Below are 115,343 nucleotides of genomic sequence, written 5' to 3'. Positions count from 1 at the left end.
CGACGCGGACATCGAAGCCGGCCGCCTGCAGCGGCTGTTCGATCGATACGATGTGACGCCGGGCTCGGCGCGCGCGGTGATCACCGCGCTGTACCTGCCGAACCAGCGCGGCTCGAAGCGCGTGACCGCGTTCATCGATTTCGTCGAATCGCTCGCCCGCGCGCAGCCCTGACACACGCGCGGCACGGCGCGACGCGTCACCAGCCGAACTTCGCTTCCATCCCGAGATAGTCGGCATTGCGCGCGCCGAGCGCGCGAATCGACGAGCCGAGCTGGAAGTGCACGGCCTCGAGCGCGAGCGCGACGTTCGCGTTCACGAGCCAGTCGACGCGCGCCTGCGCGTACATCCCCGTCCACGCGCCGCCCTTGCCGGCCGTGCCCGGCACCGCCGACATCCCCTGCCCGTAGATCGCGTCGGCGGTCGTCTGCCGCCACTGGAAGCCGACGGCGGTGAGCACCGTCACCGAGCTGGCCGGCTTGAACGTCAGCGACGGCTTCACGTGGATCAGGTTGCTGTATCCGGTGTAGCCGGCGAGCGTGAAGTAATAGCCGTTCGGAAACATCGGGTTGAACGTGCCGACGCGCCGGTCGCCCGGATGCGCGTCGCCCGATGCGCCGTCGACCTGGATGCCGATGCGCGGCGTGCCGGCCGTCTTCGCGAACGTGTAGCCGCCCAGCGCGCCGAACGCCCATGCGCCCACCGTGTCCTGCCCGACGTGGCCGGTCTGCAGCATCGCCTCGACGTCCCAGTCGAACCCGTCGGTCTTGCCCGCGTAGCGCATGTCGAACACGTCGCGCCGCTCGGTGCCGGAGGCATCCGGATAGCGCGCGTTGTCGCGCGTATAGCGCGACCAGTACGCGGACAGATCGCCGGGCCCCGTGCCGGTGCGCTCGACGCGCACGCCGTCGAATCGCAGGTGCCGGTTCGACACGTCGTCGAACACGGCCGCATTGCGATACTGCACCGGGCGCGTCACATAGCCGATCAGCCGCCATTTGCCGATTTCGTAATCGGTCCACAGTCCATCGTATGCCTGCCGCACGTTCGGGCCGTCGCGCACCGACACGAAACGCTGCAAGTCGAACGCCATCTCCTGGCGTCCGATCCGCGTCTTGAACGTGCCGGGCCCCAGTTGATCGACGTACGCGACGAACGCCTGCTCGAGGTCGAGCTGATCCTTGTCGACCGGGCCGACCGTGTCCTTGCCGAACGGCCGCGCATCGACGAACTGCACGAATGCCTGGCAGTGTCCGCGATAGCGCAGGTCCGCATGCACGTTCGCGCGCTGGATCACGTAGTTGTCGTCGTGCGCGGCGCCGAGGCCGAACAGCGGCGCGTTGTTCAGTTCGAAGCGCTCGCGCAGGTTCGCGCCGAGCGACAGGTAGGTCGACGGGTCGTCGCCGAGCCGTATGTATTTCAGCGCGTCGAACGGCTTGCGCGGCACGCACGGATTCGCGAGCGCCGACCAGTCTTCCTGCCAGCGGTTGAACGACACCGTCGGGCGCTTCGCGGTGCACGCCGCGGCGGCGGCGGCCGGCGACGCGGCCGCGCCGGCCGCCGACACATTGGCATCGCCGGCGGCATCGGCGCCGACGGCCGACCCCGCGTGCAACGCGGCGCCGCCCGCCAGCACGACGCACGGCAGCGCACCGCGCCACGATCGCTTCATCGGCCGGCGCCCCGTCATTTCGACCGCGCGTGGATTTCGGCGACGTAGCCGCCCGGGAACTGCACGAGCGCCGCGTCGCGGCCGTCCGACTTGAACGGCGGCACGAGCACGGTCACGCCCGCGGCTTCGGCCTGCTTCAGCGTCGCGGCGAGATCGGCCACTTCGTAGCCCGTCATTTCGCGCCCGAACGGGTAAGGCAGGTGGCCATCGGTCGCGAGCACGGTCATCTTGCCGAAGCCCGACTCGATGCGAATGCGGCGGTACGTGTCGTTCGGCCGGCCGATTTCGATGCCCGGTGCATGGCGCACGTCGGACACGATCTTGCCGTGCGAGAACGCGGCGAAGTCGCGTGCGAGCTTGCTCGCGCTTTCCGGCGATACGTACACGCGGTTCTCCGGCACCGTCTGCAGCGGGTCGTAGTTCGGCGCCTGCGTGTGCCAGTACAGCTGCATGTTCACGCCGCCCGGCCAGCGGACGATCGCGTCGCGGCCGATCGGGTCGGGGAACGTCGTCACGACGATGTCCGCGCCATGCGCGCGCGCCGACTTCACCGCGACGTCCATGTCGGTGACGAGATAGCCGGTGCGTTCCTCGCAGAACGGATACGGGATCGGCGTCTTGAAACCGAATACCGAGATCGTGCCGACCGGTGTCAGCACGAGCTGCGACATCGTCTGGCTCGGCGTCGGCGTGACCTGGAACACGCCCTGTTTCGACTTCTTGCCGCCGAACGTCGCGACGAAGCTGTCGGTGAAACGGTCGAAGTCTTCGGGTGCGACGCACACGTGGGTCGTGTCGTACTGCGGGCCGACCGCAATGGCGGGAGCGCGCGCGGCGGCGGCCGGCGACGCGATGTCGTCGAGGTGGGTTTCGTCGGCGAATGCCGGCGCGCCGGCCAGCAGCGCGGCGAGCACGGCCGACGACGCGGCGGTCATGCGCAGCAGGTTGCGCAGGTTGAATGAACTCATTGGTTTTCTCCGTGATGTTGACGCGCGCGGCCTGGCGCCGCGCGCGGATTCTGATTCAGCGGGATGCAGGCGACTCATCCGGGCGGCCCGGACGACCGACGAGAAACGCGCGCACCGCGAGCGGCAGCGTGCGGAACCATGCCGGGGAGTCGCAGCGGTAGGCACGCGATGTCAGATCGCCCAGCAAGAGCACCCGAACGCGCCCCAGAAGCCCTTCGCATCCGACGTCGGCAACGTGCTTGCCCATGCGCTCGCGTGCGCATGCTGGTGAAGGTTGCATTCATTCGCGCAGCCGCACATCGCGGCGGCCGCCGCGCGTTGCAGCGGCGCGCCGTTGCGCTGCGTCGCGCCCCAGCCGCCATAGCCGCCGAACTCGCGCACCGGCGACCAGTCGGGCATCGCCGGCGGAATCGGCGCGTCGTGCGACGCGAACGGCCCCGCGCCCCACACGATCTTCCCGTCGACCACCGTCAGCAACGCGGTCGTGGCGGCGATGTCGTCCTCCGCGCATGCGAAGAAATCGCGATCCGGGACCACCAGGTCGGCAAGCTGCCCCACCGCGATGCGCCCCTTCTTGCCCTCCTCGTTCGAGAACCACGTCACGTACTCGGTCCACATCCGCAGCGCGGTTTCGCGATCGAGCAGGTTGCGCTGCGGATACATGCGCATGCCGCCGACCGTCTTGCCCGTCACGAGCCATGCGAGCGACACCCACGGGTTGTACGATGCGACGCGCGTCGCGTCGGTGCCGGCCGACACCTTCAGCCCCTTGGCAAGCATCTTCGCGACCGGCGGCGTCGCCTCCGCGGCTTGCGCGCCGTAGCGCTCGACGAAGTATTCGCCCTGGTACGCCATCCGGTGCTGCACCGCGATGCCGCCGCCGAGCGCGGCGATCCGGTCCATCGATTTCTCGGTGATCGTTTCCGCGTGATCGAAGAACCAGTTCAGCCCTTCGAGCGGGATGTCTTCGTTGACCTTCTCGAATACGTCGAGCGCGCGGCTGATCGTTTCGTCGTAGGTCGCGTGCATGCGCCACGGCCAGCGGTTTTCCGCGAGCACGCGCACGACGCCTTCGAGATCGTCCTCCATCTGCGCGGGCAGGTCCGGCCGCGCGACGCGGAAATCCTCGAAGTCGGCCGCGGAAAACGCCAGCATCTCGCCGGCGCCGTTATTGCGGAAGTAGTCAGTGCCGTCGTGGTACTTGACGCTCTTCGTCCAGTTCACGAAGTCTTCCTTTTCCGCGTTCGGCTTCTGCGTGAACAGGTTGTACGCGATCCGGATCGTCATCTCGCCCGCGTCGTGCAGCTTGCGGATCACTTCGTAATCGTCGGGATAATTCTGCGAACCGCCGCCCGCATCGATCACGCCCGTCACGCCCAGCCGGTTCAGCTCGCGCATGAAATGGCGCGTCGAGTTGTACTGATACTCGAACGGCAGCTTCGGCCCCTTCGCGAGCGTCGCGTAGAGGATTGTCGCGTTCGGGTTCGCGAGCAGCAGGCCGGTCGGGTTGCCCGCCGCATCGCGCAGGATCGTCCCGCCCGGCGGCTCCGGCGTGTCCTTCGTGTAGCCGACCACCCGCAGCGCCGCCGCGTTCAGCAACGCGCGATCGTACAGATGCAGGATGAACACGGGCGTGTCCGGCGCGACCGCATTGAGTTCGTCGATCGTCGGCAGCCGCTTCTCCACGAACTGGTGTTCGGTGAAGCCGCCGACCACGCGCACCCACTGCGGCGCGGGCGTGATCGCGACCTGCTGCTTGAGCATCTCCATCGCGAGCGCGAGCGACGGCACGCCGTCCCAGCGCAGTTCCATGTTGTAGTTCAGGCCGCCGCGAATCACGTGGCAGTGGTTGTCGATCAGGCCCGGCAGCACGCCGCGGCCGCCGAGATCGACCACCTTCGTCGCGCGGCCCGCGAGCGGCATGACGTCCGCGTCGCTGCCGACGGCGACGAAGCGGCCGGCGGCAATCGCGACTGCCGTGGCGACGGGGTTCGTGCGGTCGAGCGTCGTGAATCGTCCGTTATGCAGGATCAGATCCGGTTGGGTCACGGTTGCGGTCATGTGCATCACCTCTTGTTGATCAGAAGCCAAACAGCTGTTTCACGGTGGGTAACGCTTGCACGCCGATCAGCATGCCGAGCAACCCGACCAGCGCAATCAGCGGCGGTGCGGGAGAGCGAACCTTGATGGCGCTGTAAATCACGCCGATCAGCAGGCCCGCACCAAGGGAAACCAGATAAGGTTTCATGCGATAAATCTCCCGGACAAATTCAAATGCAGGCGCCGTGTTTCGACCGGCATGCCGCGGGCGGCATGCGTGTTTCGGTCACGTCCGCCGCCCGCGGCCATGGAGCCAATGCGGCGCGTTCGCATCGAACCCGCCGCACCGGCATCAGCCGTTGCCGGCCGTCTGCGCTTACTTCGCCGGAACCGGCGCAATCGACTCATGCGGCGTCGCGGTGCGCTGCGGCGCCTTGTGGAGCATCGTGTACGCGTAGTCCACGCCCATCCCGTATGCGCCCGAATGCTCCTTCGCGATCGCCATCACCGCGTCGTACGTCTCGCGGTGCGCCCAGTCGCGCTGCCATTCGAGCAGCACCTGCTGCCACGTGACCGGCACCACGCCGGCCTGCACCATGCGCTGCATCGCGAAGTCGTGCGCAGCCTGCGTCGTGCCGCCCGATGCGTCGGCGACCATGTAGATCTCGTAGTCGCCTTCGAGCATCGCGCACAGCGCGAACGTCGTGTTGCAGACTTCGGTCCACAGGCCCGACACGACCACCTTCTTGCGGCCGTTCGCGGCAAGCGCGTCGCGCACCTTCTGGTCGTCCCACGAGTTCATCGACGTGCGTTCGAGCGTCTTCTGGTTCGGGAACACGTCGAGCAGCTCGGGATACGTGTGGCCCGAGAAGCTCTCGCTTTCGACCGTCGTGATCGTGGTGGGGATGTTGAAGACCTTCGCGGCCTTCGCGAGCCCGACGACGTTGTTCTTCAGCGTCTGGCGATCGATCGACTGCACGCCGAACGCCATTTGCGGCTGCTGGTCGATGAAGATCAGCTGGCTGTTGTGCGGGGTAAGTACTTCAAGCTTGGGGTTGCTCATGATGGTGATGTCCTTTGACGCGGAGAAAAATGAAGCTCGCCTGGCCGACGAATCCGCGAAGCGTCCAATGCGCGGTGTCGGAAACCGGCCTGCGTCATTCAATACGCGAATGTGCGACCGCACCAGTTAATTGTTCTGATTCTCGCCACGCGTTGAATTCAGACTGAAAAGATCTGAATTTCATTGAATGCGCTCACGACGAACACGCAGACCTGATAGGCTGGCCCAAGACTTTCGGATCGACGCCAGCCCGGTATTTATCCGTCTTTTCAACGGCCGTCACTCCACCCAAGACCCATGAAACCGTACATTGCTTCGCTTCTCGCCGGCATCCTCGCCGGCGTCGTTTACGCGCTGATCGGCGTGCAATCGCCGGCGCCGCCCGCCGTCGCCCTGGTCGGCCTGCTCGGCATTCTGGCCGGCGAGCAGATTCTGCCCGTGGTGCGACGGATGGTCGACGGCATCCGACCGGGAACCGCATGGCGCGATGCGAAGTGCAGCCAGCACATGTTCGGCGCGCTGCCCGGCGCACACGCCGACGCCGCCGTGAAGCGACGCGAATCCACGCCGACGTGACAGGCGGGACGTCGAGCGAATGCGGCGGCGGCCCGACTGTTGGCCCGCACGCGTGCGTGTCTCGGCACGTCGGATGACGAACCGTTGTGAACAGCATCGCTCGACGGTCCGACACCGCCCGATGCCCTTGCTGTAGCGAAATTCACCATGAAGCTGTCTTTCGAAGCACTCGAGGCACTGGACGCGATCGACCGCACCGGTACGTTTGCCGACGCGGCAGAGCTGGTGCACCGCGTGCCGTCCGCACTGACATACGTCGTACAGAAACTCGAGAGCGACCTGGGCGTCGCGTTGTTCGATCGCAGCGGGCGTCGTGCGAAGCTCACGCGCGCGGGCCGCGTCGTCGTCGAGGAGGGTCGCCGTCTCCTTCATGCCGCCGAACAGCTTGAACGGAAGGCGCAGCGCGCGCAGCAAGGTTGGGAAACCGAGGTCCGCGTCTGCATCGCGGAGATACTGCCCTTCGACATGATGTGGCCATACGTCCATGCGTTCTATGATCTTGAAATGGACACGCGGCTGCGACTCTCCACCGAAGTGCTCGGCGGCACCTGGGATGCGCTGATTTCGCGGCGGGCCGATCTGATTATCGGCGCCGCGGGCGAGCCGCCGGAACTGCCCGACATCGTGGCGCAGCCCATTGGCACACTCCGGCACGTGTTCGCGGTCGCCCCTGGCCATCCGCTCGCGGCGCTGCCCGAACCGCTGTCGATGGCGTCGATCGTCGAGTATCGCGGCGCGGTGATCTCCGACACGTCCCGTGAACTTCAGCCGCAGTCGGTCGCGGTCGATGCTGGCCAACCGTATCTCGCGGTGCCGACGCTCGCGGCGAAACTGGCCGCGCAATGCGAAGGGCTCGCGGTGGGTACGCTCCCGGACTGCATCGCGGCGCCCGCGATCGCGCAAGGCAGGCTCGTCGCGCGAGAAGTGACCGGCATGCGCGACACGACCCATTGCTATATCGCTTGGCGCGCCGACGAAGCCGGGCGCGCACTACGCTGGTGGGTCGAACAACTCGGTCACCACGACCTCGTCGACCGGTTCACCGCGCGCGCGTGACGCTGCGCTTTCTGCGAATGGTCGAACGGTCTCGCGCTTGCCGACCTGCATCAAGCCGGTCCCGAAGTCAGCGTTGAAGAAACGAAGAAACGCGGAGCGGCTTCGCCGCTCCCCTTGGCGCTCGCAACGCAGCGTGCGGAATCGGCGTTCAGCGCGACGCGGAAGGCTCGCCGGTCCGGCCGGAGCGCCAGGTGAGGAAACCAAGCACCACGAGCGGCAGCGCCAGTGCCCAGAACCCGGCGTACAGGTAGGCGCTCGCGCCGGCGCCCGCGCCGAGCGCGAAACCGACAACCGGCGGCAGCGTGCGTCGCAGCCGCGCACGTGCGGCTTCCCGTTCGGCCGGCGCGGCGATCGGCACGAGCCAGTCGAATGCATCGATGACCGCCTGCGTGACGTTGCCGGTCATCACGGTATTCGCGACGACGGTGCGCGCGGTCAGCCGGCCGTGCGCGTTCTGCACGCCCATTGCCGCCGCGCCGAGCAGCCCGCAGACGATCGTCGCGGGCGCATCGGCGCTGCCGATCGGCGACGCCGCGACGCCCGCGAGCATGAATCCGGCCAGCAGGATCGTCTGCAGCGCGTACAGCGAGCGCGCCCGCGGGCCGTGCCCGCGCACGCGCATCCGGTGATCGAGCATACGGGCGGCCACGATTCCCGCGATGAATGCCGGAAATGCGAGCCACTTGATCATCAGGCCCTGACCGACACCGGCGAGGCCCGAGCCGATCAGAATGAAGTTGCCGGTGACGTGCGCGGTAAAGAGCCCGAACAGTGCGACGAAGCCGAGCGTGTCGACGTAGCCGGCGATCGATGCAAGAAACACATCCTCGCCGCGCAGGCGATCGGGGGCCGCCGCGCCCGCTGCCGTTACTTGCGCGGGCTGCATGGCGTGGCTTCCGCGGTTCTATCGAAGGTGTCCGCATCGCGGACCCGCGCGGCGAGCGCGCGCAATTGCGCCTGCACGAGCGGAATCGCCTGCTCGCGGAAGACGAGGCCGGGCAGGCCCGCTAGCGCGATCAGCGGCCGCGCGGGCGACTGCACGCGCACGAGGGGGTGCAGGAAGCCGACTGCAATGCCGGCTCCCGGCGAGATCAGGTAAGCCATGGTCCGTTCCGGTTGCGCCGCGGGCCGGCCGAAGGGCTTCGGCCTCGTGCAGCGGTTCGGGAGCAAGCGTAGGGAATGCGGGCCTGAAAGTCATGGCGGCGACCTGAAATTTTCTGAAACCGCCGACCCGTGCGCGGCACGACGCGCGCCTTCGCGGCCGGCCCGCGCGGCCCCTCGCCGAGGTGCGCCTTGCTATTTTTCGATCGATAAGTGCAGAATGGCCGCATTCAGGAGCCGACGCATGACCGAGACCAAGCGCAATGCAGCGCCCCGTGCGCGCGGGACGACCGCCGACGACACCGCCGGCACATCGGGCCGCCGCCTCACGCCGGAAGCACGCGAGCGACAGATCGTCGAAAAGGCGGTCGAACACTTCGCGACCCACGGTTTTTCCGGCAGCACGCGCGAGCTCGCGCGGCAGATCGGCGTGACCCAGCCGCTGCTCTACCGGTATTTCCCGAGCAAGGAAGCGCTGATCGATCGCGTATACGACGAGGTCTACACGTGGGACCCCGCGTGGGAAAAACTGATCGCCGACCGCTCGGTTCCGCTCCAGCAGCGGCTCGTCGCGTTCTACCGGTCGTACGCGCAGACGATCCTGCGGCGCGAATGGATCCGCACGTTCATCTTCGCGGGGCTCAGCCGCGAGGGCTTCAATACGCGCTATCTGTCGCGGCTGCGCGAACGCGTGTTCCTGCCGGTGCTGCGCGAGCTGCGGCACGCGTACGACATCGCGACACCGGCATCGGAAGCGCAGCGCAACGCGGAAATCGAACTGGTGTGGAGCCTGCACGCGAGCATCTTCTATCTCGGCGTGCGCAAGTGGGTATACGGGTTGCCGGTGCCCGACGATCTCGACGCGGAAATCGAGCGGCAGATCGACGCGTTCCTGAACGGCACGCCGGCCGCGCTGCAGCGTGTCGCGTCCGACGCATCCGGCAAGCGCCCCCGCCGCAAGTGATGCCGCCGCGCGGCGCGGCGCTCAGGCCGGTTCAGAACGATTCAGCCGCGACGCACGTCACCTGCCCTATCCTCGGACAGCATCGGACGCGTGCCGTATCGCGCACCGCCCACAGAACCGGGATTCCCACATGACGACCGACACGCTTGCACCGACCCATCACACCGTTACGGCAAACGGCATCCGCCAGCACGTCATCGAGGCCGGCGCGGGGCCCGTCGTCGTGCTGCTGCACGGCTTCCCCGAAACCAGCTTCGCGTGGCGCTTCCAGATTCCGGCGCTCGCACGGCACTATCGCGTGATCGTGCCCGACCTGCGCGGCTACGGCGAAACCGACAAGCCCGCGACCGGCTACGACAAGCGCAACATGGCCCGCGATCTCGCCGCGCTGCTCGATGCGCTCGGCATCGGGCGCATCGCGCTCGTCGGGCACGACCGCGGCGCACGCGTCGCGACGCGTTTCGCGAAGGACTTCCCCGAACGCGTCGACCGGCTCGTCGTGATGGACAACGTGCCGACGCGCATCGTCGCGCAGAACATGACCGCGCAAACCGCACGCGCGTACTGGTTTTTCCTGTTCCACCAGGTGCCCGACCTGCCGGAGGCGCTGATCGCCGGCAAGGAAGCCGAATGGCTCAGCTACTTTTTCGCCGACTGGTGCTACAACCCGCACGCGATCTCGGGCGATGCGTTCGACACGTACGTGCGCGCGTATCGGCGTCCGGGCGCCGTGCGCGGCGCGCTGGCCGACTATCGCGCGAACGCCGAAGACGTGCGGCAGGACCTCGTCGATGCGGATGTCAGGATCGCGTGCCCGACCATGGCGATCTGGGGCGAGGATTTCTACGCGGTCGGCAAGATGTTCGACATGAAAGCCGTGTGGGAAGGCATGGCGACCCATCTGCGTGCCGAGCCGATCGCGCAGTGCGGACATCTGCCGCACGAGGAGCAGCCCGAGCGCGTGAACGCGCTGCTGCTCGATTTCCTGCGCGGCTGGGCCGGCTGACGCAACGCCCACCGCACGCGGCATCATCGGGAGAACATCGGATGGAACACGGATCGGGCCGCAAGGCCGTCATCGCCGGCGGATCGGTCGGCGGGCTGTTCGCGGCGACCGCGCTGCGCGCGACCGGCTGGGACGTGCGCGTCTTCGAGCAATCGCCGCACGCGCTCGACAGCCGCGGCGGCGGCATCGTGCTGCAGCCGCCGATCGAGCGCGCGTTCGCGTTCGGCGGCGTGGCGCTGCCGCGCGACGCGGGTGTCGATTCGATCGACCGCATCTACGTCGACGCGCAGGACCGGATCGTGCAGCGCTTCGCGATGCCGCAGACGCAGACCGCGTGGAACGCGATCTACACGGCGCTCAAGCGTGCGCTGCCCGCCGGGATCATCCATGCCGGCGACGCGTTCGAGCGGTTCGAGCAGGACGGCGAGCGGATCGTCGCGCATTTCTCGAGCGGCCGCGCCGAGACGGCCGATCTGCTGATCGGCGCGGACGGCGGCCGCTCGACCGTACGCGCGCAGTTGCTGCCGGACGTGCAGCCGGCGTACGCGGGCTATGTCGCGTGGCGCGGGCTCGTCGACGAACGCGCGCTGCCCGAGCAGGTGCTGATGCTGCTGCGCGAACGCTTCACGTTCCAGCAAGGCGACCGGCACCTGTTCCTTACCTATCTGGTGCCCGGCGCCGACGGCGCGACCGAACCGGGCGGGCGACGCGTGAACTGGGTGTGGTACCGGCGGCTCGCGTCCGACCGGCTGCCGTCGCTGTTCCTGGCGCGCGACGGCACGCAGCGCGACGGGTCGCTGCCGCCCGGCGCGATGCGCGACGACAACCGCGCGGAACTCGTCGACGCCGCCGACCGGATGCTCGCGCCGACGCTCGCCGCGCTCGTCGATGCGACCCCCGCGCCGTTCGCGCAGTCGATCGTCGATCTCGCGGCCGCACGCATGGCCTTCGGCCGCGCGGTGCTGCTCGGCGACGCCGCCTGCATCGTGCGCCCGCACACCGCGGGAGGCGTCGCGAAAGCGGCGGACAACGCGGTCGATCTGGCCGAAGCCTTGCGCGACGTCGCTCGCGGCGCCGCGTTCGACGCCGCGCTGGCGCGCTGGGACGCCCGTCAGCGGGCGGCCGGCGCGCTGTTGTCCGCGCGCGGGATCGCGCTCGGCGCGCGGCTGATGGGCGCGGCGTGACGGCTCGCCGGCCGGAGGTCGACTGCCGCGTGGTGCGGATCGAAGTCGGGATCCAGCGCGCGCAGCACGCTGGCGCGCCCGCCGTCGTCGTCGGGCAGTTGCGGCTGCCCGCGCGCGAAAGCCGGGGCCGCGGCCGCCGCGAGCCACGCGGCGATCGCCAGTCCCGTCGCGCGTGTCGATACAGTGCCCCGCTTCATTGCGCGCTCGCCGTCGACACGGCGGCCGACGTCGCGGCCATTGCCGTGGGCCGGTCGCCATGCGCGATCGCATACAGCTCGCGATTGCGCGCGATCGTCTGCGTGCTCGGCGGATAGTCCCAGTTCGACGTCGGCACGGTGCCGTCGCGCTCCGCCCGGACCAGGTCGGCGCGCACGTCGGCGCGCGTGACCGGTTGGTCGGCGGTTTGCGCAAATGCGACGATCGGTGCGCTCAGCGCACAGGACAGCAGGACTGCACGAATCAGGTTGTTCATGGTGTTCACCTCTCGAGATGGCGTGTTCGCGTCCGCAGATCAGGCCGGACCTCCGCTCCGCATCGATGCGATGAGGAGTGGTGTCCATTCTGCGATTCGCGCGCTGTCCGGAAGGTGAGGCGTCGATTACGGTCTTGTCATCTGGTCGGCGGCCCGGCCGCACGGCCGTGTCGGTCAGCGCGTAGCGCTTTCCGGGTTCCGCACGCTGCCCAGAAACCGCGTCAACTCCACCGTCTGCGGCCGCTCGAAGATCTCGTCGGCCGTCCCGCTCTCCCACACGCGCCCCTGGTGCATGAACACGATCCTGTCGCTCACCGCGCGCGCGAAGTTCATCTCGTGGGTGACCATGATCAACGTCATGTCCTCGCGCGCGAGTTGCTCGATCACGCCCAGTACCTCGCCGACGAGCTCGGGATCGAGCGCGGACGTGATCTCGTCGCACAGCAGCACGCTCGGCTTCATCGCGAGCGCACGCGCGATCGCGACGCGCTGTTGCTGGCCGCCCGACAGGTGTTCCGGAAACGCGTCGAACTTGTCGCCGAGGCCGACGCGCTCGAGCATCAGTTCCGCGATCGCGCGCGCCTGCTGCCGGTGCGACTTCTTCACCACCGACTGCGCGAGCATCACGTTCTGTCCGGCGCTCAGGTGCGGAAACAGGTTGTATTGCTGGAACACCATGCCGACCTTCAGCCGCAGCGCGCGCAAATCCGCGTGCCGTGCGTCGACGCGTTCGCCGTCGACCGAGATCGTGCCCGCGTCGATGCTCTCGAGCCCGTTGAGCGTGCGCAGCAGCGTGCTCTTGCCCGAACCGCTGCGGCCGATGATCGACACGACCTGCCCGCGCTCGACGGACAGATCGATGCCCTTGAGCACATGATGGGTGCCGAAGTTCTTTTCGAGACCCCGGGTTTCAACGAGCGGCATGCCATCTCCTTTGCAACGTGCGCGCATAACGGGTAAGCGGATAACAGAGCGCGAAATAGATCAGCGCGACGAGGCCATACACGACGAACGGCCGGAACGTCGCGTTCGAGATCGCGATGCCGACCTTCGTCAGCTCGGTGAAGCCGATGATCGACACCAGCGCCGTATCCTTCACGGCCTGCACGCCGAAGCCGACCGTCGGCGCGATCGCGATGCGCGCCGCCTGCGGCAGGATCACGTGACGCAACTGCTCGACATAACTCATCGCCAGGCTGGCCGATGCTTCCCACTGCCCTTTCGGCACCGCCTCGACGCAGCCGCGCCAGATCTCGGCCAGATAGGCGCTGGTGAAGAACGTGAGCCCCGCGGTGGCCGCGACCCACGGCGAAACGTCGAGCCCGACGAGCGGCAGGCCGAAGAACACGATGAACAGTTGCATCAGCAACGGCGTGCCCTGGAACACTTCGATATAGAGCTTCGCGACGCCGCGCAGCACCGTCGAATTCGACACGCGCATCACGAGCAGCCCGAGGCCGACGAGGCCGCCGGACACGAACGACACGATCGACAGCACGATCGTCCAGCGCGCGGCCAGCAGCAGGTTCGCGAGAATCTGCCCGAACGTGAAATCGGTCATCGCGCACCTCGCACGCGGCGGGAGAACAGGCGGCGCCCCATCGCGCCGAGCGTCGCGCGCATCAGCAGCGCCATCGCCAGATACGCGAGCGTGATCACGAAGTACGTCTCGAACGCGCGGAAGTTGCGCGACTGGATGTAGCTGGCCGCATAGGTCAGGTCGGCCACCGAGATCTGGGACACGACCGCCGACCCGAGCATCGTGATCACGATCTGGCTCGACAGCGCGGGAAACACCTTGGCGAGCGCCTGCGGCAGCACGACGTGGCGCAGCATCTGCGCGCGCGACATCGCCAGCGCGGAGGCCGCCTCCAGATGCCCTTTCGGCACGGCGGCCACGCCCGCGCGCACGATCTCGACCGAGTACGCGCCGAGATTGAGCGTCATCGCGAGGATCGCGGCCGTGTATTCGTCGATGTGCACGCCGAGCGCCGGCAAGCCGAAGAAGATAAAGAACAGCTGGACGACGAACGGCGTATTGCGAATCGCCTCGACGTACGCGCCGATCAGCGGGCGCAACCGCACGGCCGCGCGCGCGTCGGCGCTGTACGCGGCCGCGCCGAGCACGCCGACCGCCACGCCGAGCACGGTCGCGACCGCGGTCAGCGCGAGCGTGATCGCCGCGCCGCTCGCGAACACGCCGGCGTACTCGGCAAGCTCGCCGAATTGAAGCTGGTAGCTCATGGGAACGGGATAAATTCGGGTTCGGACAACGACACGCGCCGCGCCGGGCATCCCCGCCGCGGCGCCGTGTCACGCGACACGGCGATACGTCACAGTCCGGCCGGCAACGGCTGGCCGAGCCACTTGCGCGACAGCTCGCCCAGCGAGCCGTCCTGCTTCGCATGCGCGATCGCATCGTCGATCTTCGCGAGCAGGCGCGGTTCGTTCTTGTTGACGCCGACGAAGCACGGCGAATTCTTGATCACGAACTTGACCTCGGGGCGGCGCGGCGGATTCTTCGCGAGAATCGCCGCCGCGACGATGTTGCCGGCCGCGATCAGTTGCACCTGACCCGACAGGAACGCCTGGATCGTCGCGTTGTTGTCCTCGAAGCGCTTGATCGTCGCATTCGGCGCGAGCTGCGACAGCGCGATCTCCTCGAGCGCGCCGCGCGTGGCGCCGACCGTCTTGCCGGTGAGGTCGGCGGGCCCGCCCACCTTCACGTCGGACGGCCCGAACACGCCCTGGAAATACGGTGCGTACGCGCTCGAGAAGTCGATGACCTTCTCGCGCTCCGGGGTCTTGCCGAGCGACGAGATCACCATGTCGACCTTGTTGGTCGTCAGGTACGGAATCCGGTTCGCACTGTTCACGGGCACGAGCTTCAGCTTGACGCCGAGCGCCTTGGCGAGCAGTCCTGCCATGTCGATGTCGTAGCCCTGCGGCTGCATGTCCGTGCCGACCGAACCGAACGGCGGATAGTCCTCGGGTACCGCGACGCGCAGCGTGCCGTTTTTCGCGATGGTGTCGAGCGCATCGGCATGAGCCGGCGCGGCGGCGAACAGCGCGATCACGGGGGCGGCAAGCAGCGCAGCCAGCCAGGTGCGTCGGGGAAACGGTCGGGTCGTCGGGCTCACGGTGAATCTTCCTTGTCTGGTATGTCGTCGGGCAGCGCGCAACGATTGCGCGGCCGACACCACTCCAGCAAAAACCGGGCCATCGCCGTGAAACGCTTGCCGCACCGGCGCGAGACGGAAATTTCGGCGAACCGTTCGGCGAACCGGATTCCTCATTTCGGTGCATGAGCCGGCGCCGTCGGTAACGGTTGCCCCCGTAGCGCGCGCGGGCGCACCAAATTACCTATCCGGTTCACCCGGCGCCGCGACCCTATGCACGGATTCGAACAGGCTCAGTCCAAATTTGCATTCCGTTTGTGACTGGAATTACGGCTGAATACGTTCGCGACGTACCGTGCCTTTCGTCAGGTCCGACGAATCGCGATCAGGATGGACACGCTCGATTCCGCGCGCTGCTCCCCCGGTACCGGTGGTCCCGATCGTCCCGCGATCGGGGCGAGTCCCATCCCATCCGTACGCGAGGATACCGTCATGGCATCGATTCCCGACCCGTCGACAACCGGCGAAACCGACAAACGCAGCTGGCTCGAATCGCACGAAGCCGGCTATCACAAGACCCTCGGCAATCGACAGGTGCAGATGATCGCGATCGGCGGGGCCATCGGCACCGGGCTGTTTCTCGGCGCCGGCGCCCGGCTGCAGGCCGCCGGCCCGGCGCTCGCGATCGTCTATCTGGTATGCGGCGCGTTTTCGTTCCTGATCCTGCGCGCGCTTGGCGAGCTCGTGATGCATCGCCCCAGCAGCGGCAGCTTCGTGTCGTACGCACGCGAATTCCTCGGCGAGAAGGCGTCGTTCGTCGCAGGCTGGATGTACTTCCTGAACTGGGCGATGACCGGCATCGTCGACATCACCGCCGTCGCGCTCTACATGCATTACTGGGCGCCGTTCGCGGCCGTGCCGCAGTGGATCTTCGCGCTCGTCGCGCTGTGCATCGTCGCGACGATGAACCTGATCGGCGTGAAATGGTTCGCGGAGATGGAGTTCTGGTTCGCGCTGATCAAGGTCGCCGCGATCGTGCTGTTTCTCGTGATCGGCACGGCGATCCTCGGCACGGGCATGCCGGTGGCCGGCCATGGCACCGGCATGCATCTGATCACCGACAACGGCGGGTTCTTTCCGCACGGACTGATGCCGGCGCTGGTGCTGGTGCAGGGCGTGGTGTTCGCGTTCGCGGGCGTCGAGCTGGTCGGCACGGCCGCCGGCGAATGCAAGGATGCGCGCAAGGTGCTGCCGCGCGCGATCAACAACGTGATCTGGCGCATCGCGATTTTCTACGTCGCGTCGGTCGTCCTGCTGGTCTGCCTGCTGCCGTGGAGTGCGTACAAGGCGGGCCAGAGCCCGTTCGTCACGTTCTTCGGCGCGCTCGGCGTGCCGGGCATCGGCTCGGTGATGAACCTGGTGGTGCTGACGGCCGCGCTGTCGAGCCTGAACTCCGGCCTGTATTCGACCGGGCGCGTGTTGCGTTCGCTGTCGATGGGCGGCTCGGCTCCCGCGTTCCTCGCGCGGATGAGTTCGCAATCGGTCCCGTACGCGGGCATTCTGGTGACGGTCGCGATCTATGTGGTCGGCGTGCTGCTCAATTATCTGGTGCCGTCGAGCGTGTTCGAGATCGTGCTGAACATCGCGTCGCTCGGCATCATCAGCACATGGGGCTTCATCGTCGTGTGCCAGATGAAGTTCCGCGCCGCGGTCAGGCGCGGCGACGTGGAAGACGTAGCGTTCAGGATGCCGGGCGCGCCCGTGACGTCGTGGCTCACGCTGCTGTTCCTGCTCGGCGTGCTGGTGTTGATGGCATTCGACTATCCGAACGGGACGTGGACGATTGCGTCGATCCCGCTGGTCGCGCTGCTGCTCGTGGCCGGCTGGAAGTGGCTGAGCCGTCGCGCGCGCCGTGCGCTGCTCAAGCCGACGATTCCGTCGATCGCGCTCACGCAGAACGTGCTCGAGAACGGCGAGCACTGACTCGCGGCGGCATGCGCGCCGTCGAACGATCCGCCGTCGGGCCGCCGACGGCGGTCGACCGCCGCATTCAGTGATGCTCGTACAACGGCTGCGCGTCGAGCGACGCGAGCGATGCGAACGACGGCGCAGCGGTCTTTGCCGCGACGCTCGGCCGTGCGGCGGCCGATTGCGCTTGCTGTGCCGCGACCTTCGCTTCGGCGGCCTGGATGTCGTCGGGATAGTACGGATCGCTGCCGACCGGACGATAACCGGCCTTTTCGACGCGGACGAGATCGGCGCGCACGTCGGCCCGTGTGACCGCGTGGTCGGTGGTTTGCGCAAATGCGACGATCGGTGCGCTCAGCGCACAGGAAAGCAGGACTGCACGAATCAGGTTGTTCATGATGTTCACCTCTCAAAGATGGCGTGTTCGCGTCCGCATATCAGGCCGGACTTCCGCTCCCCATCGATGCGATGAAGAGTTGAGTGCATTCTGCGATTCGCGCGCTTTCCCGAAGGTGAGGCTTCGATTACGGTTTTGTTATCTGGTCGCTCGCGCCCGTCGCGGGCGCGTCGAGCGGCCGCACTTCCGGAATCATCGCGGCCTGGCCGTGCACGATTCCGTCTGCGTCCATGAGCTGCCACACGGTCGCGCGCTCGATCCAGAACCGCTTGCCGGACTTCGTCACCCGCACACCGCGGTATTCGGACACGAAGCCGTCGCGCATCACCTTGTCGAGAAACACCTGGCGCTCGTGTCGCTCCATCGGCTCCGCCGACAGACGGGACGGCAACGCCGTCAGTTCATCCCAGTCGTATTCGAAGATCGCCTGCGCGCGCCGGTTGCCGTACACGAACACCGGGTCGGCCGACGTGTCGTGCGCAAGGATGCCGAACGGCGCCGTATCGTACAGCCATGCGGCGCCGTCGGAAGCGCACATGCCGTCGGGCACGAGCGGGCCGTTCACGAACCGGCGATACGAATCGGCAAGAAGGACGAAGAAGTTTGCATCGGTGCGCAACGACATCGGGCTGGCTCCTGAAATCGGCGAGATACGCGAATGAGCGAAGGATTTGCCGCCGGACATTATAGGGATGAAGCGGCGCACCGCCGTCGGCGGCGACGGGTCGGCCAGCCCGCATCGCGCTGGGCGGCCCGCCGCGCGGCCGCCACCGCGCCCGCACAGATAACGGTTTCGTAATCCTCGAGTCAGGGTCGGGTCAACGCCGCGCCGGCAGACTGCATGCTCGTCGCATCGAATGCGCATCCAAGCCCTGCTTCGAGGAGCACCATCATGTGGATCGTCCGGCTGGCGTTACGCAGGCCCTACACGTTCGTCGTACTCGCACTGCTGATCTTCATCGCGGGGCCGCTCGCGCTGCTGCGCACGCCGACGGACATTTTCCCGAGCATCGACATTCCGGTCGTCAGCATCGTCTGGTCGTACAACGGCTTCTCCGCCGAGGACATGGCCAAGCGGATCACGTCGAACTACGAACGCGCGCTCACGTCGGACGTCGACGACATCGAGCACATCGAATCGCAGTCGCTGAACGGCGTGTCGGTCGTGAAGATCTTCTTCCACCCGGGCGCCGACATCAATCGCGCGATCGCGGAAGCCGCGAGCAACGCCGCGTCGATCCTGCGCATCCTGCCGCCCGGCACGCTGCCGCCGAACATCATCACGTACAACGCGTCGACCGTGCCGATCCTGCAGCTCGGGCTGTCGAGCGACACGCTCCCCGAGCAGCAGTTGTACGACCTCGGCAACAGCTTCATCCGCACGCAGCTCGCGACCGTCCAGGGCGCGGCCGTGCCGCTGCCGTTCGGCGGCAAGATCCGCCAGATCGTCGTCGATCTCGATACGCGTGCGCTGCAGGCGAAGGGACTCGCGCCGATCGACGTCGTCAACGCGATCAACGCGCAGAATCTGATCCTGCCGGGCGGCACCGCGAAGATCGGCACGCACGAATACAACGTGCAGATGAACGGCAGCACGCAGACGGTCGCCGCGCTGAACGACCTGCCGGTGAAGACGATCGGCGGCAACGTCGTGTACGTGCGCGACGTCGCGCACGTTCGCGACGGCTACGCGCCGCAGACCAACATCGTGCGGGCGGACGGCAAGCGCGCGGCGCTGCTGACGGTCGAGAAGACCGGCAGCACGTCGACGCTGACGATCATCGACCAGGTGAAGGCGATGCTGCCGAAAATCGCGGCCGGGCTGCCGAAGGCGCTGCACATTTCACCGCTCGACGATCAGTCCGTGTTCGTGAAGGCGGCGGTCCAGGGCGTCGTGCGCGAGGCGCTGATCGCCGCGTGCCTGACCGCGCTGATGATCCTGCTGTTCCTCGGCAGCTGGCGCGCGACGCTGATCATCGCGATCACGATCCCGCTCGCGGTGCTCACGTCGCTGCTCGCGCTGTCCGCGCTCGGCCAGACCATCAACATCATGACGCTCGGCGGGCTCGCGCTCGCGGTCGGGATCCTCGTCGACGACGCGACCGTCGCGATCGAGAACATCACGCATCATCTCGAGCTCGGCGCGCCGCTCGAGGAGGCCATTCTGACCGGCGCGGGCGAAATCGCGGTGCCGACCTTCGTGTCGACGCTGTCGATCTGCATCGTGTTCGTGCCGATGTTCCTGCTGACCGGCGTCGCGCGTTATCTGTTCGTGCCGCTCGCCGAGGCCGTGATCTTCGCGATGATCGCGTCGTACTTCTTCTCGCGCACGCTGGTGCCGACGCTCGCGATGGCGCTGATGCGCGCCAAAGGCAGCGGCCGGCCGCCGCGCGGCGTATTCGCGCGCATCGCTCGTTTCCAGGCCGCGTTCGAGCATCGCTTCGAGGCCGTGCGGCTGCGCTACCGCGCGCTGCTGTCGGCGGCGATCGCGCGGCGCCGCCGCTTCGCGGCCGCGTTCCTGCTCGCCTGCGTCGCATCGACCGGCCTCTACGCGTTCGCCGGGCAGGACTTCTTCCCGTCGGTCGACACCGGCGAGATCCGCCTGCACCTGCGCGCGCCGACCGGCACGCGGATCGAGGAAACCGCGCGGCTCACCGACGAAGTCGAAGCGAAGATCCGCGGCGTGATTCCGGCGAACCAGCTCGCCGGCGTGCTCGACAACATCGGCGTGCCGGTGAGCGGGATCAACCTCACGTACGACTCGTCGGACCCGATCGGCACCGAGGACGCCGACGTGCTCGTCACGCTGAAGCCGAATCACGCGTCGACCGCCGCATACGTCGCGAAGCTGCGCAACGTGCTCGCGCAGTCGTTCCCCGGCGTGACGTTCGCGTTCCTGCCGGCCGACATCGTCAGCCAGATCCTCAATTTCGGGCTGCCCGCGCCGATCGACATCCAGATCGTCGGCAACAAGCTCGACCAGAACCGTGCGGTCGCGAATGCGCTGCTCGCGAAGCTGCGCGGCGTGCGCGGGCTCGTCGACGCGCGCATCCAGCAGCCCGGCGACGAACCGGCGATCAACGTGAACGTCGATCGCACGAAGGCGATCCAGGCCGGCCTCGAACAGCGCGACGTCGCGCAGAACCTGCTGATCGCGCTGTCCGGCAGCTCGCAGACGACGCCGAACTTCTGGCTCGATCCGCGCAACGGCGTCAGCTACCCGGTGCTCGTGCAGACGCCGCAATACACGGTGAATTCGCTGCAGTCGCTCGCGAACGTGCCGCTGCCCGCCGGCACCGCCCGCTCGCCGCTGACGCCGGCCGGCGGCCCGGCCGCGGGCGCACCCGCGCAGAACCTGCTCGGCTCGCTCGGCACGTTCTCGCGCGCGACGCAGCAGGCCGTGGTGTCGCACTACAACGTGCAGCCGGTGCTCGACATCTTCGCGTCGGTGCAGGGGCGCGACCTCGGCGGCGTCACGGCCGACGTGACGAAGCTCGTCGACGCCGCACGCGCACAACTGCCGCCCGGCTCGTCGATCGTGCTGCGCGGCCAGGTGCAGGCGATGCACGAGTCGTTCGCGGGCCTGCTCGGCGGCCTCGCGCTCGCGATCTCGCTGGTCTACCTGCTGATGGTCGTGAACTTCCAGTCGTGGCTCGATCCGCTCGTGATCGTCGGCGGGCTGCCGGCGTCGCTGGCCGGCATCGCGTGGATGCTGTTCGTCACGCGCACCACGCTGTCGGTGCCCGCGCTGACCGGCACGATCCTGTGCATCGGCATCGCGACCGCGAACAGCATTCTCGTCGTGAATACGGCGCGCGAGCTGCTCGCGACCGGCGCATCGCCGTGGCAGGCAGCGCTCGACGCAGGCTTCAGCCGCTTCCGGCCCGTCGTGATGACCGCGCTCGCGATGCTGATCGGCATGTTGCCGATGGCGCTCGGCCTCGGCGACGGCGGCGAGCAGAACGCGCCGCTCGGCCGCGCGGTGATCGGCGGCCTCGCGTTCGGCACGGTGTCGACGCTGCTGTTCGTGCCGGTGCTGTTCGGCTTCGTCCACGCGTGGCTCGCGCGGCGTCGCGACGCCGCGGCCACCCGGCGCGCTCAGCACGCACCCGATACGCCGGCGCTGCGTTGAGCGCGGACGCCCGCCCTTTCTCATCCTTCGATTCGCCCGACCCGGACCCATCATGAACGACTCGATCGAACCCGTCGCCCCGCCGCCCGCCGCCGAAGCGGCCACCGCGGCCGCAGCCGTACCGCCCGCCGCCCGCGGCGGCGCCCCCGACACCCCGCCGGCCCGCCGCGGCCGCAAGCTGGCCGTGCCGCTCGCGGCCGCCGCGCTCGCCGCCGCGCTGCTCGCGCTCGGCATCGTGCCGCGTATCGATGCACGCGCCGCACAGCGCGCGCAGGTGGCCGTGCAGCAGGCGCTGCCGGTATCCGTCGTCGTGCCCGGAACGGCGCCGGCCGACCAGACGCTGACGTTGCCCGGCTCGGTCGCGCCCTATGCGGACGCATCGATCTATGCGCGCACGAGCGGCTATATCGCGCACTGGAGCGTCGATCTCGGCACGCACGTGAAGGCCGGCCAGACGCTCGCGCAGATTTCGGCGCCCGATCTCGACGCGCAGTTGCGCCAGGCGCGCGCCGACGAGGCGAGCGCGCAGGCGAACTACGATTATGCGAAATCGACCGCGCAGCGCTGGCAGGACATGCTGAAAACGCAGTCGGTGTCGCAGCAGGACACCGACACGAAGGTCGCGGACATGAACGCGAAACGCGCGATGCTCGCGTCCGCGCAGGCGAACGTCGCGCATCTCGCCGAGCTCGTGTCGTACGAGTCCGTCACCGCGCCGTTCGACGGCGTGATCACCGCACGCAACGTCGACGTCGGCACGCTGGTCACCGCGGGCGGCACGCCGGGCAGCCCGGGCCTGTCGGGCGAACTGTTCCATCTCGAACAGACGGACACGCTGCGCGTGTTCGTCGACGTGCCGCAGGACAGCGCGACCGGCGTATCGACCGGCACGCCGGTCTACCTGACGACGCCGCAGTATCCGGGGCGGCGCGTTGCCGCGCGTGTCGCGCGCAGCGCGGGCGCGATCGATCCTGTCACGCGCACGCTGCGCGTCGAGATCGACGTCGACAATCGCGACGGCACGCTGATGCCCGGTGCATATGCGCAGGCGCATCTCGTGTTGCCGAGCGCGGCGCCGGCGCTCGACCTGCCGGTCAGTGCGCTGCTGTTCCGTCCGAACGGCGTGACGGTCGCCACCGTCGGCGCGAACGGACGCACCGCACTGAAGACCGTGCAGATCGGGCGCGATTTCGGCACGCGCGTGGAGATCGTCGCGGGGCTCGCGGCGACCGATCGCGTGATCGATAACCCGGGCGATGCGATCACGGCCGGGGAAGCGGTGAAGATCGTGGCGACCTCGCACGATGCGGCGCCGGTTGCTGCTTCGTCTGCTTCGTCCGCTTCGTCTGCTTCGTCCGCTTCGTCCGCGCAGGCCGCGCAACCGGCGTCCGCGGCCGGTGCGCGCGACGTGCCGCAATTGCGCACAGCCGGCGTCGCACCATCCGAGTCAACACCCGCTCCGGCGCCCACCCGCGGCTAACCCATCGACGACCACCCACGAGATGCCTGCCATGCGCCTTCTTCATCCGCTCCCGTTCGCTCGCCGCATCGTCGCGCTCGGCGCCGTCGCCGCACTGACCGCCTGCTCGACGCTGCCTCCCTATTCGCCCCCTGCCGTCGCGGTGCCCGCGCACTACGCGGGCGCGCCGGCCGCACCGGCGGCGCAGGCCGGCTGGCGCGCCGCAATGCCGGCCGACGCCGCCGCGCGCGGCGCGTGGTGGACCGTGTTCGGCGACGCCGATCTGAACGCGCTCGAAGCGCGCGTCGACGTATCGAACCAGACTGTGAAGAAAGCCGTCGCCGATCTGCAGCAAGCGCGCGCGATGGTCGACTATCAGCACGCCGGGTTCCTGCCGACGATCACCGCGGGCGTCGCACAAAGCCGCTCGCGCGTGTCGCAGAACCGGCTCGGTTCGTCGCTCGCCGGCAAAACGACGCCCGACTACCAGGCCGGCGTGGCCGCGAGCTGGGAACCGGACGTGTTCGGCCGCGTGCGCGACGCGGTGACCGGCGCGCAGGCGAATGCCGCCGCGAGCGCGGCCGACCTGCAGGCCGTGAAGCTGTCGGTCACGGCCGAACTCGCAACCGACTATTTCGCGCTGCGCTCGCTCGACACGCAGAAGCAGTTGCTCGACGACACGGTGCGCGCGTACGCGGACGCGCTGACGCTGCTCAAGCAGCAGCTCGCGGCCGGTGCGATCGACGCGTCGGCGGTTGCGCAAGCCGACACGCAGCTCGAATCGACGCGCACGCAGGACACCGACATCGATGCGTCGCGTGCGCAGTTGCAGCACGCGATCGCGACGCTCGTCGGCGAGAGTGCATCGACGTTCGCACTGCCGCCGCGCGTGCAGGCGTTCCACGTGCCGGCCATTCCGGCCGGCGTGCCGTCGCAATTGCTGGAGCGGCGGCCCGACATCGCGGCGGCCGAGCGTCGCGTCGCGGCCGCGAACGCGCAGATCGGCGAGGCGCGCGCCGCGTTCTTCCCTGATCTCGTGCTGTCGGCGAGCGCCGGCCTCGAGAGTTCGTTCTTCGCGCCGTGGCTCGCGGCGCCGAGCCTGTTCTGGTCGCTCGGCCCGCAACTCGCCGGCACGCTGTTCGACGGCGGCCGCCGCAGCGCGTCGCTGCGGGGCGCGCATGCGCAATACGACGGCGCGGTCGCCGATTACCGGCAAACCGTGCTCGTCGCGTTCCAGCAGGTGGAGGATCAGTTGTCCGCGATCGATGCGCTCGCGTCCGAAGCCGGCAGCCAGCAACGCGCGACCGACGCGGCCGACCTGTCGCTGCGACTGACGACGAATCGCTTCAACGCGGGCGCCGTCAGCTATCTGGACGTGGTGACCGCGCAGACGATCGCGCTGACGAACCGGCGCACGGCCGATCAGATCGACGCGCGGCGGGTCGAGGCCGAAGTCGGGTTGCTGAAGGCGCTGGGTGGCGGGTGGCAGGCGAGCGCGAGCGCAGTATCAGGCGCGGAATCGAACACCCACGCGAAGGAACACGCGGCGGCCGTGCGGCCCGAACCCGCCGTCACGGTGCCGCCGGCCGGTTGAACCTGCAAGGAACGCTTGCCGCGCGCCATGCCCGCAAAAATCTTTTCGCGCCGCACTTACGATGCTGTCTTTCCGCCTCGGCGTAGGCCTCAAACGATGGTGTTGAAGCGCGGCCTGGGCGTGCGCCAAGGCTCAATGTGGACAGCCTCCAACACCCTGTAAAACAAGCACTAGCGTCGCCCCCATCGGGCTTCGGATGATCGTTATATTGTTGTGCGCGCACCCAATTTGTTGATCATCCGTTACGTGCACGCTATGCTCTTGTCACGAGTTGTTTGCCTCATTACGCCGCTCATGAGCCAAATCTGAAATTGCAAGCTCTTGAAAGCGCATTAGCACAATCTTCGCGCATACTTCCCCCATTTTTTACATGAGCGCAACGCGTGCAGACACGAAAAGAACGTCGCTCTCAGCCTTTGCTGACGGCACTACCACGAGTGCTCCCATTAGCCGTATCTGCGGTGACTGTTAGCAGCACCTTCGAACGGCAACAGCTATGGACCACGCTGTTGCTCGCCCCCGTTCAACTGGGCGCGACCGTCTGATGTGCGGCTTGGCTGGGCTGATTCGCTATGACGGCCAGGCGCCCGCACAGGTCGAGCGGGTGCTCGCCATGCGCGAGCGACAGCGGCATCGTGGGCCAGACGGCCGGGGCTTATGGCATGACCAACACGCCTTGCTTGCTCACGACCGTTTGGCGCTACTCGACGCCGAGCATGGCGCGCAGCCGATGCGCAGTGCCGACCATCGTTACGTGCTGGTCTACAACGGTGAGGTCTACAACTATGCGGAGCTTCGCCGCGAACTGAGCGCGCGCTGGTCGTTCCACACGAACACCGATACCGAGGTGGTGCTCGCCGCGTATGCGGTTTGGGGCGAAGCGTGTCTTCGGCGCTTCAACGGCATGTTCGCGTTCCTGGTGTGGGACACCCGTCGTCAGCGAGCCTTTGCCGCGCGCGACCGGCTGGGCGTCAAGCCGTTCGTTTACCTGCAACAGGGGGCGGAATTCCTGTTTGCCTCGGAGGCCAAAGGACTGCTGCCTGCGATGCACGCGCCGCGTGCGAATACCGACGCCGTGCTGGAATACCTGGTGGCGCCGTTCTTCAGCGGCGTGGCCCAACCCATGTTCGAAGGCATGGCGTACCTGCCGCCCGGGCATCTGCTGCGCCTGGATCGCGATGGCTTGCAGCTATCGCGCTGGGCGCCGGAGATTGCCGAAAATCCGGCTGCCAGGGCCGACGATATCGCTCCCGCGCTGCGCGAGCGGCTGGCCGCGGCCGTCCAGCGCAGCTCGATCGCCGATACACCGGTCGGCCTGTTTCTCAGCGGTGGCCTCGACTCCACGCTGATAGGCGGCCTGGCGCGAGCAGCAGGTACGACACCGCCGTGCTTCACCATTCGCTTTGAAGATCACGATCGCTACGACTACGCGCGTTCGCTGATCGTGGCTTCCGATGATCAGCCTTTCGCCGAACAGGCCGCAAATGAATTGGGCCTGCCACGCGAAGACGTCGCACCGACGCGCTCCGCGCTGGCCCAGGATCTGCTGCAATTGGCCACCCAAAACGATGCACTGCCCGCATGGGAACAGGAGCTGGCGCAACATTACCTGGCGCGAGCCGCCAGCACGCGCCTCAAGGCGGTATTGGTGGGCGATGCCGCCGATGAAACGCACTACGGTTATCACTTTCTGCTCGACCCGCACGCCACCCGTGACCCGACCCATATCCTGCAACGCTTGACCGGCGATCCCTATCTACGGCCCGGCCTGCTGGAGCGACCGTTGCAACACTACGGCGAGGCCTATCGCCAACTGGCGATCGCGGCCGGACACGATTGGCATACGCCCGCGTCACGTTTGCGCGCCACGCAATGGCTGGTGCGCCATCGTTGGTTGCAGCGGCTGTTGCATAACGGCGATATCCATGGCATGGCACATGGACTGGAAGCGCGCGTCCCCTTCAGCGATACCGAAGTTTTGGACCTGGCTGCCACCATTCCGGCCGAGCTGGCGCTACGTGACGGCGTGGAAAAGGCCATGTTGCGTGAAGCGTCGCGCGGTGCGTTGCCGGAAGCCGTGCGCCTGCGCAGGAAGTCGGCCTTACCCAAGGATCAAGGCAACGGCGAGTCATTGCGCCACCACACCCGCGAAATACTGGCTACGGACGCCGACCGCATCGCCGGCTTGCTCGACGTACGCCGGCTGCAGCGCCGCTGCGCCGATCCATTGCCGCTGAATGAGCAAGAGCGCGCCGTCATGTTTCGGGCGTGCTCGTTGGCTCACTGGTCGCGGGTTCACGGCGTGAGCATGCCATGAGGCGAGCGTTGTTTCGCGTGGCGCCCGAGACGGGGCATCTCGATCTTTGAGTCGAACCGGACCAGCGCTTGCGAACCGCTAGGCTTCGAAGTGGCGTTCTACGCGCCCGCCATCCCAGCCTGGTCGGATTGTTGAAGACGCTGGGCGGCGGCTGGCAGGCGAGCGCAAGCGCAGGCGCGGAGTCGAACACTGGCGCGACGGAACCCGCGGCGGCCGCACGGCCCCGACCCGCCGTCACGCAGCCGGCGGCCGGTTGAACGTGAGCACGAACCGCGTGCCGCGCGCGTCGCTTTCGACCTGCGCGGTGCCGCCGTGCAGCTCCATCACCGAGCGCACGATCGCGAGGCCGAGCCCGGCCGTACCGCCCGGCACACCGCCGCTGCGCGCGGGGTCGCCGCGCACGAAGCGGTCGAAGATCCGCGGCAGCAGCGCGGGATCGATCGGCTCGCCCGGATTCGCGACGACGACGCGCACCGCGTCCGGCGTTTCGTCGACACGCAGCGTGATGACACCGCCGGCAGGCGTGTAACGCAGCGCGTTCGCGAGCAGGTTGCCGACCGCGCGACGAAACAGCTCGACGTCGGCGGTCAGCTGCCCGTGCCCGTCGACGCGCAACGACGAGCCCGCTTCGTCGGCGAGCCCCTCGAAATACTCGGCGATGCGCTCCAGTTCTTCACGCACGTCGAACGCGCGCTGCCGTGTGACGAAGCTCGGATGCTCGGCTCGCGCGAGAAACAGCACGTTCTCGATCATCCGCGCGAGACGGTCGTATTCCTCGAGATTCGATTCGAGCAGCGTCTGGTACTCGTCGACCGAACGCGGCCGCGCGAGCGCGACTTCGGTGGCGCCGCGCATGTTGTTCAGCGGCGTGCGCAAGTCGTGCGCGAGATCGGCGCTGAATTGCGACAGATGCGCGAACGCCTGCTGCAGGCGGCCGAGCATCGCGTTCTGCGCATCGACGAGCGCGCGCAGCTCGGGCGGCGCGCGCGACGCATCGAGCCGCGTGTCGAGCTTGTCGACCGTGATCCGGCCGGTGTCGTCGACGATCTCGCGCAGCGGCGCGAGCGCCTTGCGAATCAGCCCGTAGCCGAGCAGTAGCGCGAACAGCGCGCCGAGGGCGCCGGCGAGTTTGAGCCGGTCGCGATAGCCTTCGAGCAGATCGGCGCGGTCGCGCATGTTGCGCGCGATCGCGATGCGGATCGGCGTGCGGTCGCCGAGCGCGGCCTCGATCAAGACGCCGCGCATCGGCGTGCCGCCGCCAGTGGTCCACGTGACGAGCCGGTCGGCCGTGATCCGGTCGTTCGCGGGAACCGGCGCCGCGTGCGGCGCGAACAGCTGCGCGTCCGCCAGCGGAACGGATGCGGCCGCAGGCGGGTCGTCGAGCGCGGCGAGCCGGACGTTGTGGCGCGCGAGCACGTCGCCCTGCGCATCCACGACGACCATCGACAGCGCCTCGTTGCCCAGCACCTGGCTCGTGAGCCGCTCCGCGTGCGCGCGGACCGCATCGAGCGACTCGAGCTCGCCCGCGAGCCGGCGCGTGTGACGCGCGGCCAGCACGATGTCGAGATCGTCCTGTGTGTTGACCTGCCGCTCGAGGCCCGCATACACGTACGCGCCGACGAGCGCGAACGCGGCGAGCGTGGTGGCGGCGAACGCGAGCGCGAGCGTCGCCGCAAGCGAGCGCGGGCACGTCATGCGTCGTCCTTCGGTTCGAGCACGTAGCCGACGCCGCGCACGGTATGGATCAGCTTGACCGGGAACGCGTCGTCGATCTTCGCGCGCAGACGCCGGATCGCGACCTCGACGACGTTCGTGTCGCTGTCGAAATTCATGTCCCACACGTACGACGCGATCTGCGTGCGGCTCAGCACCTCGCCCTGCCGGCGCGCAAGCAGCTGCAGCAGCGAGAATTCGCGCGGCGTCAGGTCGATTCGCGTCGCGCCGCGCTTCACGCGGCGGCGCACCACGTCGATTTCCAGATCGCCGACCGCCAGATGTTCGGTCTCGCGCGGCGGCCCGCGACGGGCGAGCGTGCGGATGCGGGCGAGCAGTTCGACGAACGCGAACGGCTTCACGAGGTAGTCGTCGGCGCCGAGTTCGAGGCCGTGCACGCGGTCCTGCACGTCGTCGCGTGCGGTCAGGAACAGCACCGGCGTCGTGTGTGTTTCGCGCAGCCGCTTCAGCACGCCCCAGCCGTCGAGCACGGGCAGCATCACGTCGAGCACGATCACGTCGTAACGCTCTTCCTGCGCGAGCATCAGCCCTTCGGCGCCGTCCTTCGCCAGATCGACGCTGAAGCCCGATTCCTCGAGCCCCTTCTTCAGGTACGCGCCCGTCTTCGGTTCGTCTTCGACTATCAGGATGCGCATGGCCGGCTCCGTCGCTTTCGTGGGGACATCCGGCGATGTTACCCGGAAACGGCGACACGGCTTCGCTCCGTGCAGGCGCGAACGGCGTAGATGACAAAACGGTAATCAGACGGTCAGCCTGGCGTGCGGTCACGGTGCCAGGCGGCGGGTTCCCGTGCCGTCAGCCCGATCGGGCGCCACATTGCTTTTATTGACGACGCACAGTCCGCAAACGATTGCGCACAAGACGAAAATAAAACGTTTCTGTACCATTCAGATAATAAGGATCACTTCCAGATATGAACACGAACCGTGTCTGACACATGAATTTCATTATGTACTTAAAACGGGAGTGAAACGATACGCTCGTCTCCCCGGCGCCCATATGGGTGCTTCCGCGCCTCCACCTTCTAGTTATTGCACCCACCGGCTGCCCAAATGCTTCGAGCGTGACCGAAATCGGCGCGCTTGTCGGACGGTTGGAGTGGGCGGGATTCCATCGCCGTCTTGTCTGACAAAACCCACCGAACGAGCGATGCGAGTGCATGCGTACCGCATACATCGCATGCTTCACATACGAATGGCCCGTCACATCGTCCCCGCGGCCACCCCATTATTCTCGACCGGACGTCGACACGGATGCGAATGCGATTGCCCTGCACTGCGCAGACCATTTCCATGAGAACAGACGTAGCACCCTTTAACGCAAGACCATGCCGCTAGTCAGACCGAGGTTTTCAACGCAATTGTCGCTACTCAGGGCACTTGCCGCGGCGTTGTGCGCATCGCTGGTCGCAATCGTCTGGTTAATGGCCAGTTGCACCGAGGGCCACCGGATCGCATCCGCCAGGCAGCGCGCGAGCGACGCGTGCGAGGCGATTGCTTCCCACTACACGCTGTCGTTACCGCACGCGACGGAGCCGAACGTTGAACTGTTGCGCGACGTACTCAACACGGCCCTTGCCGCATCCGCGGGTATCGAGGGAGGGTTCTGGCGGGCTGGCGCGCCGCGCTCCACGCCGCCTGCGAGTGCGCCCGGGCATGGCGGTGGATTCCTCGCTTATGCGTTTCCTTCTTACCCGGGCAGCGGCATCAAGCGCGACATTCCGGAAGCGGAAACGCCGCTGATCCTGAGTGCGCTCTCCGCCGCTTCCAGCGCCGTTCGTCCCGCCGCCGAGATAGTCGGACGACACCGCGAGGCGGTTATCGCGATCGCGTGCCCCGTGAACGGACATACCGGGCTCTATGCGTGGACCCTCGTGCGCGCGCAATCGATGTGGGTCCGTCAGGGCAACGCCATCGTAGCGACGTTCGCCGGCGCGCTGGCGGTTCTGTTCGCCGTTTCCCTGTATCTCGCATTCGCACTGTGCGCATGGCGCGACAAACTGGTACGGCTCGACACCGCGCTCTCGAACGACGACGCCGATTGGACCGGAAGCATCTCCTGCCCGGGCGAACCGGAACTCGATCGAATCGCGCATGCATTCAACCGCTGGATTGCGCGTACCCGCGATGCGCGCGAACGGGCGAGCGAACTGGAAACACGCCTCGCTCACGCGCATCGTGTCGCGCTGCTCGGCACACTGGCCGCCGAGGTTGCGCATGAAATCCGCAATCCGGCCGGCGCGATGCGATTGAAAGCCGAGAACGCGCTGGCCGGTGATGCCTCCCGGCAGCAATCGGCACTGCGCTCGATACTCGGCCAGATCGAGCGCATCGAAATCCAGGTGTCGAGGCTCCTGGCGCTCACCCAGCCCGTTACGCCGCGCGTCGAGCCGGTCGATCCGGCCACATGGCTTCCGGAAAGCGTGCAGACACACGATGAGTTCGCGCGCAGCAAGGACGTCGCGTTGACGGTGGCCTGCAATATGCCGACGGCATCCGCCGGGGAAATGACCGATCGCCCCGTTTTCGACCCCGCCCAGATGCGTCGTGCCCTCGACAATCTGATCGTCAATTCGCTGGCGCACGTTCGCCCGGGCGGCACGGTTCACATCGAGGCCAGCCGTCGCGCTTCGCCATGTGGCGTGCGCTTCGTACTCGAAGTCGCCGACGACGGCCCCGGCGTGGCCGAAGCCGAGCGCGCGCGCATCTTCGAACCCTTCGTCAGTGCGCGGCCCGGCGGCTGCGGGCTGGGTCTCACCCTGGTTCGAGAGATCGCAGCGTCGCACGGCGGCAACGCCTATCACGCCGCCACCCCTACTGCCTGCTTTGTCCTCGATATCCCATGGCAACCATCCTGCTGATCGACGACGACGATGCCTTCTGCGAAGGATTGTCTGAAACGCTGACCGATCTCGGTCACGAAACCCTATGCGCCGGCACGGGCAAGCATGCGCTCGCACGCATCGAGCGAGGTCTGCAACCCGCCTGCATCTTTCTCGACATCCGGCTGCCCGACATGGACGGAATAGCCGTACTCGAGAAGCTGCGGCACGTCGATCGCCTCGCGACGGTACCCGTCGTGGTACTGACCGCCTATGCCCGTAGCGGCAACACGATCGCCGCCATGCGCTTGGGCGCGTTCGACCACCTGGCGAAGCCGGTCGGCCGCGACGATATCGCGCGCCTGCTCGAGCGCATCTTCGCGGCCCATTCTCCGTCCGACGCCGTTACCCGTATGCCTGCGAACGTCGATGCATTCGACGAGCCTGTCGGTACGGAACCGCGCTTGCTCGGCATCAGCGCGGCGATGCGCGAAGTACAAAAATGTATCGGCCGCGCGGCAGCGTCGGACGCGACCGTTCTCATCACCGGGGAAACGGGAACCGGCAAGGAAATCGCGGCCAGGGTGCTCCACGTCGAGTCGTCGCGTCGCGCTCGCCCGTTCGTTGCCGTCAATTGCGCGGCGATTCCCCATGAGCTTCTCGAAAGCGAGCTCTTCGGCCATTGCAAAGGCGCTTTCACGGGCGCCACGGTCGCACGGACGGGCCGGATCGTCGAAGCCGATGGCGGCACGCTTTTTCTGGATGAAGTCGGCGACATGGCGACCTGCATGCAGGCCAAGCTGCTGCGCGTGCTGCAGGAACAACAAGTCACCCCGCTCGGCGTCAACCGGTCCGTTTCGGTGAACGTCCGCGTGATTGCAGCAACCCACCGGGACCTGCGGACCATGGTCGCGAACGGAACGTTTCGCGAAGACCTGCTTTACCGACTCAACGTCATCCCCATTCATCTGCCGCCGCTGCGCGAACGGCTGGACGATATCCTGCCGCTCGCCGTCCATTTTCTCGACACGACGTCGAGCACGACTACGACGAAGCGGCTGTCCGTGCAGGCGGAGCGCCGCCTGATCGCGTATGCGTGGCCGGGCAACGTACGCGAACTGCGCAACGCGATCGCACGCGTGAATGCGCTCGCGCCCGGCGCCGTCGTCACTGGATGCGATCTCGCGTTCCTCGACGAACCGGGTGTTCCGTCGCGCGACGCGCTGCTGCCGGTCGCGATGCTCAATCGTCCGCTGTCGGAAGCCCTCGCCGCCGTCGAGCGCGAGATGATCCTGCGCACGCTGGCACTCACCGGCGACAATCGCGCGGAAGCGGCGAAGCGGCTCGGTATCAGCCGCCAGTCCCTGTACACGCGCATGGCGAACCTCGACATCGGCTAGCGCCGGATTGCCGGACACACGTGTGCGGGCGCGTTGACACGCTCGCTGCCGCACTGCCGGCGCAGCCTTGTCGCCCGGCTCTACAGTGCTTCACCGCGTCCAAGCTGAAACACCGAGACGACCTCCACCAGTTCCCGTGACTGCTGGCGCAGACTGATCGCCGCCGCAGCAGTTTGCTCGACCAACGCGGCGTTTTGCTGCGTCGTGCGCTCCATCTGGCCGACGGCTTCACCGATCTGGGCCACGCCGAGCGATTGCTCGGTGCTCGCGGCGCTGATTTCGCTCATCGTCTCGGTGACGCGACGAATCGAGTTCACGACTTCTGTCATCGCCACCCATGCGCGCTCGACTTCCGTCGAACCTTGAGCGACGCGCCCCACGCTCGAGCCGATGAGCTTCTTGATCTCCCTGGCCGCATCGGCGGAACGTCCGGCCAGGCTGCGCACTTCGCTGGCGACCACCGCGAAGCCTCTTCCCTGCTCGCCGGCACGCGCGGCCTCGACCGCGGCATTCAAGGCCAGGATGTTCGTCTGAAAGGCAATGCTGTCGATCACCCCCGTGATGTCCGAGATTTGGCGGGAACTGTCGTTGATGCCCTTCATGGTTTCCACGACCTGGTTGATCACTTCGCCGCATTGCGCGGTCACCGTCGATGCATTCATCGCCAATTGATTCGCTTCGTGAGCGTTGTCGGCGTTCCGTGCCACGGTGGAACTCAGTTCCTCCATGGACGCGGCGGTTTGCTCGAGCGCGCTGGCCTGGCTCTCCGTGCGGGAACTGAGATCGTCGTTGCCCTGCGCGATTTCGGCGCTCGCCGCCGCGAGGTTATCCGAGCCGCGGCGCACGTTGGACACCACGCGAAGCAGTGCAGCCTGCATGTCGCGCAAGCTGCCGAGCAGCCGGCCGAGTTCGTCCGTGCCATGAACGTCGACATGAACGCTCAGGTCGCCTCTGGCCACCCGATGCGCGACGTCCGTCGCACGCATGAGCGGCTGGGTAATGCTGCGGGTGATCAACCATCCGCATACCACGCTCAGCAGCATGCCGACAACGCCGAACGCGATCATCAGCGTGCGTCCGAATCGATAATTCGCGTCGATCTCGGCCGCAAGTCCATCGATTTCTTCGCGCTGGTACGTCACCAACGCGTCGACTTTTTCGACGAGTTGCCGCGCGGTCGGTATGAACTGCTGTTCGAGCAACTGGTCGGCCTGTTCCGCTTTTCCTTCCTTCTTCAGCGCATAGATCTGATCCCGGATGGCGAGGAAGCGCTTGCGTTGCTGGCCGATGGCAGCGAACAAGCGCTTTTCCGCGTCCGACGTCATCACCGCCTCGATGGCCGTCTGCTTCGCCGCGGACACTTTCGATGCGGCGATGGCTTCGTCGTTGAAATAGTTGGCCAGCCCCGGATCGGCACTCTTCGCAATCGCGGTAGTGCGCGTCACCGCGACGCTGATTTGCCGAGACCAGTCATTGACGAGCCGCTCGGTCTGCAACGGCCTAGCGACCATGTCGCGGGTGGCCTGGGCAACGGAAGACAGACGCATCAGTCCGATGACGATCCCGATCAGCGACATCGCCAATACCATCGCAAAACCGAGCCCCAGCCGCTTGCCGATGTTCAACTTCGAAATAACGGTCAACATACCGGTCACTTGTTCGTGTTGTTGGAAAAATGGATGAATTGCAGATACGTGACTCGCGAGCGTATGTCGCGACATGCCGAAGCAAGACCATTTTTGTCGTATTAGTAGATCAACATGTTCTCGGCGATCGCGTGCTTCAACGCCTTCAGAACAAGCGTGAAAAGACGAGATACCTGCATTTCGACCTCGTCATCCTCGAAGGTCACGAGGGCCCGCACCCTGTTCCCTTCGATGCCGCCGAGCCAGTCGAGGTCTTGCGGGCGCGTCGACCACACCAGCAACGGCACGCCCCGCGGCAATCGACGCAACCCGCAATCCGTGCTTGTCTTCGCCGCCTCGGGGACGCCACCCGGCATGAGCGACGCGCTCCATGCACGGTGCGCATCGACCGGATCGTCAATCTGGAGAAGCGCGACTTCCGGCATCGCCGTGAAGCAGGCTACGGTCGCTGAAACCGCGGCAGCGCCGAGGCTTGAATCAATGACGACACACACGCGGGCCCGCTCCGAAGGCGGTAACAGCCAATTCCACGTCGACGCCCCCGACGATACCGTGTCCAGTTTCCTTGCACTCATTCCGATCTCACCTCGCATGTGGTCGAAACAGTCCCGGACCGCACCCGTCGAAGCAATCGCTCGGCTGTGCGGAATTCCCTCGATGCGCTGCCTCATCGGAGATTCAACATTGATCGACATCCGCGCAATGCAATCAAACTCAGCACACCGACCAGCATCAGGTAAAACGCCGGCGATGCCAAATTGCCTGTCTGATGGATCAACGATGCGACGATCAGCGGCGCGAAACCGCCAAACAGCGTGACGCCGATGTTGTAGCTGATGGCCATACCCGTCGCTCGGGTTTCTGTCGGAAAGACTTCCGCCATCAGCGCCGGAAGCGCGCCGAAATAGACCGCCTTGAGCGTCCCGATCCAGGCCATCATCGCAATGAGCCTTCCCAGATCGGGATGCGCGCCAAGCAATTTGAAAACCGGATAAATGGTCAGGATGAACGCCATCCCGGCCCAGATCATCAGCCTGACGCGGCCGATCCTGTCCGACAGATAGCCGACGAACGGCGTAACGAACGTCAGGATCCCGCCGGTCAACATCGTTGCAATGAAGCCGAAACTGGCGGGCAGATGAAGCTCGCGTACCGCGTAGGTCGGAACATAAAGAATGACGTAACTGGCGCCGGTGGAAAGAACGAGCGTACCGATCGCCAACAACATTCTGGCTTTCTGATTGACGAACACTTCCCTTACCGGGAACGATTCGCGCCTTTCACGCGTTGCGCCGTCGGCCTCATGCACGTGCTTTCGCAAGTACAGGCCGACGGGGCCGATCAACACGCCAAAGAGAAACGGTATGCGCCAACCCCATGCGTCGATGGCGTCTGCATCGAGGGTCAAGGTCAGGAGAACGCCAAAACCGGCCGCGAGCATATAGCTCAATCCCTGACTCGCGAACTGGAAGCTGGCGAACAATCCCTTGCGTTCGGGGCACTGTTCCACCAGAAACGCAGTGGTACTGCCGAACTCGCCGCCGGCGGAAAAGCCCTGAAGCAGTCGAGCGCAGATGACCAGAATCGGCGCGATCATGCCGATCGACTCGTAGCTCGGCGTCAGTGCGATCGTCGTCGTGCCCACCATCATCGTCACGATCGACACCATCATCGATGCCTTGCGACCGCGACGATCCGCATACGACCCGAGCACGAGCGCGCCGATCGGCCTGGCCAAATACGAGATCGCGAACGTCCCGAACGTCAGAAGAAGGGATACCCCGCTGCTCGACGCCGGAAAGAAAGCCTTTGAAATCGAGATTGCGAAGAATCCATAAATCAGTATGTCGAACCACTCCAAAGCGTTGCCGACGGTTGCGGCGGACACCAGTCGAAAAACGTTAGGAGCCTGTTCTCTAGTCGGCGCGGCATCCACCATTTCCATAGTACGCATCTCATTCTCCGTTAACTTACGACAACAAGTGCATTAAAAATTGGCGTCTTATGCCTGGACGACGAGCGCTCCTTCCTTGCGTCGATCCCGGACGGCGGATGCCGACTCCCCGAGATCCCAGAATATGCCGGCCATGATCTGCAGCGCCTCACGCGCGACGCTTCCAAGCAGGTGTTCGTTCGGGGCGTGCTGCGAGCAGGCTCCGTACGAGTGCGGAATCCAGATCGTCGGAAGGCCCAGCACCTCGGAAAAGACGTCGTTGGGCAGCGACCCGCCAAGATTGGGAAGCAAATCGGGATGCTTTCCGGTCGTCCGTTCGATCGAATCGAGCGCCCATGCGACCCACGGATCTTCCGGCGGCAGGCGCGTGGCGCCCATTCGCTCGCCGATAGCCACCTCGACCCTGTCGAACCCGCATGCGTCGAGGCGATGCCGTAGAACTTCTTCGATGCGCCCGCAATCCGTACCGACGACGTATCTGAGTTGGCAATGCGCATGCGCAACAGGAGGAATCGCGCCGATCGGGCTGATCGGGTTACCGGTGGTAAAGGCCAGTACTTCCAGCGCGTTCCATGCATAGACACGCTCCTGGGTGGTCAACCCAGGTTCGCCCCAATCGGCATCGACGTGAGGATCGTTGGGCCCGCCACCGACGCTAATATTCTTCAGCGCCGTTCGTACCGAGGCCGGAATATGCGTCGGCAACAGCGCGTCGACAAGGATCCGCCCACGCCCGTCGACGAGCGACGAAATCGCGTTCGCGAGTACGGTTCCGGCATTGCCGAGCGCCCCTCCCCAATTTCCGGAATGATGGGCGCCCGACCGGAGCCGAACGGAAAGCGTGAAGTTGACGAATCCGCGCGACCCGAGAAAAACACAGGGGACGTGCGATCTGGCCCGGGGGCCATCCGAAGCGATCAGAACGTCGGCTGCGAGAAGATCCTTGTTCTGCTCGCAGACTGCACGTAGCCCGGGCGATCCGGTCTCCTCCCCCATCTCGAGCAGCAGCGTCGCATTGAAACCCAGACGTCGATTCCTGGCCTCGATGACTTGCTCCAGCGCGGCGAGGTTGATCGTGTGCTGCCCTTTGTTGTCCGCCGTGCCCCGCCCAAACCACCGGTCTCCTTCAATCGTAATGTTCCATGGCGACATCTGGTCGTTCCACTGTCCGTCATGGCCACGGACGACATCACCGTGCCCGTACATCAGGATCGTCGGAAGCGAGGGATCCTCGATACGTGTCGCAATCAAGAACGGCGCGCTCCCCGCAACCGGGTTCTCGACGATACGAGACTCAAAACCAATACGGTCGATCGATGGGATGATCTCGTCGACGAGGTAGGCTCGAAGCTCGCCGGCCCTTCCGGAATCCTGACTTTCCGTCGCCATGTGGACGCGTCGCGCGAGATCTGTCAGGAATCCACCCGAATCGAAATATTTTGTGGCAGAGTCGATTGCTTGGCGACGCGTCATGGTGATCCTCGCGTGTATCGTGGAAGAGCGGTTTGTGCAGCCCTGATGGATCAAGCGTACGGAGCCAAAACGCGCACCACAATTGACTTTTTTGCGTGCCCTGCTTTCCAATAACGCAAACTTGGCGGACGTCATGCACAACGCTGCACTCCGATACTTCCTTGCCGTTGCCAACACCGGTTCGCTGAGCGAGGCGTCCGAAAAGCTGCACGTTTCGATCTCGGCGATCAGCCGTCAGATAACGAAGCTCGAGGAGGAGGTCGGCTGCCCGCTGTTCGAGCGTCAGGCGCGCGGCATGGTCCCCAACAAGGCCGGGGAGCTGTTGGCTGCGCATGTCCGACGAACCCTGCTTGAAGGTCAGCAGGTGCTCGAGGAGATCAAGGCGCTGAACTCATTCGATCGAAGCACGATCCGCGTCTCGACGTCGGAGGCGTTTGCCCGGGATGTTCTCCCTCGCGCCATCACGCAATTTCTGGAAAAGTCGCCCGGTACCCGTTTCGAGGTGGCAGTGACAGCGCCGAAAGAGGTGACGGCACACGTACGGAGCGGCGAAGCCGATATCGGCCTGACGTTCGGTGTCGTACGAGAGCCGGAGATCAACGTCGAGTACACGCGGAGCGCGCCCATTTGTGCCGTCATGCCCCGTTCTCACGCGCTGGCCGGGTATGCGACGGTATCGATGGCCGAGTTGCGGAATTTCCCGATTGCGCTGCTTGACCGCGGCACGACGATCCGTCAGCTTTTCGATACGACGGCGAGCCTGGAGAATCTTCTCTTCGAGCCTGTCCTGACCTGCAACAACTCCAACACGCTGTATGCATTCACTCAAATGTCGGGAGTCGTGTCCCTGACCAGCCGTCTGACGGTGCAGGCGCGTCTGGCGACGGACGGTCTGGTAGCGATACCGATCGATCATCCGGGCATGTCGTTGCGTGCGATCCAGATCCAGACCCTGTCGGGCCGAGTGTTGTCGACCGTCCTGGTCGACTTCGTTGGCGAATTGGTGAAGCAGCTGCAAACGGCCGACTAGTTGCGCGACGACTTCGTGCTGCCACCACCCAGTCCCGACATACCCGACTTGCGGCGGCAAAGAAACCACCAACCTGAGCAGAATCACCTTTGCCGTCCGCCCAAGGACGCGCCTTTCTTTTGGTTACTTTTCTTTGGAAGACAAAGAAAAGTGACCGCCGCCCCGCGCAGGGGCGACGCTAATAGACCGATAGCAAAACGGGTTCAACGACAAGCGTGTGGAGAGCCGCCTAAAACAACGGCCCACGACCATATTCCCAGGGAGCCCCACGTCAGTGCGCCACCACCCCGACGACATGAGACGCCCCTGCCCGTTCGCGAACCTCATTCCCCGCCGCCTGCCCCTCGAGGGCCCGCAACCCCGCCTGCACGATGGCTTGAGCGTCCACCTCAAAATACCGCCGCAACTGCGCGCGAGAATCGCTTCGACCAAACCCATCGGTCCCAAGCGTGACATACCGCCGTCCTTCCGGAATATACGCACGCACCATTTCCGGAAGCGCTTTCACATAGTCGGACGCAGCGACAATCGGCCCAACCGTCGTACGCAGCTGGCGAGCAATCCATGCGTCCCCGATGTCGCCCGAACCAAGCCGCCATTCCCGCTCGCATCGCGCACCATCCCGCCCCAGCTCGACATAGCTGGTAACACTCCAGACGTCCGCGGCCACCCCATGTAACCGCTCGAGTTCGTCCGCCGCCTTGAGCACCTCGCCCATGATCGCGCCGCTGCCGAACAACTGAACCCGCCGCTGAAAGCGGCCTCCTTGTCGGAACAGATACATGCCTTTCACGATACCTTCATGCGACGCGTCAGCAATACTCGGTTGCGCGACGTTCTCATTGGTCACGGTGACGTAATAGAACTCGTCGTGCGCGTCACTCAGCATGCGCCGCAACCCGTAGTCGATCAGCACCGCCAGTTCGCCGGCAAAGGACGGATCGTACGCCCGACACGTCGGTATCGTCGACGCGAGAAGATGACTCGAGCCATCCTGATGCTGCAATCCTTCTCCTCCGAGCGTCGTGCGGCCCGACGTGGCACCGACGAGAAAACCCCGGGCGCGCTGGTCCGCAGCCGCCCAGATCAAATCGCCGATACGCTGAAAACCGAACATGCTGTAGTAAATATAGAACGGCATCATCGGAATACCGTGCACGGCGTAACTCGTCGCAGCGGCCGTCCACGACGAGATGGCCCCTGCCTCCGTAATACCTTCCTCGAGAATTTGACCATCGGACGCTTCACGATACGAGAGCATCGACGAATTGTCTTCCGGATCGTACAACTGCCCGAACGGCGCGTAGATGCCGACCTGTCTGAAAAGATTCGCCATGCCGAACGTTCTGGCCTCGTCCGCCACGATCGGAACCAATCGCGGGCCAAGGTTGGCGTCCTTGAGCAGCGCACCGAGTTGCCTGACGAAGGCGGTCGTCGAACTCATGACCTTGCCGTCCGCATTCATCGAGAAGCCGGCGACGCTCGCCAGCGGGGGCACCACCAGTCGCTCGGATGCCGCACGTCTCTGGGGAAGATAGCCGCCAAGCGTCTCGCGACGCTCCCGCAAGTACCGCAGCTCATCGCTATCGTGCGGCGGCCGATAAAACCGCGCTTCCGATGCCGCTTCGTCGGAAAGCGGGAGCGCGAATCGATCCCGAAATGCAATCAGGTCGTCCCGCTCCAGCTTTTTCTGCTGATGCGTCGTCATGCGCCCTTGCGCGATCGTGCCCATGCCATAGCCCTTCATGGTCTTGGCAAGCACCACCGACGGTCGACCATTCCTGACGGTCGCCGCGGCAAAAGCCGCATGGATTTTCACGGGATCGTGCCCGCCGCGCCGAAGCATCGCGATGTCGTCGTCGGACAGCGACTCCACCAGCGCTCGCAGTTCCGGATTCCGGCTGAAGAACGTCTCGCGATTGAACGCGCCGTCATTGGCCGACAATGTCTGAAAATCGCCATCGACGGTGTTCGCGAAAGCGCGCTCGAGCACCCCGGCATGATCGCGGCCGAGCAACGCATCCCACTCCGAGCCCCAGATGCATTTGACGACGTTCCATCCGGCGCCGGCGAACAACGCCTCGAGCTCGTCGATGACCCGGCCGTTGCCGCGGACGGGGCCATCCAGTCGCTGGAGATTGCAGTTGATGACGAATGTGCAGTTGTCGAGCCGCTCGCGAGCCGCGAGCGTCAACGCGGCGATCGACTCGGGCTCGTCCATTTCTCCATCGCCGAAAAAACCCCACACGCGACGGTCGCCGTGCTCCTTCAAGCCGCGATTGTCCATGTACCGCATGAACCGCGCCTGATAGATGGCGTTGAGCGGCCCCAGCCCCATCGATCCGGTTGGAAACTGCCAGAAGTCCGGCATCAAAAAGGGATGAGGATACGAACTCAATCCCCGGATGCCGCGAGCCTCCCCCACGATCTCCTGGCGATAATGGGACAGCGATTCTTCCGACAATCGTCCCTCGAGAAACGCCCGAGCGTAGACGCCCGGCGCGGAATGCGCCTGGAAGAACACCAGATCGCCGCCGTGCACCGCATCCGGGCCGCGAAAAAAATGCTGGAAACCGACCTCGAACAGATCCGCGGCGGAAGCATAGCTTGCGATGTGCCCGCCGAGCTCTCCCTGCGCGCGGTTGGCGCGGACCACCATCGCGAGTGCGTTCCACCGTATCAACGCCGCGATCCGCCGCTCGATGTGCAGATCGCCCGGATAGGCTGGCTGCTCTTCAGGCGCCACGGTATTGACGTACGGCGTGACCAACGGCGGCCGCCACGCAACGCGACGGGCCTGTGCGTGCGCCTGCAACGAGTCGAGAAGGTGACGTGCACGCGCCTTGCCTTGATCGCCGCCCCACGCGTGCAACACGCCATCGAGCGCGTCGCACCATTCCCGGAGCTCCTCCGGGTCGGGGTCCGTCATCGTGCTGGCCGGAAGTCGATTCTGCATGTCCATACTTGGCACCCCGAATTGGCGATATGCACGCCGCGTTCCGACTCAACTTGCAGCCGGAACGCAGCCGAGCCTCAACCGTTCTTGAACAGGAAGCTGTATGCGTTCAATGCGGGGACGCCACCGAGGTGCGCATACAAGACCCGGGACCCTTCCGGAAACTCGCCGCGGCGCACCCTGTCGATCATCCCGTGCATCGACTTGCCTTCATAAACCGGGTCGGTCAGCATCCCCTCGGTCTTCGCGCACAGTCGAATCGCTTCGAGCGTCCCTTCCGACGGCAAGCCGTATTCAGGGCCCCCGTAGCGCGTATCGAGCACCACGTCCGCGTCCTCGATCGGCCGTTCGAGTTCCACGAGATCGGCGGTCTGGCGTGCGATGCGAAGAATCTGCTCGCGCGTCTGCTCGGGTTTGGCCGACGCATCGATACCGATCACGCGATCCGCGCGTCCGTCCGCCGCGAACCCCACGACCATGCCGGCCTGCGTGCTTCCGGTCACCGAACACACGACGATGTAGTCGAACTTGAATCCGAGTTCGGCTTCCTGGGCGCGCACTTCCTCCGCGAAACCGACGAACCCGAGGCCGCCAAGCCGATGCTCGGAACAACCGGCGGGGATCGGATACGGCTTCCCGCCCGCGTTGCGGACACTCTCCAGCGCCTGTTCCCAGCTCGGACGAATGCCGATGTCGAAGCCGTCGCTGACCAGCCGAACGTCGGCGCCCATCATGCGGGACATCTGAATGTTGCCGACGCGGTCATACACAGCGTCCGAGTAGTTGACCCAGTTTTCTTGAACCAGCACGCATTTCAGGCCAAGATGAGCCGCGACTGCCGCGACCTGACGCGTCTGGTTCGACTGGATGCCGCCAATCGATACCAGCGTGTCGGCGCCGCTCGCCAGCACGTCCGGCACGATGTACTCGAGCTTGCGGGTCTTGTTGCCGCCGAACGCCAGGCCGCTGTTGCAGTCTTCGCGTTTTGCATAGAGATGCACTTTGCCACCCAGCGCCTTGCCGAGGCGCGGCAACTCATGAATGGGGGTGGGTCCGAAGGTCAGCTTGTGGCGCGGGAAGCGATCGAGGTTCACGGAGGTTCTCCGAAAGTGGGCGGTGGGTTCCGACGCCCGATGTCGTCAAGGGCGACCGGGCACGAAGAAATTCTAGTGAAATACCTACGAAACGGGGTTGCAAACATCCGTCCACCGCCGCACTTTGAAATACAATTTCCCCCATCTCCACGAATTGTTATTTTTTAGAACCGATGAAATCGACAACAAAATTTCTCGGCAAATCGCGCCCGGCTGACGCGAGCCACGTCGAACTTGACCGTACGGACAAAGCAATCCTGCGGGCCCTTCAGAAGGACGCATCGATCTCGAACGTCGCGCTGGCGGCGAAGGTCAATTTGAGTGCGCCGGCCTGTTTGCGCCGCGTCGAACGGCTCAAGAGCCTCGGTTTGATCCGAGGAATCGTCGCGTTGCTCAACGCGCCTGCCCTCGATGCGGGCATGGTCGTGATCATCGGGGTCGTGCTGGATCGATCGACCCCCGAATCCTTTGCCGCGTTTGAAAAAGCCGCACAGAACGTATCCGGCTGCATGGAATGCCACGTGGTGACCGGCGAGTTCGACTACTTCATGATGCTGCGCACGCGCGATAGCGAAAGCTTCAACCGGCTCCATGCCGAGCAACTGCTTTACCTGCCCGGCGTGCGTCAGATTCGGACTTTCATGGTGCTCAAGCAGGTTCTTTCTTCGACGCAGATCGCCATATAGCGGCGGTGCAAGGCAGCCGTTTTCTGCTCACGCCGGAACTCACCGGCGACAATCGCGCGGAAGCGGCGAAGCGGCTCGGCATGAGCTCCCGGTCTCCGTACACGCGCATGGCGAGTCTCGACATCGGATAGCGTCGGATTTCCGGACACGCGTGTCCGGGCGCGTTGACACTCCCGCTGCCGCACTGCCGGCAAAGCCTTGCCCGACAGCCCCCTTTATGTGGCACACCACTTGCGTGTATTGCTCGGAACGATCTCGCAGATCGTACCAGGCAGGCGGCGCTCGTCCTTCGCGAACCGGCATGCGAAGACATCGAAGCCGGTACCGGTATCTGCGTGGTCGCGGTTACAACGACGGGGCGCGGATGGGCTTGGATGCATGTCGACGCTTTCCCGACCCGACGTTCATAACAAGCACAACGATATCCGCTCGACAAGGGCGAACGACAGGGGAAGATTAAACATGAGCTTCGGACAATTGACCGTGCGAGCGAAACTCGCGCTGACCTTCGGCATGATGGCTGCGCTGGTGGTTCTGGTTTCGGTGCTTGCAATCAGTGCGCTCGGGGATGCGAACGACAGCTTCGCGGATTACGTCGACGGGGCGCGCGCACGCGCGGCGTTGACGGAGAAAATTCGTGCGGCTGTACTTCAGCGCGCGGTCGCCGTCCGCAATCTCGTGCTCGTGATGAAACCCGCCGATGTCGAAGCGGAGCGCGTTGCGATGACACAGGCACATGAGGAAGTGCAGACACGGCTTCGCCAGCTGAACGAAGCAATCGCCACAAATCCAGACGTGACGGCGAAAGCCCGCGTGCTGGTGGCCGAGATCAACCGCATTGAATCGCGATATGGCCCGGTGGCCGTCGCGATCGGCGACGCTGCGTTACACGGCCAGCGGGATCAGGCGATCGCGATGATCGACGATCAATGCCGGCCGCTACTGAAGGAACTTGTCACAGCAGCCGACACCTACGCCGGTTTTGCAAGCAATCGGGCGGCTGAGAGCAAGCAGGCGTCCGTGCAACAGTACAGCCGACACCGCGCGTTGCTGATCGGCATCTGTCTCGCTGCACTCGCGGCAGCCGTCGTTGCGGCATGCCTGATCACGCGCAGCATCACGCGCGCACTCGGCGCGGAACCCGGCGACCTGAGCGACATCACACGCCGCGTCGCGGCGGGCGACCTCGGCACCGTCGACGGCGCCGCGGCCGCGCCGCAAGGTAGCGTGCTCGCGTCGATGGGCGAGATGCAGGCGAGCCTCGTCCGGCTGATCGGGCAAGTCCGCACCGCTGCGGACAGCATCGCGACGGGATCCAGCCAGATTGCGTCCGGTAACCAGGACCTGTCGTCCCGCACGGAACAACAGGCGGCGTCGCTGCAGGAGACGGCATCGAGCATGGAACAGCTCACCGCCACCGTGCGGCAGAACGCGGAGAGCGCGCAACAGGCGAGCGCCCTGGCCAACGGCGCGTCGGACGTCGCCCACAAAGGCAGCGCGGTCGTCAGCCAGGTCGTGGAAACCATGACCGACATCAGCGACAGCTCGTCGAAGATAGCCGAGATCACCGGGATCATCGAAGGCATCGCGTTCCAGACCAATATCCTCGCGCTGAACGCCGCCGTGGAAGCTGCCCGCGCGGGCGAACAGGGTCGCGGCTTCGCCGTCGTGGCGAGCGAAGTGAGAAGCCTCGCGCAACGTTCATCGAGCGCAGCCAAGGAAATCAAGGCGTTGATCGGCGCATCCGTCCAGAAGATTCGGGACGGCTCGCGTTTTGCCGACGATGCAGGTCACACGATGGCCGAAGTGACGAAGGCCGTGGCGCGCGTGACGGACATCATGGGTGAAATCGCCGCGGCGTCCTCCGAACAAAGTCGCGGGATCGAACAGGTCAACATCGCGATCACGCAGATGGACGAAGTCACGCAACAGAACGCGGCACTGGTGGAGGAAGCGGCGGCCGCGTCGAAGTCGCTCGAGGATCAGGGCCATCGATTGACCGAGGCTGTCTCGTTCTTCCGCGTCGGGTCCGCGAACAGCCGTGCATACGACCAGCCGGCGGCGCACCGGGTTGCGACAGCCACGGCGGCAGTGTCGCGGCCGGTGCGACCGGGCCGCACGCCCGTGACGGAGGCGAGAACACCGTCACCCCGTGCCGCGATGGACGCTGCAGCAGACTGGACCACCTTTTGATTCGGCACGAACCATCCGTTTCCTGGAGCATGACATGACGGAAGCAGTTGAAATCGCGGAGAGCACACCCGGACGCGATAACGCCGGCGACGCGACCACGCAGGTATTTGTCGCCTTCGTACTCGGCGGCGACGAATACGGAATCGATATCCAGAGTGTCCGCGAGATCCGCCCTTATGTAGAACCGACGCCCGCCGCCGATGCGCCGCCGTTCGTCAAAGGCACGATCAACCTGCGCGGCCTCGTCATGCCGATCGTCGACCTGCGTATGACGTTCTCGCTGGACCCGATCGGCGACACCGTGCCGACCGCCATCATCGTACTCGACGGTGCGGAACAGACGATCGGCCTGATCGTCGACTCGGTGAGCAGCGTCGTCGATATCGATCGCTCCGCGCGCCGCCCGGCGCCGGAGGTCGGGACCGCGATGCAAACGGAATTCGTCACGGGCCTCGCCGTCCACGAAGGAGACGACGGCAAACAACTGCTGACCCTGCTCGACATCGATCGACTGATGGAAACGGTCGACGTCGGCGCGCGCTGGAACCGTCCGAGCGAAGCTTGATCGACATTCAAACGATGACGAAAGACACACAACGGCCGCCGGTATGGCGGCCCATCGAGTTTTTGCCGAGCCTGTTCTATCTGGTCGACGCTCAAGTGGACGAAGCCCGGGCGACCTTCGACAAATTGACCCGGCACACGACGGAACAACACATGCCCGACCTTGCGATGCGCGAGCGAGTCAGACATGACTACATCGGGCAACGAAAGCTGCTGCCGATTCAATACGAGCAATTCATGCGTTGGCAATGGGAAGCCACGACGGCGGAGCAACGGGACATGCTCAAGCGGATCGGCGAGCGCGCCGACCACCTTGCCGCGCTGTACGATTCGATCATCGCGTGGCTCGACGAATCGTCCCGGGTCACATCCGGCGTATCCACCTCGATCGACGTCTAATTCGTTGACGCCGGTGTATCGATCGATTGACACATCCGATTGCTCGCTGCCGGCAGTGCGTTGCCCGGCATAGGCCCCGATGTGGCACGTCGACGGTGTGCGCCTGCCTCGGTGCCCGGGATACGAGCGAACAGCAGGTTCGGCTGGCCTTCGAACTGAACCGGCACCGGATCCTTCGCGCGGTCGGACCGTTCTCGGAGATGCCGTATCAAGGCGAGACGATCCCCGTTCCGGTCGAGAACCTGTAGACGGCTCGCGCCAACACGCATCGACGCCCGTCGCGTCGACTTCCGGCGAAGCTCCGAGGCCGAGCCCGTCAGTGCGCGAGCGCGCGACCGATCCTGAATATCCCGACCACCTCGCGCAGCGTGGTTGCCTGCTGCGCCATCGCCTGCGCCGCTGCCGACGCCTGCTCCACGAGCGCCACGTTCTGCTGCGTGACCGAATCCATCTGGCCGACGGCGACGTTCACCTGCTCGATACCCGTTCCCTGCTCGTCCGACGCCGATGCGATTTCACTCATGATGTCGGTCACGCGCCGCACGGACTGCACGATATCCGACATGGTCGTGCCCGCGCGTTCGACCTGCTGCGACCCCTGCGCCACGCTCTCCACCGAACCCGTGATGAGATCCTTCACTTCCTTGGCCGCGTTCGCGCTGCGTTGCGCCAACGTGCGCACTTCGCCGGCCACGACCGCAAAGCCGCGCCCCTGCTCGCCCGCACGCGCGGCCTCGACGGCCGCGTTCAACGCGAGGATGTTCGTCTGGAACGCAATCCCTTCGATCACGGTAATGATTTCGGCCACTTTGCCCGAACTGTTCGCAATGGCACGCATCGAGTCGACCACCTGGCTCACTACTTCGCCGCCGCGCATCGCGACCTCGCACGCGCTGCCCGCAAGCGCATTCGCCTGCTTGGCGTTTTCCGTATTCTGACGAACCGTCGCGGTCAGCTGCTCCATGCTGGCCGCCGTTTCCTCGAGCGAAGCCGCCTGCTCTTCCGTTCGCTGCGAGAGGTCCAGGTTACCCTGCGCGATCTCACCAGCCGAAGTCGTGATCGATTCCGCGGTCGACTGAATTTCCGACACGATGCCGCTCAGTTGCCGCCGCATCGATTCGAGCGATGCCATCAGGCTGCCGCGATCGTTCGGCGCGACCGGCACGGATGCTTCGAGATTGCCTTCGGCAATCCGCCCGGCCACGACCGCGGCGTCGGCCGGCTCGCCACCCAGCGACCGCATGATGCCGCGCGTGATGACGGTTCCCAGCACGATCGACAGGATGACGGTGATGATGCCTGCCGCCGCGAGCGTCAACTTGGTCAACGCAGTCAAGCTGGCCACCTCTCCTGAACGCTGATCGAGCAGCGACTGCTCGGCCTCGTTCAGCTCGGTGGCCACGGCTCGATAGCGATCCATGAACTGCTTGTCGTCGCCCTGCTTGAAGTAGTCGATCAGCGCGTTGGCAGGCTGCGTACCGGCATTGACGTCACGCCGCATGGCGATCAGCTTGTCGTCGACCTCCGCCACCTTCCGATGCATGTCGCGCAGTGTCTCGAGACGACGCTGCTGCGTCGCGTTGTCCGCAGTGAGGCCGCGAACGACGTCGAACGACGTGGCGAACTGCTTGAGGCCTGCCTTATAGGGCTCCAGGAACCGGTCATCCCCGGCGGCCACGTAGCCGCGCACACCCGTCTCCATGTTGACCATGCTGGTCAACATGTCGTCGTTCGCCCGCAGGACCTGGTAACTATGGACGTTCCAGCCGTTCGCCCGGTTCAGCTTCAGAAAATTGACGATCGAGATCGCGCTGCCGATCAACGATATGAGTACGACGATGCCGAATGCCAAGCCCAGCTTCCTGCCGACTGTCATGGACCCCATGCTTGCTTCCCCCCGTGTGTTGTTGTTCGTTATGTCGGCACGCAAGCAAACTTACTGTAATGCCCGCACACCCCGCCCGAAGAGACATTGCTCAAGATGGCCGGCTATATCGGTTGGCTTTCCCTGGCACGCAGCCGCATCAGGTGACTATCCGTCCTCGCAAACGATCGCGGGCGTATTATCTTTTTATCGGTTGCCGCAAAAAACATTGCGCCGGGTGTGAGAAACACGCCGGAATCCTCTGACAAATCCAGGATCCGGAGAATTTCTCCCGTGAATGGAACCGCTGCAATGCTCATGGCCCCCATACACCGCTGTCACGAACCGTTGACACACGGATTGCAGCACTGCCCGCAAACCCTCGCTGGAACGAGCGGACCAGACGGCATACCGATTGCGTGTATTGCACCGTCGATGTCGGCCCAGGGGCGTTCAATACCGGCGCTCGCAGCGGGATGCGCTCTCGACACAGATCGACAAAACAGTCCAGCAGGACGCCGAATGCGTCAACCTCCGCCCAACCTCTTCTCGCGGCATTACCGTGATGCCGCCGCATCGGGGCCCGTGCCGACGGTGCGCAATGCACCATCCGTCACGTACGGAATGAGACCCGTCGCGCGAATCTTCGCGGCGATCGTGCTGCGGCACGCCGCATCGTCCGGCGCGCAATAGTCGATCGAGATCACCGGTAGCGCGTAGCGCTCTTCAATTGCCTTTGCTTGCGCGAGCAGCCAGTCGCGATCCGCTGCAGGGACGGCGCCGTAATGCCGGTTGCGCTGATCCCAGCTGCCGAACAGCGATTCGAATGCAACCGCGGCGATCGCGTCGTGCACCCTCGGCAAGATCTCGAAGCCGCGGTTCAGGATCAGTTGCGCGCTCGGGTAGCGCGACTTCACCGCGCGGATCACCGCGACAAGGCCAGCCGCCTGCTTCGCGCGCGCCGCTTCCGTCTTCGCGACGAGCTGGTACGAATCCAGCGTATCGAAAAAGAAGCCGCGGTAACCACGCGCCCACAGCGGCGCGATCACCTGTTCGACGAAAAACGACGGCCACCCCCGTGCCGACTGATCGACGACCGCCGACGCCCAGGTCGTATTACGCCCGAACAACCACTGTTTCGGGATCCTGCGCGCATAGTCGCGCTCTGGTGTGACTTCGCCGACGCTCACATAGGCGAACCATGCAGGGCATCGCACGTCTTGCGCGCGTGGATCGAAGCCGCTGTCGGGTTCGACGACAACGACATCGAACTTCGCCAGCTGACGAACCGGCACGTCGTTGCCGTAGAAGAACGCGACGGAATGCGGACGCATCGCATCGGCCGGATCGCACGCGTCAGCCGACGATACGGGCGGTGCGGGCTGCGCATGTCCTGGCCGCCCGCACAGCGCGCCCAAGATGACGACTGCGATGGCAGCCACGGACGATGCCGCTGCCAACGTCGGCCGCCTGCGCGACCGACGGATTCGGAATGAAAACATATCTCCTCAATGACGCAACATATAGGTTTCGTATTCGAGGCGGCCGAACTTGCGGTCGAGCAACAGCACCGCCGCGACATCGAGAATGAGCAGCGCAAGCGCGAAGCCGTAGCCGTATGCATCCGGCGTCATCCATAGCGTAATGCCGGTCAGCACGCCGTTGAGCACGACGAAAGCCGCCGACAGCGCCACGACCAGCCGACGCGCGTCGAGATAGAAGAATACGTTCAGCAAACCCAACAGCAGCACCTGCAGACTCGCGGCGATCACGTCGACGAGCAGAAGCGGAAGGTACAGTGTCGAAATATTCAGGGCCACCAGCAGCCAGTGACCGAATGCGACGATCAGCACCAGCACGGCGGCCTGCACCTTGATGATTTCATACAGCCCGGTGCGCACGCTGCCGACCATCATGTCGCGCATGTCGTTGATGTGCCGCAGCGTTGCTCCACTGCGCACGGCTTCGTAGAACGCATCGTAATACTCGACAAAATCCGCCTCGATGCGTACCAGGAACGTCGCCATCCCGGGCATCACGCAAACGTACGCGATGAACACGGGAATGTCGTAGATCACCGATGCATGCAACGGGCCGATCACCTGCGCCCCCGTGCCCGGCGCATACCAGAACATGAATTTGTCGAGCCATACGCCGAGATTGAACAGCAGTCCGACGAGCGCGAGCGTCGGATACGCGAAGCGCCGGTCGAGCAAGTCGAACGACACGAAGCGATCGCTGCGGTAGTTTCGGTAGATCAACCCCGAAAGCCCGGAAAACAAGACGAGATGCCCGGCGACGAAACCGCCGAGCAGGCCGCAGATGCCCTGCCGGTTCAGCATCAGCGCGAACGCGACCGTGCAGCCATAGCCGACCAGGAACACCGCAAGAATCTGCCGGTACTGTTTCACGCTGGACAAAAAGATCACCGCGATCCAGATGTTGCTGACGATGACGAATCCCACGACCATCAGCAGCCGATACAGCAGCGGCTCACCGCGAAATCCCGCCGCCACCGCGATGAAGCCGACGCATCCCGATGCCGCCGTGGCAATGAGCGCCACGCCGTTATAGTTCGACAGCACGAGATCGTCGCGCTTTTCGAACACCCGGTCGGAGATGAAGCGCGTGAACGACAATTGCAGCGGCCCGGTCAGAATCAGACTGCACGCGATCAGGTAAGTCACCGACACTTGAAACTGGACGATCGCATATTTTGGTATCACGAACGCGACGCTCATCACGCCAATGATCAGGATCCCAAATATAGAAAGAATCAGCGGCCCGGAGCTGATCAGCCCCGCATACGCGTATGCGCGCGCGACGCCGAAGAGGGTTTGTTGCCGCAGGATCTTGCGCAATTCGAAGCCAATGCCGGCCATCAGCGGCCCTCCTTGCTCGAGCCGGATGCAGCCACGCCCGCCCGTGCACGGTGCACCGGGCAGCCGGCTTCGAACGGCTGCCCGCGACGCATCCGGTCGGGAGCGATCGCGAGCGCATCGTACAACGCCCGATACCGGTCGATCATCTGTGCACGCGTGTAGAAGCGCCGGACACGGGAGAGACCGGCTTGCTGTGCGGCCTGCCAGCGCTGCGCGTCGCCGAGCAGGTCGAGCGCCGCCTGCGCGAACGCGGCAGGATTCGCGATCGGCACGACCGCGCCGGCGGCCCCGAACGCGCGGTCGTCCTCTTCGAGCCCTTCGATCAGTTGCCGGCAAGACCCGACATCGGTGGTAATCGACGGCACGCCGGCCGCGAAGCCTTCGAGCACGACGAGCGGAAGCGCCTCGCTGATCGACGTCAGCGCGATCACGTCGACTTTCGGCAAAATGTCGTGAATCCGCTGGAAGCCGAGAAAGCGCACCGTTGTCGCGAGCCCGAGGCTCTGCGCGAGCGCCCGGCATTCCAGCGCATAGGCTGGATCCTCCTCTTCCGGCCCGACGATCCAGCCTTCGATTTCCGGCATCGTCCGCGATGCGATGAACATCGCGCGGACGAATGTCTTGATGTCCTTGATCGGCACCACACGGCCGATCAGCGCGACGACGCGGCGCGGGCCGCCGTCCCGCTTGTCCAGCAGCGGCGCGAAGCCGTCCACGTCGACGCCGTTCGGAATGTTGCGCGTCCGGGTGGCATCGGCGCCGTCGGCAATCTGACGGTGCCGATTGGCCTCGTAGAGCGCGACGATCTCGTCGGCCGCGTCGTAGGCGAGCTTGCCGAGTGCTTCGAAGAAACGCACCCACAGCGCGCGGAAATAGCTGATCGTCGATACGTCCCGCTCGAACGCGCCCCGGTTGTCGCGGATCCACTCGCTTTGCAGCAGATCGATCTTGCGTTCCTTGGTATAGATACCGTGCTCGGAAACGAGCAGCGGCCGGCCCGTGCGGTAATGCAACAGCGCACCGAGAAAGCCCGCATAACCCGTCGATACGGTGTGATAGACGCGCGCCGGCGGCAGTCCGCGTGCGATCCGCGCAAGCTGCCACAGCGGCTTGTGCATGATCCGCACCGTCCAGAAGTAGTCGGTGAAGGAAGGGTCGGTGCAATAGCGATGATAACGCTCGACGATGAAGTCCCACGCCGCGCGGCTGGTGGAAAACTGCCGCTCGTTCAGCGGTCCGTCGTCGTCGATCAGTTGGACGAGATCGGCCATCAGCGCAGCCGGGTTCGCCGCGGCACCGTCCGTGTCCTGCCCGCGCCACGCATCGTGCAGCGCAGCCGAACGCTTGAACGCTTCGGGGTTGCCGGGAATCTCCCGTGCGCTGCCCGCATCGGCAGGTACGTCGCCATACAGATAATGGGACTCGAAGTGGACGACGTTGTCGGGCAATGCGTACGCGGCGCCATGATAGTCGTCTTCCCGGCTGCCGATGAACACGATCGCGAAGTGCTTGAGCGGGTATGCACGAATCATCTCGTTGACCCAGCTCGATACGCCGCCTCGCACATACGGGAACGTGCCTTCGAGCAGCAGGCAGACGTCGATCGCGGTCGACGGACCGGCACGGTGGTGAATGGACGGTTTCATGACGACCAGTAACTTACGACGGGATTGAGAACGGGCAGCGCGGCGGCGTTGCCGAGCGACGCGAGCAGCTCGGCCGTGCGCGAATACTCGCCGCGCAGGAATGCGGCCTCGGCCAGCCACGGCACGAGACGCTCGCGCGGAAAGCCCCATTCGAGCGCACGGCTCATGTATTGCATGGCCGCGTCCGCGTCGCCGGTCGCGAGTGCGAGGCGGCCGCGAACGAGCCACATCGCCGCGTCGCCTTCATCGATCGCGAGCGCGGCCTGCGCGTGGCGGTCGGCCTGTTCGCGCGTGTGCCCGTGCACCGCACCGAGCACGAGATTTTGATAGACCAGCTCGAAGTACAACTCGGCAAGCCGGCGGTGGGTCGCCTGGCGCGTTGCGTCGTCGTGGGCGGCGTCGAGCGTCTGCTGCGCGTGGAAGATGTTCTGCGCGATCTCGTTCTCGGCGCGGTCGAGCGTGCCGTATGCGATGAGCCGCACGTCTTCGAGAGGATCGGCGAGCAGATCGCGCAGCAGCGTGCCGGTCGTGCGCGTCGGCATGTTCTGGATCGCAACGAGCGCGGAGAGACGATCCGACGCGGCCACCCGGGTATTCACGAGACGCGCCTGCAGACGCGCGCCGCCGCCGTGCGAGACGCGCGACACGAGATAGGTGACGAACTCGGGCAAAGGCACGTCGGCGTATGCGTCGTCGCCCTGCTTCGCGGGCCAGCAAGCCGCCCACGCACAGCTGGCCAGCACGACGAGGCCGCCGCCGACAGGCACGAACGTACAGGCGAGCCAGAGCGCCGCGAGCGTCCCGTTGCGTGGGGTTCGGTAACGTTGCGGCAGCAACTGCCGGTACAGCACCGCCTGCGCCGCGCCGCCCACCACCATCGCGCCGAACACGGGCCACAGGGGGGCGACCGGCGGTGCGGAAACGGGTATCGCCGCCCCGGCCTGGGCGAGCCCGCCGAACCGCGCGAGCACGGCATACTGCAGCGCCGCGACGATCGCAATGCCGACGGACGACGCGAGTGCGGCCAGCATCGACGCCGGGGGCACCCGTAACGCGCTGGGGGCCCACGAACCGGATCGCAGCCTATACATGGATGCCGCTTCCCTTCAGCAGGCGTTGCAATGCCGGCCCCGGTTCGAGGCTGCCCAGATGCAACGTATGCACGCCGATGCGCGCGCCTTCGAGATCGAGACCGAACTGCGCATCGAGGCTCGCCTCGACGCGTGCGAGATAGCCGTCGACGCCGGCCGTATCGGTCGCCGGCATCAGGTTCACGAGCACCGATTGCGTCGGCGTCTTCAACGGCCAGATGAGATCGAGCGAACGGCGCCCGCGCATCACGTGCTCGAACAGCGAATCGTCCGCCTCGTCGTGCTGGAACACGAGCGCGACCGCCGACGACGCGATCCCCGACTCGCGCTGCAGGCGCGTCAGACGCGCGACGTCGAGCGCGAATTCGTACGGGCACGCCGGTACTGCCGCCACCACGTCGCGCACGCACGCCGCATGCTCGACGCCGTCGGCGTAATAGCCGAGCAGCACCAGCAGCAGTTGCAGATTGTCGAAGTTCAGCGACAGAAACGGCATGCGCTTGATCGCGAGCAACGCGATCAGGCGGCCGTCGGCGCACACGACCGGCGCGGCGACCAGCAGCGCCGTATTCGGCGCGACGTCGCCGCTGCTTTTCGGATGGGCGATGCATTTCGTCTCGAGCGCGCGGGCCACGAGGCCGTCGCGCGGATCGAAATCGAATGCATCGCCGAGCCGCGCAACCGGTTCGCACACGATTGCGGGCGAGTTCGTCGCGCCTTCGACCGGATACAGCGCCGCCATCTCGATCTGACACGCCTGCGCGACGAATTCGAGCAGCGCGTGCGCACCGGGTAGCCGTACCGTGCTCGCCACGCCCTGCGGCGGCGCATCGAATCCGTGCGCGAGCGACAGACGGCGCAGTTCGGTGATCGAATCCCGTAGCGTGGTCGGCTTCGACAGCAGATCCTTTTCCAGCCGCTCGTGCGACAGACGCATCAGGTAGTGGCTCTTCGTGATCGCGACGAGCCGGTCGTTCAGATAGTCGTTGAGCGCGTTCGCCCGAGTTGCGCGAGCGCCCCACGTGTCGCCGAAATGGCCGACGACGATCGTCTGCAGCAACCCGCCGGCGAAGCGCTGCAGCGGCCACGCTTCGCCGGCGGCGGCAGGATGCAGGTGGGCGACGCATTGCCATGCGCCGATCATCAACGCGTTCGCAAGCAACCCGAGCAGCGTCCCGTAACGCAGCGCGACGATGAGCGGGCCGAACCACAGCCACGGAAAGTCCGCATGCAGCAGCAGCGGATCGTTCCGGTCGAAGTGCCACGCAAGCGCGAGCACGATCAGCATGAACGCGATCGTTTCCACGACCGAAATCGGCCGTGCAGCGGCAGGCGCGACGAGACGGCGTACCGTACTCAGGTGCCCGAACGGATTCGCCTGACGCGATCGAGGCGACGTCGGTGCAGGGCCGCTCCCGCCGTGAGGGTTGCCGGTAGCGTTCGCGGCGCTCATGGTCGTCTCCCGGTCCAGTCGTGTCGAGCGCGCATCACGAGCGCGGCCGCAGCGGCGCGAGCAGGCGGCCGACCAGTGCATTCGCGACGCTCGACAGGCTCGAACGGCTCCAGCCGCTGCGCGTACCCGCCGCGCTCCAGACGACCCGGCCCGACTCGACGTCGACGAGTTCGAAGGTCAGGGCCGCGACCGGCTCGCCGTCGACGCCCGCCTTGTAGCGCCACTCCTCGACGGCACCGGCCAGCACGTACTTCACGTGATGCTCGCGCGCCCACGCGAGCCGACGCTCGCCCGTGTCGCGCTGCGCGGTGTCGAACATCGCGTTGCCGTCTCCGTCGACCGGCGCGAGACGCACGTCGGCCAGCCCGTTCGCGCGCAATATGGCCGCCGCGAGCGCCGCGGCGCTCCCGCCCGCTGCGGGCGTTTCGGTGAAGTTCGCAATCGGTGCGATCGCCACCGCATCGGTGGCCGCGAGCGTCGGCGCCGCGGTCTGTCGCATCGAGCCGCAGCCCGCGAGCACCGCCACCGACGTCGCGATCACCGCGCCCCAGCGGACGAGCCGGGCCGCCTCCGCGCAGCGCAACCATCCGGACCGTACAGCCGCTTCGTTCATCTCGTTCATCGAACCACTCCCTACTCACTTCGTTGTATGCATCATCGTGTGCGTCGTTCCGTTCGCGCCGCACAACGATGGAAACCGGAATCAATAAAACCAGCGGTATTGCGCACCGACCACCGTCACAGGCGTACCGAGGCGTGAGACACGCTGGTGCTGGATGAACAATGCGGCATGATCCCCGCCGAACACCGAACCCGCCATGCCGGCATCGATGGCCGCTCCGCCGCCCTGGATCGAATCGTGCACGACACCGACCTCGAGAAACGGCCGCCACCGATGCGTGTACCGTTCGCGCAGATCGGTCCCGAACCCCGCGAACAATCCGTATTGCGTGTACGTGGCCGGCATGAAATTTCCTGCGGAGGCCGACCGGCTCGCGGCAGGCAGAAGCGACGAAATCAGCGCGTCCGCCCGCCCCCCCGCACCATAATCGCCGTGCGTGCCGACGACGCGGATCGTATAGTCCGGGTACGCCGTGCGAATTCGGTAGCTCACCTGCGCGGTCGACAGCACGCCGCTCCCGAGATAGGTGCGCGCCTGGCTGTAGAAGCGGTCCATCTCGACACTGCCGGACACCGTCACGCGTTCGTTCGCCTGCCAGCTTCCATCGGCGATCAGGTTGTCCTTCATCCCGCCGATGCGCAACGTCGGCAGCTCGTCGGCGACCTGATCGCGGCCCGCACGCATGCCGAACTGCAGCGGTCCGTTGCGTCCGAATTCCACGCCCAGTCCGATCGTATAGAAGGCGTCGAGTCCTTCACGGCGGCCCGCCCTCATCGTGAACGCATCGTCGCGCGTCTGCCACCTGGCATGGAAGATCAGCGAGCGGTCCGCCGACGGCACGTTGACCAGTTGCGACGCGTCCGTCGATCGCTGGAGGTCCAGCGTGGCGGTCATGCCGATCAGGTAATGCCCGGCGATCTTGCGGCTTGCCGCGATTGTCTGCTCGCTGTAATCGAGCGGACGTTCGGCGTAGGTCGTCATGCTCGCGTCGAGCGACTGCGGCCACGCGAGCGCGGTTTCGACGAGACGCCGATGCATTTCGCTGTCGTCGGGCGCGCCATCGAGGCCGTCGAACGCGAGCGCTTGTGCTTGCCCCGGACGATCGACAGCTACGGCCGCATCGATCCGGTCGTAGCGCGGCAAGCGCACGCCCTGATCGAGCAGACGCTCCATCGTTCCGATGTCGCCGTCGGCAAGCGCGACGGTCAATTGCGCGGACGCCGGCTGCGCGAACAGGTTTGCCGCCTGCAACGCGAGCCACCGCTTCGCAAGCGGATTCGCCTCGTGCGACAGCGCCCACGTAATCGCCACCTCCTGCGCGACTGCCGCGTACGCACGGCGATCTTTTTCCAGCATGTCGTGCATCGATTTCGTACTACCCCGTGCCGACGACTCGAGCGGCGAAAGACCGCGTGCGTCGCCGAGCAAGGTACGGCGCTCGCTGACGAAATCGGCAGTCGCCGAGCCGTCCTTCAGCAGTGCGTCGAGCAGCGCGACCGCGTGGTCGGCGCTCGAATATTGCGCGGCCAGATCGACGCCGCGGCTGCGCAGTTCCAGGCGCGTCTCGATGTCCTGCGATGTACGCGCCGGAACACCGCGTTGCACGTGTTGCGCGTCTTGCGGCTCCTGCGTCGTCCGTCGCGGCAGCGAGGACGGTGCATCCCGTTCCTGCGGCGTCTGCCGCGCCTGCGTCCGGCCAAATGCGCCGATCTGCAGCCACACCTTGCGACGAATCGACCACGCGAGATCCGGACGCCCCGCCATTTCCTGCGCATCGGCGTACGTGAGCAGCCACAGCGGATCGTGCGACATCATCACGGCCTGACGGCGCAGATATTCGAGCGCATCGACGGGCCGGTTCAGGCGGAGTTCGGCCGCGGCATACGGCCCCCACAGCGGCGCGTCAGTCCAAGCCTTGTTGCGCCAGCGGTTGAGCGCCGCGCGCAACTCGGCATCCGTGCCGTAATCGACCAGCGTCCACAATAGCGCCGCATTCAGATCCGCCGATGCGCCCGGCAGATCGACCGCATGCCGCAGATCGCGCAACGCATCGAGCGGACGGCCGGCTTGCCGCTCGTACTCGGCGCGGACGCCGAGAAAACCCGGCGACGCCTCGGCTGCCTCGCGCTCCTGCGGCGTGAGGCTCGCAAGCAGCGCGTCGATGCGCTCCATCGCGCCGGCCGCGGTGTAGTAGTAGACCGCCTGCTGCAGCGCGCGCACGGTATGGTCGCGCCGGTAGCGGAGCGCCGAGATGCGGCCGGCGTCGATCGGGTACGCATCGTAGAAGTACGACATGTCGGCCAGATCGTCGGGTGTCGCCGCATCGCTCGCCAGCAGGTGACGATACGCGTCGTGCGCCGCGTCGTCGCGTTGCAGCAGGCGCGCCAGTTCGCCGTAGTTGCGCCAGAACGCCACTTCGCCGTCCTGCGCGTAACGGCTCGCGTTCGTCATTGCATCGAGTGCGCCCGCGTAGTCTCCGTCGCGATACAGAACATTGGCGGTGTGCAGCGCGTAGCGCGGATTGCGCGGCTCGCGCCGTTGCAGCCGACGGTAAATCACGAGCGCCTCGTCGTCGTGGCCGGCGCGTTCCGCGAGCGCACCGGCGCGTTCGTCGAGCGCGTTCGCTTCACGGCCGTGCGGTAGACGGTCGAGGAACGCTATCGCGTCGTCCGGCCGCCCGAGGCGCTCATACGTTGCCGTGATGGAATCGACGAGCTTGAGATCGTCGGGCGTCGCCCGTGCCGCCTGCAGCAAAGCGGCCAGGTAGGCGTCGTCGTCGTCCAGCATCGGGGCGATGCGCCGAACGTTCCGCCAGCCGACGGGGTCGCCGGTTTGTCGCGCATAGTCGAGCCAGGATTTCAGCGCGAGCTGCGACGACCCGTTCCATTCGGCCACCTGCGCCAGGCGCTTGCGCCACAGCGCCGAATGCGATTCCTTGGCGAGCTGCGCGAGCGCGACCTTCTGCGCATTGGCGGGATCGGCGGACTCCAGGAACGACTGATAGAGGAGATCGGCAATGTCCGCCCCATCGGCAGCCGGCGGCGACGGAAGTTGCACAGCTGCCGCATGCTTCGATACCTGCGTCGCGACGGCGAGGCGCATCATTGCGTCGCGTCGTCGCAGCGCGACCTTCACGATATGCACCCGCGGTTGCGTCCGTGCGGTGACTTGCGCTTGCGCCGCATCGATGAACAGGCCGTGGCCGCCCTGGCCTGCCCGGAGCTGCAGCGCGACGCTACCGCGACGTGCGCGGCCCCATACCATCGGACCGTCCAGATACGCGTACGTCTGCGGCGTCGAACCCGACCAGTGAACCGCCGGCATGGCGAGCACGCGGCCCGCGCGCCTGCTCCGATAGGCAATCCCGCCGATTCCTGCGCGCCGCGCCAACGCCTTCGCATACCGCTCGATCAGGTCCGGCCGCTGCGCTGCCCGTGCGAGATCGAGCAACGCAACGAGCGTCGGCTGATCGTCGATGAACGCGTCGTTCTGGCGCTGCGCAACCGCGATTGCATCGGCGGTCAGATTGCCGGCCTGCAGCACACGAATGCCCGCGATGAAGCAGCGTCGCCGCGCGTCGAGCGTCGTCGCGTTCTGCTGACGCCGGAACCAGCTGTCGGCCGCCTCCTTGTAGTCGCCGATCTGCAGCGCGTAGCGCGACACGTATTCGTCCCACGTATCGCGATGTGCGGTGTCGCGCCGCGCGAGGCGCACATAGAAACGCAGCGCGAGCGCGGGGGCACCGACCGATGCCGCGGATTGCGCGAACCATTCGAGATCGCGATCGGACCAGTCGAGCGCGGCTGCGTCGGAGAGCTGCAGACGCAGCGCGGCAAGCGCAGCGGAACGGCGCGGATCGTCGGCCTGCATCTCGTTCGTGCGTTGCTGCGCGATCGCGAGCCGCAGCTTCATCGCGGCCTGCCGCAGTGGCGGGGAAGCCGCCTCGTCCATTCGTTGAACGACCCGCCCCGCATCCGCGAGCCGGCCCAGCGACACATATTGCTCACCGAGCATCGCCAGTAGCACTTCGTCGCGCGGCCGCACTTTCACCCATGCTTCGAGATACGCCGCGCTCAGATCGCTCGGGCCGCCAACCGCGGCCATCCGCTCACGCAACCCGTCATGTGGTGCAGCCGCATAGCCAGCCAGCAGCACGACGCCTGCCAGCACCAGCACGAGCCATGGCGGCGCGATACGCGGGCGATTACCGGTCACACGCGATCTCGACCGGCTGGTAGCGCATCGGCTGACGGACGTCGGCCGCCGTTTCGAAACGAAGCACCGTTCCGTCGCGCCGAGCGTCGATCGGTCGGCCCGCGATGCGCACACGGCACCGCTGCGCGTCGGCGAGCTCGACGAACGGCTGGTAGTAGCCGCCGAACTCGAACGACATCCCGTCGGCGGTTCGATGGAAGTTCCGGACGAATCCGTTCGCTTGCGCGATGTACGGTGTCCTGCCCGGGCCATGCGATTGAACTCCGCCGCGCAATCCGTTCTCCGTGTCGCGCTCGAACACGACACGTGCGGCGCCGTCGGCAATATGGATATAGAGGCCGTCCGGGCCGGGCGCATAACCGGTCACGCCCTGCGACGCACGCAGGTCGGGCACGTCGTTGCGCGGCCAGTGCAATTCGCGCACGTCGCCGTTGCCGCGCACGACCCATGCGCCGCCGGCCATTTCGCGCGCGACCGCGAAACCGCGCCAGTCCAGCACCTTGTGCGTGTAATCGGTGATGTAGACAGGCAGCACGGGCTGCTTCAGCACGGTCGAGTAGATCTGGTCCAGCGCGCGCAGCGACGCGAGCTTCGTGCCGCTGTACATGTGGTAGTACACGTCGATCGGTTTGAAGCGATGCGGATGCTCCGTCATGTCGTAGGTTTCGAGTACCTGCGTGAAACCATAAAACGGGCCCTGCCAGTCGTTCGTGTAAACGTTTTCGTCCTGGTTCGGCGCGTATACCTGGTACGCGCCCGGCCCCTTGTCGACGCCGAGCGGCGCAATATGGGTCCAGCTGTTCACCGACTTGCGAATGATCGTGTCGCCGCCGTTGATGTTCTGGACGCCGGCCGCATAGGCCTTGCGCACGGCGACCGCGGGCGGCTCGCAGTCGCCCGGCCATTGCAGCACTTCGGTACGTTTGCCCGGCGGCGCGAGGCGCGAATCGATGTAGGCGATCGAGCCGGCGATCTCGCGGTCGAGGTCGAACGTGTAGCCCGGGATATCCAGCGAGAACGCCGTGTCGCCGCCGTTGCCGCGCTCGACGTTGTTCCGGTGGTCGACGCGTGCGCCCGTCGTCGCATCGAGGTCGGCCATCTGGAACGGATGCGAATAGGTATGCGAACCGATCTGCACCCACGGCAGCGCGAACATCTGCCGCGCGAGCGCCTCGAGGCGCGGCGACAGTTTCGGATACAGGCCGGTCGGCCCTACTTCGCCTTCGATGACCGACAACGTCATCGGCACCTTGTAGCGCGCGAAGATACGTCGATAGAGCGCGTCTCCCGAATAATCCGCACCGGGGAATTCCGCGCGCGACGCATAGCCGTCGCCGTCGACGTGCGTCATGAACAGGCGCCGGCCGTTCTCGGTCGTGACGCTCGGCGATGGCATCCGCACGAGACGCAACGCGTCGGTCACGAACGAGATCGGCTGAATCGCCCAACGCGTCTGCCCGATGCCGTTCAGCGAAACGACCGTGTACGGACTCAGCGTATAGCCGCCCCACGGCGTGATCGCGGCCGCGTCGACGTTCGTGCCTGCCGCCGCAAGCCGCAACAGCACACGGCTGTGCGATCCGACGCGCATCCCGACGAGATCGCGCGCATCCGGCCTCGGATCGATCTCGAAGTCCATCATCGGATCGCGCGTCACGACGCTGAGCGGCGCCCTGAACGGGCCGGGCACCGGCTGCAGATCGAGTGCCGCGCCCTCTTCCTGCGCGGCGTCGAAGCCGAACTGTCCCATGAACGCGACCGGCACGTGATCCGCGATGCGCGCATCGATCCAGCGCCGCCATCTCGCAGGATCGGCGGGCTCCGCGCCTTCGATCCAGGCGACGACGCCCGCGTAACGGTCCGGTGTGATATCGGTCGGCAGCGGTGCGTCGAGATCCGCGTATTCGACGTCGTAGCCAAGATAATTGAGCGGCATCGCGAGGTCGCGCACGCCACGCGTTTCGTCCACTGGCGTATCGGCGTCGCGGTTCTGTACGATCAGCACCTTGCGCGGCAGCACTTCGATCGCACCGATGCCGACGACGTCACGGCCCGCGTCCGTCACGTACGGCGTCACGCCGGTCGCGACGACCTGGGCGGCCGTCGCGCGGGCACATGCCCGGTCGGTGCGCTCGCAGATCTCGAGCGACAACACCGGCACGTGCGTCTCACGCATGAAAATCCGCGCCGTGTCGACGCGCGCGGTGCGGTCTGCGGCGGCGACGTCGCGTACCGCACGCATGTCGTCGCCGTCCATGAAACCGCGCACCAGCGGCGGACCGAGCACCGCGTAAAGCACGTTCGCATGCGGTTGCGCCGCGCGCAGCGCATCGTTGCCGCCGACGATCAGACGAGCGTCTGGATAAGCCGCATGAATTGCCTCGCTCGAGGCGATCGCCTCCGGCGTGTCGAGCAGGAAGCCGCGATAACCACGCGCCCACAACGGCTCGATGCGCTGCGAGACAAACGCCGCCGGCCCGAGTGCCGGGCCCGACGCGCCGTGCGGTACGCGTGCGACCCAAACGGTATGCGCGAGCGGGTGCGTCGCCGGATCGAAGCCCCGGGCGGGATCGAGCACTACGGCGTCGAACGCTTGCAGCAAGCCCTCGGGCGGCTGGGCACCGTCGAAAAACGCGACGTTTGCACGTGGCGCGGCCGGCGGGGATGGATGTTCCGGGGTATCGGCCGCCAGGGCGTGCAGCGAAGCGAACGCAAGCGCCGCGATGCACAGGGTCGCGGCAACGCTGCCGCGGACAGCAAGCACAGAAGCCATGCCCGCTCTGGGTTGATGATTCAATTCGTGTCGTTCCGGACGTCAAGCAATGCCGGCGCACGCCGCCCCGGCACAGGTAAGATCTAACGGATGGTGTCTACAGTCGGGAAACGTCCCCACATGCGCACGGGACCGTCGCGCCCGATCGGCGCACGCGCATGCAGCAACCACGATGCAGGGGAGGTCGTTTGCGCACTCATCGTTTGCCGGCGCCCATGCCTGCTGCGGCCCGCATCAGCGATACGCGCCATCCCAAGCGCGTGGCGACGTTGAAACCGGCGGCCCTGTCGGCAGCCAGGACGAGGGCGGCTTGAAGTGCGCCCATGCCGTGTATGTCCGCGCAATATTCGAGGCGATCCGTGCTCTCGGTCTTCGCCCCGGAGGGCAGCATCTCGCCTCGATAGACGACGAAAAAACAGCACGTGATGACCCACACACACAAGACCCGCACCGCAAATGGCTGCACGCGCAGCGCATTGCCGCCATCGACCGCGGAAGAGCCGATGGAACCGGCGACCAGCATCAACCCGGATGCTTTTTCCGACTTGGCCATACTTATTATTTCCCCGTTTGTTCTTCTTTTTAAAATTACCATGCCCAATGGTGAATTTTATGTTCTTACATAAATTTATGTTTTGATGCGACATCGTAAAGATGACGAAGGCATTTCGACGGAATTCGCCGCGTGACGGGATAACGCCATCGCCCAATCCAACCAGAGCCATTCAGCGAGATCGAGATCACTGGCGGAGTTTTCGAATTGTCCCGATCCAAGATGACCTGCGTATGGCATTTGCCTGCTTCGATACGCCGCCGACGGCGCGACGCGCACCATGGCCGCACACGTTTGCGCCGTCGCACTGCCGTGGATACCGATTGCTCTGAATATCGAATTCAATTGCCGTACAGCGTGCCTTTAACCGGGATTTACCCACGCCGCAGCGCATGCGGTTGGCGTGCCTACGCGCAGGCACGCCCGCTTCGCTTCGATCGATACAATCGCCGGCCGGGCGCGACCCGACAATCTTGTCATCGCGTATCAGGCATATCGATGTCGCCAGCAATCCTCGGCATCGCCGCGGCACCGCTATCGGCCGACGCGGTCGACCCACCCCCGGTAGAACGCGCGGTACTTGAGCACGAGCTTGTCGTACTTGCTGTACGCGCCGCCGCCGTCCGGCTTCATCCCGTTCCAGATCTTGACGTCGTACCCCGCGGCCTGCCGGGTCTGGAGCCCGAACAGCACGTAGTCGGTCGCGCGGCGCAGGACGCCGCCCACCTTCCGGATCGAGATCAGCATGTGCATGACGTTCTTGCCGTCGCTCACCGGCGTCACGCACTGAAGCAGCTTGTACTTGACGTCTCCGTCCAGCGCGACGGTCATCACGCACCCGCCGGGGTAGCCGTCGAAGTGCAGGTTCATCTGCGACATGTTCAGGCCCAGCGCGCGCGACAGCATGCCGAGCGGCCCGAAGTACCGGTTCACGGTGAAGTCGATCCCGGCGCCGAACCACGCGCCCGCCCGCGCCAGCGATTCGACCTCCGGCCACGCGCGCCAATCGTCGAAGAGCTTGAGCTCGAAGGCCGAGACCGGCAGCGCGTGGACGGGCGTCGCGTGCTGCGCGTCGTAGAAGTTCTCGACGATCCGCAAGACCGCCGTCGTCGTCTCGAACGCGAAGTGCAGGTGCATGAAGTCGCCGTTGTCCACGTCGGCCGCGGCGATCTCGGGCAGCGGGTGCAGCGGCTGCGGCGAGCCGTACCAGACCCACACGTAACCGTATCGCTCCACGGTGACCCACGTCGGCTGGCGCGCCCCGCGCGGCACAGGCTCCAGCCGGTGCACCGCCGCGCTGTGGCCGGGAATATGCACGCACTGGCCGTGCTCGTCGTACCGCCAGTGGTGAAACGGGCACTGGATGCACCCATCCTTGATCTGCCCGTCGGCCAGGTTCGCGCCAAGATGCGCGCAGTGGCGGTCCATCACCACGGCCCGGCCCGTCGTGCCGCGCCACGCGACGCACGGGCGGCCGAAGAGCGTCAACGCGGTCGGCTTGTCCTTGAGGTCGTCCGAGCGCATCGCCACGTACCAGCTCGCGGCCACGCGCGTGGTCGCGTCATACGCCGCCGACGGATGTTCGCTGGCACGCACTTGATTCAATTGAACGTCGTCTATCATTTTCGTTCCGGGGTCGGTCGACTACTTCAGCGCCAGGCCGATGCGGGTCGTGACGTACGCCCTGAGCAGCGCGAACATCGGGTTGTAGTCGAAGTACCGTTTCACCTCCGCCGGCGCGCTGGTCTGCGTCCAGTGCAGCAGCTTCATCGCCGGCAGCAGGCTGTACTTCGAGTTGTTGAGCTGCGGTTTGGCGCCGGTGATGCAGTACCCGAAGCCGAACATCGGCTTCGCGAATTCGCGTTCGTCGATGAGGGCGTGAATCCGCGCCGCGGCCTCCCCGGCAGGCTTCAGCCCCGCGCTCACGGCCTCGACCTCGGCTTTGGCGTCGTTGAACAACTGGTAGTACCCCTCCATGTCCGCGCACAGGTACCCGAGATACGGGGGATCGTCGTCGAGATGATCGAGGGCGCGCTCGTCGCGCGACGCGCGGAACCTCGCATGAGCTTGCACGAGCCGGAACTGCCCGAGGATCGTGCCGACCGCCCACAGCCTGTGGAACGCGTCCCACAGGCGGAAGTCCGAGAACGCCGTGTAGCAGCAGCTGACGAAGTCGTCGTTGTGGTCCAGCAGCTTCTGCTGCAGGCGCTCGATGTACTCGAAGCGCTCGGGGGAGAAGTCGTCGTCGCGCAGCGCCTTGATCAGGCGTGCCGCGAGTGCGTGGATGGTTACCGCGGTGTTCTCGAGCCCGCGGGAGAAAAGCGGATCGATGAACCCGTTCGCGTGCAGCATCAGGCAGTAGCGGTCGCCGACGCAGGCGCTCGACGAGAACTGCAGACGGTCGGTCTTGACCCAGTCGCGCACCGGCACGGCATCCCGGAACTGCGCCGCGATGCTCGGGAACCGCGCGAGGAATTCGTCGAATTCCTGCTGCGCGGAGATGTCCGTTTTCGGGTAGACGCGCGGGTCGAGCTGCAGGCCGACGCTCACCAGGTTGTTGGTCGATCGCGGGTGGTTGTTGAACGGGATCACCCAGAGCCAGCCGCCCTCGAACATGTGGTGCAGGGTCCCCTCGTGCCAGCGCCAGCGCTGCCCCTTGACCTTGAAGATGTCGTCGAACGGCTTGACCCCGAGCATGTGCGTGTAGAGGCTGCGCGAGTGCGTCTTGAAGCGGCACGGCTCTTCGCGCAGCCCGAACTTGGTCGCGAGCGGCGCACGCGGGCCGCCGCAGTCGATCATGTACCGGCCGGTGAAGCGTTCGCCCTGGGCGGTGGTCACCGCGACGCCGTCCTTGTCGGCGTGGTATTCGGTCACGCTCGTCTTCTGGCGAACCGTGCAGCCGTACTTGATGGCGGCTTGCAACAGGTACGCGTCGACGTCCTGCCGGTAATAGTGGCTCTCCGGCCCCCACGGCAGCTCGGGAATCACGCACTGCGTGAATTCCTTCGGGTCGTGTTCCTCGCCGGGCTTGTGGAACACGAAGCCGAAGTTGCGCTTGATGCCCGTGCTCGATGCGACGTAACGCTGCGTCGCATAGAACGACGTGATGTGGTCCAGCTCCGGAATGCCGTAGCGATCGGCGATGATGCGGTTCATCAGCGACGTCTCGGGGATCGACGATTCACCGATCGTGAAGCGCGGGTGCGACGATTCCTCGATGATCAACACGCGAAACCGTTGCTTGGCCAGGATGGCCCCCATCTGGGTGCCCGACATGCCCGAGCCGAGGATGATCACGTCGTAGTGGTTGTTGTCGCGCCCGTTCGCGGGGCTCTGCTGAGTCATGAGGCAAACTCTCCTGGTGAGATGGAACACATGGCCGCCGCCCGCGCCGCGCCGTCAACGCGCGTCGAGCACGGCGCGAACGCGTGACCGTGCCGCGCGCGTGAGCGTGAGCAGATCGCCGAGCATGCTGGGCGCGTACCCGCCGCTGCCGATCGTGGGGCCGCTTCGCCCGACTTCGTACGCACGCTCGGCCAATTTGCCGTGCGGCGCGCGAAAGCGCAGCAGGACCTCGAATACGCGGTCGAGGGCCGCCAACCCGGCCTCGACCGGCTCGCCCCGCGCACGGGCCGCTTGCGCTTCGCCGAGCACGCGGTCGACGAGCGCCGGCCGCCCGGCGAATCGCGCGTAGATCGCCCTGAACGCGGGAAGCACGTAGGGCAGGTACGTCTCCTTGAATTCCCGATAACCCTGGTGGTCCGATTGCGCGCCCCACAGCACGTGCTCCAGCACGAAGAGGGGCATTTCCACGGCACCGGGGCCGAGGTAGTTCTGGCCGTCGACTCGAATCGGTTCGTAGTACGGACGAAGCTCGTCGTAGAAGACCTGCACCGAGATGAAGCGATACGCGTAGACGATCGAGTCGACCATTTTTTGCAGATAGTCCGCCAGCGCGTCGCACCCTTGCGCGAACGCGGGCGAGCGCAGCGGCACGTCGGTCAGCTCGACCGTCAACGCGATGGCCGCCTCGAGCGCCGCCATCGAGATGCGCACGCTCTCGAGCAGGTGCGCTTCGTCGCGCAGCCCGGTGTAGCTGCGCTGCGCGTCGGCCGCCGCGGGGTTCCAGACCGTCACGTGCAGCAGCGTCTCGCGCGGCGGCAGGTCGGTCGCGCGCGCCAGGTCGAGCAGCACCGGTTCGAGCCCGGGCACCGCGTCCACGGGCTCGTGTCCGTGCCGCTTGAGCGATCCCAGGAAGAACCCAATGTCGCGCATCGCGGCGGCGGCTTCGACGAAGCCCCAGCCCGAGGGCATGCCGCGCGCCGGGAGGAACTCGCGCAGCAACCCGACGATGCCGGGCACGTCCCGTCGACGGTTCAGGCCCGGCAGCCGCAGGACGAGCGCGCGCGCCTGCAGCGGGTCGCAGGCCGCCACGGCAGCGTGCGTGGCCGCGATCGCGCGCACCCGGTCCGGGGCGCGGTCCACTACAGGATCTCCGGCGTCGCGAGCGTCGGCCCGGGCTGGCTGCGGGACAGCCCCGCATCGCCCTCGCGCAGCGAGCGCAGGTAATCGTAGTTCGTCGGCAGGCTCGCTCGCAGACGCTCGGCCTCGCGCCGGATCCGGGCAAACATCGCCTCGGCCTTGTCGATCGACTCCGGCCGGTGCCGCAAGAGCGGCAGCGACTGGTCGGGCAGCAGCCCCAGGCCGGCAAAAATGCAGTAGTAGTTTCCGTTCAGCCAGAAGTTCTTGAATTCGTAGTCGAAGGTGTCGTAGTACGTGGAATCGTCGAACGACGTGGTGGTCAGCGGCAGCCCCGCCTTGTAGCGTTCGACCTTCTCCTTGATCGCGTCCGACAGCCGCAGGTCGTGCCGGTTCGCGCGCCAGAACGCGGTGTCGTCGCGCGACGTGGTGAAATAGTGCGCCTGCACGAAATCCCGGCAGTCGTCGAACATGTAGACGATTTCGGCGTTGAATGCGTCGGCCAACCGCGGGTCGAACGACGTATCGGGGAAGTGCTTCACGAGCTGGTAAAGCGCTGCGTAGATGAAGTAGATGCCCGTCGATTCCAGCGGCTCCAGAAAGCACGACGACAGCCCGATCGCGACGCAGTTGTTGACCCACGCGCGCCGGTTGCGCCCGACCCGGAACTTGATCTGGTTGAGCGGCTGCTTGTCCGAGAGCCCCCAAAGGTCGAGGAAGTCGGCGGTGGCCTGATCGCGCGACGTGAACTTGCTCGAGAACACATAGCCGCTGCCGAACCGGCCCAGCATCGGGATTTTCCAGGTCCACCCGGCGTTCATCGCGATCGCCGACGTGTACGGCTCGATCCCGTCGCGCGCGTCGTCGGCGGGCACGGCGCTGGCGACCGCGCTGTCGCACAGCAGGTAATCGGACATGTCGATGAAGGGCTCCTTCAGCGCCTGGTTGATCAGGAGCCCGCGCATGCCGGAGCAGTCGATGAACAGGTCCGCTTCCAGCGTGCGCCCTTCCTTGGTGGACAGGCTGGCGATGTAGCCGCGATCGTTCAGGTGAACCTGCTCGACCTCGTCGACCGCGCGCTTCACCCCGCGTTCGGTGGCCCAGCGCTTCAGGAAGTCGGCCACCAGGTGCGCGTCGAAGTGCCACGCATGCGACATCTGGCGGGTGCCGTCGGCCAGGCACGGCGCCAGCTTGCCGTCGAGCGCCTCGGTCTGCGGGTAGCACGCGTATTCCATCGGCTGCTGGAAGCCCTGTTCGCGCTTGCGCAGCCAGTAGTGGGTCAGCGGCACGCCGTCGCAGTTCGGCACGTTGCCGAACAAATGGTAAAAGTGATCGCCGCGCGAACCATCGGCAGACTTCCGCCAGTTCACGAACCTGATCGCGGATTTGAACGCGCCGTTCACCTGGGGCATCCACTCCCGCTCCGGTATCCCGAGGAAGTCGAAGAACACCTTCTGCAAACTCGGGATGGTCGCCTCGCCCACGCCGATCCGGGGGATCGCCGCGGATTCGACGAGCGTGATGTTCGCGTGGTGCTGGAGCGCCCGGACGAGGTACGAGGCGGACATCCAGCCCGCCGTGCCGCCGCCCACGATGACGATATTCTTGATCGGGTGAGTCATGACACGCTTCCCATAGGATTTGAAACCTGAATGGATAGTGCCGCCTTGTCGAATTGAACCGGCAACTCATCCGGTAACGCGTGATGACGCGCCCGGTCCATCACGACAAATGACACCGAAAAGGCGTAGCGAATCGCAGCGAAGTCAGACAACAACGCGAAACCTCCATCGCACGCGGCGGCACACCGCGTAACGGATTCCGCTTCGACAAATTGAATTTCCGATACGGTGACTGCTATTAATTCATTTTAAAATTCGGCCTACCTGATTGCTTCCAGGATCGTCGCACCGTGCACTTGACTGTCCGACACACCATAGCAGCGTTCATGATGGCACACCTCGAAAAATTTCATATCAATCGCCGGTTGTTCAGAGAAATTCTAAATACCGGAAAATATCGATTAATTACCTCACAACAGTCGATTCGATTTTTTCGAAACAACGAAATTCATTTTTTCATTTGGAACGCATGATTCGAGAATCATTTCGCCAAAAATATATGGAATGACTGACGGAATTAACATGAAAGAAACAAAGAATTCACCACTTCAAATGCAAATCCGCCGACCGTTTCACATTTCGACGATCGTGATCTCGACCCAAAAATAATCCGACTCGTCGGCAGAGAAATTCGTCATGATGTGCCCGAGCAGAACGAAGGCCATGCGGCGAAGACGGGCAAGTTCACGGAACGCGCAGATCGAACGATCTGTGCATGAAGGTCAACCGCCATTTCAGCGGTGCGCCGGCTTCGGCCTGCCGCGAACCGCGACACTGACGAATCGAGGAGGCCGCGTGCCCATCCAGGAAGCGTTGCTGAAGATGTCGATGTACGTCTCGCTGGTGCTGATCGTGCCAGGGCCGACCAATACGCTGCTGCTGTCGTCCGGGCTGAAGGTCGGCCTGCGCGGCACGTGGCCGCTGGTCGTCGCCGAGGCGCTCGGCTATGCGATCGCGATTGCCGTATGGGGATTCTTCCTGTCCGCGTTCGCTGCAGGCCGGCCCTGGCTTTACGACGTGGTCAAGCTCGCGAGTTCCGTCTATATCTTTTTCCTCGCGCTCCGGATGTGGACGCATAGCCGCGTGCTGCAGGACGTGTCGGTCGCGCCGGTGCGCTTTCGCGACGTGTTCGTCGCGACGATGATGAACCCGAAGGCGCTGCTGTTCTCGAGCACGCTGTTTCCGTTGGAGGCGTTCAGGTCGGCGCACTATTTCGCGTGGGCGCTCGTCGTATTTCTGGTCGTGCTCGCGCCGATCGGTGTGGGCTGGTCGTCCCTCGGCGGGCTCCTCACTTCGCAACGCGCGTGGGCCGCCCGCACGTCGACGCTGCTGCGCGGCGCATCGCTCGTGCTGTTGATGTTCTCCGGCACACTCGTGTACTCGGTCGTGAACCGCTGACCGACGCGGCGCTTCTCGGCGAAAACGCATTTCGCTCCGGAAGCGAGTTATTCAGGCGCTTGCTTGCTGCGTATTAAGGTTGTCACTATCCACCGCGTTGCGAAGACCTGTGTCGACTCTTTCGCGATACCGTTGTAGCGCCGGCCGTCGCGGCCGTGCGTTGTTTGAGAGCCGTTCAATTCCCGTCGGCAGTGGTCGGCACCCGCACGTTCAATCCCGGCAGGTCCGCGAAATCCGCCACGTTCAGCGTCATCAGTGCGTAGCCGTGCTCGATCGCCTGCGCCGCGATCCACAGATCGTTGCAGCGCGGGCGCGGCGAGCGGCCGGCCTGCTTGACCGCGGCGGCCAGCACGCCGAACGCGGCGGCGGTGTGGCGTGTGACATCGAGCACGGGGCGCAGCTCGAGCTGACGCAGATGGGCCCCCCGCCGCGCGCGCTCGGCGGCGTCGGCGCACGACTGCACGCCGAACGCCAGTTCGCCCAGCGAGATCGTCGAGATGAACACCGGTGCGTCGCCGGCGGTGTCGATCACGGCGCGCGCGTCGACGGTGCCGCCGGCGAGACCGACCCATACGCAGCTGTCGATGATCACGCCCACGGGTCGCGCACTCCGTCGTCGAAGCCGGCGCGGCTGTCGCGCAACCAGCGGGCCGCGCCGTCCGCGCCGAGATTCTGCGGCAGGCCCTCGAGCGCCTGCGCGGCGTTCATGACAGGGTCGGCGGGCACCAGGCGCGCGATCACGGTCTGGTTGCGCTCGACCACGACGGTCTCGCGGCGCTGGGCGACCTGATCGAGGATTTGGCGGGTGTGACGCGCCAGTTCGGTGGCGGTGATAGTGGGCATGGTCGCCTCCGCGAAGCAATGAATACGTATTATACGTATTTTTCGCATCACAATCCGACGACCGGCCTGAACAACGCCTTCATCCCCGATCGGAAGGTCGACATACCGGCGCCTCTGCCTTTCCGGCGGCCAAGAAAGTGACCCCACTAACATCATAAGATTGCATTTTCACATTCAATGTGATTTTATTATCGCCTGTCGCGGCCCGCCGCCGCCCACGCACACGGCCGCCCCCATACCAAGGAAGAGACACAGATGGAGACAATCGCCGTCATCGGCAGCAACATGGTCGACCTCGTGACCTACGTCGCGCGCATGCCCGCCCGGGGCGAAACGCTCGAGGCGCCGAACTTCGAGCTCGGCTGCGGCGGCAAGGGCGCGAACCAGGCCGTCGCGGCCGCACGTCTCGGCGCGCGCGTCGTGATGGTCACCAAGGTCGGCGACGACGTGTTCGCCGACAACACGATCCGCAACTTCGAGCGCGAAGGCATCGATACCACGCACGTGCGCAAGGTCCCCGGCGTGCCGAGCGGCGTCGCGCCGATCTTCGTCGAGCCCGATTCGAGCAACAGCATCCTGATCGTCAAGGGTGCGAACCGCCATCTGCGGCCGGCCGACATCGACGCGGCCGCGCCGATGCTCGCCGAATGCGCGCTGATCGTGCTGCAGCTCGAAATCGAGCTCGACACCGTCTATCACGCAATCGAATTCGGCGCGCGGCACGGCATTCCCGTGTTGCTGAACCCGGCCCCCGCCGTGGCCGACCTCGATTTCGAACGCATCCGTTCCGTCGAATTCTTCGTGCCGAACGAAACCGAGCTCGCGATCGTGTCGGGCATGCCGGTCGATTCGCACGAGCGCGCCGCCCGCGCCGCCGAAGCGCTGGTCGCACGCGGGCTCAAGCACGTGCTCGTCACGCTCGGCAGCAACGGTTCGCTGCTCGTGTCGCGTCACGGCGCGCACCACGTGCCGGGCGTGCCCGTCGACGCGCGCGACACGACGGGCGCCGGCGACGCGTATATCGGCTGCTTCGCGCGCTGCTATGCGGCGTCGCGCGACGCCATCGATGCGATGCGCTACGCGTCCGCGTACGCCGCGCATTCGGTCACGGGCCTCGGCACGCAGAAATCGTATGCCGACGCCGCGACGTTCGAACGCTTTCTCCGCGACGCCGGCTTCTGATCGGCGCCTTCATCGACGAGACATTGGGAAGGAGACACCCATGAGCCGGACCCCGATCGAACACACACCCGACGGCTATTACCTGAATCGCACGCCGCTCTTCGCGTTCACGTTGCTGTGCTGCCTGTTCGCGCTGTGGGGCACCGCCGCGAACCTGAACGACGTGTTGATCGCGCAGTTCAAGAAATCGTTCTTCCTGTCCGATTTCGAATCGGCGTTCGTGCAGTCCGCGTTCTATCTCGGCTACTTCTTCCTCGCGATTCCGGCCGCGACCGTCGTGAAGAAGTTCAGCTACAAGACGACGATCCTCGTCGGCCTGCTGCTCTACACGACCGGCTGCCTGCTGTTCTTCCCGGCCGCGTCGATGGCGAAGTACGGGATGTTCCTCGTCGCGCTGTTCGTGATCGCCGCGGGCCTGTCGTTTCTCGAAACGGCGTCGAACTCGTATTCGACGCTGATGGGCCCGCGCGACACCAGCACGCGGCGGCTGAACATCTCGCAGACGTTCTATCCGTTCGGCGCGATGGCCGGCGTCTACATGGGCAGCTTCCTGATCTTCAAGGAAGGCGACGCGTCGCATGCGCAGCTCGCGGCGATGTCGGCCGCCGATGCGCACACGCACCAGCTCGCGATGATCCAGGCCACGCTCGAACCGTACAAGTGGCTGATCGTCGTGCTCGTCGCCGTCTTCATCGTATTCGCGCTCACGCCGTACCCGGCCTGCAAGGGCAACGGCGCGAGCGCGGTCACGCACCGGATCGACGCGCGCGGCACGCTCGCAAGACTGTTCGGCAACCGGCGCTTCGTCGCGGGCATCGTCGCGCAATTCCTGTATGTGGGCGCGCAGGTCGGCGTGTGGAGCTTCACGATCCGGCTCGCGATGCAGATCGGCGGCCTCACCGAGCGCGGCGCATCGCGCTACCTGCTCGCGACGTTCTTCGCATTCTTCGTCGGCAAGCTGGTCGCGACGCTCGTGATGAAGCGCGTCGGGCCGGCCAAGGTGCTGATCGTCTACGGCATCCTGTGCATCGCGCTGCTCGCGTACACGATCAGCGTGCACAACATCACGGCAGTCTATGCGGCCGTGTGCGTGAGCATCTTCCTCGGCCCGTGCTGGCCGACGATCTACGGGCTGACGATCGACGGCCTCGGCAAGGACACCGAATACGGCGGCTCGATCCTCGTGATGAGCATCGTCGGCGGCGCGGTCGTGCCGCTGATCCAGGGGCTGATCTCCGATCACACCGGCGGCAACATGCAGCTTGCGTTCGTCGTGCCGCTGCTGTGCTTCGTCGTGATCGTGTACTACGGCTTCTACTGCCTGCGCCACCTGCCGGCGGCGACGCCCGACGCGGCGGCCGGCGACCATGCGTCCGCACGCTACGCCGCGACGCGCAACACGTCGGGTGCCTGACCATGCGCGGCGAGATCGAATTGCGGCGCGACGACTTCCGCGAAGCGCCGCGCACGCTGTACCGTACCGACGGCCTCACCGTCACCGCGTTCGCGTATCCGTCCGGCGTCGAGGCGCTGAAGCTCGAGAACCGACGCGGTCATCTGGTCGTGCTGCCATATCTCGGCCAGATGATCTGGGCCGCCGAATTCGACGGCCGCGACCTGACGATGAAGCACATGTTCCGGCAGCCGAAGCGCGCGGTGTCGATCATCGATACCTACGGCTGCTTCATGTTCCATAGCGGGCTGCTGCGCAACGGCTGCCCGGGGCCGGACGACACGCACGCGCTGCACGGCGAGATGCCGTGCGCGCCGATGGACCGCGCGAGCCTCGTCGTCGGCACGGATGCGCGCGGCGCGACGGTCGAAGTGACCGGCGAATACGAATACGTGCAGGGCTTCGGCAGCCACTACGTCGCGCGTCCGTCGGTGCGGCTGGCCGAACACGACGCGCGGATGACGATCGCGATGGATGTGACGAACCTCGGCGGCGCGCCGATGGACCTGATGTACATGGCGCACCTGAACTACGCATACGTGCCGGGCGGCCGCTTCGTGCAGTCGCTGCCGCGTGGCGGCATGCGGCTGCGCGACAGCGTGCCCGCGCACGTGAAGCCGACCGCCGCGTGGCGCGACTACACGGCCACGCTGGCGCGCGATCCGGTGCGGCTCGCGACACTCGATGCGCCCGCGCTGTACGACCCGGAGATCGTGTTCTTCATGAACGACGTGGCAACGGACGCCGACGGTGTCGCGCATTTCCGGCTCGCGCATCCGGACGGCGGCGCGTTCCACACCGCATACCGGCCCGCGCAATTTCCGCATGCGACGCGCTGGATCCTGCACAACGCCGATCAGCAGGTGGCCGCGTTCGCGCTGCCGTCGACCTGCGAGCCGGAGGGTTACGAAGCTGAGCGCCGCAAGGGCCACGTCGCGGCGCTGGCGCCCGGCGCATCGCGCCGCTTCGAGGTGCTTACCGGCTACCTCAGCGCGGCGGAAGCGCGCGATGTGTGACCCGATGCACGGCGCCGCGTCAGGTCACGAGCGCGATTCCGTGCTCGCGGATCGCCGTTTCGTAGCGGTGGCTCAGTTGCCCGTCGGAGATCACGTAGTTGAAATCGGTCAGTTCGGCGAAATAGGCCGCGCGCACTTCGTCGAACTTCGTGTGGTCGACCAGCAGGAAGCGGTTCTGCGCGCGCGCCATCACCTTCTTCTTCGCATCGACTTCGTGGAAGTTGAAGCACGTGACGCCGCAGCGCTCGCTCACGCCGGCCGCCGAGATGAACGCCTTCGACACGCGCACCGAATCGAGAATGCCCGTTTCGGCGACCGATTCGAACACCATGTTCTGCCGGTGATACGCGCCGCCGCACAGGATCACGTTGCAATGCGGCTTCTGCTGCAGCTTCGCGAACACGTTCAGCGAATTGCAGACCGCCGTGAACTCGAGGTCGTCCGGAATGAAATCGACGATGAACGGCGTGGTCGACCCGCAGTCGACGAAGATCGTGTCGCCGGTCGTCACGAACTGCGCGGCCAGCTTGCCGATGCGGCGCTTTTCCTCGGTCTGCCGGTTGTTCTCGGCGCTGATCAGGTACTCGCCGATGTCGCTGCGCTGCGCGGCGAAATGGCGCGTCACGTAGCCGCCGATCAGGCTGAGGCCGTGCGGGTTGTCCGCGAGATCGCGGCGGATCGTCATTTCGGACACGCCGAACAGCTCGGCGACTTCCCTCAGATGAATCGCGTTCTGCCCTTGCAGCACGTTCATCAATGTCTTGATCCGTTCGCCCTTCTTTGTTTCCATGCCTGTATCCTGCGTGCCCGCCGCGTGAGTCGCTCGTCGTGCCGGGCGCGCGGGCCCGGCCGGAATGTCGTATTTGTAACAAACCGATGTGAAAACATCAACTTTCCGTGTGCCCTTTCCGCACACGATCCGTGGAGTCCTGACACATGCCGCTTTCCAACGCCCAACTCGCCCAAACCATCGATCACACGCTGCTCGCGCCCGACGCGAGCGACGCGCAGATCCGCGAACTCTGCCGCCAGGCGGCCGAGCATCGCTTTTACTCGGTCTGCGTGAATTCGGCGAACGTGCCGCTCGCCGCGCGCGAGTTGGCCGATACCGGCGTGCTCGTCTGCGCCGTGGTCGGCTTTCCGCTCGGCGCGGGGCTGTCCGCCGCGAAGGCGTTCGAGGCCACCGCCGCGATCGCGGCGGGCGCCGGCGAGATCGACATGGTGATCAACATCGGCGCGCTGAAAAGCGGCCGCGCCGACGACGTGAAGGCCGACATCGACGCCGTGCATCGCGCGTGCGGCACGGTGCCGCTCAAGGTGATCCTCGAAACGGGGTTGCTGACCGACGACGAGAAGGTGCGCGTGTGCGAGATGTGCCGCGATCTCGGCGTCGCGTTCGTGAAGACGTCGACCGGGTTCGGCCACGGCGGCGCGACACTCTCCGACGTCGCGCTGATGCGCCGCACGGTCGGGCCGACGCTCGGCGTGAAGGCGTCGGGCGGCGTGCGCGACCGCGCGGCCGCGCTCGCGATGCTCGAAGCCGGCGCGACGCGGCTCGGGACGAGTTCGGGGGTGGCGATCGTCAGCGATCTAGGCGGCGGCGGTTCGGGGTATTGACACGCGAATGGCCGGCCTTCGCGTGCATGCATCATGCATCAGGACCGGCCGTGGCAATGTATCGCGCGAGCAGCACCGTGCGGCATCGCCCCGGCGGACAGGCGCGCGCTCGGCCCAAGACACGTGCCCGACGGCTTCCCCGCATGCGACAACCTCGGCACAATGCCGCCCATGCGCCACGACAACGCCTTCGTCTACCCGTCCCCCGGCCTCGCCGGCCGGCTCGCCAACCGGATCGTCGCGAGCGGCCCGCTGCTGCGCGCCCGCCGCGCGCTGCTGTCGCGGCTGCCGTTCCTGCAGCTCGCGAGCGACGTCGAGCATGTCGTGTATTGCACGTGGGTCGTCGATGTCGCGGCCGTCGCGCACCTCGTGCCGCGCGGCGTCACGCTCGCGAGCCGCGGCGGCCGCACGCTGTTCACGACGCTCACCTACCGGCATCGGCATTTCGGCCCGCGTGTCGCCGGCCCGCTGCGGCGCGTATTTCCGTCGCCGCTGCAGAGCAACTGGCGGCTCTACGTCGACGCGCTGCCGAACGGCGCGCCGGCCGAGCGCACCGTGCTGTTCGTGAAGAACGTGTTCGATCACCCGCTCTATGCGCTCGGCAGCCGGCTGTTCAGCGATGCGCTACCGTCGCATCTCGCGCGGCCCTTCACGCATGAGGCACGCGACGGACGCTACGACACGCGGCTGGCAGGCAGCGGCGGCAGCGCGCCCGACTTCCGCTGCACGGCCGAAGCGTCGCACGACCGGACGTTGCCCGATGCATTCGCCCCGTTCTTCGACGACTGGCGCGCGGCCGTCGCAGCGCTGTCGCTGCAGCACGCGGCCGTCGCCCATGTCGAGGACTGCGACCGCCTCGCGTATGCGTCGATCGACCTGCCGATCGACGTCGACGCGGTGCAACCGCTGAAAACGGTCGGGCCCGCCGGCGGCGACTTCCTTGCCCGCATCGGCGCGATCGGCGAACCGCTGTGCTTCGTCGTGCCCGACGTCGCGTTCCGCGTGCTGTCCGAGCGGCTGTTGTAACGCGCTGCTCGGGCGGTCCGCGCCTAAATCGCGGCGGCCGGAGCGCCATACAAAGCACGCGGCCGCCCGAAGGCGGCCGCGCGAAGTGGGGTGAAGTGCCGCTTACTTGCTGTAGTCGTACACCCCACGCCCGGTCTTGCGCCCGAGCCTGCCCGCCGACACCATCTCGCGCAGCAGCGGACACGCGCGATACTTCGGATCGCCGAAGTCCTTCAGGAACACGTCCATCACCGCGAGGCACACGTCGAGGCCCACGAGGTCGGCCAGCGCGAGCGGCCCGATCGGGTGGTTCGCGCCGAGCTTCATTCCCGCGTCGATTTCCTCGGCCGACGCGATCCCTTCGGCCAGCACGAAGAACGCCTCGTTGATCATCGGCACCAGGATCCGGTTCACGACGAACCCCGGCGAATTGCGCACGCCGATCGGCGACTTGTCGAAACGCTCGGTCAGCGCGCGCACGGCCGACGCGGTCGCGTCGCTCGTCTGCAGCCCGCGGATGATCTCGACGAGCGGCATCAGCGGCACCGGGTTGAAGAAGTGCATGCCGAGAAAACGCGACGGATCGGCGAGCGGCGCCGCAAGCGCGGTGATCGAGATCGACGACGTGTTGGTTGCGATGATCGCGTCCGGGCGCGCGACGGCCTCGATCTGCTTCAGGATGCGGCCCTTCAGCTCGACGTTCTCGGTCGCGGCCTCGATCACGATGTCGACCGAGGCGAGCGTCGCGTAGTCGGTCGACGTCGTGATGCGCGCGAGCGCCGCATCGCGTGCGTCGGCCGCGAGCTTGTCCTTCGACACGAGCCGCTCGAGGCTGCCCTTCAGCGTCGCGAGGCCCTTGTCGAGCGCGGCGTCGCTGACGTCGATCATCACGACGTTCAGTCCGGCGACGGCAGCGGTTTGCGCAATGCCGTTACCCATGGTTCCGGCGCCCACGACGCCGACGGTTTCGATGGCCATGACGATTCCTGTGTATTCGGATGCTGAGCGGTCGATTATCAGATGTTCTCGAAGATTGCGGCAATCCCCTGGCCGCCGCCGATACACATCGTGACGAGCGCGTAACGCCCGCCGATGCGCTTCAGCTCGTACAGCGCCTTCACCGTGATCAGCGCGCCGGTCGCGCCGATCGGGTGACCGAGCGAGATGCCCGAGCCGTTCGGGTTGACCTTCGCGGGATCGAGGCCGAGCTCTTGCGTGACCGCGCACGCCTGCGCGGCGAACGCCTCGTTCGCTTCGATCACGTCGAGATCGGCGATCTTCAGGCCGGCGCGTTCGAGCGCCTTCTGCGTGGCCGGCACCGGGCCGATGCCCATGTACGCCGGATCGACGCCCGCATGCGCATACGCGACGAGGCGCGCGAGCGGCTTCACGCCCTGCGCGCGTGCGGCGTCCGCGCTCATCATCAGCACGGCGGCAGCGGCATCGTTGATGCCCGATGCGTTGCCGGCCGTCACGGTGCCGTTCTCCTTCGCGAACACGGGCTTGAGCTTCGTGAAATCGTCCGCGCTCGCGTCGTGCCGCACATGCTCGTCGGTGTCGAACGCGACCTCGCCCTTCTTCGTGCGGATCGAGATCGGCAGGATCTGGTCCTTGAAGCGCCCTTCGGCGATCGCGCGCGCCGCGCGGCGATGCGATTCGAGCGCCAGCGCATCCTGCGCGTCACGCGAGATGTCGTATTTCTTCGCGACGTTCTCGGCCGTCACGCCCATGTGGATCGTCTGGAACGGGTCGTGCAGCGCGCCGAGCATCATGTCGACGAGCTTCGCGTCACCCATGCGCTGGCCGAAGCGCGCGGCCGGCACGGTGTACGGCGCACGGCTCATGCTTTCCGACCCGCCGCCGATCGCGACGTCGGCGTCGCCGAGCATGATCGTCTGCGCGGCCGACACGATCGCCTGCAGGCCGGAGCCGCACAGGCGGTTCACGGTCAGCGCCGGCGTGTGCTGCGCGACGCCGCCGTTGATCGCCGCGACGCGCGCGAGGTACATGTCCTTCGGTTCGGTGTTCACGACGTGGCCGAACACGACGTGCCCGATCGCATCGCCCGGCACGTTCGCGCGCAACAGCACTTCGGCGACCACCTTCGCGCCGAGGTCGGTCGGCGAGAAATCCTTCAGGCTGCCGCCGAAATCACCGATCGCGGTACGGACACCGCTCACCACCACGACTTCCTTCGCTGCATTGCTCATCGTCTCACTCCGGTTCGTTCGCGCCCGCGGGCGCGGGGATACGTTGCGTTACATGTTCGGGTAATTCGGCCCGCCGCCGCCTTCGGGCGTGACCCACACGATGTTCTGCGTCGGGTCCTTGATGTCGCAGGTCTTGCAGTGCACGCAGTTCTGCGCGTTGATCACGAGGCGATCGCTGCCGTCGTCGTTCTTCACGAACTCGTACACCGCCGCCGGGCAGAAGCGCGCCTCCGGTCCCGCGTAGGTCCGCAGGTTCACATTCACCGGCACGCTCGCGTCCTTCAGCGTCAGGTGCACCGGCTGGTTCTCCTCATGGTTCGTGTTCGAGATGAACACCGACGACAGCCGGTCGAACGTCAGCTTGCCGTCCGGCTTCGGATACGCGATTGGCTCACACTGCGACGCCGGCTTCAGCATCTCGTGGTCCGCGTGCTGGTGATGCAGCGTCCACGGCACGTTGCCGCCCATCACCTTCTGCTCCAGCCCGACCATCAGCGTGCCCAGGTACAGGCCCTTGGCCATCCACTGCTTGAAGTTGCGCGCGCGGTACAGCTCCGTGTACAGCCACGATTGCTTGAACGCGTCCGGATAGGCGTTCAGCTCGTCCGACTGGCGGCCGGCCTGCACCGCGTCGAACGCGGCGTCGGCCGCCAGCATGCCGGTCTTGATCGCCGCATGGCTGCCCTTGATCCGCGATGCGTTCAGGAAACCCGCGTCGTCGCCGATCAGCGCGCCGCCCGGGAACACCGTCTTCGGCAGCGACAGCAGGCCGCCGGCCGTGATCGCGCGCGCGCCGTACGACACGCGCTTGCCGCCTTCGAGGAACGCGCGGATCGACGGATGCGTCTTGTAGCGCTGGAATTCCTCGAACGGCGACAGGTACGGGTTCGTGTAGCCCAGGCCCACCACGAAGCCGACCACGACCTGGTTGTTGTCCATGTGATACAGGAACGAGCCGCCGTACGTATCCGGTTTCAGCGGCCAGCCGGCCGTGTGGATCACCAGGCCCGGCTTGTGCTTCGCGGGATCGATTTCCCACAGTTCCTTGATGCCGATCCCGTACGCCTGCGGATCGGCGTTCGCGTCGAGCTTGTACTTCGCGATCAGTTGCCGCCCCAGATGGCCGCGGCAGCCTTCGGCGAACAGCGTGTACTTCGCGTGCAGCTCCATGCCGAGCTGGAAGTTCTCGGTCGGCTCGCCGTCCTTGCCCACGCCCATGTTGCCGGTGGCGACGCCTTTCACGGAGCCGTCGTCGTTGTAGAGAATCTCCGCAGCGGGGAAGCCGGGGAAGATTTCCACGCCGAGCGCCTCGGCCTGCTGGCCAAGCCAGCGGGTCACGTTGCCCAGCGAAATCACGTAGTTGCCGTGATTCTTGAAGTTGTCCGGCAGCGCCCAGTTCGGCGTGGTCACCGCGCTCTTCTCGGACAGGAACAGGAAGCGGTCTTCGCTCACCTCGACATCGAGCGGCGCGCCGCGCTCCTTCCAGTCGGGAAACAGCTCGGTGATCGCGCGCGGGTCCATCACCGCGCCCGACAGGATGTGCGCGCCGATCTCGGAACCCTTCTCGAGCACGCACACGCCGATCTCGGTGCCTTTCTCGGCGGCCAGCTGCTTGAGCCGGATCGCCGCCGACAGCCCGGCGGGGCCGCCGCCGACGATCACGACGTCGTATTCCATCGATTCGCGCGGGCCGTATTGCGCGAGCAAGTCCTGTGTGGTCAAAATCCTGTCTCCTGCTGCGTCCCGACCGTCAGCGGTCAGAACTGGTCTTCCGTCAACGCGAGCACGCTCTCGTTGCCCTTCGCGCCGACGATCGACGCTTCGAGCGCACTCGCCTGCACCAGCACGTGCTCCGCATAGCATTGGGCGATCGCGATCTTCGCATCGAAGAACGCGACGTCGCTCGCGCGATTCGCGTGCGCGGCCAGCAGCGCGCGCGCCATCTGCCATCCGCACAGCACGACGCCCGCGAGCTTCAGGTACGGCACGCTGCCCGCGAACACCGCGTTCGGGTCCTGCTTCGCGTTCGCCAGCACGTAGTCGACCACCGCCGACAACGCGCGCACACCCTTCTCCAGTTGCGCCTTCATCGATGCGGCCGCCGCGCCGTCGAGCTTGCCGAGCGCCGCGACCGTGTCGCCGATCTCGGCGATCAGCGCCTTCGCGACCGCGCCGCCGTCGCGCAGCGTCTTGCGGCCGACGAGGTCGTTCGCCTGGATCGCGGTCGTGCCTTCGTAGATCGCGAGAATCCGCGCGTCGCGGTAGTACTGCGCGGCGCCGGTCTCCTCGATGAAGCCCATCCCGCCGTGCACCTGCACGCCGAGGCTCGCCACGTCGTTCACCATCTCGGTGCTCCAGCCCTTCACGACCGGCACCAGATATTCGTAGATGGCCTGATGACGCGCGCGCGTCGCGTCGTCCGCATGGCGGTGGGCAATGTCGCTGTGCGCGGCGGCCACGTAGGCCAGCGCCCGCGCGCCTTCGGTCAACGCACGCATCGTGCCGAGCATCCGGCGCACGTCCGGGTGATGGATGATCGTCACCGACTGCTTCGCCGAGCCGTCCACCGGGCGGCTCTGCACGCGTTCCTTCGCGAATGCGGCGGCCTTCTGGTACGCGCGGTCGGCCACGCCGATCCCCTGCATCCCGACGCCGAAGCGCGCCGCGTTCATCATGATGAACATGTATTCGAGGCCGCGATTCTCTTCGCCGACCAGGTAACCGATCGCGCCGCCGTGATCGCCGTATTGCAGCACCGCGGTCGGGCTCGCCTTGATCCCGAGCTTGTGCTCGATCGACACGCAGTGCACGTCGTTGCGCGCGCCGAGCGAGCCGTCTTCGTTGACCATGAACTTCGGCACGATGAACAGCGAGATGCCCTTCACGCCTTCCGGTGCGTTCGGCGTGCGCGCCAGCACCAGGTGGACGATGTTGTCCGCCATGTCGTGCTCGCCCCACGTGATGAAGATCTTCGTGCCGAACACCTTGTACGTGCCGTCGCCCTGCGGCTCCGCGCGCGAGCGCACCAGCGCGAGATCCGAACCGGCTTGCGGCTCGGTCAGGTTCATCGTGCCGGTCCACTCGCCCGAGATCAGCTTCGGCACGTAGCGCTGCTTCTGCGCGTCGGTGCCGGCCGTCAGCAGCGCCTCGATCGCGCCGTCGGTCAGCAGCGGACACAGCGCGAACGACAGATTCGATGCGTTCAGCATCTCGATGCACGGCGTCGCGATCAGCTTCGGCAGACCTTGGCCGTCGTATTCGGCCGGATGCTGCAGCCCCTGCCAGCCGCCTTCGACGAACTGGCGGAACGCTGCGCCGAAGCCCGGCGTCGCGGTCACGACGCCGTCCTTCCAGCTGCTCGGGTTGCGGTCGCCTTCGACGTTCAGCGGCGCCAGCACCTCGCCGCAGAATTTCGCGGATTCGTCGAGCACGGCCTGCGCCGTGTCGTAACCCGCATCCTCGAAGCCCGGCAACTGCGCAACGGCGTCGATGCCCGCGAGTTCCTTCAGCACGAACAGCATGTCCTTGACGGGGGCGTTATAGCTCATGGTCGATGTTCCATTCAGGCGGTGAATAGGGCGCCACGGGGGCCGGTACGGCAAAACCGGCCAGTGCCGGGCGACGCGATGGGCCATCCTAACGCCGGGGATCCCGATTCCCATTGTCATATCCGGCCCACATGGTGACAAAACCGGCCACGGTGCACGCCGCCCGCGACCCTTGCGCATGGCGGTGAAGCCCGTCGGGCGGGCGTCGGCGCCCGGTCCGTCCGTCTCGACAATGGCGGCAACGCGCGCCAAAAAAGCGACCGGGCGCACGCGCGGCTCCCCGGCTCGACGTGGCAAAGGGAGCCGGTTATGGGAGTGTCCTCTGAAAAACCGGCCGTGAACACCGCAAAGGAGCCGGTTATGGGATGCGATCCTCGAACCGGCGAACCCGCGATACCCGGCCCCACTCCGGCGTCACGCGCGGCGCCGATACGTCCCCGGCGTGCTGCCCGTCCAGTGCCTGAACGCGCGATGAAACGCGCTCGGGTCGTCGAAGCCGATATCGGCGCCGATCGCCGCGATCGTGTCGGGCGTATCGGTCAGCCGCTGGATCGCGATATCGCGCCGCAGCTCGTCCTTCAGCACCTGGAACGTCGTCCCTTCGGCGGCGAGATGGCGGCTCAGCGTGCGCACCGAGCAATGCAGGTGCTCGGCCGCCTGATCGATCACGGGCAGATCCGGCAGCGCCGCCGACAGGTACTGCCGTACCCGATGGCACACGAGCTGTTCGCTGAACGATTCGAAGATCCAGTCGCCGGGCGCGCGCGCGAGGAACTTGCGCAGGTTGCGCTTGCTCTGCCGGATCGGCGCGTCGAGGTAATCGGCACTGAAGCGCATCAGCGTGCGCTCGCGGTCGAACTGCACGGCGCCGGTGAAGAAGTACAGGTGGTCGACCGCATGGCGCGGCCGCGGGCACGCGAACTCGATCTGCAGCAGCGGAATTTTCTGGCCGATCAGCCAGGAGCACACGCCGTGCACGAGCTTGAGCATCAACTCCTGGCCGAGCGCGCCGATCGGCCCGATGGCGTCGTTCGGGCGCAGCAGCACCTGCGCGACGAGCTCGTCGCGCTTCGATTCGACGAAGAAGTCGTCGAGCAGGATATGGAAGAATTGCCCGAAACGATGCAGCGCCGTTTCGAGGTTGCGCGCATCGAGCAGGCTCAGGCACAGGTACTTCAGCGTGCCGCCGCGCAACGGGCGCGAGAAGATGCCGGGCATCTCGTCGTCGAGGTCGATCGCGAGCGTGCGATACAGCGTCGAGAACTGCTCCTCCGTCACGCGCGCATGCGGCTCGCCGAGCAGCTCGATCGGAATGCCGGCGCCGCGCAGGTAGCGCTCGACCACGTCGCGCTGCACGCCTGCGCTCGCGAGAAAGCCGTTGACGAGCGAGATCGGCACCGTCGCGCTCGGCGACGGCAGCGCACGCCCGGGCCGGGCGGAAAGTGAATCTGAGCCGGTCATCGCGTCCCCGTCGATCGAACCGACCGCATTGTACTTGAGCGGCCCGCGCGCCACCTTCGGGGCTTTCCGCGCACCGGGCCGCGCAGCCTGGGCCGCGCGGCGCGGCGCCGTCATCAGTCGGCGCGGCTGAGTTCCCGGCGCAGGATCTTGCCGACCGTCGACTTCGGCAGCCGGTCGACGAAGCGCACGAGCTTCGGCACCTTGTACGCGGCCAGGCTCGCGCGGCAATGCGCGACGAGCTGCGCCTCCGTCACGTCGGCGTCCGGCGCGAGCACCACGAACAGCTTGACGGCCTCGCCCGTGCGCGGGTCCGGCACGCCGATGCACGCGCATTCGGCGACGCCCGGCAGCGCGGTCGCGACCGCTTCCACCTCGTTCGGGTACACGTTGAAGCCGGACACGATGATCATGTCCTTCTTGCGGTCGACAATCCGCAGGAAGCCGGCCGCGTCGAACACGCCGACGTCGCCGGTGCGGAAATAGCCGTCCGCGGTGAACGCGGCCGCATTCGCGTCCGGCTTCTGCCAGTAGCCGCTCATCACCTGCGGCCCCTTCACGCAGATCTCGCCCGCGTCGCCGATCGCCACCTCGCGATCCTGGTCGTCGAGCAGCTTCACGTCGGTCGACGGCAGCGGCACGCCCGTGGTGCCGGTGAACCGGTCGATCGACTGCGGGTTGAACGACACGACCGGCGACGTTTCCGACAGCCCGTAGCCTTCGCGGATGAAATTGCCCGTCACCGCCTTCCAGCGCGACGAGATCACGTCGATCACCGCCGCGCCGCCGCCGGCCGACAGCTTCAGCCGCGACCAGTCGACTTCCTTCAGCCGCGGATGGCCGGCGAGCCCCGCGTACAGCGTGTTCACGCCGACGAACACCGTCGGCCGCGCGGCCTTCAGCACGTCGACGAACCCGTCCATGTCGCGCGGGTTCGCGACGAGCCAGTTCTGCGCGCCGATCGCGAAGTAGGACAGGAAGTTCACCGTCAGCGCGAAGATGTGATACAGCGGGATCGCCGTGACGACGACCTCCTCGCCCGGCTGGCGCGCATCCGGCACGATCGCCGCGAACTGCGCGACGTTCGCGACGAGGTTGCGATGCGACAGCGCCGCGCCCTTCGACAGGCCGGTCGTGCCGCCCGTGTACTGCAGCAGCAACAGGTCCGCGCCGCTCAGCGCAACCGGCTCGCACGCGAGCGATTCGCCGGCGGCGATGGCTTGCGCGAGCGCAGTCGAACCGGGCGGCAGTGCGTCGCACGCGCCGGCCGGCGCATCGACGACGCCGAGATCGTCGCGCCCCACGCTCAGCACGGTGCGCACGCGCGTGCCGCCGATCACCTCCGCGAACGTGCCCATCGACCCGCCGCAGACGATCGCCACCTCGACCCCCGCGTCGTTGAGCTGATGCTCGAGCTCGCGCGCGGTGTAGTGCGGATTCACGTTGACCTGGACCGCCCCGATCTTCGCGACGGCGACGAACACGACCGGAAACGCGAGCACGTTGGGCAGCATCACGGCCACGCGGTCGCCCTTGCGCACGCCGACGACCTGCTGCAGATACGCGGCCAGCGCGCTCGACAGGCGTTCGACGTCGGCATAGGCGAGCGTGCGGCCGAACGCATGGAACGCCGGACGGTCGGCAAAGCGGTGCATCGCGTCGTCCAGCAGCGCGCTGACGGAAGGATGGCGATCGGCGTCGATCTCGGCGGGGATCGGGCCATACGACCCGAGCCAGTGTCTGTTCGTCATGTCTCACTCCTCTGGGGACGGCACGCCAGCCTGCGTGCCGTGCGCACGGCAGCCTGCACGCCGGAAGGACGCGGGCCGCCGCCTGATCGGCGACTATCGCGCGCACGACGCGCTTTGCAAATGATCCGGGCGGCCGAAACATGATCGAAACGGACAGGCGAAGCGCGTGCTGCGCAACATCACACGGCGAACACCTGACCGCCCGGGCAGCTCCGTCGGCGCATCAGGGTGAACCCGGTGGCGAATGGGACCGTTCCCGAGCAGAATTGCGTGCCGTCAACGATATCGATTCGGACGCAGGATCCCGTCATGCCGCGCAGTGCGCTCTTCAAACCGACCGACGCCCGCTCCATCCGGCTGCCGGATGCCGCGGCCGCCCACGCGTTGCGCGAGCAGCGCTTCACGCCGGCCAAGCTGGCCGTGCTCGTCGACGTGGCCGCGCAAGCCGGCCTCGACCCGGCGACGGTGCTCGCCGGCACCGGCCTCGCGCCGGCCGACGTCGCGGACCCGTTCACGCTCACGTCGCCGCTGCAGTTCCTGACGGCCGCACGCAATGCGGTCGGCCGGTACGACGGCACCGACCTTGGCGCGCGCGTCGGCCGCCTGCTGCGTGCGTCGAGCTACGGGATGTACGGCTACGCGATGCTGTGCTCGGAATCGCTCGCGCGCGCGTTCGATTCGGCCGTCAAATATCACCGGCTCGCGAACGGCATGCTGCCGATCCGCTGGGTCGAACAGGGTGACACCGCGTCATGGCTGTTTCCGGACCGGCACGACGTCGCGCTGCCCGATCTCGACGAGTCGCTGTACCGTTTCCTGATCGACATGCAGTTCGCGCTGCACGTGACGATCATCAAGGACGTGATGGGCGGATGGTGCGTGCCCGCGCGCGCGCAGTTCGCGCAGCCGCGGCCGCCGCACGGGGCGTTGCTGGCCGACGCGCTCGAATGCCCGATCGCGTTCGACCAGCCGCATCACGTGCTCAGCTATCCGGCGGCATGGCTCGCGCGTGCGCCGCAGCTCGCGAATCCGATCACCGCCGCGCAGATGTCGTCGCACTGCGCGCAATTGCTCGACGAATTGCGCAGCCGATCGGGCATCACGCGACGCGTCTACGAGGAGCTCACCCGCACGCCGGGACAATTCCCGGACATCGACGCGATCGCCGAGAGCCTGTGCATGACGTCGCGCACGCTGCGCCGCAAGCTCGAAGCCGAAGGCACGTCGTACAGCGAACTGCTGACGAGCGTGCGCAAGGCGCTCGCGATCGACTATCTCGGCACGACCACGCTCAGCACCGAGGACATCGCGCTGACGCTCGGCTTCAGCGATGCAGTGGGATTCCGCCACGCATTCAAGCGCTGGACCGGCACGACGCCGAGCGACGTGCGGCGCAAGCGCGGCAAGTAGCGCCTGCCGGGCGCGGTCAGCGCGTGCCGTCGCCCGCCGCCGGCGACGCGACTGCCAGCGCGAACTCGAACACCGCGCCGCGCCCGGGCCGATCGACGAGCCGGATGCCGCTGCCGTTGAGCGCCAGCATCCGGTGCACGATCAACAGGCCGAGCCCGCCGCTCGTCGCCGTGCCGCCGCTCATCGGCCGCTGCGGCCGCTGGAACAGCCCTTCGCGCCGCGCCGCCGGAATCCCTTCCCCGGTATCCGATACGGTCACGATCACGCGGTCGCCCTGCGGCGCCAGCGCGATCTCGACCTCGCCGTGCGAAGGCGTGTGCCGCAGCGCGTTGTCGAGCAGGTTGGTCAGCACGCGCTCGATCATCCCGAGGTCGGCCGACACGACCGGCACGCGCGGCGGAATCCGCGCATGCAGCGCGACCCCACGCGATTGCGCGGCCAGCTCGAATTTCTGGAACACGTCCTGCACGAGATCGACGAGCGAGAACGGCTCGCGCTCGGCCTGCACGCCGCCCGATTCGAGCCGCGCGAGTTCGAACAGCGCCTGCGCAAGCCGCCCGACCTTCGCGCTCTGCGCGAGCGCAATCGACAGGTAGCGCCGCCGCTCGGGCTCGGGCAGCGTGTCGGCCTTCAGCGACAGCGTCTCCAGATAGCCGTGCAGCGACGTGAGCGGCGTGCGCAGGTCGTGCGAGATGTTCGTGATCAGTTCGCGCCGCTGCTGGTCCTGGCGCGTCAGCGCGCGCCACTGGTCGCCGATCCGGTCGGCCATCTGCGCGAACGCGGATTCGAGCACCGCGATATCGTCGCCGCGGCGGCCCGGCGGCAAGTGCAGCATCGGCGGCGGCGTGTCGGGCGTGTCGGACCCACCCGGCGCGCGGGGCGCACCGTTTGCGTCGAAGTCGCGCATCGCGGCCGTCAGCCGGCGCAGCGGGCGCGTGATGAAGCCGAAGGCGACGAGGCCCGCGAGCAGGCCGAGCAGCGCGACGATCGCCATCGACCACAGCGTCGTGCGCAGCACGTTGCCGGCGTCGACGCGCGCGGCGAGCCGGTCATGCGCCTCGCCGAGCAGCACCACGTAGATGTAGCCCGACGGCGGCTGCCCCGCGCGCTGCAGCGGCGCGGCGCTGAACACCTTGCGCGCGTCCGGGCTGCGCGGATCGTCGCCGAGGATCGGCAGCGGCTGGCCCGCGATGAAGCGCTGCACCGGCGCGAGATCGACGCGGTCGCGCTTCACGTGGCCGGGCGGCGCATCGTCGCCCTTGATGCGCCCCGTGTTGTCGAGCAGGTACACCTCGACGCTCGGGTTCACGCCCATCAACTGTCCGAACAGCGTGCGCACGGCGTCGGGGCGCAGCCCGTTCGCGTCCATCAGCGGCGCGCTGCCGGCGATGTTGGCGGCCAGGTCGCGCGACAGCGCCTGCACGACTTCCTTCTCGCGCATGTCGTTCGCGCGGATCTGCAGCCACGCCGACGCGCCCGAGCACGCGAGCAGCAGGATCGAGAACACGAGCGACAGCCGCCGGGTGAGCGTGAGCTTCATCATGCGTCCCGCTGGCCCGGCGCGGCGAGCTTGTAGCCGCGTCCCCACACGGTCAGGATCCGCACGGGCTCGGCCGGATCGGCCTCGATCTTCGCGCGCAGACGGTTGATGTGGGTATTGACCGTGTGTTCGTAGCCTTCGTGCTGGTAGCCCCACACGGCGTTCAGCAGGTCCATCCGCGAGAACACCTTGCCCGGATGGCGCGCGAAGAAATACAGCAGGTCGAATTCGCGCGGCGTGAGGTCGATGCGTGCGCCGTCGACGCTCGCCTCGCGCGCGATCGGGTCGATCGCGAGCCCCGCGACGTCGAGCGTGCCCGCATCGATCCGCGAATCGCGCGCGAGCGCATCGACGCGCCGCAGCAGCGCCTTCACGCGCGCGACGAGTTCGAGCACCGAGAACGGCTTCGCGAGGTAGTCGTCGGCGCCGAGTTCGAGGCCGAGGATCCGGTGCACCTCGCTCGACCGCGCGCTCGTGATGATGATCGGCGTATAGCGCGTCATCGCCCGCGCGCGCCGGCAGATCTCAAGGCCGTCGACGCCCGGCAGCATCAGGTCGAGGATCAGCGCGTCCCAGTTGCCCTGTTCGAGCAGGCGCAGTCCTTCGGCGCCGTCCGCGCTGTGCACGACCTCGTAGCGCTCGTCGCGCAGGTGCAGGCTCAGCACGTCGGCGATGTCGGCGTCGTCCTCGACGATCAGGATGCGTTTCGGTTGGTCCATGGCGGTGGGCGGCGGCACGTCGGCGCGGGGCTCAATGACGGTGGTCGGCGGGCGGTCGGCCCGCGTCGAAGCGCGGAGGAAAACCGCGCTGCCGTCATTGTGCAAAATTTTGCGGCGGCGAGGGATCACATTTCGTTTAAGTTTGGATCGTGCTCGCGATGTCAGCCAATATCCGCAAGGCTTCCCGCTCCGGCCCTTCAAACTCGATCCCACGCGCCACGCGCGACCACCCAACGGACACGAAAAAACCGGGCGCGGGATGCCCGGTGCCGCCCTTTCCCTCGGCGCGGCGCGCGGCCGGCACCCGCGCGCGCGCCGGTGTAAAAACGGGCGCGGCGCCGAATGCCAGCCTGACCCAGCCGCTAGCGGTCGATGATCGAAAGGCGACCGCCGGCCGCCCTTCCCCGCGTTACGCCGCGGCCGCTTCGGCCCAGGGCGGCCGGAAATCCAGGCCGAGATGCTGGCTGATCGCCGCATCGAGCCGCTCGAGCGCGTCCCGCTCGATCCGCGTGATGCCTGGATGCCAGATATCGACCAGCAGGCAAACCCGCGGCTCGTCGCTGTCGTTCCAGCTCTCATGCTCGAACGTATCGTCGAAAATGATCGCGCGCCGATCCGGCCACTCGCGGGTCTCGTCGCCGACGCGCAGTCGCGAGCCGTGCGGCACGATCAGCGGAAGCTGGCAGGTCAGCTTGAGATTCGTCGTGTCCGAATGCGGCGGAATCCGCGTGCCGCCCTGGATCACCGAAAAGATGAACGCGCCGCTCGGGCTGAGGAAATCCTGCACCTCCCGCATCAGCGCCGCGGTGCGCGGGCAGCGGCGGCAATTCTCCTCGACCTCGGGCTCGCCCTTGCGCCTGAAATAGAACGACCCCCAGTCGTTGCGCCGGATCGACTCGAACCGTCCCGCCACCTGCTCTTCGTACGGCAGCAGCATCGGCGTGGTCACCTGCGCGAGAAACTCCTCGCGCAGCACGTCGACCGACGCCTCGAGCGTCGACGTGAACGCCTCGAGTTCCGGATAATCGGACGCTTCGTACCACGGCTTCCCGTCGAGCCCCGGGAAATAGAACAGCAACGGCCGCTGATGTTTCGGCAACACGGGCAACGGAACCCGCCCCGTATTGATGTCGACGAACTCGATCACGCGTTCGAGCTCCGCCATCCCGTACTGGGACACGAGCGCATCCAGCGTGTCGTGAATCGCATTGCGCATCTCCTGTTTCAAAGTCGCTCTCCTTGGCTATCGTGGGGGTGACAAACGAAAAAGATTGCCGCTACCGCATGACGCATCGCACCTGAATCGAACCGGCGCGCCCATCCCTACACGCGCGCCGTCGCCTTCGCCTCTTCCACCGGGTCGGCGGCCCAGCCGCCGATCGTGGCGCCGTATCCGGACGCCGCCGCGACCAGCACGCCGACGCCGCACCACACCGCCTGCACGCCCCATTGGCTGACCAGGTAGCCGAGCAGGACCGACGCGATCATGCTGCCGAGCTGAAACACCAGCGAAAAGAACGAGACGGCGCGCGATCGCAGCGCATCGGGCGTCCGGTGATGCAGCACCGCGTTGACCACCGCGCCGGCGATGCCGAGGCACAGCGCGACCCCGCTCAGCACGACGCCGAACGCGACGACGTGATTCGCCCAGCGCGTCAGCACGAGGCTCACGGCGAGCCCGGCGAACGGCAGCGTCACGGCGAGCGCCGGCCGCGCGGCGCATTGCTTCATCACGCGATACGACACCCAGCCGCCCGCGCCCTTCACGACCAGCATCAGCGTGAGGAACAGGCCGAACGCCCAGGTCGCGCCGTGCATCGGCACGAGCGTCTTCAACACGACCGGCCAGTAGCTCTCCAGCACCGACACGACGCCGCCGAGCAGCATGCAGAGCAGGATCAGCGGCCGCACCGCGCCGCCGTGCCACGTGAACCGGACCAGTTCGCGAAGATCGTCGAGCATCCTGCCGGCCGGCACCGCCTCGCGCGGCGCCTGCTCCGCCTCGGCGAAAAACCACGACGTGAGGCCCAGCAGCACGACGAACAGGCCGCATGCGAGAGCCAGGCCGATCTTGTACGGGTTGTCGAACAGCCGGCTGCCGATCAGGTCCGGGAGCACGCCGCCGACCAGCGACATGCTTGCCAGCCCGAGCGCGGAGGCCAGTTCCGCGCGGCCGAGAAAATACGGAATCCGCTTCGTTTCGCCGTGCTCGCGCAGCAGGCCGACATACCACGCGTCGACGGTCCCGGAACTCATCGCGCGCGCGATGCCGAAGCTCGCCGCCGCGAGGTACAGCATCGGCTTCTGGCTGAAGCACAGCATCAGCGCGCAGCCGACGCTGTTCATCAGCAGCGATACGCGATAGGTCCGGATACGGCCGACGCGGTCGGCCATCGCGCCGAACGGCAGCTCCAGCGCGATGGTCGACAGGCTGAACAGCGCCGCGTAAAGCCCGATCTCGAACAGCGTGAAATGGTTGTGCAGCAGGAACAGCGTGACGACCGGCAGCACGAGGCCGAAGGTGCCCCACAACGCCGCCTGCTGCAGGCAGTACCGCAGGTGAACGGTCATCGGCGGTCCTTGTCGCCGGACTCGAGCAGCAGGTACTCGCCGTCTTCCGCGCTGCCGGCGCCGATCTCGACGAAGCCGCACGCCGCATAGAACGCCAGCGCCGGCGCGTTGGCGCGCAGGCACTTGAGCCGATAGCGGGTGGCCGGCCAGCCCGGCAGCGCGCGCAGCAGCGCCCGGCCGACGCCGCTCCGGTGGTGCGGCCGGGACACGTGCAGGTGATGGATGAAATGGTCGGGCTCCCAGACCGACACGAAGCCGGCGAGTCGCCCGCTTCCGTCCTCGGCGACCCTCAGCCGCTCGCCTTCCGTCTGGGCGTCGAAATCGGCCAGCTCGAACGCGCCGGCCGGCTGCCAGACGAAGGTCTCGCGGCGCGAGTACAGGAACAGCTCGCGCAGGGCCGGCATATCGGCGGCCACGGCGTCACGCACGGTGATCTTCATGATTCGCTTCCCTTGCAGCGGTCGTGGTTGCCGGGTCGGCGCAGCCTGGCAGGCTCGCCATCACGTCGGCGACGAAGCGTTCGGTGTCCCAGCTGTGGTCCACCGTCGCGCCCAGCCGCGTGATGACCGCGCGGCACGACGGCACGATCACCACCAGCTGGTGATTGAAGCCGTCCATCATCATCAGGTCCTCCGGCAGCGACGGAAACCGGCGCGCGCCGCCGGCGCCGGCATTCAGCCACAGATGCGCGCCGAGCCGGCCGTCGTGCCGGGTCGCCTCGGGCGTCGCCATGAAACGCACCCAGTCCTCATCGACGATGCGCGCGCCGCGCCACACGCCGTGCTGCAGGATCAGCTGGCCGAGCTTCGACCAGTCCCGCGCCGATGCCAGCATGTAGCTGCTGCCGACCAGCGTGCCCGACGCGTCGGGCTCCATCATCGCGGTGCGGATGCCGAGCGGCTCGAACAGCCGCGCCCGTGCGAACGGCACGATGTCGAGCGGCCGCGGCGAGACCGCGCGCGCGACGATCTTCGCGATCAGCACGCTCCCGCCGCTCTGGTAGTCCACCTCGCGGCCGGGCGCGACCTTCAGCGGCCGGCTCGCGACGAAGCGCGCCATGTCGGTCGACTGGTACAGCATCTTCGTCGTGTCCGAGCCGGGCAGATAGCCTTCCTGGTAGTCCAGCCCGCTCGTCCATTGCAGCAGGTCGCGCAACCGGATCGCCTGGCGCGGGTCGCCGGACGACGCCCAGTCGTCCAGCAGGCGATCCTGCGCGAGCGTCAGTTTGCCGTCGCGGGCCAATACGCCCGCCAGCAATGCGGTGACGGTCTTCGTCATCGACCAGCCGAGCAACGGGGTGTCGGCCGTGACGCCCGGCGCGTACCGCTCGCCGACGAGCTTGCCGTCCTGCCGCACGACCACCGCCAGCGTGTTGCGCAGCGATCCGGGCGCCGGCTCCGCCACCGCGCGATCCAGCACGGCGCCCAGCGCCGGCGGCGGATCGGACGGTGCGGCATCGTCGAGGTGGTCGGCCTCGGCCGCCGCGCCCGGCAACGCGAGGCCATGGCCCTCCACGCGCAACGCGTCGAGCGCGTCGGCCGGCGCGATCGTGCAGCCGAGGCCCGGCCGGTACAACGCGACCGTCGCGCGCAGCACGCCGAGCCCGGCGGCCTCGACGGTCTGTCGCGCACGGTCGATCCGGTACGTGACGAAGTCGAACAACGGATTGATCGGCTGCACCTCGCGCGCGAACACGGCGCGCGCACCGTCGTCGCGACCGTCGCCGCCGGCGAGCACGCGCACGCACAGGTAATGCGACGCATAGCCGGTCGCGGCGGGCAGCGCCCAATACAGCAGGCCCACCGCAACGGCCAGCAACAGCATGACGGTGACGGCGAGAATCCTGACGGCGGTAGCGACACGGGACGGAGGACGATCCGGCATGGGCGATGTTTTCCTGGTTCGACGATTCGACGAGACGATGCGGGCGGCCCCGCGGTCGCGCGCGCTCAAAGGACGATTTCCTTCTTCAGGTACAGCCGCTCGGACTGGATGTCGTGTGCGTGGCAGCGGGCGATCAGCTTGTCCGATTCGACGATCGGCAGCGAGGTCGGCGCGTATTCGATGCTGGAGATGAACTTGAGCCACGGCTCCGCGCCCATCGCATAGACGAACACCTGGCGCGGCGCGAAGCACTCGACCAGCGGCCACGCGCGCTCGCAGTCGGAGCCGTTCAGGCGGCGGTTCTGGTCGAACTGCCGCCCGAGCGGCTCGTTCAGGAGCGCGCCGTACAGCCAGGACATCGGCGCGCCTTCGCATTCCATGCCGATGAACAGCGTGCCGATCCGGCCGATGCGCTGCGCGATGCGCTGGTACAGCTCCGGCTGCAGGTTGTTCGAGTCGGCCGCGAACAGCAGGCTCTTGCCGTCCACCTTCAGCGCGAACGCCATCTTCGCGGCGATATGCAGATCGCCGTGCTCGCCGAGGAACGGCAGCGCGACGATCTCGCCGCCCGGCACGGGCACGCTGTCCAGCTCGCCGACCTCGATCACCCGCTCGAACCCGCACGCTTCGAGCGCGAGCCGGATCGACGGGTCCTGCAGGAACCCGCCGTGGCTGCGCGGCACCACCAGCGTGCCGATCCGGTGCCGTAGCTGGAGCAGGCTCTCGAGCACGATGTGATCCTGGTGGTTGTGGGTCAGCAGCACGTAATCGATGCGCTCGGGCAGATCCGCGAACGTGAACGGATCGTCGCCCTGGCCGAGCGGATAGCCGACGATCGGATCGGTCAGCAACGAGAATTCCGCGGTTTCGACCAGGACCGTCGCATGGTTGAAGTAGCGCACCCGCACCGGCTGCCCCGCGCGCGCCGGCGCCGACGGCGGGCGCGGCGGCGGCGCGTCGGTGAACCAGGTTTCGAGCGCCGTGCGCCGCGCGGCGCCGCCCTCCGCGTGCGCGAGCAGGCGGTCGATCAGGTCCGGCGCGGCGCCCGTGTGGCGGGCCGCGAACAGCTCGTCGTACAGCGCGTCGCGGAACGGCAGGCGGATCTGCACCATGTGCTCGTCCGGAAAGCGCGGCGTGCTCAGCATGAAGCTCCGGTCGTCGCTGGTCGCGAGGAAGCCGTTCACGCTCTGCAGCGCGTCGAGATAGCCGGCGCTGTCGTACAGCAGCCGCTCGAACAGCCGGTACGACGCGTGGCCGCGCAGGTCGTAGCCCAGCTCGACGAATCCCTTCAACGGCTCGGGCACCCGCGCATAGAGCGGCGACAGCGTATCGCCGCCCCCTTCCCGCGCGAGCAGTTGGTCGAGCTCGCGCAGCGCGTCCGCCAGCGCCAGCAGCGGCGCGGCGCGCGTGCGGGTCTCGCGGATCAGCGCGTCGACCGCCGGCACGAGCTCACGGCCGCCATTGAGAAACGGGCCGCCGGCCATCTTCGCGGCGGAGCGCCGATGCAGCTCCGGCGCGCGGATGAAGGATTCCATGATGCGCAGATGCACCTGCTTCATCACCAGCGCGCAGGTCGCGGGCTGCAGCAGGAAAGTCCACGCATACCATTGATTGATCAGCGGTTCGAAGACGACGTTCGGTTTCAGGTAGATCTGGGTCATGTCAGGAATGATCGTGTTCGACTACGGGAACGGCTGCGTCGGCGACATGCGCGAGCGCGGCCTCCATGTGTTCGCGCCACCGACGCAACAACTGTTCGGCGGTGGCGCGCGTGTGGACGGCGTCGCTGTAGCGGCACTCGAACGCGAGTTCGCCGTCGCCCGCGACGCAGACGAGGTTCAGCAGATGGGAGCGTTCGTCGCTCGCCGCGCGGTCCGCGCCCACCGCCTCGGTGGCGGCGGAGAACCACGCGGACGGACGCGCGGCGGCCGCCGACACGAAATCGACGCTGACCTGCGGCTGCACGCAGCGCCGCCACGCGTCGGGATCGACGCCGGCGGGCGGCGGCAGGTCTGCACCGCCCAGCGCCGCCAGCGGCAGCGCGGCGAGCGTCGTCTCCCATTCGCGCAGCGCGGCGACGCCCGGCACGCCGGCGTGATGCGGCAACAGCAGCGGCACGTCGCAGACGAAGCAGCCGACCGCGCGCTCGACCGCCGGCCCGTCGTCGAGCCAGTCGCGGCCGTGCCGGCCAAGATCGGCGACGACCGCGCCGCCCGCCCAGTCGGTGAGCGCGCGCGCCGCCGCCGCGATCGCGACGGTGGCGGCTTTCACGCGCAGGCGCTGCGGCACGACGGCCAGCAACCGTCGCGCCGCCTCGCCCGTCAGCCGGTCGCGCACGACCTGCTGGCTTGCCTCGGCGTTCGCGCCGGCTTCCGCGTGCCGATCCCGCGGCAGCGCGACGTTGGCCGCCATCGGCGCAAAGTACGCGGCGGTTTCGCCCGCCCGCCGCGCGGCCGCCATGCGTGCGTCGAGCGCGCGCAGATAGGCCGGATACGCCAGCGTCGGCGCGGCCACTGCCGGCGTCCGGCCGTTCGCATGCGCCGCATACGCATTGGCCAGGTCGTCCAGCAGCACCGCCCAGCCATGGCTGTCCGCGACGAGACCGTGCACGACGAGCAGCAGCCGGTCGCCGGCCGCGCCGCATCGGTAGTGCGCGATCCGCACCAGCGGCCCTTGCGCGAGATCGAAGCCCTGCTGCAGCGTCGTGCTGTGCGCGACGATGAAGCGCGCCGCATCGTCCGCCGCGAGGTCGTGGCTGCTGAAGCAGCGCTGCACGGCGTCCGTGTCCGCCGGCGCGACGCGGCCCGCCAGCGCGCTGCGATCGAATACGCAGCGCAGCCCCGGATGCGCGTCGAGCAGCGAGCGGAGCGCGGCCCGCAGCGCGTCGGCGTCGAGCGGCTGCGCAGCCTGAACGAGCAACGCGCGGTTCCAGTGGTGCGCATGCGGGCGTTGCAGCACGCGCCTTTGATACGGCGTCAGCGGGAACGCGGACACATCGTGCGCGTCCGGTCGCGCCGCCAGCGGCCGCAGGCAATCGGCCAGGTCCGCGAGGGTCGGGCTCGCGAAGAAATCCTGCGGGTCGACCGTCCAGCCGGCCCGGTTCAGCTGCGCGACGGCCCGCAGCACCAGGATGGAATCGCCGCCCAGCCCGAAGTAGTTGTCGTCGCGGCCGATCCGATCCAGCCGCAGCACGTCGCGCAGCACCGTCAGCAGCGCGCGCAGCGGCGGCGTGTCGTCGCCGTCCGCGGCCGCGGACGGCAGCACCGCCGTCGATACCCACTGGCGATCGATCTTGTCGCCGGACGTCTTGGGCAGCGACGGCACGATTGCCAGCGCATGCGGCACCAGATGCGCGGGCGCGACGCGGCGCAACGCGCGCAGCCGCTCGCGCGCCGCCTCGCGTGACGTGTCCGCCGCGCCCGATGCGTCTGAGCCGACCACGATGAACGCCTCCAGCCGCGGCGCCGGCGCGTCGGGTCCGCCCGACAGCCGCACCGCGGCCTCGCGCACGCCGTCCTGTTCGAGCAGCAGCGCTTCCACTTCGGCCAGATCGACACGAACGCCGCGCACCTTGATCTGGCGATCGCTGCGGCCGAGGTAGATCAGCGCGCCCTCGCCGTCGCGACGCACGAGGTCGCCGGTGCGATACATGCGCGCGCCCGGTTGCCCGGCGAACGGATCGGGCAGGAACGCGGCGGCCGTCTGGCCGGGCCGGCCCGGGTAGCCGCTCGCAAGTGCGCTGCCGCCGAGGTAGAGCTCGCCGCGGCACAGCGGCGGCACCGGTTGCAGGTGCGCGTCGAGCACATAGGCCGTGGTGCCGGGCAGCGGCGCGCCGATCGGCACGTCGCGTTCATCCGGGCGCGCGTCGGCCGGCACGTCGTGCACGACGGACGTGATCACGCTTTCCGTCAGCCCGTACGCGTTCATCAGCGCCACACGGCCGCCCGTCACGGCGCGCCATGTCTGCACGGCCGCGAGCGGCACCGTCTCGCTGCCCGTCACGACCAGCCGCAGCCGCGCAGGCAGCGCGGCCTCGCCGAGCCCGATCGCACGCACCCATTCGCGCCAGAACGACGCGGGCAGGTTGAGCACGGTCGCGCGCTGCAGGTCGAGCAGGCCGCTGAACGCGCCGAGCGTCGGCCATGCCGCGCGCTCGAGCAGCAGCAGGCAGGCGCCGGCGGACAGCGTCGTGAAGATTTCCTCGATCGACACGTCGAACGCGAGCGACGAGAACTGCACCACCCGGTCGTCGGCCGTCATGCGATACGCGGCGCACAGCGCCTGGATCTTGTGCGCGACCGCCCGATGGCTGACGTCGACGCCCTTCGGCACGCCGGTCGAACCGGACGTGAACAGCGTATACGCGGCCTGTTGCGGATCGATACGTGCGGGCGGCGCGCCGGCGGACGCGTCGCCAAGCGCGGCGAACGCGATCGTCGCGCAGCCGGGCCACGTCGGCGGCGCCGCCGTCGCGTCGTGCACGAGCAGCACCGGCGCCGCTTGCGACAGGATCGCGTGCTGCCGCGCGGCCGGCGCGGCGGGATCGAGCGGCAGGTAGGTCGCCCCGATGCGCAGCACGCCGAGCAGCGCCACCAGTGCGTCGAGCCCCATCGGCAAGCACAGCGCGACGCGATCGCCGGCGCGGACACCGCGCGCGTGCAGCGCGCCCGCGACCTGCTCAACCCGCGCCCGCAGCGCCGCGTAACTGAGTGTTTCGTGCGCGGTGGCGACCGCCGGCGCGGCGTTGCCGTCCGTCAGCGTGCCCGACAGCAGCGACACGAGGTCGGACGCCGCCCACGACGACACGTCGGCCACCCCGGACGCCGCCTGCCAGGCCTGCCGCTGCGCGGCCGACAGCACGCCCGCGTCGCCGAGCGGCGCATCGTCGGGCAGCGTCAGCAGCAGGTCCAGCGCGGCCTGGAACTGTTCGATCACCTCGTCGGCCTCGCCACGCTCCAGCGCGCCGTCGCGGGTCAGCAGCACGCCGCCGTAGCCCGCGCCGTCGCGATGCAGGTTCATCGTCAGGTCGTATTCGGTTTCCGTTTCCGGCGTGTCCTCGAACGCGACGTCCAGCCCGCCGATCCGCACATGGCGAACCGGCGCCTCCTGCATCGAGAACACCACCTGGAACAGCGGCGTCAGCGACGTGTCGCGCGGGCCCGCGAAGCGCTCGACCAGCTTTTCGAACGGATAGTCCTGGTGCGCGTGCGCGGCCATCACGCAGTCGCGCACCCGCTCGATCCACGCCCGCGCGCGGCTCGCTGCCGGAAACGCCACGCGCAGCGCGAGCAGGTTGACGAAAAAGCCGACGAGCCCTTCGGTGCGGCTCGACGCGCGGTTGGCGACCGGCGAGCCGACCACCAGGTCGCGCTGCCCGGTGCGCCGCGACAGCATCAGCAGGAACGCGGACAGAAACACGACGTACGGCGTCGTCCGCAAGCGCCGCGCCAGCGCGTCGACCTGCCGCGCACGCTCGGCATCCACCGCGACGCGGCCGCTGTGCGCGAGACGCCCCGGCGTGCGTGCGCGACGTCGATCGCCGCCGAGGTCGAGCACCGGCGCGCCGTCCAGGTGCGCCCAGAACGCCTCGTGCGCCGCGTAGTGTCCGGCGGCGAACCGCGTCGCCTGCTCCTCGCTGTAGTCCGCGTAATCCCATGCGGGCGGTTCGGTATCCGGCGCGCCGCCCTGGCTCGCCGCGCCGTACAGCGACGCGAGATCCTGCGCGATCAGCCGGAACGACCAGCCATCGACGACGATGTGATGGAACGACATCAGCAGGCACGCGCGGCGCGGCCCGAGTTCGAGCAGCCGTGCGCGAAACAGCGGCGGCCGCGCGAGATCGAACGGCTCCGCCCGCAGCGCGTCGCGATGCTGCGCGATGAACGCGCGCAGTGCGTCCTCCGTGCCGCCTGCGTACGCATGGATCGACAGCGCGACCGTCGCGTCGGCATGCACGTGCTGCTCGCCGTCACCGTCCGGTCCTTCGTGGAACGACGTGCGCAGCGCCGGATGGCGCGCGACCAGCCCCTCGAGCGCCGCGTGCAGCGCGGCGCGGTCGAGCTCGCCGTGCAGGTGCAGGCATTGCGGCAGATGGAAGACCGAACCGCCCATGCCGAGCCGTTCGAGCGTCCACAGCCGGCGCTGCTGGAACGACATCGGCGCGCGGCGCGGCCCCGCGCCCGGCAGGCCGTCCGGTGTCGTTGCCGCCTGCATGGCAGGCGGCGTCGGTTCGGACTGCACGCGAATCGCGCGAGCCAGCCCGTCGATCGTCGGCGCACCGAAGAACGCGTCGAGCGTCAGCTCCGCCTTCAGGCGCTCGTGAATTCGCGTGAGCACGCGCCCGGCCAGCAGCGAATCGCCGCCCAACTCGAAGAAATCGTCGGTCGGCGCGATCCGCTCATGGCCGAGGCACTCGGTCCAGATACGCGTCAATGCATGCCGCACGTCGTCGGTTTCGGCCGACGCAGCGGGCGCGGTGTCGACCGCGGCCGGCGCAGCAACCGCTGCGATCGACGGGGGCAACGCCTCCGGCTGCACGCGCGCGATGTGCTGTGCCGGCAGCCAGTGACGCGTCCGCTCGAACGGATAGCCCGGCAACGGCAGGCGCTTGCGGCGCTCGCCCGCGTAGGCGTCGCGCCGTGTCAGCCGCGCGCCCTTCGCCCACAGCCGCCCGTAGCCGGCGAGCAACGTAACCATCGTGCGCGGCGTGCGTTCCGTGAAGGTCGCCAGCACCGCGTCGGCCGGCGCGCAGCGATGCGCGCGCACCAGCGCCGCCAGCACGTCGCGCGGGCCGATCTCGACCCACAGCGCATCGCCCAGCGCCGCCAGTGTTCGCACGCCTGCCGAGAAGCGCACCGTGCCGAGCACGTGCGCGGCCCAGTACGCCGGATCGGTGGCGCGCGGCGCGTCCAGCAGCGTGCCGTCGAGGTTGGAAATCAACGGGATGCGCGGCGCATGCAGCGTCATCGTCGCGGCATGCGCGTGCACGCGCGCCGCCGCGTCCGTCATCATCGGCGAGTGGAACGCATGCGACGACGCGAGCCGCGCATGCGCGACACCGGCGTCGCGCAGGTGCGCCGCGAACGCGTCGACCGCATCCACCGGGCCGGACACCACGCATTGCAGCGGCCCATTGACCGCCGCGATGGCGAGCGTCGGCGGCAATTGCGCGGTCAGCTCGTCTTCCGCGATCGATATAGACAGCATCGCGCCGGCCGGTTGCGCCTGCATCGCCGCCGCGCGCGCCGCCACGAAGCCGACCGCGTCGTCGAGCGAGAACACGCCCGCGCAGCACGCGGCGACCAATTCGCCGAGGCTGTGGCCGATCAGGTAATCCGGCGTCACGCCCAGCGCTGCCCACGCCTGATACAGCGCGTACTCGTACGCGAACAGCAGCGGCTGCACCAGCGCGGTGTCGGTGGTGCTCGCGTCGCCCAGCAGGTAAGGTTCGAGCGCGAGCCCGGCCGTGCTCGCGAACCGCCCGCACACCTGGTCGAGCGCCGCGCGGAACACCGGATTCTCGCGATGCAGGTCGCGCGCCATCCCGGCGGCCTGCGCGCCCTGCCCGGTGAACAGGAAGATCACCGGACGCGCGGACGGCGCGTCGTCGGCGGCCGGCGACACGCCCGCCGCCAGCGCGTCGAGCGCCGTGTCGCGCGACTCGGCGACCACGAACGCGCGGCATGCGTGGTCCTGCCGGGCGGCCTGCAGCGTGTACGCGACGTCGGCCAGCGCCCATTCCGGGTGGCGGCGCAGCGCGGCGGCGAGGCCGTCCGCCGCGCGCCGCAGCCCGTCCGGCGTGGCGGCCGACAGCCGCAGGCAATGCGCGGCGGCGGCCGTCGGCGCGTCCGCCTCGGGCGGCGCGGCTTCCAGGATCACGTGCGCGTTGGTCCCGCCGATGCCGAACGAACTGACGGCCGCGCGGCGCGGCGCGCCGCCGTCCGGCCAGTCGGTCGCTTGCGCGGTGATGCGGAAGGCCGCGTCATCGAGTTCGAGCAGCGGGTTGGGCGTATCGAAGTGCAGCGTGCCCGGCACCTTGCCGCGCTCGAGCGCGAGCGCCGCCTTGATCACGCCCGCGAGCCCCGCCGCGCTGTCCAGATGCCCGACGCTCGTCTTGACCGCGCCGAGCACGCGCGGCGCACGTGCCGGATGCTGGCCGTAGGTCGCCTTCAGCGCGGCCATTTCGATCGGGTCGCCGAGCAGCGTGCCGGTGCCGTGCGTCTCGACATAGCCGACCGACGCGGCATCCACGCCCGCGTCCGCCAGCGCGGCGCGAATCACCCGTGCCTGGCCGGCAGGGCTCGGCGCGGTGTAGCCGGCCTTGTCGTGACCGTCGTTGTTGATCGCGGAGCCCTTGACGATCGCATACACGTGATCGCCGTCGCGGCGCGCGAGATCGAGCCGCTTCAGCACGACCGCCCCCGCGCCGCTGCCCTCCACGGTGCCGCTCGCGGCCGCGTCGAACGCGCGGCAATAGCCGTCCGCGGAAAAGATCCCGCCGGTACGGTGCAGATAGCCCGGCACGCCGTCGACGCCGATCGACGCCGCGCCCGCGAGCGCGAGTTCGCAGTCGCCCTGCGCGACTGCGCGCGCGGCCATGTGCAGCGCGACCAGCGACGTCGAGCACGCGGTGTTCAGCGTGAGCGCGGGGCCGGTGAGATTCAGCCGGTAGGCGATCTGCGTCGCGGCCTGGTTCAGCACGTTGATCTGGTACAACCCGAGCGCGTCGACCGCGTCGCGGTTGCCGAGCACGTGGTTCGCGAGGTACTGGCTCGCGCCGACGCCGACGTAGACGCCCACGTCGCGCGCGGGGCCGGGCCCGGCGTAACCGGCGTCCTCGAGTGCGCGATAGCTTTCCTCCATCAGCTTGCGCTGCTGCGGATCCATGATTTCGGCTTCGCGCGGCGTATAGCCGAAGAACGCGGCGTCGAAACAGTCCGGATCGCGAATCAACCCGCGCGCGGCGACGAAGCGCGGATTGCCGAGCAGCTCGTCCGGCACGCCGAGCGCGCGCAGCCGCGCGTCGTCGAGCCGGGTGATGCCGTCCTCGCCCGCGAGCAACATGCGCCAGAACTGCTCGACGTCGTCCGCGCCCGAGACGGTCGCGCTCATCCCGATGATCGCGACGTCGCGGCTGTCGACCTGCGACGCGCGTGCGGCCTCGGCCGTGCCGCCGGCATCGGCCGCCGGCTCGCCGGACGCCGACAGCCAGCCGGCCAGTGTGCGAATCGTCGTGTAGCGGAACAGGTGATCGATGTCGACGTCGCGGCCGAATTCGCTGCGCAGCCGCGCCTGGCACTGGATCAGCGCGAGCGAGTGGCCGCCGGCGTCGAAGAAGTTGGTGTCCGGATCGATCTCGGCGAGGCCGAGCACGTCGCGCCAGATCGCCGCGACCGCGGCCTGCGCGTCGCCGGGCGCGCGGCGCGCGGCGCCGGCGGGGACGGCGCGATCGGCGACGCTCGCCGCATCGAGCGGCCAGTCGGCCAGCCTGAGGCGATCGATCTTGCCGCTGCCGGTCATCGGCATCGCGTCGAGCACGACGATCCGGTCGGGCACCATGTACGGCGGCAGCGCCTGTTGCGCATGCGCCTTCAGCGCGCCGTCCGGCAGCGTGCCCGCCGCCTGCACGAACGCACAGAGCACGGCGCCCGCGCTACCCGAACGCGCCAGCACCGCGACCTTGGCGACGCCGGGATGGCGGCCCAGCACCGATTCGACTTCGCCCGTCTCGATGCGGAAGCCGCGCACCTTGACCTGCTGGTCGTCGCGGCCCACGAATTCGATGTCGCCGTGGCGATCGAAGCGGGCGAGGTCGCCGGTACGATACAGCACGCGATCCGCGTCGCCCGTCGCATACGGGTTCGGCACGAAACGCTCCGCGCTCAGTTCGGGCCGGTTCAGGTAGCCCGACGCCAGCGCGCGCCCGGAGAGGTACAGCTCGCCCGTCACGCCGATCGGCAACCGGGCGAGCTCGGGCGACAGGATATGCGTGCCGACGTCGCCCACCGCGCGACCGATCAGCACCGGGCCGCTCGTGCAACGCCACACGGTTGCGTAGATGCTGGCCTCGGTCGGGCCGTATGCGTTGAACAGCGGCGCGTGCGGCAGCACGCGCGCCGCCAGCTCGACGGTCGCGGGCAGCAGCGGCTCGCCGGCGGCGAACACCGCGCGCAGCGGGTTCGCCGCGCCGGCGTCGAGCGATTGCAGGAACAGGTGCAGCATCGACGGCACGAAATTGACCACCGTCACGCGATGCTGCTCGATCGCGCGCTGCAGGTAGCGCGGATCGTACTGGCCGTCCGGCCGCGCGATCACGATCGCGGCGCCCTTCATCAACGGCCACAACATTTCGGTGAGCGACACGTCGAACGATTGCGCGGTCTTCCACAGCACGCGGTCGCCCGCGGCGAGCGGATAGGTGTCGGCAAGCGCATCGAACAACGCGAGGATGCCTTCCTGGCGGCACAGCACGCCCTTCGGCGTGCCGGTCGAGCCGGACGTATAGAGGATGTAGGCGGGCTCGCCTGGGCTGACGCGCGGCGCGGCGGCCAAGGTGGCGTGGCTCGCTTGCGCCAGCGCCGCCAGCTCGACGAAACGCACGCCGCACGCACGCAGGCAGGCGGGCGCGGCGGCATCGCCGACGATCGCCGCCGGGCGCGCGTCGTCCACCATGAAGCGATGGCGCGCTTCCGGCAACGCGGGATCGAGCGGCAGATACACGGCGCCGATCCGGAACAGCGCGAGCACCGTCTGCAGCGTCGCCGCCGAGCGGCCCGCGCAGACCGCCACGACGTCGCCCTGCCGCACGCCCAGCGCGGCGAGCGCCGCCGCGCGCCGGTCGCACTGCTCGAGCAGCGCCGCATAGGTCGTCTCGCCCGCGTCGTCGATCAACGCGACGGCGTCCGGCGCGGCAGCCGCGCACGCGGCGAGACGCTCGCCGACGCTCGCGCCCACCGGCAGCCCCGGCTTCGGCGTCGCCCACTCGTCCAGCCGCGCGAGCGTGGCCGGCGGCAGCCAGGTCGCCGCGGGCGCACCGGCGAGCCGCCGCAGCGCCTCGTGCTCGGCGTGCACGATGTCTTGCGCGTCGGCACGCCGCAGGCTGTCGGCCCGATAGCCGACGATGCAGCGCAGCCGCTGGTCGCTCGCGGAGACGGAGAAATCGACCTGCACCGGAAAGCTGTTGACCGCGTGGCCGTCGCGGCCCGCCAGCATCCGCACGTCCGCGTCGTCCAGCTCGCGCAGCACGTGGAAGCTCGTGAAATTGAACAGCACCTCGCCGAGTTCGATCCCGCTGTTGTCCTGCCGGATCTGCTGCGACGGATAAAAACGATGCCGGAAAATGCCCGACTCGATCTCGAATACCTGCCGCACCTGCGCGACCGGCGATGCGTCGCCGTCGAGCGCCGCGCGCACCGGCACCGAATTCAGGAACAGCCCGACCGCGCGCTCCGCATGCTCGGTCTCGGGCCGCACGTGCGTCACCATCGACGTCAGCACGTCGCGCCGCCCGCTAAGCGCCTGCAGCGCGCGCAGATGGGCGGCGAGCAGCACGCTCTTGAGCGGCACGTTCGCGTCGCGCGCAAGCGCACGCAGCGCCGCCTCCAGTTCGACGGGGATCTCGACCTCCAGATAATCCACACGCTCGTCTGCCGCGTCGGCCGTCAGAGGCGCGCGGCGCAGCGACAGCGCCTGTGCGCCGTCGAGCTGGCCGCGCCAGAAATCGCGTTCGGCCGGATCGGCGAGCGCGGCTTGTTCGCGCTCGATGAAATCGCGGTAACCGGCCTGCACCGGCTCGTCGCTCTGCCCGCTCTGCCCGCTCTGCCCGCTCTGCCCGCTCTGCCCGCTCTGCCCGTTCTGCCCGTTCTGCCCGTTCTGCCCGTCTTGCCCGTTCTGCGCGCCCGCCAGGCCCGCCGTGTAGAGCCGGATGAATTCGGCGGTCAGCGCGGCCTCGCTCCAGCCGTCGAGTATCGCGTGATGGAAGCTCCATACCAGCTTGAAGCGCTGCGCCGCCAGCTTGAACACGAAGCAGCGGAATAGCGGCGCGGCGGCGACGTCGAACGCGGCGAACCGCTCGCCGTCCATGAACGCGGCGATCCGGGCGGCTTGCGCCGCCGCATCGAGTGCAGTCAGGTCGGTGATCGCCAGCGGAATGCGCGCCGCGTCGAACACGAGCTGCAGCGGCACGCTGAACCCTTCCATCCGCAGCGCGGTGCGCAACGCCGGATGACGCGCCGACAGCCGGTCGAGCGCATGCGCGACGCAGGCTTCGTCGCACGCATACGCGACCTCGTAGCCGATCACGTCGTGGTACAGGCTCGAGCGCTCGTGCCGCAGGCTGTGATACAGCATCCCCAGTTGCAGGCGGCTGAGCGGATACGCGTCGACGACGCCGGCCGGCAGCCGCGCGCGGTCCGCGTCGCTCGTCAGCGGCGCCCGCGGTGCGGCGGCCTCGGCCGGCGCGCCCGCGCTAGCATCCGCACCTGCACCCGCGCCGGCGCGGCGCTGCCGCTCGATGTGCTCGCCCAGCGTACGCACGCTCTGGTGGACGAACAGGTCCTGGATCTCGAATTCGAGCCCGTGGCGCTGCGCCTGCGCCTTCAGCCGGATCGCCAGCAGCGAATCGCCGCCGAGATCGAAGAAACCGTCGTCGAGGCCGAACCCGCTGCGGCCCAGCACGTCTTCCCACAACGCGCGCAGGATGCGCTGCGTGTCGGTCAGCGTCTCGGGCGCCGTTTCCGCGGCCGCCTCCTGCGCAGGCGCGAGCCGCGCGAGCGCAGCCCGGTCCACCTTGCCGTTCGCCGTCAGCGGAATGTGCGGCACCGCGTGGAAACGCGCCGGCACCAGGTGATCCGGCAGCGATGCCCGCAACTGCGCGCGCAGGCCGGCTTCGTCCGGCACGTCCGCTCCCGCGCCGGGGCTGGCGGTCCAGTACGCGACGAGTTGCTTGTCGCCCTGCGGCGTCGCGTCGACCGTCACGACGGCGGCCTGCACGCCGCGGCATGCGGCCAGCGCCGCCTCGATTTCCGCAGGCTCGATCCGGTAGCCGCGCAGCTTCACCTGGCGGTCGCGCCGGCCGAGGTAATGCAACGCGCCGTCATGTGCCCAGTAGCCGACGTCGCCGCTGCGGTACATGCGGGCGCCCGGCTCGCCGCCGTATGGATCGGGCACGAACGCGGCCGCGGTCAGGTCCGGCCGGTTCGCGTAGCCGTGCGCGACGCCGAGCCCCGCGATGTAGATGTCGCCCGCCGCGCCGGGAGGCAGCGGATTCAGCGCGTCGTCGAGCACGTACACCGACGTGCCCTGGATCGGCATGCCGATCGGCACCGTGCGCCCCGCCGCCGGCGCACCACGCACCGGGTACGCTGTCGCGAACGTCGTGGTCTCGGTCGGCCCGTAGCCGTTGACAACCTGCCCGTGTTCGAGCAGCGCGCGGGCGCGCTCTACGTGCGGCAGCGACAGCACGTCGCCGCCGCAGACGAGGTAGCGCAGCCGCCGCAGCGCGTCCGGCGCGTGATCGACCATCGCCGCGAACAGGCCGCTCGTCAGCCACAGAATCGTCACGCGCGCGTCGACCAGCAACGGCCCGAGCTGGTCCAGCGACGCGTCGCGTCCGGCCGGCACCACGAGCGACGCACCGTTCAGCAGCGCGGTCCAGATCTCGAAGGTCGACGCGTCGAACGCGGTCGGCGCGAACTGCAGGAACACGTCGTCCGGCGTCACGTCGAGATAAGTCGGGCGGTACGCGAGCCGCAGGATCGCCCGTTGCGGCACGATCACGCCCTTCGGACGATCGGTGGTGCCCGACGTGTACATCAGGTACGCCGGCATCTGCGCCGGCAGCCCGCTCGCGACGAACGCGCCGTCTCGCGCGGCGATCTCGTCGTCGTGGTCCTCGAGGACGATCAGGTTCAGATAGCCGTCACGCAGCGCATCGGTGCGCGCCACCACGTCCTCGCGCGTGACGATCACGCTCGCCTGGCTGTCGTCGAGCAGGAATCGCAGCCGGTCCGCCGGATAGCGGCTGTCGAGCGGCACATACGCGCAGCCCGCGTTGAGCACCGCCAGCATCGCGACGATCAGCTCCGCGCCCGGCTCGAGACACAGGCCGACGGTCGAGCCCGGCGACACGCCGAGATCGCGGAGGTGATCCGCCAGCCGGTTCGCGCGGGTGTTCAGCGCGTGGTAGTCGAGCGTCGCGTCGCCGTGGCTAATCGCCGGGCGCCCCGGATGCTGCCGCGCAAGCGCGTCGATCACCGCGCCGATCGAGTCGGGCAGCGGCTGCCCGAGCGGCCGGCTCTGCCAGCCGCGCAGCGCGTCGAGCGTCGCCGCGTCGCCGCGCGCGAGCGTGCCGAACGGCACGTCCGGCTGCGCGGTCAGCGCGTCGAGGTACTGCACGTAGGTGCGCGACAGCCGCTCGATATCGGCGGCCTCGAACAGGTCGGTGCGGAACACCGTGCAGCAGCGTACGGCATCGGACGTCAGCTCGGCGAACAGCGTCAGGTCGAACTGGGCGTAGCGGTACAGGTCGTCGCGCACCGTCATCGCCGGCATCCCGGCCGCCATCGCCGGCTCGGCGGCGCCGGGCACCGCGCCTTTCGTGTCCTGCAGCACGAAGTTGACCTGGAACAACGGGCTGCGCGCGGAATCGCGCGCGACGCCGACCTGCTCGACCACCTGGTCGAACGACACCGCCTGATGCCGCAGCGCGTCGGCGACGGTGTCGCGCTCGCGCTCGACCAGCGCGGCGAACGTCGCGCAACCTTGCCGCGCGGTGCGCAACGCGAGCAGGTTCGCGAAGAAGCCGACGATACGCTCGCTGCCCGGATGCACGCGGTTCGATGCGGTCGTGCCGATGCAGAAGTCGTCCTGGCCGGCGTAGTCGCCGAGCAGGCAGCGCCACGCGGCCAGCATCACCGTGAACAGCGTGCCGCCCTGCCGCCGCGCCAGCGCCTCGGCCCGCGCGCGCACGGCGGCGGGAATCGCAAAGAACACCAGTTCGCCGTCGTGCGCACGCCGTGCCGGGCGCGGCAGCGCGAACGGCAATTCGAGCGTCGTCGCACCCGTCAGCCGGCCCTGCCAGTAGGCGAGGCTCGGCGCGCTGTCCGCGGCGCTGCGCGCCTGCTGCCACAGCGCATAGTCCGCATACTGCGGCGCGTCGCTGGCGGGCGGCTCCGGCGCGCGGCCCGCCAGCCGCGCCGCATAGGCCGACCACCAGTCGGCCAGCATCAGTTCCAGCGACCATCCGTCGACGATCAGGTGATGGGCGGTCAGCACGAGAATCTGCCGGGCGTCGCCGGGACGATGCAGCGACACGCGCAGCAGCGGCCCGTGCGCGAGGTCGAACGGCTGCGCGATTTCGGCCGTGATCGCGCGGGCGATCTCCGCGTCGGTCGCATCCGCCGCGTGCCGATGCACCGGCAGCGACGGGGCCAGCTCGGAATGCACGCGCTGGTACAGGCGGCCGTCGCGCTCGTCGAACGTCGTGCGCAGCGCCTCGTGCCGCGCCACCACGTCGCGCAGCGCCGCGTGCAACGCCGTTTCGTCGAGCGTGCCCGCGATCTCCAGCACGTGCGGCACGTGGAAATGGCCGGCGCCGCCGCTGATCGCCATCTGCACCCACATCCGCAACTGCTCCGCCGACGCGGGCAGGTCCGCCGGCCGTGCCTGGCGGGTGATCGCGTCGCGGCTACCCGCGCCACGTTGCCTGCCGAATGCTTCGAGCAATTGGCGACGCTTGTTTTCGGTGGAATCGTTATGCGACATCAAACCAGCTCTCCCGACGATGAAAACACTGTAAGTAGTTCGTCCATGTCGTCCGGCGCGAGACGATCGAGCAGCGCGTCGAGGCGGTCCTCCTGCTGGGCCTTCTGGCCGAGCGCCACCAGCACTTGCGCGCTGAACCGGTCGAGCTGCGGCGCGCCGAACAGCAGCGGCGGCGACAGCAGCAACCCGTAGCGGCCATTGAGGCGCCCGATCAACTGGATCGCTTGCACGGAACTGCCGCCGAGCATGAAAAAATGGTCGTCCGGTCCGATATCGGCGATGTCCAGCACGGCCGACCACTCCGCGGCGACCTCGGCCTGGAACGGCGTCTTCGTGCGCACGTCGGCGCCGTGCGCGCGCGTCTCGAGCGCCGCGTCGGCGAGCTGGGCCAGGCGCTTGCGGTCGATCTTGCCGGCCGGCAGCAGCGCGATGCGCTCCACCACGTCGATGCGCGCCGGACGCATCGCGTCGGGCAGCCGTGCGGCCAGCTCCGCGTGCAACGCGTCGACCGGCCAGTTGTCCCACCCCGCGGCCGGCTCGACGAATGCGTGCAGCAGCCGCACGCGCCCCTGCACCCGCACCGGCACCACCGCGCACTGCGCGATGCCCGGCAGCGCCAGCAGGCACGCCTCGATCTCGCGCAACTCGATCCGGTTACCGTTGAGCTTGACCTGCTCGTCGCGCCGGCCGAGGTAATGCAGCTCGCCGTGCTCGCCGAACATCGCGATGTCGCCGGTGCGGTACATGCGTGCACCCGGACGGCCCGCGTACGGATCGGGCACGAAGCTCGCCGCGGTGAGATCCGGGCGGCCGACGTACCCTTGCGCGAGGCCCGCGCCGCCGATGTACAGCTCGCCCGCGCTGCCGGGCGCGCACGGCTCGAGGCCCGCGTCCAGCACGTACAGCGACACGTTGTCGATGGGCCGGCCGATCGGCACGCCGGCGCGCGCATGAGCGTCGCCCGGCGTGCAATGCCACACGGTCACGTCGATCGCGGCCTCGGTCGGCCCGTACAGGTTGACGAGCCGTACCCCCGGCAGCAGCCGGTGGAAGCGCTCGGCCTGCTCGGCGAGCAATGCCTCACCACTGCAGACGACCAGTGCGAGATCCGGGAAGACCTGCCCGGGCGCCGTATCCAGGAACGCGTTCAGCATCGACGGCACGAAGTGGGCGACCGCGATGCGCGCATCGCGCAGCAGCACCGCGAGCCCGGCCGGGTCCTTGTGCAGCCCGGGCGGTGCGATCACCAGCGCATGGCCGCGCTGCAACGTCCACAGGAATTCCCAGACCGACACGTCGAAAAAGTACGGCGTCTTCTGCAGCACGCGCACCGGCGCGGTGTCGGGCAGCAGCGAACCGTGCCAGTCGAGCCGGTTGACCAGCGCGCGATGGGTGTTGGCGACGCCCTTCGGCGTGCCGGTGGAGCCGGACGTGTAGATCACGTACGCGATCCCGTCGGGGTGAATGCGTTGCGGTGGCAGCGGTTCGGCGGCGAGCCAGATCGCGCGCTCGTCGAGCGCATGCCGTGCGACCGGCCCGGCGGGCAGGTCCGTCAGCAGGTGCCGCTGCGTGAGCAGCAGCGCGAGGCCCGCATCGTCGACGATGCGCCGCAACCGGTCCGGTGGCGCGGCGGGATCGAGCGGCACGTAGGCCGCGCCCGCGCGCATCACCGCGAGGATCGCCAGCACCATCTCCGTCGAGCGCTCGCAGCACAGCCCGACGAGTGCTCCCGGCGTCACGCCGCGCGCCGCGAGAAAGCCCGCGAGCCGGGCCGACATCGCATCGAGTTCGCGATAGGTCAGTTGCTCCGCGCCGAACCGGACGGCCGGCGCATCCGGCGTCGCGGCGCACTGCGCGGCGAAGCGGGCCGGCCAGTCCGTCGCGTCGATCGGGCGCACGGGCCCGTGCCAGTATTGCGCGAGCCGTGCGCGCTGCTCGGGCGCCAGCAGGTCGACCGCGAGCGCCGGCTGCGCCTCGTCGTCCAGATACGCGCGCAGCAGCCGGCCGAAGCGCGCGGCGAATTCGCCGGCCTGCGCCGGTGGCAGGCAGCCGGTGTCGTATTCGAGATTCACGTGCAGGCCGTCGTGCGTCAGCTGATACGCGAAGTTCAGGTCGAACGGCCGCTCGGCGGCGACCACCGGCAGCAATTCCGCGTGCACGCCGTGGAAGGCGAGCGGCGCATCCTGCACGAAGAACGCTTCCGTCACGCCGACGTTGAAGACGGGCGTGTCGGCCAGCGAACGCGAGCGCCGCAGCGCCGTCACGAGGTCGGTCAGCGACAGCTGCTGATGGCGCTTGCTTTCCGCGCGCCGGGCGGTGGTCCGCGCGACGATGTCGCGGAACGTGTCGCCCGGCCGTAGAGAAAAGCGCATCGGCAGGTTGTTGACGAAGCATCCGCTGGCGTCGTGAAACCCCGGCGAGCGCATGTTGACGGGATAGGTCACGACCAGTTCGCGCACGTCCTGCCAACGGGCCAGCGCGATCGCGAACAGGCTCGACAGCACGAGAAACGGCGTCGAGCGGCTCGCGCGGGCCCGTGCGCGCAGTCGGCGAGTCGTGTCCGCGTCGAAACGCATCGGGTGGATGCGCGCGTCGCGCGGCCCCGCCGCTGCCGCCGCCGTGTCGAACTCGACCCCGAGCGGCGCATGCGCGAGCGCGCCGAGCCAATAGGCCAGATCTTCGTCGTAGCGCGGCGACGCGCGGTACGCGGCTTCGAACGCGAGCTGCTCGCCGAGATCCCGCAACGTGCACGCGGGCGCCGGACCCGCGCCGAGCGCGTGGTTGTACAGCGCCGTCAGCCGCTGGTTGATGTACACCGCCGAAAACGCATCGGAGATGATGTGCGGAAAGCTGAGCACGAGCCGGTGCGCATCGGCATCCTCGCGCAGCAGGCCAAAGCGGAACAGCGGCGCGTCGTCGAGCGCGAACACGTGCGCCGCGCGCGCGGCGATCCATGCGTCGGCCTCGGCGGCGTCCAGCGACGGCGCCGCCCGCGCGTCGCGATAGTCGAGCGCGACCGTCACCCGGTCGTGCACGTCCCGCACCACGCGAGTGCCGTCCATCCGGAACGTGCTGCGGCATCCTTCGTCGTGCTCATGGACGAACGCGTCCAGTGCGCGCCGCAGCGCATCGCGATCCAGCGGCCCCGACAGGCGGTAGACGAGCGCGGTCGTGTAGGCCGACGAGTGCGGATTGAGCTGCCACTCGAGCCAGAAGCGGTACTGATAGGCTGAAAGCGAAGTGGTACGCATGGTAGCCCCTGTCTGGATACGTGAAGGACGTGAAGGACGGCGCGGCGAGTCGATCCCGGCGCACCGCGCGTCAACGGGCCGCGTGGTGCGCGACGTCCGTTTCCGCGAAGTGTTCGGCGATGCAATGGCGCAGCCGCGGGCCGAACACGGCGGCGATGTCGTCGGCCGAGTACGGCGCAACGACGTCGTCGATGCCGAGCGCGCGGTCCACTTCCTGCTGGAGTCGCGCGAAGATTCGCTGCGCGGCGCGCTCGTCGTGCAGGTACGTATTGAGCGCGGCCGCCGTCGCCTGCGCCGCCGCCGCATCGAGCCCGTGCGCCGCGAACGCGTCGGCCGACCATTCGTCCGCGTCGCGCGGCGCGTCGCGCATCGCGTCGATTTCGGCCAGCAGGGCGGGCCCGTCGGCGCCGAGCGTCGCCACGCACATCCGGTCCGCCGCGGCGACGAGCTGATTCAGGCCGGCCGTCATCCGGCGCAGCACCGTGCCCG

82 protein-coding genes (2 of these 82 running past the window's edge) are annotated in these 115,343 nt (G+C 67.3%); 26 read left to right on the top strand and 56 right to left on the bottom strand.

Annotation, left to right across the window (positions count from 1 at the left end):
- Positions 1–172: the final stretch of a LysR family transcriptional regulator gene (locus tag CFB81_RS30555; protein ID WP_069619204.1), read on the top strand. The gene continues 734 nt to the left of window position 1, outside the view; only the last 172 of its 906 coding nucleotides appear in the window; its start codon lies off the left edge, out of view; it ends in the stop codon at positions 170–172.
- Positions 173–197: 25 nt separating this feature from the next.
- Here CFB81_RS30555 and CFB81_RS30550 read toward each other — a convergent pair whose 3' ends face one another.
- The 5 genes from CFB81_RS30550 to CFB81_RS30530 all read right to left on the bottom strand — a co-directional run bounded on the left by CFB81_RS30550 (position 198) and on the right by CFB81_RS30530 (position 5,741).
- Positions 198–1,670: an alginate export family protein gene (locus CFB81_RS30550; protein WP_089438135.1), complete on the bottom strand. Its 1,473-nt coding sequence runs from the start codon at positions 1,668–1,670 to the stop codon at positions 198–200.
- Between the two features lie 14 nt (positions 1,671–1,684).
- The gene (locus CFB81_RS30545) at positions 1,685–2,638 is read right to left on the bottom strand and encodes a VOC family protein (RefSeq protein ID WP_069619205.1); all 954 of its coding nucleotides are present in this window, start codon (positions 2,636–2,638) and stop codon (positions 1,685–1,687) included.
- A 171-nt stretch (positions 2,639–2,809) separates the two neighbouring features.
- Complete coding sequence (locus tag CFB81_RS30540; RefSeq protein ID WP_089438134.1) at positions 2,810–4,699, bottom strand: amidohydrolase; 1,890 nt, start codon at positions 4,697–4,699, stop codon at positions 2,810–2,812.
- Between the two features lie 19 nt (positions 4,700–4,718).
- Positions 4,719–4,886, bottom strand: a complete 168-nt coding sequence (locus CFB81_RS30535; protein ID WP_059579100.1) for a DUF1427 family protein — start codon at positions 4,884–4,886, stop codon at positions 4,719–4,721.
- A 168-nt stretch (positions 4,887–5,054) separates the two neighbouring features.
- Positions 5,055–5,741, bottom strand: coding sequence for a hydrolase (locus CFB81_RS30530; protein ID WP_069616606.1), 687 nt, complete (start codon positions 5,739–5,741; stop codon positions 5,055–5,057).
- 297 nt (positions 5,742–6,038) lie between these two features.
- On the opposite strand from CFB81_RS30530, the gene CFB81_RS30525 reads away from it, so the two are divergent.
- Complete coding sequence (locus CFB81_RS30525) at positions 6,039–6,317, top strand: XapX domain-containing protein (RefSeq protein ID WP_089437650.1); 279 nt, start codon at positions 6,039–6,041, stop codon at positions 6,315–6,317.
- Between the two features lie 147 nt (positions 6,318–6,464).
- Positions 6,465–7,373 (top strand): LysR family transcriptional regulator, encoded by a 909-nt coding sequence (locus CFB81_RS30520; protein ID WP_069616608.1) that lies wholly within the window; start codon positions 6,465–6,467, stop codon positions 7,371–7,373.
- A 148-nt stretch (positions 7,374–7,521) separates the two neighbouring features.
- Here CFB81_RS30520 and CFB81_RS30515 read toward each other — a convergent pair whose 3' ends face one another.
- A complete protein-coding gene (locus CFB81_RS30515) occupies positions 7,522–8,259 on the bottom strand; it encodes a YoaK family protein (protein WP_069616609.1) in 738 nt (245 codons plus the stop codon).
- Positions 8,241–8,477, bottom strand: a complete 237-nt coding sequence (locus CFB81_RS30510; protein WP_089437649.1) for a DUF1427 family protein — start codon at positions 8,475–8,477, stop codon at positions 8,241–8,243. Before CFB81_RS30510 ends, CFB81_RS30515 begins: the two co-directional genes overlap by 19 nt.
- 241 nt (positions 8,478–8,718) lie before the next feature.
- On the opposite strand from CFB81_RS30510, the gene CFB81_RS30505 reads away from it, so the two are divergent.
- The 3 genes from CFB81_RS30505 (at position 8,719) to CFB81_RS30495 (ending at position 11,628) form a co-directional block, all read left to right on the top strand.
- Complete coding sequence (locus CFB81_RS30505) at positions 8,719–9,438, top strand: TetR/AcrR family transcriptional regulator (protein WP_069616611.1); 720 nt, start codon at positions 8,719–8,721, stop codon at positions 9,436–9,438.
- Positions 9,439–9,568: 130 nt separating this feature from the next.
- The gene (locus CFB81_RS30500) at positions 9,569–10,444 is read left to right on the top strand and encodes an alpha/beta fold hydrolase (RefSeq protein ID WP_089437648.1); all 876 of its coding nucleotides are present in this window, start codon (positions 9,569–9,571) and stop codon (positions 10,442–10,444) included.
- A 41-nt stretch (positions 10,445–10,485) separates the two neighbouring features.
- Positions 10,486–11,628, top strand: a complete 1,143-nt coding sequence (locus CFB81_RS30495; protein WP_089437647.1) for an FAD binding domain-containing protein — start codon at positions 10,486–10,488, stop codon at positions 11,626–11,628.
- Here the strand turns inward: CFB81_RS30495 and CFB81_RS30490 are convergent.
- The 6 genes from CFB81_RS30490 to CFB81_RS30465 all read right to left on the bottom strand — a co-directional run bounded on the left by CFB81_RS30490 (position 11,556) and on the right by CFB81_RS30465 (position 15,240).
- On the bottom strand, positions 11,556–11,825 hold the full coding sequence (locus CFB81_RS30490) for a hypothetical protein (RefSeq protein ID WP_089437646.1): 270 nt from the start codon (positions 11,823–11,825) through the stop codon (positions 11,556–11,558). The genes CFB81_RS30495 and CFB81_RS30490 overlap by 73 nt on opposite strands.
- Positions 11,822–12,100 (bottom strand): DUF4148 domain-containing protein, encoded by a 279-nt coding sequence (locus CFB81_RS30485; protein ID WP_089437645.1) that lies wholly within the window; start codon positions 12,098–12,100, stop codon positions 11,822–11,824. The genes CFB81_RS30490 and CFB81_RS30485 overlap by 4 nt, the downstream gene beginning before the upstream one ends.
- Positions 12,101–12,274: 174 nt before the next feature.
- Positions 12,275–13,024 carry an amino acid ABC transporter ATP-binding protein gene (locus CFB81_RS30480; RefSeq protein WP_069616616.1) on the bottom strand — a complete coding sequence of 250 codons (750 nt, stop codon included), beginning with the start codon at positions 13,022–13,024 and terminating at the stop codon, positions 12,275–12,277.
- Positions 13,011–13,661 carry an amino acid ABC transporter permease gene (locus tag CFB81_RS30475; protein ID WP_069616617.1) on the bottom strand — a complete coding sequence of 217 codons (651 nt, stop codon included), beginning with the start codon at positions 13,659–13,661 and terminating at the stop codon, positions 13,011–13,013. The genes CFB81_RS30480 and CFB81_RS30475 overlap by 14 nt, the downstream gene beginning before the upstream one ends.
- The gene (locus tag CFB81_RS30470) at positions 13,658–14,344 is read right to left on the bottom strand and encodes an amino acid ABC transporter permease (protein WP_069616618.1); all 687 of its coding nucleotides are present in this window, start codon (positions 14,342–14,344) and stop codon (positions 13,658–13,660) included. Before CFB81_RS30470 ends, CFB81_RS30475 begins: the two co-directional genes overlap by 4 nt.
- Positions 14,345–14,433: 89 nt before the next feature.
- Positions 14,434–15,240, bottom strand: coding sequence for a transporter substrate-binding domain-containing protein (locus CFB81_RS30465; protein ID WP_069616619.1), 807 nt, complete (start codon positions 15,238–15,240; stop codon positions 14,434–14,436).
- A gap of 471 nt (positions 15,241–15,711) precedes the next feature.
- On the opposite strand from CFB81_RS30465, the gene ansP reads away from it, so the two are divergent.
- On the top strand, positions 15,712–17,202 hold the full coding sequence (ansP, locus tag CFB81_RS30460) for an L-asparagine permease (protein WP_089437644.1): 1,491 nt from the start codon (positions 15,712–15,714) through the stop codon (positions 17,200–17,202).
- A gap of 67 nt (positions 17,203–17,269) precedes the next feature.
- On the opposite strand, the gene CFB81_RS30455 is transcribed toward ansP, so the two are convergent.
- Positions 17,270–17,584 (bottom strand): DUF4148 domain-containing protein, encoded by a 315-nt coding sequence (locus tag CFB81_RS30455; protein ID WP_069616623.1) that lies wholly within the window; start codon positions 17,582–17,584, stop codon positions 17,270–17,272.
- Positions 17,585–17,711: 127 nt separating this feature from the next.
- A complete protein-coding gene (locus tag CFB81_RS30450) occupies positions 17,712–18,209 on the bottom strand; it encodes an MEKHLA domain-containing protein (protein WP_089437643.1) in 498 nt (165 codons plus the stop codon).
- A 267-nt stretch (positions 18,210–18,476) separates the two neighbouring features.
- Here CFB81_RS30450 and CFB81_RS30445 point away from each other — a divergent pair, with 267 nt between their 5' ends.
- The 4 genes from CFB81_RS30445 to asnB all read left to right on the top strand — a co-directional run bounded on the left by CFB81_RS30445 (position 18,477) and on the right by asnB (position 27,086).
- A complete protein-coding gene (locus CFB81_RS30445; protein ID WP_089437642.1) occupies positions 18,477–21,716 on the top strand; it encodes an efflux RND transporter permease subunit in 3,240 nt (1,079 codons plus the stop codon).
- 52 nt (positions 21,717–21,768) lie between these two features.
- Positions 21,769–23,196 carry an efflux RND transporter periplasmic adaptor subunit gene (locus CFB81_RS30440; RefSeq protein WP_089437641.1) on the top strand — a complete coding sequence of 476 codons (1,428 nt, stop codon included), beginning with the start codon at positions 21,769–21,771 and terminating at the stop codon, positions 23,194–23,196.
- A gap of 31 nt (positions 23,197–23,227) precedes the next feature.
- A complete protein-coding gene (locus tag CFB81_RS30435; protein WP_089437640.1) occupies positions 23,228–24,769 on the top strand; it encodes an efflux transporter outer membrane subunit in 1,542 nt (513 codons plus the stop codon).
- A 496-nt stretch (positions 24,770–25,265) separates the two neighbouring features.
- Positions 25,266–27,086, top strand: a complete 1,821-nt coding sequence (gene asnB, locus CFB81_RS30430) for an asparagine synthase (glutamine-hydrolyzing) (protein WP_089437639.1) — start codon at positions 25,266–25,268, stop codon at positions 27,084–27,086.
- A gap of 234 nt (positions 27,087–27,320) precedes the next feature.
- Here the strand turns inward: asnB and CFB81_RS30425 are convergent, their stop codons facing one another.
- Together CFB81_RS30425 and CFB81_RS30420 are read right to left on the bottom strand one after the other, a co-directional pair.
- Entirely contained in the window at positions 27,321–28,781 is a 1,461-nt protein-coding gene (locus CFB81_RS30425) for a heavy metal sensor histidine kinase (protein WP_089437638.1), read from the bottom strand.
- Positions 28,778–29,455 carry a heavy metal response regulator transcription factor gene (locus tag CFB81_RS30420; protein ID WP_089437637.1) on the bottom strand — a complete coding sequence of 226 codons (678 nt, stop codon included), beginning with the start codon at positions 29,453–29,455 and terminating at the stop codon, positions 28,778–28,780. The genes CFB81_RS30425 and CFB81_RS30420 overlap by 4 nt, the downstream gene beginning before the upstream one ends.
- 725 nt (positions 29,456–30,180) lie before the next feature.
- On the opposite strand from CFB81_RS30420, the gene CFB81_RS30415 reads away from it, so the two are divergent.
- Complete coding sequence (locus tag CFB81_RS30415) at positions 30,181–31,680, top strand: PAS domain-containing sensor histidine kinase (protein WP_306427161.1); 1,500 nt, start codon at positions 30,181–30,183, stop codon at positions 31,678–31,680.
- Positions 31,662–33,041: a sigma-54 dependent transcriptional regulator gene (locus CFB81_RS30410; protein WP_089437635.1), complete on the top strand. Its 1,380-nt coding sequence runs from the start codon at positions 31,662–31,664 to the stop codon at positions 33,039–33,041. Before CFB81_RS30415 ends, CFB81_RS30410 begins: the two co-directional genes overlap by 19 nt.
- Before the next feature lie 80 nt (positions 33,042–33,121).
- Here the strand turns inward: CFB81_RS30410 and CFB81_RS30405 are convergent, their stop codons facing one another.
- The 4 genes from CFB81_RS30405 to CFB81_RS30390 all read right to left on the bottom strand — a co-directional run bounded on the left by CFB81_RS30405 (position 33,122) and on the right by CFB81_RS30390 (position 38,114).
- Positions 33,122–34,687: a methyl-accepting chemotaxis protein gene (locus CFB81_RS30405; protein WP_089437634.1), complete on the bottom strand. Its 1,566-nt coding sequence runs from the start codon at positions 34,685–34,687 to the stop codon at positions 33,122–33,124.
- Positions 34,688–34,788: 101 nt separating this feature from the next.
- Positions 34,789–35,181 carry a hypothetical protein gene (locus CFB81_RS30400; RefSeq protein WP_143328654.1) on the bottom strand — a complete coding sequence of 131 codons (393 nt, stop codon included), beginning with the start codon at positions 35,179–35,181 and terminating at the stop codon, positions 34,789–34,791.
- Between the two features lie 173 nt (positions 35,182–35,354).
- The gene (locus tag CFB81_RS30395) at positions 35,355–36,641 is read right to left on the bottom strand and encodes an MFS transporter (protein ID WP_069619556.1); all 1,287 of its coding nucleotides are present in this window, start codon (positions 36,639–36,641) and stop codon (positions 35,355–35,357) included.
- Positions 36,642–36,689: 48 nt separating this feature from the next.
- A complete protein-coding gene (locus tag CFB81_RS30390) occupies positions 36,690–38,114 on the bottom strand; it encodes a M20 family metallopeptidase (protein WP_089437632.1) in 1,425 nt (474 codons plus the stop codon).
- 133 nt (positions 38,115–38,247) lie between these two features.
- On the opposite strand from CFB81_RS30390, the gene CFB81_RS30385 reads away from it, so the two are divergent.
- Positions 38,248–39,144 carry a LysR family transcriptional regulator gene (locus CFB81_RS30385; RefSeq protein WP_089438133.1) on the top strand — a complete coding sequence of 299 codons (897 nt, stop codon included), beginning with the start codon at positions 38,248–38,250 and terminating at the stop codon, positions 39,142–39,144.
- 271 nt (positions 39,145–39,415) lie between these two features.
- Here the strand turns inward: CFB81_RS30385 and mdeB are convergent, their stop codons facing one another.
- A complete protein-coding gene (mdeB, locus tag CFB81_RS30380) occupies positions 39,416–42,100 on the bottom strand; it encodes an alpha-ketoglutarate dehydrogenase (RefSeq protein ID WP_089438132.1) in 2,685 nt (894 codons plus the stop codon).
- 77 nt (positions 42,101–42,177) lie between these two features.
- Positions 42,178–43,194, bottom strand: a complete 1,017-nt coding sequence (locus tag CFB81_RS30375) for a 1-aminocyclopropane-1-carboxylate deaminase (RefSeq protein WP_089437631.1) — start codon at positions 43,192–43,194, stop codon at positions 42,178–42,180.
- Between the two features lie 173 nt (positions 43,195–43,367).
- Here CFB81_RS30375 and CFB81_RS30370 point away from each other — a divergent pair, with 173 nt between their 5' ends.
- The 4 genes from CFB81_RS30370 (at position 43,368) to CFB81_RS30355 (ending at position 47,036) form a co-directional block, all read left to right on the top strand.
- The gene (locus CFB81_RS30370; protein WP_069619552.1) at positions 43,368–43,880 is read left to right on the top strand and encodes an Lrp/AsnC family transcriptional regulator; all 513 of its coding nucleotides are present in this window, start codon (positions 43,368–43,370) and stop codon (positions 43,878–43,880) included.
- 462 nt (positions 43,881–44,342) lie between these two features.
- Positions 44,343–46,073: a methyl-accepting chemotaxis protein gene (locus CFB81_RS30365; RefSeq protein WP_089437630.1), complete on the top strand. Its 1,731-nt coding sequence runs from the start codon at positions 44,343–44,345 to the stop codon at positions 46,071–46,073.
- A gap of 34 nt (positions 46,074–46,107) precedes the next feature.
- The gene (locus tag CFB81_RS30360; RefSeq protein ID WP_089437629.1) at positions 46,108–46,638 is read left to right on the top strand and encodes a chemotaxis protein CheW; all 531 of its coding nucleotides are present in this window, start codon (positions 46,108–46,110) and stop codon (positions 46,636–46,638) included.
- Positions 46,635–47,036 (top strand): hypothetical protein, encoded by a 402-nt coding sequence (locus CFB81_RS30355; RefSeq protein ID WP_143328653.1) that lies wholly within the window; start codon positions 46,635–46,637, stop codon positions 47,034–47,036. Before CFB81_RS30360 ends, CFB81_RS30355 begins: the two co-directional genes overlap by 4 nt.
- Before the next feature lie 316 nt (positions 47,037–47,352).
- On the opposite strand, the gene CFB81_RS30350 is transcribed toward CFB81_RS30355, so the two are convergent.
- From CFB81_RS30350 to CFB81_RS36730, 9 genes are all read right to left on the bottom strand, one after another.
- The gene (locus tag CFB81_RS30350; protein WP_089437627.1) at positions 47,353–48,921 is read right to left on the bottom strand and encodes a methyl-accepting chemotaxis protein; all 1,569 of its coding nucleotides are present in this window, start codon (positions 48,919–48,921) and stop codon (positions 47,353–47,355) included.
- A gap of 536 nt (positions 48,922–49,457) precedes the next feature.
- Complete coding sequence (locus tag CFB81_RS30345) at positions 49,458–50,234, bottom strand: endo alpha-1,4 polygalactosaminidase (protein WP_089437626.1); 777 nt, start codon at positions 50,232–50,234, stop codon at positions 49,458–49,460.
- Between the two features lie 174 nt (positions 50,235–50,408).
- Positions 50,409–51,782: an exopolysaccharide Pel transporter PelG gene (pelG, locus tag CFB81_RS30340; RefSeq protein WP_089437625.1), complete on the bottom strand. Its 1,374-nt coding sequence runs from the start codon at positions 51,780–51,782 to the stop codon at positions 50,409–50,411.
- Positions 51,782–53,428 (bottom strand): GT4 family glycosyltransferase PelF, encoded by a 1,647-nt coding sequence (gene pelF / locus CFB81_RS30335; RefSeq protein ID WP_089437624.1) that lies wholly within the window; start codon positions 53,426–53,428, stop codon positions 51,782–51,784. Before pelF ends, pelG begins: the two co-directional genes overlap by 1 nt.
- Positions 53,425–54,459, bottom strand: coding sequence for a hypothetical protein (locus tag CFB81_RS30330; RefSeq protein ID WP_089438131.1), 1,035 nt, complete (start codon positions 54,457–54,459; stop codon positions 53,425–53,427). The genes pelF and CFB81_RS30330 overlap by 4 nt, the downstream gene beginning before the upstream one ends.
- Before the next feature lie 52 nt (positions 54,460–54,511).
- On the bottom strand, positions 54,512–55,972 hold the full coding sequence (locus CFB81_RS30325; RefSeq protein WP_373452663.1) for a PelD GGDEF domain-containing protein: 1,461 nt from the start codon (positions 55,970–55,972) through the stop codon (positions 54,512–54,514).
- A gap of 34 nt (positions 55,973–56,006) precedes the next feature.
- Positions 56,007–56,594: a penicillin-binding protein activator LpoB gene (locus CFB81_RS30320; protein ID WP_256976385.1), complete on the bottom strand. Its 588-nt coding sequence runs from the start codon at positions 56,592–56,594 to the stop codon at positions 56,007–56,009.
- A gap of 81 nt (positions 56,595–56,675) precedes the next feature.
- Positions 56,676–60,809: a tetratricopeptide repeat protein gene (locus tag CFB81_RS30315; protein WP_256976384.1), complete on the bottom strand. Its 4,134-nt coding sequence runs from the start codon at positions 60,807–60,809 to the stop codon at positions 56,676–56,678.
- Entirely contained in the window at positions 60,799–63,387 is a 2,589-nt protein-coding gene (locus CFB81_RS36730) for a sugar ABC transporter (RefSeq protein ID WP_256976383.1), read from the bottom strand. The genes CFB81_RS30315 and CFB81_RS36730 overlap by 11 nt, the downstream gene beginning before the upstream one ends.
- A 15-nt stretch (positions 63,388–63,402) precedes the next feature.
- Between CFB81_RS36730 and CFB81_RS36330 the strand changes: the two genes are divergently transcribed.
- Positions 63,403–63,669: a hypothetical protein gene (locus CFB81_RS36330; RefSeq protein ID WP_179236125.1), complete on the top strand. Its 267-nt coding sequence runs from the start codon at positions 63,403–63,405 to the stop codon at positions 63,667–63,669.
- Between the two features lie 109 nt (positions 63,670–63,778).
- Here CFB81_RS36330 and CFB81_RS30310 read toward each other — a convergent pair whose 3' ends face one another.
- The 5 genes from CFB81_RS30310 to CFB81_RS30290 form a co-directional block, all read right to left on the bottom strand.
- The gene (locus CFB81_RS30310; RefSeq protein WP_034175538.1) at positions 63,779–64,135 is read right to left on the bottom strand and encodes a hypothetical protein; all 357 of its coding nucleotides are present in this window, start codon (positions 64,133–64,135) and stop codon (positions 63,779–63,781) included.
- 534 nt (positions 64,136–64,669) lie between these two features.
- Positions 64,670–65,755, bottom strand: coding sequence for a Rieske 2Fe-2S domain-containing protein (locus CFB81_RS30305; RefSeq protein ID WP_034175623.1), 1,086 nt, complete (start codon positions 65,753–65,755; stop codon positions 64,670–64,672).
- Between the two features lie 24 nt (positions 65,756–65,779).
- Positions 65,780–67,480, bottom strand: a complete 1,701-nt coding sequence (locus tag CFB81_RS30300; protein WP_089437622.1) for an NAD(P)/FAD-dependent oxidoreductase — start codon at positions 67,478–67,480, stop codon at positions 65,780–65,782.
- 54 nt (positions 67,481–67,534) lie between these two features.
- Positions 67,535–68,569, bottom strand: a complete 1,035-nt coding sequence (locus CFB81_RS30295; protein WP_218829353.1) for a monodechloroaminopyrrolnitrin synthase PrnB family protein — start codon at positions 68,567–68,569, stop codon at positions 67,535–67,537.
- A 50-nt stretch (positions 68,570–68,619) separates the two neighbouring features.
- A complete protein-coding gene (locus CFB81_RS30290) occupies positions 68,620–70,236 on the bottom strand; it encodes a tryptophan halogenase family protein (RefSeq protein ID WP_089437620.1) in 1,617 nt (538 codons plus the stop codon).
- 795 nt (positions 70,237–71,031) lie between these two features.
- Here CFB81_RS30290 and CFB81_RS30285 point away from each other — a divergent pair.
- On the top strand, positions 71,032–71,634 hold the full coding sequence (locus CFB81_RS30285; RefSeq protein WP_089437619.1) for a LysE family translocator: 603 nt from the start codon (positions 71,032–71,034) through the stop codon (positions 71,632–71,634).
- A gap of 175 nt (positions 71,635–71,809) precedes the next feature.
- On the opposite strand, the gene CFB81_RS30280 is transcribed toward CFB81_RS30285, so the two are convergent.
- Positions 71,810–72,232, bottom strand: a complete 423-nt coding sequence (locus tag CFB81_RS30280; protein WP_069619539.1) for a type II toxin-antitoxin system VapC family toxin — start codon at positions 72,230–72,232, stop codon at positions 71,810–71,812.
- Entirely contained in the window at positions 72,223–72,477 is a 255-nt protein-coding gene (locus CFB81_RS30275) for a type II toxin-antitoxin system Phd/YefM family antitoxin (RefSeq protein ID WP_034175542.1), read from the bottom strand. The genes CFB81_RS30280 and CFB81_RS30275 overlap by 10 nt, the downstream gene beginning before the upstream one ends.
- A 255-nt stretch (positions 72,478–72,732) precedes the next feature.
- On the opposite strand from CFB81_RS30275, the gene rbsK reads away from it, so the two are divergent.
- The 3 genes from rbsK to CFB81_RS30260 are packed head-to-tail and all read left to right on the top strand — an operon-like array spanning position 72,733 to position 76,128.
- Entirely contained in the window at positions 72,733–73,659 is a 927-nt protein-coding gene (rbsK, locus tag CFB81_RS30270) for a ribokinase (RefSeq protein WP_089437618.1), read from the top strand.
- A gap of 40 nt (positions 73,660–73,699) precedes the next feature.
- Positions 73,700–75,073: an L-fucose:H+ symporter permease gene (gene fucP, locus CFB81_RS30265; RefSeq protein ID WP_069619536.1), complete on the top strand. Its 1,374-nt coding sequence runs from the start codon at positions 73,700–73,702 to the stop codon at positions 75,071–75,073.
- A gap of 2 nt (positions 75,074–75,075) precedes the next feature.
- On the top strand, positions 75,076–76,128 hold the full coding sequence (locus CFB81_RS30260) for an aldose 1-epimerase family protein (protein ID WP_089437617.1): 1,053 nt from the start codon (positions 75,076–75,078) through the stop codon (positions 76,126–76,128).
- A gap of 19 nt (positions 76,129–76,147) precedes the next feature.
- Here CFB81_RS30260 and deoR read toward each other — a convergent pair whose 3' ends face one another.
- The gene (deoR, locus tag CFB81_RS30255) at positions 76,148–76,918 is read right to left on the bottom strand and encodes a DNA-binding transcriptional repressor DeoR (protein ID WP_089437616.1); all 771 of its coding nucleotides are present in this window, start codon (positions 76,916–76,918) and stop codon (positions 76,148–76,150) included.
- A gap of 146 nt (positions 76,919–77,064) precedes the next feature.
- On the opposite strand from deoR, the gene deoC reads away from it, so the two are divergent.
- Together deoC and CFB81_RS30245 are read left to right on the top strand one after the other, a co-directional pair.
- Entirely contained in the window at positions 77,065–77,745 is a 681-nt protein-coding gene (gene deoC / locus CFB81_RS30250) for a deoxyribose-phosphate aldolase (RefSeq protein ID WP_089437615.1), read from the top strand.
- A gap of 162 nt (positions 77,746–77,907) precedes the next feature.
- Positions 77,908–78,771 (top strand): DUF2071 domain-containing protein, encoded by an 864-nt coding sequence (locus tag CFB81_RS30245; RefSeq protein WP_089437614.1) that lies wholly within the window; start codon positions 77,908–77,910, stop codon positions 78,769–78,771.
- A 102-nt stretch (positions 78,772–78,873) separates the two neighbouring features.
- Here CFB81_RS30245 and CFB81_RS30240 read toward each other — a convergent pair whose 3' ends face one another.
- The 6 genes from CFB81_RS30240 to CFB81_RS30215 all read right to left on the bottom strand — a co-directional run bounded on the left by CFB81_RS30240 (position 78,874) and on the right by CFB81_RS30215 (position 87,717).
- The gene (locus CFB81_RS30240) at positions 78,874–79,728 is read right to left on the bottom strand and encodes a 3-hydroxybutyryl-CoA dehydrogenase (RefSeq protein ID WP_069619533.1); all 855 of its coding nucleotides are present in this window, start codon (positions 79,726–79,728) and stop codon (positions 78,874–78,876) included.
- 38 nt (positions 79,729–79,766) lie between these two features.
- Complete coding sequence (gene bktB, locus CFB81_RS30235; RefSeq protein ID WP_089437613.1) at positions 79,767–80,960, bottom strand: beta-ketothiolase BktB; 1,194 nt, start codon at positions 80,958–80,960, stop codon at positions 79,767–79,769.
- A 48-nt stretch (positions 80,961–81,008) separates the two neighbouring features.
- Positions 81,009–82,637, bottom strand: a complete 1,629-nt coding sequence (locus CFB81_RS30230; RefSeq protein WP_373452667.1) for an electron transfer flavoprotein-ubiquinone oxidoreductase — start codon at positions 82,635–82,637, stop codon at positions 81,009–81,011.
- 80 nt (positions 82,638–82,717) lie between these two features.
- On the bottom strand, positions 82,718–84,508 hold the full coding sequence (locus tag CFB81_RS30225) for an acyl-CoA dehydrogenase (protein WP_089437611.1): 1,791 nt from the start codon (positions 84,506–84,508) through the stop codon (positions 82,718–82,720).
- A gap of 414 nt (positions 84,509–84,922) precedes the next feature.
- On the bottom strand, positions 84,923–86,083 hold the full coding sequence (locus CFB81_RS30220) for an AraC family transcriptional regulator (protein ID WP_069619529.1): 1,161 nt from the start codon (positions 86,081–86,083) through the stop codon (positions 84,923–84,925).
- Positions 86,083–87,717: an AMP-binding protein gene (locus tag CFB81_RS30215; protein ID WP_089437610.1), complete on the bottom strand. Its 1,635-nt coding sequence runs from the start codon at positions 87,715–87,717 to the stop codon at positions 86,083–86,085. The genes CFB81_RS30220 and CFB81_RS30215 overlap by 1 nt, the downstream gene beginning before the upstream one ends.
- Before the next feature lie 309 nt (positions 87,718–88,026).
- Here CFB81_RS30215 and CFB81_RS30210 point away from each other — a divergent pair, with 309 nt between their 5' ends.
- Entirely contained in the window at positions 88,027–89,127 is a 1,101-nt protein-coding gene (locus CFB81_RS30210; RefSeq protein WP_089437609.1) for an AraC family transcriptional regulator, read from the top strand.
- A gap of 16 nt (positions 89,128–89,143) precedes the next feature.
- On the opposite strand, the gene CFB81_RS30205 is transcribed toward CFB81_RS30210, so the two are convergent.
- The 10 genes from CFB81_RS30205 to CFB81_RS30160 all read right to left on the bottom strand — a co-directional run.
- Positions 89,144–90,667 carry a HAMP domain-containing sensor histidine kinase gene (locus CFB81_RS30205; protein ID WP_089438128.1) on the bottom strand — a complete coding sequence of 508 codons (1,524 nt, stop codon included), beginning with the start codon at positions 90,665–90,667 and terminating at the stop codon, positions 89,144–89,146.
- Complete coding sequence (locus CFB81_RS30200; RefSeq protein WP_050016036.1) at positions 90,667–91,386, bottom strand: response regulator transcription factor; 720 nt, start codon at positions 91,384–91,386, stop codon at positions 90,667–90,669. The genes CFB81_RS30205 and CFB81_RS30200 overlap by 1 nt, the downstream gene beginning before the upstream one ends.
- A 409-nt stretch (positions 91,387–91,795) precedes the next feature.
- The gene (locus CFB81_RS30195; protein ID WP_084044335.1) at positions 91,796–92,614 is read right to left on the bottom strand and encodes an aspartyl/asparaginyl beta-hydroxylase domain-containing protein; all 819 of its coding nucleotides are present in this window, start codon (positions 92,612–92,614) and stop codon (positions 91,796–91,798) included.
- A 95-nt stretch (positions 92,615–92,709) separates the two neighbouring features.
- Positions 92,710–93,957: an MFS transporter gene (locus tag CFB81_RS30190; protein ID WP_069619524.1), complete on the bottom strand. Its 1,248-nt coding sequence runs from the start codon at positions 93,955–93,957 to the stop codon at positions 92,710–92,712.
- On the bottom strand, positions 93,954–94,397 hold the full coding sequence (locus CFB81_RS30185; protein WP_089437608.1) for a GNAT family N-acetyltransferase: 444 nt from the start codon (positions 94,395–94,397) through the stop codon (positions 93,954–93,956). Before CFB81_RS30185 ends, CFB81_RS30190 begins: the two co-directional genes overlap by 4 nt.
- Complete coding sequence (locus tag CFB81_RS30180; RefSeq protein WP_089437607.1) at positions 94,378–95,841, bottom strand: serine hydrolase; 1,464 nt, start codon at positions 95,839–95,841, stop codon at positions 94,378–94,380. The genes CFB81_RS30185 and CFB81_RS30180 overlap by 20 nt, the downstream gene beginning before the upstream one ends.
- Positions 95,842–95,906: 65 nt before the next feature.
- The gene (locus CFB81_RS30175; RefSeq protein ID WP_256976382.1) at positions 95,907–97,502 is read right to left on the bottom strand and encodes an MBL fold metallo-hydrolase; all 1,596 of its coding nucleotides are present in this window, start codon (positions 97,500–97,502) and stop codon (positions 95,907–95,909) included.
- 1 nt (position 97,503) lies between these two features.
- Positions 97,504–111,603 (bottom strand): hybrid non-ribosomal peptide synthetase/type I polyketide synthase, encoded by a 14,100-nt coding sequence (locus CFB81_RS30170; RefSeq protein WP_089437605.1) that lies wholly within the window; start codon positions 111,601–111,603, stop codon positions 97,504–97,506.
- Complete coding sequence (locus CFB81_RS30165; protein ID WP_089437604.1) at positions 111,603–114,854, bottom strand: non-ribosomal peptide synthetase; 3,252 nt, start codon at positions 114,852–114,854, stop codon at positions 111,603–111,605. Before CFB81_RS30165 ends, CFB81_RS30170 begins: the two co-directional genes overlap by 1 nt.
- A gap of 70 nt (positions 114,855–114,924) precedes the next feature.
- A protein-coding gene (locus CFB81_RS30160) for a hypothetical protein (RefSeq protein WP_089438127.1) crosses the window boundary here: on the bottom strand, positions 114,925–115,343 show its 3' portion. 991 nt of this gene lie beyond the right edge of the window; 419 of the gene's 1,410 nt are visible here — the last part of the coding sequence; its start codon lies beyond the right edge, outside the window; the stop codon is at positions 114,925–114,927.

It is taken from the genome of Burkholderia sp. AU28863, assembly GCF_002223195.1.
GTDB classification, from domain to species: domain Bacteria; phylum Pseudomonadota; class Gammaproteobacteria; order Burkholderiales; family Burkholderiaceae; genus Burkholderia; species Burkholderia sola.
This window is presented reverse-complemented; position numbering and strand designations above follow the sequence as displayed.

Excerpts from the sequence above, each read along its gene's own strand:
- CFB81_RS30550 (WP_089438135.1), bottom strand. The coding sequence starts at position 1,670 with ATGAAGCGATCGTGGCGCGGTGCGCTGCCGTGCGTCGTGCTGGCGGGC.
- CFB81_RS30545 (WP_069619205.1), bottom strand. The coding sequence starts at position 2,638 with ATGAGTTCATTCAACCTGCGCAACCTGCTGCGCATGACCGCCGCGTCG.
- CFB81_RS30540 (WP_089438134.1), bottom strand. The coding sequence starts at position 4,699 with ATGACCGCAACCGTGACCCAACCGGATCTGATCCTGCATAACGGACGA.
- CFB81_RS30535 (WP_059579100.1), bottom strand. The coding sequence starts at position 4,886 with ATGAAACCTTATCTGGTTTCCCTTGGTGCGGGCCTGCTGATCGGCGTG.
- CFB81_RS30530 (WP_069616606.1), bottom strand. The coding sequence starts at position 5,741 with ATGAGCAACCCCAAGCTTGAAGTACTTACCCCGCACAACAGCCAGCTG.
- CFB81_RS30525 (WP_089437650.1), top strand. The coding sequence starts at position 6,039 with ATGAAACCGTACATTGCTTCGCTTCTCGCCGGCATCCTCGCCGGCGTC.
- CFB81_RS30520 (WP_069616608.1), top strand. The coding sequence starts at position 6,465 with ATGAAGCTGTCTTTCGAAGCACTCGAGGCACTGGACGCGATCGACCGC.
- CFB81_RS30515 (WP_069616609.1), bottom strand. The coding sequence starts at position 8,259 with ATGCAGCCCGCGCAAGTAACGGCAGCGGGCGCGGCGGCCCCCGATCGC.
- CFB81_RS30510 (WP_089437649.1), bottom strand. The coding sequence starts at position 8,477 with ATGGCTTACCTGATCTCGCCGGGAGCCGGCATTGCAGTCGGCTTCCTG.
- CFB81_RS30505 (WP_069616611.1), top strand. The coding sequence starts at position 8,719 with ATGACCGAGACCAAGCGCAATGCAGCGCCCCGTGCGCGCGGGACGACC.
- CFB81_RS30500 (WP_089437648.1), top strand. The coding sequence starts at position 9,569 with ATGACGACCGACACGCTTGCACCGACCCATCACACCGTTACGGCAAAC.
- CFB81_RS30495 (WP_089437647.1), top strand. The coding sequence starts at position 10,486 with ATGGAACACGGATCGGGCCGCAAGGCCGTCATCGCCGGCGGATCGGTC.
- CFB81_RS30490 (WP_089437646.1), bottom strand. The coding sequence starts at position 11,825 with ATGAAGCGGGGCACTGTATCGACACGCGCGACGGGACTGGCGATCGCC.
- CFB81_RS30485 (WP_089437645.1), bottom strand. The coding sequence starts at position 12,100 with ATGAACAACCTGATTCGTGCAGTCCTGCTGTCCTGTGCGCTGAGCGCA.
- CFB81_RS30480 (WP_069616616.1), bottom strand. The coding sequence starts at position 13,024 with ATGCCGCTCGTTGAAACCCGGGGTCTCGAAAAGAACTTCGGCACCCAT.
- CFB81_RS30475 (WP_069616617.1), bottom strand. The coding sequence starts at position 13,661 with ATGACCGATTTCACGTTCGGGCAGATTCTCGCGAACCTGCTGCTGGCC.
- CFB81_RS30470 (WP_069616618.1), bottom strand. The coding sequence starts at position 14,344 with ATGAGCTACCAGCTTCAATTCGGCGAGCTTGCCGAGTACGCCGGCGTG.
- ansP (WP_089437644.1), top strand. The coding sequence starts at position 15,712 with ATGGCATCGATTCCCGACCCGTCGACAACCGGCGAAACCGACAAACGC.
- CFB81_RS30455 (WP_069616623.1), bottom strand. The coding sequence starts at position 17,584 with ATGAACAACCTGATTCGTGCAGTCCTGCTTTCCTGTGCGCTGAGCGCA.
- CFB81_RS30450 (WP_089437643.1), bottom strand. The coding sequence starts at position 18,209 with ATGTCGTTGCGCACCGATGCAAACTTCTTCGTCCTTCTTGCCGATTCG.
- CFB81_RS30445 (WP_089437642.1), top strand. The coding sequence starts at position 18,477 with ATGTGGATCGTCCGGCTGGCGTTACGCAGGCCCTACACGTTCGTCGTA.
- CFB81_RS30440 (WP_089437641.1), top strand. The coding sequence starts at position 21,769 with ATGAACGACTCGATCGAACCCGTCGCCCCGCCGCCCGCCGCCGAAGCG.
- CFB81_RS30435 (WP_089437640.1), top strand. The coding sequence starts at position 23,228 with ATGCGCCTTCTTCATCCGCTCCCGTTCGCTCGCCGCATCGTCGCGCTC.
- asnB (WP_089437639.1), top strand. The coding sequence starts at position 25,266 with ATGGACCACGCTGTTGCTCGCCCCCGTTCAACTGGGCGCGACCGTCTG.
- CFB81_RS30425 (WP_089437638.1), bottom strand. The coding sequence starts at position 28,781 with ATGACGTGCCCGCGCTCGCTTGCGGCGACGCTCGCGCTCGCGTTCGCC.
- CFB81_RS30420 (WP_089437637.1), bottom strand. The coding sequence starts at position 29,455 with ATGCGCATCCTGATAGTCGAAGACGAACCGAAGACGGGCGCGTACCTG.
- CFB81_RS30410 (WP_089437635.1), top strand. The coding sequence starts at position 31,662 with ATGGCAACCATCCTGCTGATCGACGACGACGATGCCTTCTGCGAAGGA.
- CFB81_RS30405 (WP_089437634.1), bottom strand. The coding sequence starts at position 34,687 with ATGTTGACCGTTATTTCGAAGTTGAACATCGGCAAGCGGCTGGGGCTC.
- CFB81_RS30395 (WP_069619556.1), bottom strand. The coding sequence starts at position 36,641 with ATGCGTACTATGGAAATGGTGGATGCCGCGCCGACTAGAGAACAGGCT.
- CFB81_RS30390 (WP_089437632.1), bottom strand. The coding sequence starts at position 38,114 with ATGACGCGTCGCCAAGCAATCGACTCTGCCACAAAATATTTCGATTCG.
- CFB81_RS30385 (WP_089438133.1), top strand. The coding sequence starts at position 38,248 with ATGCACAACGCTGCACTCCGATACTTCCTTGCCGTTGCCAACACCGGT.
- mdeB (WP_089438132.1), bottom strand. The coding sequence starts at position 42,100 with ATGCAGAATCGACTTCCGGCCAGCACGATGACGGACCCCGACCCGGAG.
- CFB81_RS30370 (WP_069619552.1), top strand. The coding sequence starts at position 43,368 with ATGAAATCGACAACAAAATTTCTCGGCAAATCGCGCCCGGCTGACGCG.
- CFB81_RS30365 (WP_089437630.1), top strand. The coding sequence starts at position 44,343 with ATGAGCTTCGGACAATTGACCGTGCGAGCGAAACTCGCGCTGACCTTC.
- CFB81_RS30360 (WP_089437629.1), top strand. The coding sequence starts at position 46,108 with ATGACGGAAGCAGTTGAAATCGCGGAGAGCACACCCGGACGCGATAAC.
- CFB81_RS30350 (WP_089437627.1), bottom strand. The coding sequence starts at position 48,921 with ATGGGGTCCATGACAGTCGGCAGGAAGCTGGGCTTGGCATTCGGCATC.
- CFB81_RS30345 (WP_089437626.1), bottom strand. The coding sequence starts at position 50,234 with ATGCGTCCGCATTCCGTCGCGTTCTTCTACGGCAACGACGTGCCGGTT.
- pelG (WP_089437625.1), bottom strand. The coding sequence starts at position 51,782 with ATGGCCGGCATTGGCTTCGAATTGCGCAAGATCCTGCGGCAACAAACC.
- pelF (WP_089437624.1), bottom strand. The coding sequence starts at position 53,428 with ATGAAACCGTCCATTCACCACCGTGCCGGTCCGTCGACCGCGATCGAC.
- CFB81_RS30330 (WP_089438131.1), bottom strand. The coding sequence starts at position 54,459 with ATGCTGGCCGCACTCGCGTCGTCCGTCGGCATTGCGATCGTCGCGGCG.
- CFB81_RS30325 (WP_373452663.1), bottom strand. The coding sequence starts at position 55,972 with ATGAGCGCCGCGAACGCTACCGGCAACCCTCACGGCGGGAGCGGCCCT.
- CFB81_RS30320 (WP_256976385.1), bottom strand. The coding sequence starts at position 56,594 with ATGAACGAGATGAACGAAGCGGCTGTACGGTCCGGATGGTTGCGCTGC.
- CFB81_RS30310 (WP_034175538.1), bottom strand. The coding sequence starts at position 64,135 with ATGGCCAAGTCGGAAAAAGCATCCGGGTTGATGCTGGTCGCCGGTTCC.
- CFB81_RS30300 (WP_089437622.1), bottom strand. The coding sequence starts at position 67,480 with ATGACTCAGCAGAGCCCCGCGAACGGGCGCGACAACAACCACTACGAC.
- CFB81_RS30290 (WP_089437620.1), bottom strand. The coding sequence starts at position 70,236 with ATGACTCACCCGATCAAGAATATCGTCATCGTGGGCGGCGGCACGGCG.
- CFB81_RS30275 (WP_034175542.1), bottom strand. The coding sequence starts at position 72,477 with ATGCCCACTATCACCGCCACCGAACTGGCGCGTCACACCCGCCAAATC.
- rbsK (WP_089437618.1), top strand. The coding sequence starts at position 72,733 with ATGGAGACAATCGCCGTCATCGGCAGCAACATGGTCGACCTCGTGACC.
- fucP (WP_069619536.1), top strand. The coding sequence starts at position 73,700 with ATGAGCCGGACCCCGATCGAACACACACCCGACGGCTATTACCTGAAT.
- CFB81_RS30260 (WP_089437617.1), top strand. The coding sequence starts at position 75,076 with ATGCGCGGCGAGATCGAATTGCGGCGCGACGACTTCCGCGAAGCGCCG.
- deoR (WP_089437616.1), bottom strand. The coding sequence starts at position 76,918 with ATGGAAACAAAGAAGGGCGAACGGATCAAGACATTGATGAACGTGCTG.
- deoC (WP_089437615.1), top strand. The coding sequence starts at position 77,065 with ATGCCGCTTTCCAACGCCCAACTCGCCCAAACCATCGATCACACGCTG.
- CFB81_RS30245 (WP_089437614.1), top strand. The coding sequence starts at position 77,908 with ATGCCGCCCATGCGCCACGACAACGCCTTCGTCTACCCGTCCCCCGGC.
- CFB81_RS30240 (WP_069619533.1), bottom strand. The coding sequence starts at position 79,728 with ATGGCCATCGAAACCGTCGGCGTCGTGGGCGCCGGAACCATGGGTAAC.
- bktB (WP_089437613.1), bottom strand. The coding sequence starts at position 80,960 with ATGAGCAATGCAGCGAAGGAAGTCGTGGTGGTGAGCGGTGTCCGTACC.
- CFB81_RS30230 (WP_373452667.1), bottom strand. The coding sequence starts at position 82,637 with ATGGAATACGACGTCGTGATCGTCGGCGGCGGCCCCGCCGGGCTGTCG.
- CFB81_RS30225 (WP_089437611.1), bottom strand. The coding sequence starts at position 84,508 with ATGAGCTATAACGCCCCCGTCAAGGACATGCTGTTCGTGCTGAAGGAA.
- CFB81_RS30220 (WP_069619529.1), bottom strand. The coding sequence starts at position 86,083 with ATGACGGCGCCGCGCCGCGCGGCCCAGGCTGCGCGGCCCGGTGCGCGG.
- CFB81_RS30215 (WP_089437610.1), bottom strand. The coding sequence starts at position 87,717 with ATGACGAACAGACACTGGCTCGGGTCGTATGGCCCGATCCCCGCCGAG.
- CFB81_RS30210 (WP_089437609.1), top strand. The coding sequence starts at position 88,027 with ATGCCGCGCAGTGCGCTCTTCAAACCGACCGACGCCCGCTCCATCCGG.
- CFB81_RS30205 (WP_089438128.1), bottom strand. The coding sequence starts at position 90,667 with ATGAAGCTCACGCTCACCCGGCGGCTGTCGCTCGTGTTCTCGATCCTG.
- CFB81_RS30200 (WP_050016036.1), bottom strand. The coding sequence starts at position 91,386 with ATGGACCAACCGAAACGCATCCTGATCGTCGAGGACGACGCCGACATC.
- CFB81_RS30190 (WP_069619524.1), bottom strand. The coding sequence starts at position 93,957 with ATGACCGTTCACCTGCGGTACTGCCTGCAGCAGGCGGCGTTGTGGGGC.
- CFB81_RS30185 (WP_089437608.1), bottom strand. The coding sequence starts at position 94,397 with ATGAAGATCACCGTGCGTGACGCCGTGGCCGCCGATATGCCGGCCCTG.
- CFB81_RS30180 (WP_089437607.1), bottom strand. The coding sequence starts at position 95,841 with ATGCCGGATCGTCCTCCGTCCCGTGTCGCTACCGCCGTCAGGATTCTC.
- CFB81_RS30175 (WP_256976382.1), bottom strand. The coding sequence starts at position 97,502 with ATGACCCAGATCTACCTGAAACCGAACGTCGTCTTCGAACCGCTGATC.
- CFB81_RS30170 (WP_089437605.1), bottom strand. The coding sequence starts at position 111,603 with ATGTCGCATAACGATTCCACCGAAAACAAGCGTCGCCAATTGCTCGAA.
- CFB81_RS30165 (WP_089437604.1), bottom strand. The coding sequence starts at position 114,854 with ATGCGTACCACTTCGCTTTCAGCCTATCAGTACCGCTTCTGGCTCGAG.